Raw genomic sequence first — 115,343 nt, forward strand, 5'->3', positions numbered from 1 at the left:
CGGATAACACCCAGCAGTAAAAATGGCGTTAACGTTAGCAACGCCAGTACCCAGCGATAAAACGAGATGGCGGCGGGATCAATTGCGGTGGCAGAGACCTTACTGACCACGGCATTGATTGACCAGATGATCACCGCGAACAGGGGGAATAGCATATTCATGATAATAATTCTCATCTAAATAATATGTGACGTAGTCTACAGTTGTCTGATTTATTCTATATACTGAAAACCAGACAATTATTGCTGTGATTAAGACAATCTCGGCAGGAATTCTTTTTCACAGGAGATAGTTCACCATGGCTGAGCCTTCTTTCCCGGTGGTAGCAACGACCGTGCCACTGAGCCTTTCCTTTCGTTGCGAGGCCTTTAATGCCAATACTGAGTTTTTGCCGCATACCCATCCTTATGGGCAGTTGATCTGCGTAAAGTCAGGCGTAGTAGCAATGAGTATTGGGGGGCAGCGCTTTCTGGCACCTGCTGAATTCAGTGTCTGGATACCAGCCGGCATGGAGCACTCCAGCTATAACCGCAAGCCGACGCAATTTCGTGCTATTGATATTGCACCTGCACTTTGTAAGGAATTACCGGTATCAGCTTGCCTGATTAATGTCAGCCCGATCTTTAATGCCATTGTGGAAGACTGTTTCTCCCGTGGTGTATTGATGCCGGAAAGTGAGCAAGATATGCGCTTAGCCCACGTATTGATCGATCAACTCAGAATGTCACCGGTACAGCGCACCTACTTGCCTACCTCGCAGGATAAATTACTGTCACCTATTCTGACGGCGCTAGAACGTTGCCCGGCGGATAATACCTCACTGGCGCAGTGGGCCAAGCGGGTCTATACCACCGAGCGGACGTTATCGCGCCGCTGCCAGCAAGAACTGGGCATGGCCTTCAGTGAATGGCGTCAGCGGTTGCGTTTTTTGCACGCTATCTCGTTGTTAGAGCAAGGGAAAACCGTGCAAAGCATCGCACTGGATGTCGGGTATAGTTCAGCATCGGCTTTTATCGCCATGTTCCAGCAAATTGCAGGGACTACGCCGGAGCGTTTTCGTCGCAACAATCCCCTTCATCCTTGACGCCGCAGGGGTGTTGGCTATGCTCACGCACCCGAATCACTGACGGGAGTCAGCTCATCGGGATTTATTCGCTTGCCGCCTACCTGCAACACCAATGATTTTGGGGATCGTCTTTATGCTTGACGCCGCAGGGGTGTTGGCTATGCTCACGCACCCGAATCACTGACGTGAGTCAGCTCATCGGGATTTATTCGCTTGCCGCCTACCTGCAACGCCAATGATTTTGGGGATCGTCTTTATGCTTGACGCCGCAGGGGGTTGGCTGCAACTCCAACTTCTTTGGGTATATACTAAGTCCCTGCTTTTCATCTATAGGGCAGTAAGCTGCCGGAGAACAAAGTGAAAATCCTGGTTGATGAGAATATGCCGTACGCGGATGTGCTATTCCGGCGTTTAGGTGAGGTACAGGCAGTGCCGGGGCGACCAATTCCTCGTGAAGCACTGATTGGTGCAGATGCGCTGATGGTGCGATCGGTCACCAAAGTGAATGAGGCCTTGCTGCAAGGCACGTCAATTGGCTTTGTGGGTACAGCAACTGCCGGTACCGACCATGTCGATGATAACTGGCTACAGCAACAAGGAATTGGTTTCTCTGCGGCCCCCGGCTGTAACGCCATTGCGGTTGTGGAATATGTTTTTTCTGCACTGATGATGATGGCTGAACGCGATGGTTTCCAATTGCGTGACAAAACCGTCGGCATTGTTGGGGTGGGGAATGTCGGGGCCAGATTGAATGCCCGGCTACAAGCCTTGGGGGTGCGTACTCTGTTGTGTGATCCGCCACGGGCAGACAGGGGTGATAATGACACCTTCTGGCCGCTGGAAAAACTGGTGCGAGAGGCAGATGTCCTCACTTTCCATACACCGTTGAATAAAACCGGCCCTTATCAAAGTCTGCACATGGCGGACGATGAATTACTGGCAGCCCTGCCGGATGGCCGCATTCTGATTAATGCCTGTCGCGGAGCGGTGGTGGATAACGCTGCGCTGCTTCATGCGTTGGAGAAAGGCAAGAAACTCAGTGTGGTATTGGATGTGTGGGAACCGGAGCCAGAGTTATCTTTGCCGCTGTTAGGGCGGATTGATATCGGGACACCGCATATTGCCGGCTATACGCTGGAGGGCAAAGCGCGCGGTACCACACAAGTATTTGAAGCTTTTAGTCAACATCTGGGGCAGCCGCAGTCGGTAGAGCTAGCCTCCTTGTTGCCTCAACCGGAGTTTAGCCACTTGAGGCTGAACGGTGAGTTGGATGAAGGCAAATTAAAACGATTGATGCACTTAGTGTATGATGTGCGCCGCGATGATGCACCGCTGCGCCATGTTGCCGGCATCCTCGGTGAGTTTGATCGGCTGCGCAAGCACTATCAGGAGCGGCGCGAGTGGTCATCGCTCTGCGTGCAATGCGATAATGTGGCCAGTGCCGAACTGTTGCAGAAATTAGGCTTTAGTACACAGTTATTATAAGCCCGGTATAAACTTTAATTTATTGATTGTCAGGCGGTTTTTTTACCACCTTTCTATTTCAATCGATCTTAGTATCTGAATGAACCCTTGTAATTTAATGAACGTTAGTGGAGAAAACCAACATGTCTGACGGCTGGAATATTGCTCTGTTAGGAGCAACGGGCGCAGTAGGTGAAGCTTTGCTGGAGCTGTTAAATGAGCGCCAGTTCCCGGTTGGTGAATTGTATCCTCTGGCCAGCGAACGCAGCGCCGGTGCGTCTGTGCGCTTTAATGGTAAAAGTTTGCTGGTGGAAAATGTTGCTGAATTTGACTGGTCTCAGGTGCAGTTAGCTTTCTTTGTTGCCGGGCGCGAAGCCTCACAGCAATACGCTGAAGAGGCGGCGAATGCAGGTTGTCTGGTTATTGACAGCAGTGGCCTGTTCGCGATGGAACCGGACGTACCGCTGGTGGTGCCAAGTGTAAATCCTCAGGTGCTGGCAGAATATCGCAATCGCAATATTGTGGCCGTGGCCGATAGCCTGACCAGCCAGTTGCTGACTGCGATTAAACCACTGACGGAACAGGCTGGGTTGTCCCGCTTGCATGTCACTGCGCTGATTTCAGCCTCCGCTCACGGCAAGGCTGCTGTGGACGATCTGGCCGGTCAAAGCGCCAAGCTGTTAAATGGCATTCCTGCTGAGCCAAGTATCTTCGCCAAGCAACTGGCATTTAACGTATTACCGCTGCTGGCTGATGAAGAGGGCAGTGTGCGTGAAGAACGCCGTTTGGTTGATCAGGTGCGTAAAGTATTACAAGACGAGGGTCTGCCTATCTCGGTGAGTTGCATTCAATCACCGGTATTTTACGGTCAGGCACAAGTGGTTCATCTGGAAGCTTTGCGCCCGATCTCCGCAGATGAGGCGCGCGGCGAACTGGAAAATTGTGAAGATATCCAATTATCTGAAGAGGATGATTATCCAACACAGGTTAGCGATGCCTCGGGCAGTGAGGTGCTGAGTATTGGTTGTGTGCGTAACGACTACGGCATTCCTGAAGTGTTGCAGTTCTGGTCAGTGGCCGACAACATCCGTTTTGGTGGCGCATTGATGGCGATTGAAACGGCGGAGCGCCTGTTGCAGGAGCAACTATACTGATGTCCGAACTTGAGTTGGCTCAGCAACAAGACGTCGTGGCTGAAACGGCCAGTATAAAAATTGCGCTGGGTATTGAATATAACGGCAGCCGCTATTTTGGTTGGCAACGCCAGTTAGAGGTTGCCAGTGTGCAGGCTTGCCTGGAGGCCGCTTTATCGAAAGTAGCCAATGAACCCATCGGTGTATTTTGTGCTGGGCGCACTGATGCTGGCGTACATGCCACCGGGCAGGTGGTGCATTTTGTCACCACGGCGGTGCGTAAAGATGCCGCCTGGACTATGGGGGTTAATAGTCATTTACCTTCAGATATCGCCGTGCGTTGGATAAAAACAGTGGATGATGATTTTCATGCCCGTTTCAGCGCAACCGCCCGCCGTTATCGCTATATTATTTTTAACCATCGCTATCGCCCGGCGGTTTTGGCGCAAGGGGTAACCCATTGCTACCTGCCGCTGGATGCGGAAAAAATGGAACACGCTGCGCAATGTTTACTCGGCGAGAATGATTTTACCTCATTTCGCGCGATACAGTGCCAGTCTCGTACGCCATGGCGAAATGTAAAACATGTCAAAGTTACCCGACATGCCGCGTATATCGTGGTAGATATCAAGGCCAACGCTTTTGTCCATCATATGGTGCGTAATATTGTTGGTAGCCTGATTGAGATTGGGTGTGGTAATCAGGATGTCAACTGGATGGCCGAGTTGCTGGCACTGAAAGACCGATCACGTGCTGCGGCAACGGCGAAAGCCGAGGGGTTGTATTTAGTCTCTGTTGATTATCCTGAACGCTTTGCTCTACCAATGGCGCCAATGGGGCCACTCTTTTTGGCAGATGACTGATTTCTCTACATTGATGAGTGAGCTCGCCTCGGGCTAAGGAATACCTAAGGAAGTTCAGTTAACCTCACTCAATCAAAGCATAGGTATGTTTACCACTCGAGAGTATTTATGGAATTTATACGTTTCGTTATTGATTTTATTTTGCATATTGATGTTCATCTGGCGGAGCTGGTAGCGCAGTATGGGATTTGGGTTTACGCCATTTTATTCCTGATCTTATTCTGTGAAACCGGTCTGGTGGTGACGCCGCTCCTGCCGGGGGATTCTTTGTTGTTTGTGGCCGGGGCGCTGGCATCATTACCTTCCAATGATATTAACGTACACGTTATGGTGGCATTGATGGTTACCGCCGCTATTTTGGGCGATGCCGTTAACTACACCATTGGTCGGGTGTTCGGCGAGAAACTATTCAGTAACCCAGATTCAAAAATTTTCCGCCGCAGTTATCTGGAAAAAACCCATCAGTTCTACGAAAAGCATGGCGGTAAAGCGATTGTTTTGGCACGTTTTGTCCCGATTATCCGCACTTTCGCGCCGTTCGTCGCCGGAATGGGGAAAATGTCTTATCGCCACTTTGCGGCTTATAACGTGATTGGGGCGTTGGTATGGGTGCTGTTATTCACCTATGCTGGTTATCTGTTTGGTAACGTACCTATCGTGCAGAACAATCTGAAATTGCTAATTGTTGCCATTATTGTGGTGTCAATTTTGCCGGGTGTATTTGAGGTTTGGCGGCATCGGCGCGCGCAATCACGCCAAAAAAATCAGTAAAAACGTTACCTAAGCCGTGGGTTCGACCAGTTTTTTATCTACACTGTCGAGCCAATATGGTTTAATGAGTAACATTTATGGTCTGTTCCTGCGGACAACCCGAGTTCCAGTGCCTTAGCCACGTTGTCATGGCGTGTATCTCAGGCATTTTTTATTGGGATGTTTTCAGGGAGATGGTTAAAGCATGAACAGCGGACTGGCAACAGCCAGGTTCAAACAGAAAGGTCATCGATGAGCTGGATTGAACGAATTCTTAACAAAAGCAATATTACACAAACCCGTAAAGCGAGTATTCCTGAAGGGGTGTGGACTAAATGTGACAGTTGCGGTCAGGTGCTTTACCGTGCCGAGTTAGAGCGTAATCTGGAAGTTTGTCCTAAGTGTGATCACCACATGCGTATGACAGCCCGTTCACGGTTACATATGCTACTGGATGCAGGCAGTGAAGTTGAATTGGGTAGCGAACTGGAGCCGAAGGATATCCTGAAATTTAAGGATTCCAAGAAGTATAAAGATCGCATTTCTGCTGCACAAAAAGACACGGGTGAGAAAGATGCCTTGGTTGCCATGAAAGGAACCTTGCAGGGCATGCCTATTGTTGCCGCTTCATTTGAATTTGCCTTTATGGGTGGGTCAATGGCGTCAGTGGTAGGTGCTCGTTTTGTGCGTGCGGTTGAGCAGGCGCTGGAAGATAATTGCCCGTTGGTGTGCTTCTCTTCCAGTGGTGGTGCTCGTATGCAGGAAGCATTGATGTCACTGATGCAGATGGCAAAAACCAGTGCTGCTTTGGCTAAAATGCAAGAGCGTGGCTTGCCGTACATTTCTGTGCTGACAGACCCTACCATGGGTGGCGTCTCCGCCAGTCTGGCAATGTTGGGTGATATCAATATCGCAGAACCTAAAGCCTTGATCGGTTTTGCTGGTCCACGGGTTATTGAGCAAACTGTTCGGGAAAAACTGCCGCCGGGCTTCCAGCGCAGTGAGTTCTTGATTGAAAAAGGCGCTATCGACATGATCGTTCGTCGCCCGGTGATGCGCCAGACAATTGCCAGTATCTTGTCTAAATTAACGCATCAGCCACAACCTAGTGTGATTGAGAGCAAAGCCGATACTGCACAGGCGGATAATCAGGCCGAAGCCTGATTACTCACGCGGGCATCACCCTGATAAGGTGATGCCCGGTTGTTGTGCATGGTCGCAACTTAAGCTTTATAGCTTTAAAAAAGAAAATATTTACCCAAAATAATTCGAGTTGCAGGAAGGCGGCAATTGAGTGACAACTTGGTTGTAAACCATGTTGAACATCGCTGCTTGCAGCGGCCTCGCAGAGGCGAGGCCCATGGATGGGCCGAGCAACGAAAGCAGTCAATGCACATGCAGCTTGAAGTCTGATGGGTATAAAGGCCAGTGACGGGACTCATGAAAAACCATCAAATCCCCAAAGCCACGTCGCCTTTGGCCGCGTGGCTTTACTATCTTGAACGTTTGCACTCTCAACCAATCGAGTTGGGTCTGGAACGTGTTAAACAGGTTGCTGAGCGTTTGGATCTGCTTAAACCTGCCCCAAAAGTCTTTACCGTTGCTGGTACCAATGGCAAAGGCACCACCTGTTGTACCCTGGAATCAATCTTACTTGCGGCGGGTCTGCGGGTCGGGGTTTACAGCTCACCTCACCTTTTGCGCTATACCGAGCGAGTTCGTATTCAGGGGCAGGAATTGTCTGAGGCTGAACACAGCCACTCTTTTGCTCAAATTGAAGCCGGGCGCGCGGGTATCTCCCTGACTTACTTCGAATTTGGCACCTTATCAGCGCTGCAATTATTTAAGCAGGCTAAGCTTGATGTAGTGATTCTGGAAGTGGGGTTGGGTGGGCGTTTGGATGCGACCAATATAGTCGATTCTGATGTTGCGGCTATTACCAGTATTGCCATAGACCATACTGACTGGTTGGGCTTCGATCGAGAAAGCATTGGCCGCGAGAAAGCCGGTGTTTTCCGTGCGGGGAAACCTGCCGTGGTTGGCGAACCTGATATGCCGCAGTCGATTGCCGATGTTGCTGCGCAATTGGGGTCACAACTGTATCGCCGTGATGACGCATGGTGGTTCAGCCAACAGGCACCATTTGATCAACAAAGAAATAGCTGGGATTGGCAGTGTGGTAACCATCAGTGGGCCAATTTGCCTTTACCAAACGTACCTTTGGCAAATGCGGCGACAGCTTTGGCCGTATTGCACTATTCCGGCCTGCCTTTAAGCGATGAGGTTATTCGCCAGGGCTTGTTGGCTGCCAGTTTGCCGGGGCGTTTTCAGGTTGTCAGTGAGCAGCCGCTGCTGATTTTGGATGTAGCCCATAACCCGCATGCAGCACGTTATCTCACTGACAGGCTGGCTCGATTACCGAAACACGGTAAAGTACGGGCAGTGGTCGGCATGCTATCAGATAAAGATATTGGCGGGACGCTGGCCTGTTTATCTGAACAAGTTGATGAATGGTATTGTGCGCCGCTTGAAGGGCCGCGTGGGGCGACTGCGGAGCAATTAGCCGAGCATCTGGTGCTATCACGCCAGTTTAGCGATGTAGAAACGGCCTGGCGTCAGGCGATGCAGGATGCGGAACCACAGGATGTGGTTATTGTCTGTGGTTCTTTCCATACTGTCGCTCATGTGATGGCTGTATTGGATTTATGACAGCTTGAATTTGTGACAACTTGAGTTTATCAAGGCATTGAATTGGGGAGTGCGAGTGGCAAGTAAGTTCCAGAACCGTTTAGTCGGGACCATAATTCTGGTGGCGTTAGGCGTGATTGTACTGCCGGGGCTACTGGATGGTAAAAAGAAGCATTATGAGGATGAGTTTGCGGCTATCCCATTAGTGCCAAAACCAGGCGATAGTCAGGAGATCGATGCGGTTGCTCCGGTCAGTCAACCTCTGCCTATCGCTCCACCAGAAGGTGCGGCGCAAGCCGTGGATGTCCCTAAAGATGATTCCGCCTCTCAGGCTGCTAATGATGCCGGTAACCTTTCGTCTGAACCGACTATCGTGGCACCGCCAGTGATACCAAGTAAGCCGGTTGAGGTGAAACCTGTTGAGAAGAAACCGGTTGAGGTCAAACCGGTACCGGTAGAGAAGAAACCGCAGGAAGTGAAACCTAAACCTGAGGTTCAAGCTGAGGTTAAGCCGGACGTTCAGCCACAAGTCAAACCGACCACAGAAGAAAAAGCACCGGTAGGGCAGGCTTATGTCGTCCAACTGGGCGCGTTGAAAAACGCCGCTAAAGTGAATGAAATCGTGGCGACGCTGCGCTTGTCAGGTCATCGGGCGTTTACGGTGCCTGCAACGCCAGTTCAGGGCCAGATAACCCGCGTGTATGTCGGGCCAGATGCGTCAAAACAAAAATTGCAATCTGCGCTGCCGGAGCTTAATTCATTAAGTGGTCTGAATGGGCAAGTTAAGCCCTACGGCACGGCGCGTTAAGGTTTATGCCGAGCGTTAAGATATCAGTGTGTATGGGGTTTTTGAGCTAAGTTTGTGCGGCGATTGTTGTTTTTAAAATCGCCGCACTTTAATTTGTCGTGGGTAAGAATTCCCCTACGCAAACGTTTTCTTTTTCTGTTAGAATTCGCCGCGAACAGGATGCAGCGGCGATTTCGTCATTGGAATAGCCATGGTCTGGATTGATTACGTCATTATAGGGATTATCGGATTTTCTGCGTTAGTCAGCTTAATCCGGGGTTTTGTCCGTGAAGCATTGTCACTTGTAACATGGGGGTGTGCGTTTTTTGTTGCCAGCCATTTTTACACTTACCTTGCTGTCTACTTCACGCGTTTTGAAGATGAAGTAGTTCGCAACGGAATTGCCATCGGCATTTTGTTCATCGCGACATTGATCGTCGGGGCTATTGTTAACTATGTGATTAGTTCGTTGGTTGAACGTACTGGGTTATCAGGAACTGACCGGGTGCTGGGTGTCTGTTTTGGCGCGCTGCGAGGTGTTCTGATAGTCTCTGCCATGTTGTTCTTTCTGGATACGTTTACTGGCTTTTCACAGAGTGTTGACTGGAAACAGTCACAATTGATCCCGCAGTTCAGTTATATAATCAGGTGGTTCTTTGACTACCTGCAGAGCACGTCGAGTTTCTTACCGAATCAATTACCGATTCGGAGCGGCTTATGAGGAAAAGACAACATGTGCGGTATTGTCGGTATCGCCGGTTTTGCACCGGTAAACCAGTCGATTTATGATGCGCTGACGGTGCTTCAGCACCGAGGCCAGGATGCTGCGGGCATCGTTACCATTGATGCCCATAATGGGTTCCGGCTGCGTAAAGCAAACGGCTTGGTGAAGGATGTATTTGAAACCCGGCATATGCTGCGCTTACAGGGGAATATGGGTATTGGCCATGTTCGTTACCCGACGGCTGGCAGTTCTAGTGCTTCCGAGGCTCAGCCTTTCTACGTTAACTCACCGTTTGGCATCACTCTGGCTCATAACGGTAATCTGACTAACGCTCACCAACTGAGAAAGGAATTATTCGAAGTTTCTCGCCGTCATGTGAACACCACTTCTGACTCAGAAATTCTGCTGAATATTTTTGCCAGTGAATTAGACCGTTTTCAACATTATCCGTTGGAGTCAGACAATATTTTTGCCGCTGTTGCTGCAACGCATCAGTTGATCCGTGGGGCATATGCTTGCGTCGCGATGATTATCGGCCATGGTATGGTTGCGTTCCGTGACCCTAACGGCATTCGTCCGTTGGTTATGGGTAAGCGCGCTTTGGCTGACGGCCGCAATGAATATATGGTCGCTTCTGAAAGTGTGGCACTGGATACTCTTGGTTTTGAATTCCTGCGTGATGTTGCACCAGGCGAGGCCGTGTATATCACGGAAAAAGGCCAGTTGTTCACCCGCCAGTGTGCTGAAAATCCGAAATATAATCCGTGCTTGTTTGAGTATGTTTATTTTGCTCGCCCAGACTCCTTTATGGATAAAATTTCTGTTTACAGTGCGCGCGTGCGCATGGGGCAGAAGTTGGGTGCCAAAATTGCCAAACAGTGGGAAGACCTGGATATTGACGTTGTCATTCCTATCCCGGAAACCTCTTGCGATATCGCGCTGGAAATCGCCCGTATTCTGGATAAACCGTACCGTCAGGGGTTTGTGAAAAACCGTTATGTTGGCCGTACCTTTATCATGCCTGGTCAACAGGAACGTCGTAAATCAGTGCGCCGTAAACTCAATGCCAACCGCGCAGAGTTCCGTGATAAGAACGTCTTATTAGTAGATGACTCTATCGTGCGTGGCACAACGTCGGAACAAATTGTCGAGATGGCGCGTGAGGCTGGGGCGAAGAAGGTCTATTTCGCCTCTGCTGCACCGGAAATTCGTTTCCCGAATGTGTATGGCATTGATATGCCAAGTGCGAACGAATTGATTGCCCATGGTCGTGAAGTGGATGAAATCCGCCAGTTGATTGGTGCCGATGCACTGATTTTCCAGGATCTTAGCGATCTTATCGAGGCAGTACGCGAAGATAACCCAGACATCATCCAGTTTGAGTGCTCGGTCTTTAACGGCGTTTACGTGACTAAAGATGTCGATCAAAGCTATCTGGAATATCTTGAGTCGTTACGTAACGATGATGCGCAGGCATTACGTAATCATAACGAAGCCGAGAATCTGGAGATGCATAACGAAGGGTAATACCTGTCATCTTTCACGTTGCAGATGTGTTGGCCTCGGCCAATTCACGCTGCATCTTGAAATTTATTCGGTATATTCAGTAATCGGCAGCGTATGAATCAAAAAGGTGCAACCAGCGTTCCGGCGCGGTGCACCTTTTTTGTTATCTACCCGAGGGCCTTGAGAATTGTGGCAAAACGGGGCCAATAACTTGCTAATCCGCACTTGATACGGCAAAGTCTGGCGATATTTCTTTATGTTATGCTCATTCTATAAGGCATAACGTCAGCGCGAGGCGGTACCCCATGAAACGACTTATTATCGGCATTAGCGGTGCCAGCGGTGCCATTTATGGTGTACGGCTATTACAGGTGCTACAACATGTCGAGGGCGTGGAAACCCATCTTATTCTCAGTAATGCGGCGCGCCAAACGCTGGCGTTGGAAACTGAGCTCAGCGTGAAGGATGTGCAGGCACTGGCCGATGTTGTACATGACTCACGTGACATTGCTGCTTGTATCTCATCTGGGTCATTCAAAACCTGTGGCATGGTCATTTTGCCTTGTTCAATCAAAACGTTATCTGGCATTGTCCATAGCTATACCGACGGTTTGCTGACCCGCGCTGCTGATGTGATCTTAAAAGAGCGCCGCCCCTTGGTGTTGGGTGTGCGCGAAACCCCGTTGCATTTAGGGCATTTACGCCTGATGGTACAAGCCGCTGAGCTGGGCGCGATCATTATGCCGCCGATGCCTGCGTTTTATCATCGACCACAAACCATTCAAGATATTATTGATCAGACCGTTAATCGGGTTATCGATCAATTTGATATCGAACTACCTGAAGACCTGTTTACGCGTTGGCAAGGTAGTAATTAACATTTTTCCCTTAATTGATACATTTGTGCAACATCGCACTGAAATGGGGCGGATAATGCACCACAATGATCCTGTTTGAGAAGGTGTGTCAGGGGATGCGTTCCGTATTCGATTTTTGCGTACAACTTGATGCTGGTATTTAGCGGTGATCGTGCTAATTAAGCAGTAGTGAAATTAGCTTTATCGCCAGATGATTACTGGCACGATTACTGCAAATTGGTTTATGAACGCTCTGGGTTGTACGGAAAACTAACGCACTTTATGGCATCGAAAATCAATTTGAGGGTTATGTATGAATAAGAAGATCTTGGTTCTTCCGCTAGTATTAGCATTGGCTGCTGCCAGCAGTGCTTTTGCTGCCATTCCTAAAGATGTCAAAATTGGTACTGATCCAACTTATGCTCCTTTTGAGTCCAAAAATGCCAGTGGTGAATTGGTAGGTTTTGATATCGATATAGCAAAAGAGTTATGTAAACGTATCGATACCAAATGTACTTTTGTTGAAAGTGACTTCGATGCATTAATCCCATCGCTCAAAGCTAAAAAAATCGATGCCATTATCTCCTCACTCTCCATTACTGAAAAACGCCAAAAAGAGATTGCTTTCACCGACAAGCTCTACGCGGCCAATGCCCGTTTAATTGCCACCAAAGGCAGTAAAATCGAGCCTACATTAGTGGCCTTGAAAGGCAAACGTGTTGGGGTGTTGCAAGGCTCTACTCAGGAAGCATTTGCCAATGCTGAGTGGCAGCCAAAAGGTATTGATGTAGTTGCTTATCAAAATCAGGATCTGATTTATGCTGACTTGGCCTCGGGGCGCATTGATGCGGCTTTCCAGGATGAAGTTGCAGGCAGTGAAGGTTTCCTGAAACAAGAGGCGGGTAAAGGTTATGCTTTCGCCGGTCCATCAGTAAAAAATGATCAATTCTTTGGCGTAGGTACCGGTATGGGCTTGCGTAAAGATGATGCAGAACTGAAAGCGGCGCTGGATAAAGCCTTTGCAGAAATGCGCAAAGATGGCACTTACGACAAGCTGGCGAAGAAATATTTCGATTTTGATGTTTACGGCGGTTAATCACCTTTGCCGTTAAGGCCCCAGCCAAAAATGGTTGGGGCCTCTACATGCAATTAAACATAGCAATTAACCAGACTCCTTACTCAGTAAAACAGGATAACCCAGATGCTGGATGGATATTCGAAACTGATATTTGAAGGTGCGCTGGTGACGCTGGAGTTGGCACTGTGTTCAGTGCTGCTGTCAGTGATTATCGGCTTGATTGGTGCCGGTGGAAAGTTATCATCGAATCGGCTGTTATCTGGCTTTTTTGAATGTTACACCACACTAATCCGTGGTGTACCCGATTTAGTCTTAATGCTGCTTATCTTCTACGGTTTGCAGATAACCCTAAATAGCATTACTGAATCAATTGGTTTTGAGCAAATCAATATTGATCCTCTCTCCGCTGGGATAATTACCCTTGGCTTTATCTATGGTGCTTACTTCACTGAAACCTTCCGGGGTGCCTATATGGCGGTACCCAGCGGCCAGATTGAGGCGGCGACGGCATTTGGTTTCACCCCTAGCCAAATTTTCCGCAGAATCATGTTTCCTGCCATGATGCGCTATGCACTGCCCGGTATCGGCAATAACTGGCAAGTCATTCTAAAGGCAACGGCATTGGTCTCTATTTTGGGGTTAAATGATGTGGTTAAGGCCACACAGTTGGCAGGCAAGGGGACTTATCAGCCATTTTTCTTCGCTTTAGTGGCCGGCGTGGTCTATCTGGTCTTCACCACGGTATCGAATGGCGTATTACTGTGGCTAGAACGGCGCTATTCCCATGGGGTGAAGAGGGCTGAGCTATGATAGAGATCCTGCAACAATATTGGCAAGCACTGCTCTGGAGTGATGGTTATCGCTTCACCGGGATGGCTGTCACCTTATGGTTACTTATTTCCTCAGTCGTCATGGGCGGGTTGCTGGCAATTCCTTTGGCAGTAGCAAGGGTCGCCGAACGGCGTTGGATTCGCTTGCCGGTTTGGATTTTTACTTATATCTTCCGTGGTACGCCCTTATATGTACAACTATTGGTATTCTATTCCGGCATGTACAGTTTGGAGATTGTCCGAGGCAATGATTTGCTGAATGCATTTTTCCGCAGCGGATTGAATTGCACTATTTTGGCGCTAACATTGAATACCTGTGCTTATACCACTGAGATTTTCGCTGGGGCCATTCGTTCGGTGCCACATGGTGAAATCGAAGCCGCCAGAGCCTATGGTTTTTCACGTTTTAAATTGTATCGCTGTATTATTTTACCTTCTGCGCTGCGTATTGCCTTACCGGCTTACAGTAATGAGGTAATCTTAATGCTGCACTCCACCGCTCTGGCATTTACTGCCACGGTGCCAGATATACTGAAAATAGCGCGTGATATTAACGCTGCAACTTATCAGCCGTTTTATGCTTTTGGTATTGCTGCCGTACTTTATCTGATTATCTCCTTTACGCTAATTAGCCTGTTCCGCCAGGCAGAGAAACGTTGGCTGGCTCATATAAAACCTCAGGCATCGCATTAAGTACGGAGATCTTATGACTGACACATTAGAAACTAAAATAGCTGAAACCAAACTGTCTGTGACGGAATTGCATAAGCACTACGGTGAACATGAAGTCTTAAAAGGTGTTTCACTTTCGGCTAAAGCAGGGGATGTTATCTCCATTATTGGTTCCTCCGGCTCAGGGAAAAGTACCTTTTTACGCTGTATCAACTTTTTGGAAAAGCCCAGTGAAGGCTCGATTAGCGTTAATAATCGAGATATCCGCCTGGTACGGGATAAAGATGGGCAATTGAAAGTTTTTGATAAAAAAGAGCTGCAACTGTTGCGCACGCGCCTGACGATGGTATTCCAACATTTTAATTTGTGGAGCCATATGACGGTGCTGGAGAATGTAATGGAGGCACCGGTTCAAGTCTTGGGGTTAAGTAAATCAGTGGCCAAAGAGCGGGCTATCCGTTATCTGGATAAAGTTGGAATTGATGAGCGCGCACGGGCTAAATATCCGGTACATCTATCAGGAGGCCAGCAGCAGCGTGTTTCCATTGCCCGGGCACTGGCGATGGAACCCGATGTACTGCTATTTGATGAACCTACCTCTGCGCTGGACCCAGAACTGGTCGGTGAAGTATTGCGTATCATGCAAAAACTGGCCGAAGAGGGGAAAACCATGGTGGTGGTAACCCATGAAATGGAGTTCGCACGCCATGTTTCCAGCCATGTTATTTTCCTGCACAAAGGGGTAATCGAAGAGGAAGGCCCGCCGGCTGAACTTTTTGGTAACCCAAAGAGTACCCGCTTGCAGCAGTTCCTTTCTGGTGCACTGAAGTAACCTGAGCACTAAGCCACTTATGGGAAATTTTTTTATCGACCATAAGTGGTTCCTATCTCACGACCTCTACTTATTTAGCCGATCACATCATAGGCTTGTTAATTAATAGATATCTTAAATATAAGATTAGATATTTATATTATTATATAAATAGATATAATAATAATTATGATTCTTTGAAATTATAGTATTCTTTTAAAGATATATTGAGATGTTATTTGATTTTTTAATATTGTTAATTAGTTAATAGATAGTATGTTCACTATTGGTCATCAAGATTAGTTGTTTGCATAATGAATGCAGCTTGATGATGTCTTTTTTTCTTAAGTGAACATACAATTTAAGGTTTTTCAATGCCAAATATAAAGTTAATTGCAAACGGTTTTTTTGAATTCAGCCAAGGATATGATCTTCTTTTACCCGAAAGTAAAAAAATATTTGATATTGCATTTTCTGTTGTTACTCATGGGAATACTATTTCTGCAAAAGAATTTAATAATGGCTTATGCCGGGCGTTATCTACAAAGTTTTTAATTGAGGACAGTAAATACGGCCCAGGTGGAGGTCAGGCGTATCTTTCTTGGTTAAAGAGAATTGTGCTTAATGATATAACTGACACAAGGATAACAGATCTAGATTCAAAATATTTAATAAATAACATAAGAACTCAATATTACAGGCAATTTGTTTCTGACGAGTTGAAATCACTCTTATGGGTCCAATACTGTGAAAGGAGATATCATAACGCAAAGTTTATCGGTGATATTATTCAAGATATCAAAGTAGCCTTAGTAAATGAAGATAACACACAACGTCATGTTAATTTAGAGCAGTTCATTAAATTGTTAAAAAGAAAATCCTCCAAAGGTACTATTAATAATGAAAGATTAATAAATTCCCTCGGAAATACGATCAAAGATAAAAGTGGTGCGTTTAAACGTGTTTTGGCCGATTTACGTAAAACAGGTAAAGGTAGTGAATATATAATTGATGGTCTGGTAAATAATTTACTTTATGAGCAAAAAGTAAGAAATAATGATAATTTATCAATCAATGATTTTCTGAATATATTAACTGATACTACCATTAAAGAAAAAAATATCGCTGATAATGACTACACAAAAATTCTAATAGAAGGTGGTTTGTATGATGGGGAAGACTCGCTGAGTAAAACAAAAACAGAAGGTATGGTAAATAAATTAAACACAGAAAAAATAGAATTTAATAAATTAATGGAGATTCTAAAGCGGACTAAAGAAAATACATTTTTCAGTTTTGACTCACCTAACCATGCTATGAGCATATCTATTTTTATGGAGAATGGGATATTTCTCTATAAGTTTTTCGATCCTATTATTGGAATATACACATTTGATAAGATAAATTTATTTGAAAACTTTCTTGACCAATATTTAAAAATTAATGGTGACATGTATCTATTTAATGAAAAGAGTAATTTAACAGAAGGAGGGAGTGACTTTAATATTGAATATCAGAAATATCAATCTAATCCTAATCATATCAACCAGGACTCAATGTGGAAGATCTCCAGAGATGGAGAGAAGGAATATATATTAAGGTCTCTCAAAGAAAAGAATTATAAATTTAGTATAAATAAACATCATGATGCGCAAATAGTCGATTTCAACTTTGAGACAGGTGTTGATGGCAAAAGGGTTATGAAATCTATAATCATGGAGCTAAATACTGGCGACAAACTATCCCGGATACTTATACAACCCGATTATTTTGATGGAATTCTGAAAGAAGGTGAAAAAAGGAATGTCCTTAATTCTGATATAACCGATAAAGTATCTGCGTCAAAACAGCTAGCCGACTGGAATCGGGTAAAACCGGAGCTCATAAAAAGCCTGGATAATGATGATGGTGCGGGAACTCAGTACGACTATCAAATTATTTTCCAGTTGTCAGGTGAGCGTGAGATTATTGAAGGCGATGAAAGGCTTGCCAGCAAGCATCCGGATAAAACAGTAATCATTCAATATGACATTAATGCCGGGGAACATAAAATTGTCTACGGCGATTTAGAGAAATCACAAGGGGATAATGTTCGTTGGGTATTAAGCAGTCATGGCAGTGATGTGGTAGATGGGACGAATACCACTCTGGCAGGTTATAAACCCAATGAGGTGATTTCGGGTCTACAAAGAATACAAGAAAAATTAAATTTAACTAAACCTAAACATGTTGTTATTGCTGGCTGTAATTTAGGTAATGAACGTAGTATTAGCCATTTTGGTTTGGATTTTTCCAGGGGCTTATGGGCAACAGGTATTAATGCGTCGGTCAAGGCTTATAATCAGGATTTAACCGTTAATATTATTGGACAGAAAAATACAATAGATTCAGCAAACCAGCAACATAGTAAGAATAAATATCATCGCATTAAATATAGCAAGGACGAACACGGAAATATTATTGTCAATGATGTCATAGCAACATCTCTATTGATAAATGATATAATAAATGAAAGAGTTTCAGTTGATGATGCGATCAACATTTACCCTGATATATTACAAAAAGACTTTTCTCAGGATGGCGTCATATCCCGTGAAATGATATTAGATGTGATTGATAATGATGATAGCTATTTAAAATTTAATGAATTCCTTGATAAGAAGCTAGATAAAGATATTTCAGGTGATCAATCATTTGCTGATTGGTCAATCAGAAGGAGTAATAATAAAAGTGTACTGAGTTCATGGGGCTATGTTAATGCGGAAGAGATTTATGACAACAAATTAATTAAGCCTACTCCGCTAGACTACGACTATCAAGTCATTATTCAATTAGCAGACGATGAAGTGATCGTTCGTTCAACTCAAGAACTTGCCAGCAAGCATCCAGATAAAACGCTAATCATTCAATATGATATTACCAGTGGAGAGTCACGATTTGTATATGGAAATCCCAATGCATTAAGCGGTGATAAGATTAAATGGATATTAACTGGCCATGGGGATGACGATGAAAATACATTAGATGGTCACTCTGCTGATAAAGTTTATAGTGCACTACAAGATTTAGCCAAACAGAAGAAATTAACAATACCTGAACGGATGGTTATACTATCATGTGAGTTGGGGAAAAACCCTGATACCGATGGAATTGTGCCTCACTTCGCTTTGAAATATGCAGAAATTGCACAAAAAAATGGAGAAAATTTATCATTACGTGCCTACACACAAGAGGTTATTGTTGATGATGATGGGCATCGTAAAACAATTGTTTATGGTCAAAATGAAAGTGAAGGTCAGCTATATACCAAAGAAAGTAGCCATAGAGTTGATTACCAGACAACTAAAAATGGTCAACTATTAATTAATGATATGCCAGTGGCTAGCTATATATTACTGGATATTGCTGCAGATAAAATAACACCAAATGAAGCCATAGAAAAATATAGCCAATATCTAGAATACTACTTTGCTGATGAAAATAATAAGATTGATAAAAAGCTGTTGGCTCAAGCTGCGCACGATCCCTTGGTGTGGCAACGATTTGCTGAGTATGCAGAAAAAACACAGCAGGATCCTGCAGCTCATCAATACAATAATTGGGTCGAGTCGACGGCTGGACATAAGAGCCGAACGCTTAGCCAGCGTGCACGCAGCGCTGTAACCGTGTTAGATGCTTTAGCTGAAAGCAGAGTATCGATAACTCAGTTGCATAAAGACTCTAAAAAACTATTAGGAGATTTTATAGCGGATTCTGATAATCCTCTTTTAAGTAGAGAAATACTAAAAAAAATAAATGATCCTGACTCTTATCTCGATTTACGTTTGGATTTACTGGAGTTACAGCAGCTAAGTGATAATAATTCTAACCTGACACAACTGACAGATGTAGAAGCATTAAATTTGAGTGTGGCATGGCATAAAAGTCAGGCGGACAATAACTTAAGATTAATGGAGATAGCGGGTGATTATCATACCAAAAATAGTGATATTAAATATTCTGCTCTAAGTCAATCGATCACTTTATCAGGAGATCTCAATAGGATAAAAAAACGCACTATGGATCTGGGCGTTACTTATTTATATTTTTCGTCTAAAGGGAATACTTCCGGTTTTCATGATCTATTATCCCGACATCAGGATATTTGTCACAATATAACCAATGAGTATGCTTCTATTGATGAAGTTAAACAGTTAGATAAAATAAATCAAAAGATAAACACTTTAGAAAGTAACACATATAATGATATTGCGCTAATGGGGGCCAGAGGAAATTTAAATAGAGGTATTGAAATCAATGCTAATGGGTATTATCAGGTTGTTTTTGAAAATAATACCATCAACCTGGTTGTCGAAAATGATGATGGGAATTATCGTTATCGTATTTATGATCCAGAAGCTGGAGAGTTAGTTTTTCGTGCGAATAGTATAGATGATGGCAATAAAGTTCTTACGTCACAATTAACTAAATATGTTTCGGCTACTAATCAAAACAACTTATCATTTGAAATTAACAGTTTTGACTTTTCAAGTGCAAAAAATTCTAATTATGGTTCTACATTAGATTCTTTATTTAAAACCAGATTAGAGACTGAGAGATACAAGCTAAGTTTACAGAACGATATTATACTTAAAGAGCAGCCCATTTCTCTTAGTACATTATATGATATGGGTGCAATGATTGATGGTAAGTTGATTACTGTTGATGTTCTTTCAACTAACCCAGAATGGAGTAAAAAAGTTTGCTTTGATCCTGTTAAATTAAATGAATTTTATACATTGCCTGATCAAACATCTGTTGAACAACAACAGTCGGTTAAGGTGATTAAGATATTATTAGATAATAATAAAAATTTATTGAATTCTCACCCTGATCCTAATGTGATGCAAAATGCAGCGCGGTATATAGCTGCGATTAATAAATCGGTTGATTTAAACTGCAATATCCGCCCAAAACTGTGGGATAGCCTAACCCAGGCAACAGTTAAATCAAGTCGTTTCCAATCATTTGGCCAAAAATTAGGGGCTGGTACACAGGCTATTGGGATACTCACGTTCTCCATATCCTCTTATGGAATGACAAAAAGATTACAAGACCCTAATATAACAGAGGCAGAGCGTGCTGAAATAATCAAACAACTAGCAATTGGTTTGAGTTCTCTCGCTGTTGATTTTGGCACTGACCTTATGCAGCCTGCTTTTGATAAAGCCTATAATTTTTTCACTCGTAAACTATTATCTGGATCGAAATCAGGTATCGGGCGTATGGGTTATAAGGCCTCCGCTAAAATAGTAAAACACATGGGGGCGGCATTAAATGTAGCCTCAGCAGGTTTTGATATTCGTGAAGCTATTGATAATTTTACTAAAGCGTTGCAAGAAACGAACCCAGATTTGAAAAGAGACTACATCGTTAATGGTAGCCTTTCCGTAGTGGGTGCCGCAATAAGCATAGCCACTGCGGTAGCATTAGCGATGGGGCTGAGCGCTGCTGGCCCTATTGGAATCGCAGTCGGTGCCACTCTTATGTTAGGGGGGATGATATATAACGCAGTTCGGCAAGTTGAGTATATTAAACGTGAAATTGAACTCACTGGTTGGCAGGAGTTTAAAACTGGCTTCCGTTTGGCATTCGGGGCAGAGCCGGAGAAGGAGATACTCAATAAGCTTAGTGCTGAGCAAAAACGTAAAATGGATAATTTCAGGCTTGAGTTAGTTAAAAATACCTATACTAAAATAATTGAACCTATGGGATTTAATACTCTTTTATACGTTAATGAAGAAGTTGATATTACCCCAGTTAAAAAATATATTTTCATCTATAAGGCAGACTCAGTATATAGTCACTCCACTGAGAAATGGCTTAGAATGTATACTAATGATACTGCAACAGGATATCTGCCTGATAAGGAAGTCAGTGATTCCATATCAAAAGATCCGACTAAGTCGGATATAGAAAGATATTATCTGATGCGTTATAAAACAAAACCATTATCTGAAAATGATTATAGGAAATGGCTTGATGATAAAAATGTTGACCATTTTAAATTTGATATTGTAGAAATACATGAATCTGATATTGATAATCGTCATGCTCAGGATAATGTAATTATTAAAAATCATGAGCTATTTATGAGTCATGAATATTTTAATGGAATAAGAAATCTTTGGAGGTATAATGAAGTAACTCCAACTATAGAAATTTCAAAAAATATTGATGGCAGTATCAATACGAACTTTAATTATTATGAAAATGTCACAGAGTCAATACATGCTCCTTCGTTTGGAAATAATCCGGATAAAAGTACACACTTTAATCCGGGCCGAGGAAGTGATCTTATTATTGGTTATAAAGAACACAGGAACAGCTTTGATATAGGGGAAGGTGAAAAAACTTTTTTTGGCGGGGATAAAGAAGATACGTTTTATCTAATGGGGGATGTCAGAGCTAGTACACATAGCTTGACTACAGTATTGGATGGGCAAGGGGGGAGTGATACACTCGTCCTACTGGGGTTGCGTTTTGGTAACGGATATGATGTTGATCTGGCTAAAAACGATGTAAGATATATTGGCGATGAGTTAAGATTGCTATCAGTTTATAATATAGAAAATGTTTATGGTCATGATGGTTTTTTCAATAAAATAAAAGGAAATGCTAGCGATAACTTTCTTAAGGTTGGCAATGGGTTGGCCTGTCTGGACGGTAGAGAGGGTAATGATATATTGGCATTGAACAGAGGAACGGCTATAGGGGGGAGTGGCATCGATACTTATATTATATCATCTAATGAAAATATACCGATTGATGTGACAATTATTGATTCTGGGATTGATGAAGTAAGTACCATTATATTACCTGTTAATGTTGAAGATATACGCGTTATTTTACTCGAAGGGAATGATGTTATTATATCTGTAGATGAAGAAAAATATTTTGGTAGCAAAATTAGATTAAAAGATGTTTATAAGCTAAAAGACACTGGTGATAAAAAAATATTATCTCATAACTTTATTATTAACACGGCTGATAGCTTAATATTAGTACCTAATTGGCCTAAGGAGTTAGATAAAAATGTAAATGAATTACCATCATCCCTTGAAATGATGGCATATTATAATCCGATGATTAAACAAGCTGAAAAACCATCAGGGAAACAAGAGGTTACTATATATAAAAGGTCCTATAGCCAGGACTCTATCATTATTGATAAGGAGGTTAATAAATTACCTGATTTTATAAAATCTTCACTTAATGGTAGTGTATTAACAAAAAATATCATTTTTAGTGATGGTCTTTATCATAAATTTGAAAATTTAGGAGCAGGAGATACTGTTACTGCTAATGGTGGTGATAATGAATTTCACATACCTAATTTATTACTTACAGAGAGCGATGGGGATAGTGTATTAACTATTGATTGCCGTCTTTTGATAAACAGCAATAATCCTGATAATACTGTCTATTTGTCATTTGGTGATGTCACCGGTTATGATCTTAATGTCACTAAAAATAGGTTAGGGGATTTAATAATCAGTCATCGTGATAAGCCTAATGAGTTTTTAAGTATTGATATTATTTATCTGGATAAGCTTAAATACAAAAATAATAAAGTTATTACATTTTCTGATAAAAATGGCTCGACATTCTTCGTTGAACAAAGTGGTGAGGGATATAGTGTTTATGAAGAGAGTGCTGTGGATATTAAGGCCACAGAAGGAAATGATAATATCAATTTACCGGAAGGTTATCGCTTATTAAATAACGTCATCGATCTTTTAGATGGCGATGACGTTATATTCGATGGAAGTGGCAGAGGTAATACCATCAATGGTGGCATAGGTAATGATATTCTCCATGCAAAATCAGGGAATAATCGCCTCAATGGTGGTCAAGGTCATGATCAGTTATTCAGTGGTAATGGTAATGATCATTTACATGCAGCGCAGGGCAACGATACGTTGTGCAGCGGTGGTGGTATCGACTTTATGGATGGTGGTAAAGGTAATGATACTTTTGTCATTGAAAAAGGTCAGGGTATAACCACTATCTGTGATGGTTACGGCAAGAATAGGGTACATTTTGAAGGTATTGATTATAGAGAGCTGTGGTTTAAAAAACAGAATAGCCAACTGTTGATTACCATAAAGGGAACCGAGAAAGAGGTCATTATTGATGATTACTATTCAGGGCAAGAGGTATCTTCCCATTTTTCTTTTCAAACAAATCATCATAAAATTGAAGGTGATAACCTTGCGTTGCTGATTGATAATATGTCTAATGTTCCCGATAAAACTCGGGAACTTATACAAGGCGTAGGTCACAAAATGTACGGCGCTGATCTTAATCGAGCCTGGGCTCTGATTGCCGCCTGATAAAAGTAGGGTAGTGTAGATATTCCCCCGAGGGGGAATATCTACTGAGATTATCACCTGAATTTAATAATTCGATCTGGCCGCAGGTTTGTGCAGCACATTGCGCAGTGCTTCTTCCAGTTCAAAATAGCGAAAGCCAAAACCAGCTTCTTCCAATCGTTTCGGCACCGCCCGTTGTCCGCCCAACACTAATGCTGCGGATTCGCCCAGCAATAAGCGGATCGCGGCGGCTGGTGTGCGGATAACCGCTGGCCGGTCTAACACGCTGGCCAGTGTGGCAATAAATTGCTCGTTATGTACCGGGTAAGGTGAAACCATATTAAATGGGCCGTTTAGGCCATCGGTAGTCAACAAATAATAGATCCCATGCACCATATCATCGATATGAATCCAGGGGAGATATTGACGACCATCCCCTATTGGGCCACCTAGCCCAAGGCGCAACAGCGGCACCATTTTGGCTAGTGCACCGCCGTGTGGCGCTAATACAATACCCGTGCGTAACAGGCAAACGCGGGTATGACTACTTTCAGCCGCCCGAGCCAGATTTTCCCAGCGCTCGCACAACTGATGGGTAAATTCATCATGCGGCGTCTCTTCTTCGGTAACCAGAGCTTGCCCCTGATCACCATAAAAGCCAACGGCGGATCCTGAAATAAATACCGCTGGTGGTGTACTGCTGGCCCTTATTAACGTGCTCAGGCGCTCGGTTATCTGCCAGCGGCTTTGGCACAAAATCTCTTTTTGCTGTGGGGTCCAGCGTTTTTCTGCAATAGGCTCGCCAGCCAGATTGATTACTGCATCAAAATCATTGAGGTCATGTTTATCATTTAGCGTTGACCAGCAGGTGACTTGTGCGCCGAGCACATGATTAGCCCGCTGAGTGTCACGGGTTAGAACGGTTACTTGATGGGCTTGCGATAAAAGGAAGGCAGTTAGACTGCGCCCAATTAGGCCTGTAGCTCCGGTTATTAATATACGCATAGCCAATCTCCATTTATCCTCTTCTTACTTGAAGCCGCAGGGGGTTATCTGCGTTCACTTACCCAAATCGCTTACTTGATGCCTACCTGCAACGCCGAGTCCGTTGGGGATAGCGGCAGTCTGGTTTCTCCTTCAGCATAGGCTAACCTGCGATCTTCTCCTACGATGCTGAGCACATCCTGAGATTATTTTTTTAATCTCATCGGTAAGTCTGGGTGAGTCACATCATTTGGAAAAATAAAAAATAATAACTAAACAAATGCACCAATCTATCCGATTAATACAGTATTGAACGTTCAAGTAATACCACTTCGGCAGTAGAAAACTGCAGATATGGCTATTGTTCTGAACAACAAGAACGACTATAAGCCACACCTTGCTTACTTTTAAAACACTGATTTTGTGAATTTCTGCTAGAGTGAACAAACTAACCTGAATGGAGGAGAAGGCTGTTGGCCTCCTATACCTTGTGAAGTTTGGATGTTTTATAAATAAATGTTGGGTGCTTTATAAAAACTCGCGGTGGCTTATAAATCCTCCGGCTGAGGTCTGGTTGTGACCTCATTGTTGTCCATATACTTTTTCAGGTGCGCATGAAGCTAAATATCGAAGTTAATTGTTCTTATGTATGCGAGCCCATACATAGACAAGATGGTAGCTTACTGGCAGTAGAGCTATTAAGCCGATTTTCTGCGAAATCGGTCGATTTGCCCATCGATGTAGACAAGTTTATTAAAAAATTAGATATCGACGGAAAGACTGATTTATTCCAGGACCAGTTGCGGGCCGTAAAAGCGTATAGCGATTGGTTTATCACGCACAATGTTCTGCTTTCAATCAATATTGATTTTGATTTGGCGGGGGTGATTGTGACGGATGCTGCAATACGCCAGTTGTTGGATGAGATGCCTTTCCTACGATTGGAAATCATGGAGACCTTTTCTAATTTATCCGATGGGATGAATAACCCGTTGCTACGGGAACTAGCGGAGCGCTATCCGTTATGGTTAGACGATTTGGGCAGTGGCGGTTCCACCTTGAATGCAGTCACGGCCAATATTTTTGAATATGTAAAAATCGATAAGCATTTTTTCTGGCAACACAATAAACATACCTTCCCGATCTTAATCAATAATATTAAGAAATATTGCCTCGGTGTCATTGTGGTTGGCGTGGAAAATGAGGATGAGTCAGCGCAACTTAAGGGCAGCAATATTGATGCTATGCAGGGGTATTTATTCAATCCGGTGACATTGGATGAACTGGTATCTCAACCCTCGTTGTAACGCTACCCTCGTATTGTAGTTCACCTTGCGCTGATATTATTTTGTCGTGTCGGCGCTGTTTTTTGCGATAAAATTTTCTCATGACAGATTCCGATTTTTATCGGATTAATCCGACCAATTGGATGATAGAATAGACTTCTTTATCTCTCGTTAAGTCCCCAGGCGTTTATGCCACCTGATTTGCTGAGAGTAGACCTAAGAGAAAACGATATCATGAAGTTAATGTTTGCTTCTGACCTGCATGGTTCGTTACCCGCGACGGAAAAGGTTCTGGCTACCTTCGAGCGCAGTGGTGCGCAGTGGTTGGTGTTATTGGGTGATTTGCTTAACCATGGGCCACGTAATGCGTTACCCGCAGGTTATCAGCCAGCCGCGGTTGCAGAGCGCCTAAACCCCTATAAAGAAAGGATCATTGCGGTTCGTGGTAACTGTGACAGTGAAGTTGACCAGATGCTATTACAGTTCCCGATAATGGCCGGTTGGCAGCAGATTATTATGCCAGAAACCCGCCTATTTTTGACGCATGGTCACCTTTATCATCCCGGCGCACTTCCTCCGTTGCGTAAGGGGGATGTCTTAGTCTATGGTCATACTCATCTGCCCGAAGCTCAGCAACAGGCAGATATTATTTGTTTTAATCCAGGCTCGGTCAGTATCCCCAAAGGCGGATATCCGGCGAGCTATGGCATGTTAGACCAAGGAGTTTTACAGGTTCTGGCCCTACATAACGATGAACTTGTCACCCAATTGGATTTAAAAAAACTATTATAAATAGTTAGTTACTCAAATTGATTGATGCAGTAACGTCAAATCAGAAGGGTAAAATTATAATTAACAATTGCGCGAGTCTCACCGCGCCCAGATAGAAGGTTTCAGAGGATGGTGGAGCAAAATCCAGCAGCAGTCATCGAGTGGGTTGATATTGTTGATGAGCAAAATGAAGTTATTGCGCAATCCAGCCGTCAACAAATGAGAGCTCAACGACTACGCCACCGTGCTACCTATATTGTGGTGCACGATGGAATGGGGAAAATTCTGGTACAACGTCGTACCGAGAGTAAAGATTTCTATCCTGGTAAACTGGATGCCACCGCAGGTGGTGTTGTGCAGAGTGGTGAAAACTATCTGGAATCTGCGCGGCGTGAGGCAGAGGAAGAGTTAGGGATCGCCGGTGTTCCGTTTGCCGAACATGGCCTGTTTTATTTTGAAGAAGAGTGTTGCCGGGTTTGGGGCGGATTATTCAGTTGCGTGTCCCATGGACCATTCGCACTACAGGCTGAGGAAATTGAAGAGGTATGTTGGATGGTACCGGAAGATATCACTGCCCGTTGTGACGAGTTTACCCCTGACTCTCTGAAAGCGCTGTCACTGTGGCTGACGCGTAACAATGAGCAGGATTACGGTAAAATCACCCCTCGCGAAGATTAATTCTTGCTTAAGCATAAAAAAGCCCCTCTTCAGGGGCTTTCGTGTTTCTTACTTTCATCTTGCTGATTATCTTACAATAATACCCAGTAAGATACCCAGCGCACCGAAGTCAGCATCACTGAACGTGGTATTGGCAAAGCCGATGTCACCCAGTACTGGCAGCAGGAAGACTGGCAGGAAGGTAATCAATAAGCCCTGCGCGAAGGCACCTAAAATAGCACCACGGCGGCCACCGGTTGCATTACCAAATACCCCGGCTGCTGCACCAACGAAGAAGTGAGGAACTACGCCTGGGATAATCACGGTCATGTCCATCAAGTAAAGTGCGAACATACCGATAAGACCCGCAGCAAAGCTGCTCAGGAAGCCAACCAGAACCGCATTAGGTGCGTATGGAAATACTACCGGGCAATCCAATGCAGGTTTTGCATTAGGAACTAGCTTGTCTGAAATCCCTTTAAATGCTGGCACTATCTCGGCAATAACCATACGTACACCTTGCAGGATGATGTACACACCCGCGGCAAAAGTGATGGATTGCATCAACGAGAACATAAACCAGTTCTTACCGCCACTCAGGCTTTTCACCACTTCTGGTCCGGCGAACAGGCAAGTCACGATAAAAATGATACACATGGTGAATGAGATAGCCACTGGTGTATCACGCAGGAACAGCAGGCTTTTCGGCACATTCATATCTTCAGTAGAATGTTCTTTATTACCGAATTTGCTACCGATAAAACCTGCCAGTACGTAAGACAGGGTAGAGAAGTGGCCAATTGCCACATCATCAGAACCGGTCACTTTTTTCATGTAAGGGTGGGCAATCGCTGGGAAGAACACCATCGCAACCCCAACTACCAACGAACCAATGACAATCAGTGTCACGCCGCTGATACCTGCGGTAGCCAGAATTACTGCCACCATCATCGACATAAACAGGGTGTGATGACCGGTCAGGAAGATAAATTTCCATGGCGTAAAGCGGGCAATCAGAATATTGATCACCATAGCGAAGAACATAATCATCGCCATCTCTTTACCAAAACTCTTTTGTGCCACAGAAACGATTGCTTCGTTATTCGGCACCACGCCCTGAATACCGAAAGCGTGTTGGAAGATATTGGCAAAATCACCCAGAGATGAAACCACCAGGCCCGCGCCCGCACCTAAAATGACAAAACCCATGATGGTTTTTACGGTGCCTTTAATACACTCAGTTACTGGTTTTTTCTGGGCAATCAGGCCGATTAACGCGATCAAACCGACCAGAACTGCCGGTTCAGAAAGCACATCACTCATTAAGAAACGAAAGAAATCCATGCCAGCCTCCGCTTACAGCGCGCCTAATTCAGTTAATGCCACAGACAAACGTTCTTTCATGGCTTTCTTATCAATCATGTTATCAAGAGCAACGATTTTGCCGCCAACCGACTGAGCAATGAGTTGTTCGGCAATATCTTTGGTACCGATGAAGATGTCGCTTGGGGTACCTTTGGCAGAGCCAAGATCCACATGATCCACTTCGGCTGCGACTGCCAACTCTTTCAGAATACTTTTGATGCTGATTTCCATCATCAGGCTGGTACCTAAGCCGTTACCGCAAACCACTGTAATTTTCATTTTCTTTCCCCTTAAAATTATTATCCGTACTGAATGCCATGATTAATAACGCGCAATGACTGATTGAATCTCTTGCGGCGTTTGTGCATTAAGTAAGGTTTGTACATCTTTATCGTTATCGAACAACTGAGCGAGTTGAGAAATAGCCTCAATATGGCTATTGCTGTCTGTCGCGGCTAACACAATGAGTAGTTTGACCGGGTCATTACCTTCAGCATTGAAAGTGACACCCTCGGTAATGACGGTTAATGCCAAAGAGAGTTTATTAACACCTTCTTCCGGGCGGGCATGTGGCATCGCAATGCCGGGGCCGACCACGTAGTAAGGGCCAATAGCCTCATGGGAGCGATAAATAGCGTCGACATAGCGCGCTTCAATAGAGCCATTATCAATCAGTGGCTTACATGAAATTGCGATGGCCTCACGCCAGTCTTTTGCCTGGCTAACCACCTGAATGACGTCTGACGTTAACAGTGTTTTTAACATGATATTGATGACTCCCGATGACTGTTAACCAGAGAGTAGATAGTTATCGTAGTTATTAATGTGATGAATATCTCAATTGGTAGCGCTACCTGATAGCGCTACCAAATTTTGTGATAGCGCTATCATTTGTTGCGTCAGGGTCTTTGGCTATCTCGTAATAAGCCATATACAATGCAACGTATTGCCGAGATTCGTTCGGACTGATTTGTTTTATCCAAACAGGATATTTTAATTCGGCAAGAAATTTTAATCAGGCAGGAACTCAGCATGGAAAAAACACGCAAGCGCCGTAATACCGGGCGGGTCACTCTATTGGATGTGGCGAATTACGCTGGGGTAGGGTCGATGACTGTTTCCAGAGCGCTGAGAACGCCGGAGCAGGTTTCAGATAAGTTACGTGAGAAGATAGAGCAAGCTGTTGAAACATTAGGATATATTCCCAACCGTGCAGCGGGGGCTTTGGCCTCAGGACATAGCGATACTGTCGCGGTTTTGATTCCATCGCTTACCGATAAAGCCAGTTCCCGATTTATGCAGGCGCTACAACAGATTCTGAACAAAAATGAATTTCAGTTATTGCTGGGTTGCCATGAATATAATCAGCGGAAAGAAGCTGAAATACTGATGACACTGCTGCAAAGCAATCCAGCAGCGGTGGTGATATTCGGCTCACAACTGGCAGATAAAACTTATCAATTGCTAGAGCGAGCCAATATTCCTAGCGTTAATGTGGTGGGTTCCTACTTTAAAGGGGCAAAAATTACCCTTGAAGCGGCATTTTTTGAGTCTGCTTATGCATTAAGCAGTCATTTACTGGAGCGCGGTTATCACAATATTGGTTTTATTGGCGCTCATATGGATAACCGTTTGCAACGTCAGCAATTGAACGGCTGGCATAAAGCGATGCTGGAACATTACAAAAATGCCGATCAAACCGTCACTACACCAGAAACAGCCAGTTTGCAGTTTGGCCGCTATGCCTTGACGGAGATCCTACAACGCCAGCCGGAACTGGATGCTGTTATTTGCAGCCACGAAGATATCGCTTTGGGAGTGTTGTTTGAATGCCAGCGCCGCTTGCTGAAAATCCCCGGTGGGATCGCGGTTGCCTGCCTGGATGGCTCTGATAACTGTGATCAGACTCACCCGACGCTGACGTCGATGCGTATCGATTACCGGAAAATGGGTAAAGATGCCGGCAAGATGTTGATCGAACTGCTTGAGAGTGAGGACGATGGCGAGTTGAGTGAACCGGTTAGCCAGAGTTTCAGCTATAAATTTGAACCACGGCAGAGTACCTGAGGCTAGCGCCAAACAATAAAGGAAAACCGCCCCGCAGGGCGGCTTACCGGGCTTACTTGCCTGACGTGTTGATTATCACCGTGATTGAGTTGTTGAAAATACGCCAACCCCCATTCCCGGATGTTAACAATGCGCCAAATACAACGAGCACAATACAAAAGTACCGTTTCATTGTGCGGTCCATGCTTAGACCGCTTCACGCCAGCACCACCGGTGATACTACCGTGAATACAAGTACAGGGTTGCACTTGCGTTACGGCCAATGGATATCCTTCCCTTAAACCGATGCCCGCTTGCTTAAGGCGGCGAAAAGGTCCGCAGCGATTGTACACGAATGCACCCCCAGCCGATACTTGACAGTGAATAGCAACTGGCCCAAAATATGAGAACAGGGTTGCACTTGCAATATGTTGGTAACAGTTATTTTGATACTAACAACCCCGCTGGAATGGCCGCTTACCGGACCAGCACAGAGAAACCGCCTATATGGCGGTTTTTTTGTTGGCGCATTTTAGGGATACGCTCTTTTGGTGAGTGTGGTTGCGAGGTGAAAGCGTTCTAACCCCAATTTATACATCGCTTTGCCAACAAACAAAAACGCCAGCACAAGGCTGGCGTTTCGTAGACAACGTAATCTTAGACTTAAGATGCGCTGGCGTCAGCCTGAGCGGATTGAATCGCCGTCAGTGCTACGGTATAGACGATATCGTCAACCAATGCACCACGGGACAAATCGTTAACTGGCTTACGCATACCTTGCAGCATCGGCCCGATAGAGATCAGGTCAGCAGAGCGTTGTACCGCTTTATAGGTGGTGTTACCGGTGTTCAAATCTGGGAAGATGAACACAGTGGCTTTACCTGCAACCGGTGAGTTAGGCGCTTTGGATTTTGCCACATCTGCCATGATTGCCGCATCATACTGCAACGGACCATCGATGATCAGATCTGGGCGTTTTTCTTGTGCCAGACGGGTCGCTTCACGTACTTTTTCGACATCGCTACCCGCACCAGAATTACCGGTAGAGTAAGAGATCATCGCCACACGTGGTTCAATACCGAATGCCGCAGCAGAATCCGCAGATTGAATAGCAATCTCAGACAGTTGTTCAGCGGTTGGATCTGGATTGATTGCACAGTCACCGTAAACCAGAACCTGGTCAGGCAGCAGCATAAAGAACACAGAAGAAACCAGTGAACTGCCTGGTGCGGTTTTGATCAACTGCAACGGTGGGCGGATGGTGTTTGCGGTGGTATGTACTGCACCGGAAACTAAACCGTCAACTTCACCTTTTTCTAGCATCAGAGTGCCGAGAACGACGTTGTCTTCCAACTGTTCGCGTGCGACCACTTCGGTCATGCCTTTGCTCTTACGCAGCTCAACCAGACGCGGAACATATTGTTCACGCACGGCAACAGGATCGATGATTTCAACGCCTTTGCCTAGCTCAATACCTTGCGCGGCAGCAACACGTTGGATCTCTTCTGGGTTGCCCAGTAGCACACAAGTCGCGATACCACGTTCAGCGCAAATAGAAGCAGCCTTAACGGTACGTGGCTCATCGCCTTCTGGCAGTACGATGCGTTTACCGGCTTTACGGGCCAGTTCGGTCAGCTCGTAGCGGAATGCTGGTGGTGACAAGCGACGTGAACGCTCAGAAGTTGCACTCAGAGAGTCAATCCACTCACCACTGATATGGCTGGCAACGTAGTTTTGCAGCTTCTCAACACGCTCATGGTCGTCGGCGGGCACTTCCAGATTGAAGCTTTGCAGGCTGAGGGAGGTCTGCCAAGTGTTGGTATTAACCATAAATACTGGCAGGCCAGTTTGGAAGGCGCGCTCACACAGCTTTTTAATCGGTTCATCAATCGCATAACCACCTGTCAGCAGGATGGCACCAATTTCAACGCCATTCATTGCCGCCAGACAAGCTGAAACCAACACGTCTGGGCGGTCTGCTGAGGTCACCAACAGAGAACCTGGACGGAAATGTTCCAGCATATGCGGGATACTACGAGCACAGAAAGTGACAGATTTAACGCGGCGAGTTCTGATATCACCTTCGTTAACAATGGTCGCTTTCAGGTGATTAGCCATATCAATGGCACGAGTTGCAATCAGCTCGAAGCTCCAAGGCACACAACCCAGAACGGGCAGCGGGCTGTTGGCAAACAGTTGGCTCGGATCGATATTCGCAACGCTGGCCTTGGTGGAATCATCAAAGATTTCAGACAGGTCAGGGCGGGTACGGCCTTGCTCATCAACCGGTGCATTTAATTTGTTAATGATAACGCCGGTGATATTTTTGTTTTTGCTGCCACCAAAGCTGGAACGAGCCAGTTCAATACGCTCTTTCAGCTGATCCGGTGAGTCATTACCCAGCGCAATAACAAAGACGATTTCAGCATTCAGCGTTTTAGCAATTTCATAGTTCAGTGCATTGGCAAACTGATGTTTACGTGTTGGCACCAAGCCTTCAACCAGAACCACTTCTGCGTCTTTGGTATTTTCGTGATAACGGGCAACAATTTCTTCCATTAACACATCTTGCTGGTTAGAACTCAGCAAGGTTTCCACATAACCCATGTTCAACGGCTCAGCAGCAGTGATGCTGGAGTTCGCACGGATAATAGTGGTGGTTTGGTCAGGTGCATCATCACCGGCACGAGGCTGGGCGATTGGCTTGAATACGCTCAGGCGTACACCTTTTTGTTCCATGGAGCGGATGACACCCAAGCTGACGCTGGTTAGACCAACGCTGGTGCCGGTAGGAATCAACATTATTGTACGGGACACGGCTAAACCTCTTTACGGTTATACCCTTCGTCCTTGAAGCCACAGGGTTGTTGGCTACGCTCATGCACCCGAATCACTGACCTGAGTCAGCTCATCGGGATTTATTCGCTTGCCGCCTACCTGCAACTCCAATGACTTTGGGGACATCCTTCGTCCTTGGAACTTCAGGGGGTTGGCTACGTTCACTTACCCGAATCACTGACCTGAGTCAGCTTATCGGGATGCGTTCGCTTACCGCCTACCTGCAGCTCCAAGGTCTTTGGGTAAAAATACTTATGCGGTTAGGCGAGCAGCATCTTGCGCGATAACCAGTTCTTCATTGGTTGGGATAACCAGAGCCAGACGGCTGCCATCTTTGGTGATGGTGCCAGACTTACCAAAGCGTGCGGCCATATTACGCTCGTGGTCAATTTCAAAGCCCAGTAGACCCAGTTTGTCCAACGTCAGTTCACGTACCATTGCTGCGTTCTCACCAATACCACCGGTGAAGACAACCGCGTCCAGACGGCCATCCATCAGCGCAGTATATGCACCGATGTATTTTGCCAGACGATGGCAGAACACATCCATTGCGCGGCGTGCATCTGCTTTAGTTGCATAGTTGTCTTCAACATAGCGGCAGTCACTGGTGACTTCCGTCAGGCCCAGCAGGCCAGATTCTTTGGTCAACAGCTTGCTGATCTGTTCCATGCTCATGCCCATGGCATCATACAAATGGAAAATGATCGCCGGGTCGATATCACCACTACGGGTGCCCATGACCAAACCTTCCAGTGGTGTCAGGCCCATAGAAGTATCAACACATTTACCGTTACGAACCGCAGTGACTGAACCACCGTTGCCCAAATGGCAAGTGATGACGTTCAGCTCTTCCAGTGGCTTGTTCAGGGTTTTAGCGGCTTCCTGGCTGACGTAGAAGTGGCTGGTGCCGTGTGCGCCATAGCGACGGATACCGTTTTCTTTGTATAAACGGTACGGCAGGGCGTAGAGATAAGACTCTTCTGGCATGGTCTGATGGAACGCAGTGTCAAAGACGGCGACATTTTTATCAGCCAGATTCGGGAATGATTTCAACGCTTCAGCGATACCGATCAAGTGAGCTGGGTTATGCAGTGGTGCAAATGGGATGGAATCTTTGATACCCTGAATAACTTCGTCGGTAACGATAGCGGATGCTGTAAACTTCTCGCCACCATGAACAATGCGGTGACCAATAGCGGTCAGTTGCGCGGAAAGCTCTGGTTTTTGTGCCAGAATAGTATTAACAATGAAATTCAGTGCTTCGCTGTGTGCTGCACCAGCACCCAATGCTGCTTCCTGTTTGCCACCATCAAGTTTCCATTTGATGCGGGCTTCAGGCAGATGGAAGCATTCGGCTAAACCAGAGAGGTGTTCTTCACCGTTGGTCGCGTCGATGATAGCAAATTTTAGGGAAGAGCTACCGCAGTTAAGAACCAGTACTAGCTTACTCGACATGGAAGTACCTATTTTATAGTCGTGTTCAACATTTGTTTTTACACAACGATGCGCGTGGGGCATTGAAGGTGCAAAAACAGCGAAAAACATGTGGTTAATAAAACGTCAATCAGTCCAAAAGCGTAGCGCATATTGGCGTCGACATTAATGATTAACATCATGCGATAGAGAAAAAGGCATGATGATGGAAAAATCGCGGATTAAACGCTAAGTGCAAACGTTAAAACCTGGTGGTAAAAATCGGTGCGATTTAACAAAAATGATTTAAAAGCTGCAAAAAGTTGACATATTTAGTGCCATCTTCTAGCGGCCAAAAGGCCGAGCTAGGATACCGATAGCGCAGCCTAAAAACAAAATATATTTAACAGACTAATTTTTAGTTTGTGGATTGCAAAAAAAATTTTAATTTTTGTTTGTGAAGTTGAGGTGAGCCATGACAACAAAACCCTCTGATTCTGTAAGTTGGTTTCAGGTACTCCAGCGCGGCCAACTTTATATGAAGACCTGGCCTGCAGATAAGCGCCTGGCGACAGTGTTTCCCGAAAATCGCGTGGTTACGGCGACACGTTTCGGTATCCGCTTTATGCCTCCGTTGGCCATTTTTACCCTGACTTGGCAGATAGCCCTCGGTGGGCAGCTAGGGCCAGCTATCGCAACTGCGCTGTTCGCCTGTGGTTTACCATTACAAGGGTTATGGTGGTTAGGTAAGCGTGCGATAACCCCATTACCGCCAACGTTACTCAAGTGGTTCCACGAGGTACGCAACAAGCTGACTGAAGCGGGGCAGGCCGTTGCACCGGTCGAGCAGACGCCAACTTACCAATCCCTGGCGGATGTGCTGAAACGTGCCTTCAAACAGTTGGATAAAACATTTCTTGATGACCTCTAAGGGGCGTTTTATGCCAGCAGCTTTCTATGCATCAAAGGATTAGTGGTGCAAAATCCCCTGTCAAATCAAAGTATGGCCTAAGCCTGTGTGCGATGATTTCCTCATTATTTATGTTTTAGGAGTTAGTGATGGATATGACAAACGCCCAACGACTGATTCTGTCGAATCAGTACAAAATGATGACCATGCTGGACCCGGAAAATGCTGAGCGTTATCGTCGCCAGCAAACCATTGTCGAGCGCGGCTTTGGTTTGCAGATGCGTGAACTGGACCGTGATTTTGGTGAAATGAGCGAAGATACTTGCCGTACTATCATTAATATCATGGAGATGCATCACGCCCTGCAAGTCTCCAGCGGTAACCTGAAAGACAAGCAAGACTTGGATGAGCGCCGTATCTCATTCCTCGGCTTTGATGCTGCTACCGAATCCCGTTATCTGAGTTATGTGCGCTTTATGGTTAATACTGAAGGGCGTTACACCCATTTTGACTCAGGAACTCATGGTTTCAACTCTCAAACCCCTATGTGGGATAAATACCAACGTATGCTGGCTATCTGGCAATCATGTCCACGCCAATACCATTTGAGTGCCGTTGAAATTTCGCAAATCATCAATGCCTGATAACGTGTAACTTGTGTGCTATCAGTAAGTTGAAGAAATAGTTTTACTGAAGAGGATGTGCTTGTGGAGTGTAAAGGTTTTCTTTTTGATTTGGACGGGACGTTGGTTGATTCTTTACCTGTTGTCGAACGGGCCTGGATTGGCTGGGCGCAAGGGCGAGGCATCAATCCAGCAGAAGTTCTTGATTTTATCCATGGCAAACAAGCAATTACCTCTTTACGTCATTTCATGTCAGGTGCAAGCGAGGCGGAAATTCAGGCTGAGTTTCTGGCATTGGAGCAGATTGAAGCCAATGACACCGATGGTGTGAGTGCACTGCCAGGCGCAGTGGCACTGTTGGATCGACTAAACAGCCTGTCAATTCCGTGGGCTATTGTCACTTCTGGCTCGGTGCCGGTCGCTTCTGCGCGCCGTGCTGCCGGCCATCTGCCGGTACCTGAAGTGTTTATCACCTGCGAACAGGTTAAGCATGGCAAACCTCAGCCGGATGCTTATCTGTTGGGGGCCGAGCGCTTAGGGTTGGCTCCTGCTGATTGTATCGTAGTGGAAGATGCCCCTGCGGGGATTTTGTCAGGCTTGGCGGCGGGCTGTCAGGTGATTGCAGTCAACGCTCCGGCGGATACGCCAAAACTTGATCAGGTTGATTTGGTGCTCAGTTCGCTGGAACAAATTAATGTTGAAGTGACCACTAATGGCGCACGGGTTGTGCGAGTAGGTTAAGTTTTCGCGCGATGCTTAAACATCTTCACTGAGAGCGCCTGATGGCGCTCTTTTACTGTCTGGAACCTCACAAATTGATAAACTTTTTTCAGGGAAAAAATACAATTAAACGCTTTGCGGGATAGTAAGCACATAAATTTGCAGTCATTATTGATCTCAGACAGCGGCCATCGCTGATTTTAATGTTTTACTGCCAGAGCCGGATATTCCCTTTCACTTTTTGCCAACGAGGCCATTTTGAACAGCGAACTATTGTGGGTGTTGACGCTACTTCTAATAGCTATTGTGCTGTTTACTACCAATAAACTGCGCATGGACGTGGTAGCACTGTTGGTCATTATTGCCTTTGTGATGAGCGGTACGTTGTCATTAGGTGAGGCGACCAGCGGATTCAGTGATCCCAACGTGATATTGATTGCGGCGCTGTTTGTTATTGGTGAAGGGTTAGTCAGAACCGGTGTTGCCTATCAGGTGGGCGATTGGTTGGTGAAAGTCGCCGGTCACAGTGAAACCAAAATGTTGGCGCTGTTAATGGTAACGGTTGCCGGATTGGGCGCTTTTATGAGTTCAACTGGCGTGGTGGCGATCTTTATCCCTGTGGTACTGAGTGTTGCCAGCCGGATGAAAATTTCGCCGGGGCGTTTAATGATGCCGCTGAGTTTTGCTGGTTTGATAAGTGGCATGATGACGTTGGTGGCAACACCGCCAAATATGGTGGTAAACAGTGAGTTACTGCGCGAAGGCATCAAAGGGTTTGGCTTCTTTGGTGTGACTCCGATTGGTATCATCATTTTGCTAATGGGTGTTGGTTACATGCTAGTGGCCCGGCGCTGGTTGGGAGGGAAGCCGGAAAGCTCAGAGAAAGAGCAGCAATGGAAACGCCGTACTTTCCGAGACCTTATTCGCGATTATAAACTGAATGGCCGTGCGCGCCGTTTGGCTATCCGCCATGATTCTCCTTTGATTGGCCGTTCTCTTGACGAGCTGCATCTGCGTGCCCGTTATGGGGCAAATGTGGTGGGGATTGAACGCTGGAAGCGTTTTCGGCGTGTGATGGTGAGCGCCACCGGTTCATCCGAATTGCACGAGAACGATGTCTTACTGATTGATATGTCAGATTGCGACATAGACTTACGTGAATTTTGTACCGAGCAGATGCTGGAACCGATGGTACTGCGCGGTGAATACTTCTCCGAGCAGGCGCGCAACGTCGGAATGGCTGAGGTTTCGCTCATTCCTGATTCCGCTCTATTGGGAAAGAGTCTACGTGAGGTCACCTTCCGTACCCGCTATGGTTTAAATGTGGTGGGTATCCGCCGCAATGGTAAGACTTTGGAAGGCAAACTGGTTGATGACAAATTACAGTTTGGCGACATCTTACTGGTGATCGGTGATTGGAAACTGATTCGCCAGTTGCAGTTAAAGACCCGTGATTTCATTGTACTGAACCTGCCGGCTGAAGTGGATGAAGTGGCACCGGCCATTTCGCAAGCCCCCCACGCATTGTTCTGTCTGGCGTTGATGGTTGCCATGATGATGACCGACGAGGTGCCGAATGTGATTGCAGCGCTGGTCGCCTGTTTACTGATGGGGCAGTTCCGATGTATTGATATGGAAAGTGCTTATCGTTCAATCCATTGGCCGAGCTTGATTTTGATCATCGGGATGATGCCCTTTGCGCAAGCATTGCAGAAAACCGGCGGGGTTGATTTGATTGTTCGTGGTTTGATGGATGTGGCCGGTGGGATGGGGCCGCGCGTCATGCTGCTATGTTTGTTTGTGTTGTGTGCCACGATCGGATTGTTTATTTCTAATACGGCAACGGCAGTTCTAATGGCACCGATTGCCATTGCTGCTGCGCGGGAGATGTCGGTCTCGCCATATCCCTTTGCGATGATTATTGGTATTGCAGCCTCAGCCGCTTTTATGACCCCCGTTTCGTCACCGGTGAACACCTTGGTATTAGGGCCTGGTGGCTATAAATTCGGTGATTTTGTCCGCATGGGGGTACCATTTACGATATTAGTCATGATTGTTAGTGTGATGGTGGTGCCGGTGCTGTTTCCATTCTGATTGGGATGCTATGGGGTAAGAGTTGTGTTTAGTTTGGTTGATATGAGATTGGTGCTCACCTTGCCCCTTGGTGCCTCAACCGCCAAAGGGGTCACAAGCGCGTGACCCCTAAAACGGGCGTCCTGTCCGTTTTCCTTGCCTATACTCTTCGCTCGGCAGCTCAAATATGCTTTTGAAAATTAACTTCAACTTCAACTTCAACTTCAACTTCAACTTTAATCCAGTGAGTCGAGGCTGATTTCATCCAGTGACAGGCTAAAGCTGGGCACAAACACCGCCATAAAGTAATCCATTTCCGGGCTTTGGCGCATCGCGAGGGTTTTCTCCAACCGCGCTTTGGCTTGAATAAACTCGTTATTACCGGCCGATAACTCTTCCAGACATTTTAGATAAGCACACAGGGCATCGGCTTGTTTAACCAGCGCTTTCTCTTCTTCGCTGTAATAGTGCTCGTCCAGCAGACAGCGGAAATCATGCTGTAACTCCTTCGGCAGCATTTCGATCAGTTTTTGTTGGGCAACCTTTTCTATTTTTTTGTATTCGTGGGCGATTTGCGGGTTGTAATACTTGATGGGCGTCGGTAAATCCCCGGTAATCACTTCGCTGGCATCGTGGTACATCGCCAGCAGTGCAATGCGATCAGCATTAAGATTGCCGTTAAACTTACGGTTCTTAATGATAGCTAGCGCATGAGCGACAAATGCCACCTGCAAACTGTGTTCAGAGACATTCTCAGTGCGGACATTGCGCATCAGAGGCCAGCGGTTGATTAGTTTCAAACGGGATAGATGGGCGAAGAAATGACTCATAGTTTTCTCTCTATTCAATATATTAACCATAAGATGATGGAAACAATCTGCATACGAGGATAACATCAAATCGATTTGATCAATGAGATAATGAGTTAATTAAATATTCTCACAATGTCTCAATTTTGTTTATTAAACCCTCACTTTATCTTTGTGTTTCATCCTTGCCATTCATTCTATCTTATTAATTATAAAAGAAATTATTTAACATTGGCTCTATTGAGTCTGTGATGTGAACTCATTATTCTTTTTTTGTCCATTCTATGGATTATTAAATTTCAGTATATAAATTTTATTTAAATTATAAAGCTAAGGATAGTTATATGAAATTATTATTTATTCCTATGTCAATTTTATTATTCAGTGCGACAACACAAGCTCAGGAGGAGTTCTGTGTCGGGGGAAATTTGGGGCCGTTCAGTGAGGAGTTTTGCGCTACGCATAACGCCGCGAGGGATAAGCAGCAAGAGCAACGAAGAATAGAACGTTGCAATAAGCTGATTAAACAACAAGGTTCTGCAATATCTTGGAGCATTAATGATTCGGTGAGGGTTTTAATCGATCGTCAACAAAGGGAAGAACTCGGTTGTTTAAGATAATCACTGCATAAATAAAACAGGGCTTGCTATACAAGCCCTGATTAATTACTGGTGGTAGGTCTCCAAAAACCGCCCCAGTTTCCTAACTGCCATCTCCAGCTCATCCACGCGCGGTAATGTTACAATCCGCACATGATCAGGGTATGGCCAGTTAAAGGCGCTGCCTTGAACCAACAGCACTTTTTCCTGCAATAGCAGATCCAATACCAGTTTCTGATCATCTTTCAGGTTAAACCGCTTCTGATCAATGCGCGGAAACATATACAGCGCACCTTGAGGTTTCACGCAAGAAACCCCCGGTATTTGGTTGATTAGCTCCCAGGCACGGTCACGTTGTTCGTACAAGCGCCCACCCGGCTGAATAAACTCGCTGATGCTCTGATAGCCACCGAGTGCCGTCTGAATGGCATGCTGCATCGGTACGTTGGCGCACAGACGCATTGATGCCAGCATTTCTAAACCTTCAATATAACCTTTAGCGTGCTTTTTCGGGCCATTCAGCACCATCCAGCCCTGACGGAAACCAGCAACACGGTAAGTCTTGGACAAACCATTGAAGGTTACAGTTAACAAATCAGGTGCCAAAGCAGCAATAGAATGATGCTGAGCTTCGTCATATAAAATCTTATCGTAGATCTCATCGGCGAAAATGATCAGATCATTTTGACGGGCGATTTCAACAATCTCCAGCAACAACTCTTTGCTGTATACCGCGCCGGTTGGGTTATTCGGGTTAATAATCACAATACCACGAGTACGCGGCGTGATTTTACTGCGGATATCGTCTAAATCAGGGAACCAGCCCGATTCTTCATCACACATGTAATGTACGGCGGTACCGCTTGAAAGCGAAACTGCCGCCGTCCATAACGGATAATCTGGTGCAGGTACCAGCATTTCATCGCCCTGGTTCAGCAATGCCTGCATGGATTGCACGATCAGCTCAGAGACACCGTTCCCAATGTAAATATCCTCCACTGTCAGGTCACGCATATCCCGTGCCTGATAGTGCTGCATAATGGCTTTGCGCGCCGAAAACAGGCCTTTGGAATCGCAATAGCCCTGTGCAGTCGGCAAATTACGGATCACATCCACCAGAATTTCATCGGGTGCATCGAAACCAAATGGGGCTGGGTTGCCGATATTCAGTTTCAGAACCTTGTTACCTTCTTCTTCAAGACGCTTAGCTTCTTTTAGCACTGGTCCACGAATGTCGTAACAGACGTTGTCCAGTTTGCTGGATTTCTCAATGGGGGACATAAAAATTGAGCCTTTTGCTGGTAAAAGCGTGTCCTCAGCGTGGAACACTGCAAGGCCTCCAATGTACTCCGACGTCACTGGTTTTTGAAGTTCTATGCACGTCTTTAGTGCAAATGTCTGCTTTTATTTGAAACGGCAGCCAACCTGGCTGTTGCGGAATATAGTTTATGTTTTATGACTAAAAACTATGGTTATATGCTTTTGTTATGTAACTTTATGGTGTTTTATTCTGGTTAATTGAATGATATACAGCAGTTAACAACAAAGTGTATCTATAAGATGTCGTTGACTTTCCACCCCCAAATGGCGGGTTGATGCCGGTGATAATGAGACCTAATTATGCTGTATTTTAATGGTTGGGATCTCAATTCAACAATTTATATCATCATACATATTATTAAGATGTGAAAAGAGACAAAATTGTAGATAGGAAAACTATTAAGAATAATTAATGTTACACAGGCTAAATCTTAGCGGGTATCAATGTTATTAGTTGAATTTACTCAATTAGATAAAAAACATACGCAAAGATATATTGATGTTTTTTGATATTCTGAAAGAGGCTGGTACGGATTTTTTAATTAGAATGGCGTTACGGCACGATAAAAGACCTGAGGAAAAACAGGTTCCTAAAGAGAAAAAATCTTCATTAATCGAAGATTTAGTGGCTGCCTATCACTGTTCTTACAAATAAATACATAACTTATCCAATAGATTTTTATAAAAAGAGATAGCGGTAACGAAATATAAGTAAATTTTTTGCCCTACTCTAATGAGTGGGGTACTGTCATGCTTAGCGTCGTCCCTTATTGATGGCGCTGTTACTTAAAACACCAGGGTAGTTTGTAATTAGAATTCAAAAAAGTGAAGAATACACTATGACAAATGCAAATCGTCCGATAATTAATCTCGACCTCGATCTGCTTAGAACCTTTGTAGCTGTTGCTGACTTGAATACGTTTGCCTCTGCTGCCGCAGCGGTTTGTCGGACTCAATCAGCAGTTAGCCAACAAATGCAACGGTTAGAACAGTTAGTCGGTAAGGAGTTATTTGCCCGCCATGGGCGTAACAAATTATTGACTGAACATGGTCTCCAGTTACTTGGCTATGCCAGAAAAATTTTGCGTTTCAACGATGAAGCTTGTACGTCACTTATGTACAGCAATATAGAAGGGTCACTCATTATCGGCGCATCTGATGATACTGCCGATACGTTGTTGCCTTTCTTGCTGAACCGAGTGGCGACGCTATATCCTCGGCTAGCGATAGATGTGCGGGTAAAACGCAGTCCATTTATCGCTGATATGCTGAGTAATGGCGAAGTGGACCTGGCTATTACTACCGCCAAGGTCGACACTCATCATGTGATCTTAAGGACATCACCCACGCTTTGGTATTGTTCCGCCGACTATCAGTATCAGTCAGGTGAATCGGTACCGCTAGTGGTGATGGATGAGCCAAGCCCATTTCGCGATATGGCAATAGAAAATCTGACCAGAGCCGGTATTGCATGGCGTATCGCCTATGTAGCCTCTTCACTTTCTGCCATCCGTGCGGCAGTCAGGGCAGGGCTGGGTGTGACCGCCAGGCCAATAGAGATGATGAGTCCTGATTTACGCGTACTGGGTGAAACAGAAGGGCTACCTCGGTTGCCTGAAACACATTATGCATTATGTAAAGACAGTCAGTGTGGCAACGAATTGGCCTTAGCCATTTTTGATGCTATGCAGACGGGCCACCAACATGGCTTGCAGTCTGGATCGGATTTAGTGCTGGATTCTGATTATTTAATAGACGAGAAAAGTTGAACGTCTAGCGTTAATTAAAATATCATAAGCCCCTTATTTTAGGGGCTTTTTTGTTTTTATCTTTTATAAAAAACAGTTTTCCACTGCTCCCGTTTAATTTCATGCTTAAAACGTCGCTTTATTTCACTTAGCGATCTGTCTGAGTATGGGTTAAAGCAGAATAAACCATATTGAATTAGTGGTTAATATTTCTTCTTATTTTTCCATTTATTTTTATTAAAACAACGTTCCATTATTTATTTTTTTTAAAAGACAACTTTTCACGTCGAATATTTATGAAATAACACTCAAAACGTGTTCTGGATCAAAAAAATACCCCTAGCTAGTGAGTGGAAGAACCGGTTATTCCTGAGACAATGGTATAGTTAAAACGAACTCTCCACGTTGGTTTATATGTGTATGTTCTGACTTAACAAATTACTGACACGATTTAGCTTTACACTTCGCACCAAATGTTAAGTAAGATCGTGCGTTTGTAAATTAATGTGTAGTTACTTTTGTCAAAGTTGACAAAAGGTTACTGAAAGGAGTAAAAAGCCCACAGTAAAACACTGGCTAAACAGTTGTAAAGACAGTGTGTTTCGTGTGGTTTTTATCCTTCCCTTTGAATCGATGTGGTGCACTAACTGCCAACATAAGAGCAGGATGTCCGACACCACTTTTGATGAGTAAGCAATGAGTATGTCAACAACCACTGAAGTTATCGCTCATCATTGGGCGTTCGCTGTATTTCTGATCGGCGCTATCGGGTTATGCGGCTTGATGCTCTTAGGTGCGTTCTTCCTGGGTGGGAGAGCTCGGGCTCGCGCCAAAAACGTCCCCTATGAGTCCGGTATTGATTCGGTAGGCTCTGCGCGTATGCGTTTGTCTGCCAAGTTCTATCTGGTCGCCATGTTCTTTGTTATTTTCGATGTTGAAGCCCTGTACCTGTATGCGTGGTCAATCTCTATCCGTGAGAGTGGCTGGGTAGGCTTTATCGAAGCAACCATTTTCATTTTGGTGCTCTTGGCTGGTTTGGTTTATCTGGTGCGCATCGGTGCGCTGGACTGGACTCCTACGCGTTCTAATCGCCGAGTGAGCAAACCGAGCATAGTCAAATACGCCAGCAGTCCTCCACAAGATATACCTAAAGATCTTGGCGTTGCAGGTCAGCAGCAAGCGGACGGCAAATCGGTCACGATTTGAAGCGCATGTATGCTAGCCCGTAGGGTGAGCCTCCACCATGAGGCTCATTAATCCCGATGAGCTGACTCAAGTCAGTGATTCGGGTGAGTGAAAGTAGCTAACAGCCCTGCAGCTCTAAGTACAAAGGGTATAGTGGTCAATAAATACAGCGAGGCATTAACATGGACTATACGCTCACCCGCATAGACCCTAACGGTGAGAATGACCGTTACCCCCTGCAAACTCAGGAAACCGTCAGCGGCGATCCTCTCGAGCAACATGTCCACCGTAGTGTTTACATGGGTAAACTTGAGAACGCCATGCACGACATGGTGAACTGGGGGCGTAAAAACTCTCTTTGGCCGTATAACTTCGGTCTTTCCTGCTGTTATGTGGAGATGGTGACCTCGTTCACTGCCGTACATGATGTGGCACGTTTCGGTGCGGAAGTGCTGCGTGCTTCTCCGCGTCAGGCTGACTTCATGGTCGTGGCGGGGACTTGTTTTACCAAAATGGCCCCGGTAATTCAGCGCTTGTATGAACAAATGCTGGAACCCAAGTGGGTTATCTCCATGGGTGCCTGTGCCAATTCCGGCGGCATGTATGATATCTATTCCGTAGTTCAAGGCGTGGATAAATTCCTACCGGTAGATGTATATATTCCTGGCTGCCCACCGCGCCCTGAAGCTTATATGCAAGCACTGTTGCTGCTACAGGAATCTATCGGTAAAGAGCGCCGTCCTCTCTCTTGGGTTGTAGGTGATCAAGGCGTTTACCGCGCCAATATGCAACCAGAAAGAGAGCGTAAGCATGCTGAACGAATTGCAGTAACTAACCTGCGTACACCTGACGAGATCTAAGCTTGTTATTTTGCAAAAGATAACGGCTCAGGATCGCGGTGCGTAAGTGATTTGTTTTGGGAATGAACGGTTTTTCTTCCAGAACATGTGTGCGGCAAATGACCACAAAATGACACATACAGTGTGGTGAAAAAACAGTGTGGTGAATAAATAATGACCGATTTAACGACGTCCGATAGCGCCCAGCCTGCATGGCAAACCCGTGATCATCTCGATGATCCGGTGATTAGCGAGCTGTCGAACCGTTTTGGGCCTGAGGCCTTTGTTGTTCAAGCAACCCGTACCGGTATGCCCGTGGTATGGGTAAAGCGTGAGCAATTGCTGGAAGTAATGACGTTTCTGAGAAAACAACCGAAGCCGTATGTCATGCTGTTCGACTTGCATGGCGTTGATGAGCGTCTTCGCACTCACCGCCAGGGCCTCCCTGAAGCGGATTTTTCTGTTTTCTATCATCTGCTTTCCATCGAGCGTAACCGCGACATTATGCTGAAAGTGGCACTGTCTGAAAAAGACCTGCACGTGTCCACAGCGACCAAGATTTTTCCTAATGCCAACTGGTATGAGCGGGAAACTTGGGAAATGTTTGGTATTACCTTTGATGGTCACCCACATCTGACGCGCATCATGATGCCGCAGACTTGGGAAGGGCACCCGCTGCGTAAAGATTACCCAGCACGAGCTACCGAATTTGATCCCTTTGTGCTGACCAAGCAGAAAGAGGATCTGGAGATGGAATCTCTGACCTTCAAACCCGAAGATTGGGGTATGAAGCGCGGCACCGAAAACGAGGACTTTATGTTCCTTAACCTCGGCCCGAACCACCCTTCTTCACATGGTGCCTTCCGTATCGTGTTGCAGCTTGATGGTGAAGAGATTGTCGACTGCGTACCGGATGTGGGTTACCACCACCGTGGTGCGGAGAAGATGGGCGAGCGCCAGTCCTGGCACAGCTACATCCCCTACACCGACCGTATCGAATATCTGGGTGGTTGCGTTAACGAAATGCCTTATGTGCTGGCGGTTGAAAAACTGGCAGGCATTGAGGTACCGGATCGCGTTAAAACCATCCGTGTGATGTTGTCTGAATTATTCCGCATCAACAGTCATTTACTGTATATCAGTACCTTTATCCAGGACGTCGGCGCAATGACGCCGGTGTTCTTCGCCTTTACTGATCGACAGAAAATCTATGACTTGGTTGAAGCGATTACCGGTTTCCGTATGCATCCGGCCTGGTTCCGTATTGGTGGTGTTGCACACGACCTGCCGCGCGGCTGGGAGCGTTTGCTGCGTGACTTCCTTGACTGGATGCCAAAACGTCTCGATTCCTACGTCAAAGCGGCGTTGCAGAACAGTATCCTGAAAGGGCGTTCTATCGGCGTTGCTGCCTACAATTCCAAAGAAGCACTGGAATGGGGTGTGACTGGCGCAGGTCTGCGTGCCACCGGGGTTGAGTTTGACGTGCGTAAATGGCGCCCGTATTCCGGCTATGAAAACTTTGATTTTGAAGTGCCAGTCGGTAACAACGGCGACTGTTATGACCGCGTGATGCTGAAAGTGGAAGAATTACGTCAAAGCCTGCGCATTCTGGAGCAATGTTATAAAAACATGCCAGAAGGGCCATTTAAGGCTGACCACCCACTGACGACGCCGCCGCCGAAAGAACGTACGCTTCAACATATCGAAACGCTGATCACCCACTTCCTGCAAGTTTCATGGGGTCCGGTGATGCCAGCCAACGAATCATTCCAAATGGTTGAAGCGACCAAAGGGATCAACAGCTACTATCTGACCAGTGACGCTAGCACCATGAGCTATCGCACCCGGATACGTACCCCAAGCTATGCCCATTTGCAGCAGATCCCCTCGGTTATCCGTGGCAGCCTGGTATCTGACCTGATCGTCTATCTGGGCAGTATCGATTTTGTAATGTCTGATGTGGACCGCTAATTATGAGTGATCAAAAAGAGACTCAGGATCATAACGAAAGCCAAAATGTGGTGGATCTGGCAGTCAATGCGGCTGAACCGGCGACCACAACTGAAGTTTTCGAGTTGAGTGCTGAAGAACGTGATGCTATCGAGCATGAAAAACACCATTACGAAGATGCCCGCGCCGCGTCGATTGAAGCACTGAAAATTGTGCAGAAACAACGTGGTTGGGTGCCGGATGGGGCGATTCACGCCATTGCTGAAGTGCTGGGTATCCCGGCCAGCGATGTCGAAGGTGTGGCCACATTCTACAGTCAGATCTTCCGTCAACCGGTTGGGCGTCATGTGATCCGTTATTGTGACAGCGTAGTGTGCCACATCACCGGTTACCAAGGGATTCAGGCCGCGATTTCGAAGAAACTCAGTATTGAGCCGGGCCAGACCACGTTTGATGGCCGCTTTACGCTGCTGCCAACCTGCTGCTTGGGCAACTGTGATCGCGGTCCGACCATGATGATCGACGACGATACCCACAGCTATCTGAAACCTGAAGATATTGAGAAGTTACTGGAGCAATATCCATGACAACTAATTCGGGTTTTACCAAAGAGGTTATTCGCACGCCAGAAATGCATCCGCTGACCTGGCGTTTGCGCGATGACAAACAGCCAGTATGGCTGGATGAATATCGCAGTAAAAATGGTTATTTGGGTGCTGAAAAAGCGTTAAAAGGCATGACAGCACCTGATGTGGTCAATTTGGTAAAAGACGCTGGCCTGAAAGGGCGCGGCGGTGCAGGCTTTTCCACTGGTTTGAAGTGGAGCCTGATGCCAAAAGACGAAAGCATGAACATTCGCTATCTGCTGTGTAATGCCGATGAGATGGAGCCAGGTACCTATAAAGACCGCTTGCTGATGGAGCAATTGCCTCATCTGCTGGTGGAAGGGATGCTGATCAGTGCGTTTGCGCTGAAAGCTTACCGTGGTTACATCTTCCTGCGTGGCGAATATATCGAAGCTGCCGTGCACTTGCGCCGTGCGATTAGCGAGGCAACTGAAGCTGGGTTGCTGGGCAAAAATATCATGGGCAGCGGTTTTGATTTTGAACTGATTGTTCATACCGGTGCTGGCCGTTATATCTGCGGTGAAGAAACCGCCCTGATTAACTCGCTGGAAGGCCGCCGTGCCAATCCGCGTTCCAAGCCGCCTTTCCCTGCATCGTCTGGGGTATGGGGCAAACCGACTTGCGTCAATAACGTTGAAACTCTGTGTAACGTTCCGGCCATTCTTGAGCACGGCGTTGACTGGTATCAGGGGATTACGGCGGGTAAGAGTAACGATGCGGGTACCAAACTGATGGGCTTCTCTGGCCGGGTGAAAAACCCAGGTCTGTGGGAGCTGCCCTTTGGTATTTCAGCGCGTGAAATTCTGGAAGATTACGCCGGTGGCATGCGTGATGGCTTGAAGTTCAAAGCCTGGCAGCCGGGTGGGGCAGGGACCGATTTCCTGACCGCCGACCACTTGGATTTACCGATGGACTTCGAAAATATTGCCAAAGCAGGTAGCCGGTTAGGCACTGCACTGGCAATGGCAGTAGACCATGAGATCGGTATGGTTCCGCTGGTGCGTAATCTGGAAGAGTTTTTCGCCCGTGAATCCTGTGGCTGGTGTACCCCTTGCCGCGATGGGTTGCCGTGGAGCGTGAAGATCCTGCGTGCACTGGAGCGCGGCGAAGGTCAGCCGGGCGACATTGAGACGCTGGAGCAACTTTGCCGCTTCTTGGGGCCGGGCAAAACCTTTTGTGCTCACGCGCCGGGCGCGGTTGAACCACTACAAAGTGCGATCAAATATTTCCGGGAAGAATTCGAAGCCGGGATCGCAAGTAAAGACTATGGCAACACCCGAGCCATAGCCGGTATTCAACCGAACCTATTAAAAGCGCGCTGGTAGCAGCATTGACGCTCTTGCTGTTTTCAGCAAGAGCCAGATTTTTTGATTAACGCTTGTAAACGAACCGTTTTAAGGTCGTCGTAACAGACAATAAACGTGTTCAAATACAAGTCACTTGGAAGCATGCTGATATGGCTACGATTCATGTAGACGGCAAAGAATACGACGTAAACGGGGCCGACAACCTGTTACAAGCTTGTCTCTCCCTGGGACTCGATATTCCTTACTTTTGCTGGCATCCGGCGCTGGGAAGCGTCGGCGCTTGCCGCCAATGTGCGGTAAAGCAATACCAAAACGCCGATGATACCCGTGGGCGTTTGGTCATGTCCTGTATGACCCCGGCCACTGATGGAACCTTTATTTCCATTGATGACGGCGAAGCCAAAGCGTTCCGTGAGAGTGTGGTTGAATGGTTGATGACTAACCATCCACACGATTGCCCGGTCTGTGAAGAAGGGGGTAACTGTCATCTGCAAGATATGACAGTGATGACCGGACACAGTTTCCGCCGCTATCGCTTCAGTAAACGGACTCATCAAAATCAGGATCTCGGTCCGTTCATCTCGCACGAAATGAACCGCTGTATCGCCTGTTATCGTTGTGTGCGTTACTACAAAGATTACGCTGATGGCACCGATCTGGGTGTTTATGGCGCACACGACAACGTCTACTTTGGTCGTACTGAGAGCGGGACGCTGGAAAGCGAGTTCTCTGGCAACCTGGTAGAAGTGTGCCCGACCGGGGTATTCACCGATAAAACCCATTCCGAACGATATAACCGTAAATGGGATATGCAGTTTGCGCCAAGTATCTGCCAGCAGTGCAGTGTGGGTTGTAACACCAGCCCTGGCGAACGCTACGGTGAGTTGCGCCGCATCGAGAACCGCTACAATGGCAGCGTAAACCACTACTTCTTGTGTGACCGTGGCCGTTTTGGCTATGGCTACGTCAACCTGAAAGATCGCCCACGTCAACCACAGCAATTGCGTGGTAATGACTGGATCCACCTGAATGCCGAACAGGCAATGCAAGGTGCGGCGGATATTCTGCGTCAGGCGAAGAAAACTATCGGTATCGGTTCACCGCGTGCCAGCCTGGAAAGTAACTTTGCATTACGCGAGCTGGTTGGTGCGGAAAACTTCTATACCGGCATTGCCGCAGGTGAGCAACAACGCCTGCAATTGATGCTGAAAGTGCTACAAGAAGGCGGGATTTATACGCCATCACTGCGCGAAATTGAAAGCTACGATGCGGTGTTGATCCTGGGTGAAGATTTGACCCAGACTGGCGCACGTATCGCACTGTCTGTCCGTCAGGCGGTGAAAGGCAAAGCCCGTGAAATGGCCGCTGCACAGAAAGTGGCTGACTGGCAAATCGCGGCGATTATGAACATCGGCCAACACGCTAAACATCCGCTGTTTATCACAAACGTTGATAACACCCGTATGGATGATATCGCGGCGTGGAACTACCGCGCACCGGTGGATGATCAGGCACGTTTAGGTTTTGCTATCGCTAACGCGCTAGATGCATCGTCACCGGCTGTCACGGATCTGGACCCCGCGCTGAAAGGCAAAGTGGATATCATCGTGCAAGCCTTGGCGGGCGCGAAAAAACCATTGATCGTGACCGGTAGCAGTGCAGGCAGCGATGCCATCATTGCTGCGGCAGCTAACGTGGCAACCGCACTGAAAGGCCGTGGATCTGATGTGGGTATCACCTTCGTTGCCAGTGCAGCCAACAGCATCGGCTTGACTATGATTGGCGGTGGCTCACTGGATAGCGCGCTGGAATTGTTGACCCGTGGTGATGCTGACAGCGTTATCGTGATGGAGAACGATCTCTATCGCCATGCGGCGCAAGACAAAGTTGACGCCGCGCTGGAGAACGCCGCCAACGTGATTGTGGTTGATCATCAACGCACCGCGATTATGGAAAAAGCAGACCTGATTCTGTCTGCCGCCAGCTTTGCTGAAAGCGACGGTACGCTGGTCAATCAGGAAGGCCGCGCTCAACGCTTCTTCCAGGTTTACGATCCAACCTATTACGACGACCCGAAAAAACCGGAAAACAACAGCATCATGCTGGAAAGCTGGCGCTGGTTGCACTCCTTGCATTCAACTTATACCAGTCGCCATGTGGACTGGACGCAACTGGATCATGTGATTGCGGCTTGTGTACGCGCATTGCCACAGTTGGAAAGTATTGTTGAAGCAGCACCGGATGCGACCTTCCGTATTCGTGGTCAGAAACTGGCGCGTTCACCTATCCGTTACAGCGGCCGCACGGCTATGCGCGCGGATATCAGTGTGCATGAACCGCGTCAGCCACAGGATATCGACACGCCGTTCGCTTTCTCAATGGAAGGGAATAACAGCCCACTGGCTGATCGTCAGCAGATCCCATTTGCCTGGGCACCGGGCTGGAACTCACCGCAGGCATGGAACAAATTCCAGGCTGAAGTGGGTGGCAGCTTGCGCTTTGGTGATCCGGGTGTGCGCCTGATTGAAGCAGGAGAGGGGACGCTCGGTTACTTTGATTCAGTACCGGCAGCCTTTACCGCTCAGGCTGATGGCTGGCAGATTGCCCCTTACTACCACTTGTTTGGTAGTGAAGAGATGTCGCAGCGCTCAGATGTCATCCAGCAGCGCATGCCAGCACCTTATGTGATGGTCAATCCAGCCGATGCTGCAACGCTTGGGGTTAACCTCGGTACGCTGGTGGAATTCAACTGTGCCGGTCAGACATTGCGTCTGCCAGTGCGCCTGAGTGAAACCTTGGCTCGGGGTCAGGTCGGCTTGCCGCTTGGCTTACCGGGCATTCCACCGATGATGGTGGGTGCGCGCGTTGAGAATCTGCGGGAGGCAGTATTATGAGCTGGTTTACCCCTGAATTGATTGAGATTTTAATCTCTGTCCTGAAAGCGGTAGTGATTCTGTTGGTGGTAGTGACCTGCGGCGCATTTATGAGCTTCGGTGAGCGCCGCTTGCTGGGCTTGTTCCAGAACCGTTACGGGCCAAACCGTGTCGGTTGGGGCGGGTCATTGCAGTTGGTTGCTGACATGATCAAAATGTTCTTCAAAGAGGACTGGGTTCCGCGCTTTTCCGACAAGGCTATCTTTACGCTGGCCCCGGTGATTGCCTTTACCTCACTGCTGCTCTCTTTCGCCATCGTCCCGGTCAGCCCGACCTGGGCGGTTGCGGACCTTAATATCGGTATTCTGTTCTTCCTGATGATGGCCGGGCTGGCGGTATATGCCGTGCTGTTTGCCGGTTGGTCGAGTAATAACAAATATTCTCTGTTAGGGGCGATGCGTGCATCTGCGCAAACCCTGAGCTACGAAGTGTTCCTTGGCTTATCATTGATGGGCGTAGTCGCACAGGCGGGTTCGTTCAATATGCAGGATATTGTTAACTCTCAGGAACACGTCTGGAATGTGATTCCGCAATTCTTTGGTTTTCTGACCTTTGCCATTGCGGGTGTTGCAGTATGTCACCGCCATCCCTTTGACCAGCCAGAAGCTGAACAAGAGCTGGCCGATGGTTACCACATTGAATATTCCGGTATGAAATTCGGTCTGTTCTTCGTCGGTGAATACATCGGTATCGTGACCGTCTCTGCTCTGATAGTCACTCTGTTCTTCGGTGGTTGGCAAGGTCCGTTCCTGCCGCCATTTATCTGGTTCGCGCTGAAAACGGCTTTCTTCATGGTGATGTTCATTCTGATCCGTGCATCCTTGCCGCGCCCACGTTATGACCAAGTGATGTCATTCGGCTGGAAAGTTTGCCTGCCGTTGACCCTGCTGAATCTGCTGGCGACTGCCGCGGTCATTTTGTACAATGCTCAATAAGGGGTGAATGAACCATGACGTTGAAAGAGTTAGTGGTTGGTTTCGGCACCCAAGTGCGCAGCCTGTGGATGATTGGCCTTCATGCCTTCCACAAGCGTGAAACCCAAATGTATCCCGAAGAGCCGGTTTACCTGCCGCCGCGCTACCGTGGTCGTATCGTGTTAACGCGTGACCCTGACGGTGAAGAGCGTTGCGTTGCTTGTAACCTGTGTGCCGTTGCTTGCCCGGTTGGCTGTATCTCATTACAGAAAGCTGAGCACAAAGATGGCCGCTGGTATCCCGAGTTCTTCCGTATCAACTTCTCTCGCTGCATTTTCTGTGGTTTGTGTGAAGAGGCTTGCCCAACAACCGCTATCCAGCTAACGCCGGATTTCGAAATGGGTGAATTTAAGCGTCAGGATCTGGTGTATGAGAAAGAAGACTTATTGATCTCCGGCCCGGGTAAATATCCTGAATATAACTTCTACCGGATGTCCGGTATGGCAGTAGACGGCAAGCAGAAAGGCGAAGCCGAAAACGAAGCCAAACCGATTGACGTTAAAGGTCTGATGCCTTAGGAGCCGCTTTCCATGGAATTTGCATTTTATATTGCAGCATTGGTGGCAGTGGTGGCGACTATTCGCGTCATCACTCACACCAACCCGGTACATGCGCTGCTGTACTTGATTATCTCTTTGCTGGCTATCTCGGCGGTGTTCTTCTCGCTGGGTGCTTACTTCGCTGGTGCGCTGGAAATCATCGTTTACGCCGGTGCCATTATGGTGCTGTTCGTGTTCGTGGTGATGATGCTGAACTTGGGCAACGTCGAACAACAAGAGCGCGATTGGCTGAAACCGAGCCTGTGGATTGGCCCTGGCTTGTTAGCACTGGTACTGCTGTCGGTACTGATTTATGCCATCAGTTCAATTACTGATTCTGGTATTAGCGGTGAAATGGTCGATGCCAAAGCTGTCGGTATCAGCCTGTTTGGCCCTTATGTGCTGGCAGTTGAACTGGCGTCAATGTTGTTGCTGGCCGGTTTGGTGGTTGCCTTCCATATCGGGCGCGAACATAAACCGGGTGAAGTGATGGGCGCGAGCGACAGCGCGAAAAGAAAAACGGAGGAACAAGCATGATCCCTCTACAACATGGCCTGATTCTGGCGGCCATACTGTTTGTGCTAGGGCTAACGGGGTTGCTGATTCGTCGCAATCTGCTGTTTATGCTGATAAGCCTTGAAGTGATGATCAACGCAGCGGCGCTCGCCTTTGTTGTGGCGGGCAGTTATTGGGGTCAGGCTGACGGTCAGGTGATGTATATCCTGGCGATCACGCTGGCAGCAGCGGAGGCCAGTATTGGCTTGGCATTGCTGTTACAGCTCTATCGTCGCCGTCATACTCTGAATATCGATACAGTCAGTGAGATGCGCGGATGAACCTATTATATTTAACAATTCTGCTGCCACTGCTGGGCTTCTTGCTGTTGGCATTCTCCCGTGGGCGCTGGTCTGAAAATACCTCAGCCACGGTTGGGGTCGGATCGATTGGCTTGACGGCGTTGGTTACACTGTATGTTGCAGTGGACTTCCTCAGCCAAAAGGCTACTGGTGTCCAAGTCTTTAACCAGACGTTGTGGAACTGGATGTCGGTTGGCACCTTCAACATTCCGTTGACCCTAACACTGGATGGCTTGTCGCTGACCATGTTGTCGGTGGTCACCGGCGTGGGTTTCCTGATTCATATGTATGCCTCTTGGTATATGCGTGGAGAGGAGGGCTACTCTCGCTTCTTCGCCTACACCAACCTGTTTATCGCCAGTATGGTGGTTTTGGTGTTGGCAGATAACCTGATGCTGATGTATCTGGGTTGGGAAGGTGTGGGTCTGTGCAGTTACCTGCTGATTGGTTTCTACTACACTAATCCGGCCAACGGCGCGGCGGCGATGAAAGCCTTTATCGTGACCCGTGTTGGTGACGTATTCCTCGCTATTGCCTTGTTCATCCTTTACCAAGAACTGGGTACGCTGAATATTCGCGAACTGATGGTATTGGCACCGCAGAAACTGGAAATGGGCTCTACCGCCATTACCTGGGCGACGCTGATGCTGCTCGGTGGTGCGGTGGGTAAATCGGCGCAGTTGCCGTTACAAACCTGGTTAGCCGATGCAATGGCAGGCCCAACCCCGGTCTCCGCGCTTATCCATGCGGCAACCATGGTGACTGCGGGTGTGTACCTGATTGCGCGTACCCACGGCCTGTTCCTGATGGCACCTGAAGTGCTGCATTTGGTGGGGATTATCGGTGCGGTAACACTGGTGCTGGCAGGTTTTGCCGCGCTGGTGCAAACCGACATCAAGCGGGTGTTGGCGTATTCCACCATGAGCCAGATTGGCTACATGTTCCTGGCGCTGGGCGTTCAAGCGTGGGATGCGGCTATCTTCCACCTGATGACCCATGCCTTCTTTAAAGCGTTACTGTTCCTCTCTTCGGGTTCCGTAATTCTGGCCTGTCACCACGAGCAGAATATTTTCAAAATGGGCGGTCTGCGCAAGACAATCCCATTGGTTTATATCTGCTTCCTGGTGGGTGGTGCCGCATTGGCTGCATTGCCAGTGGTTACCGCAGGCTTCTACAGCAAAGACGAAATTCTGTGGGGCGCATTGGCCAGTGGCCATATCAATCTGATGGTCGCTGGGCTGGTTGGGGCATTCCTCACCGCGCTGTATACCTTCCGTATGATTTTCATTGTGTTCCACGGCGAGCCAAAAACTAAAGCGCATCCGGTTAAAGGGATCACTCACAGTCTGCCGCTGATTGTGTTACTGGTGCTGTCGACTTTCGTCGGCGCGCTGATAACACCACCGCTGGCGGGTGTGTTGCCAGAGCTTCACTTCGGTGAAGAGGGCAAAATGCCACTGGAAATCTTCTCCGGCGTGTTAGTGGTTATCGGGATTGCATTGGCTGCGGCACTCTATCTGGGCAAACGCCAACTGGTCAACAGCATCGCGCAAAGCGCGCCGGGCCGCTTCTTTACGGTCTGGTGGTTCCATGCGTGGGGCTTCGACTGGCTGTATCACAATGTGTTTGTCCGCCCGTACTTGTGGATTGCAAGGCTGTTGCAGAGTGATCCGCTGAACTCACTGATGAATACCCCGGCGATACTTTCGCGCTGGAGTAATCGCGGTTTGACGCTCAGTGAAAATGGACAGGTGCGTTGGTATGTCGCGTCTATGGGTTTGGGTGCAGTCGTCGTACTGGCTCTGTTGCTTTTCGTTTAATTAGGGACACAAAACGCCATGCTATTACCTTGGCTAATTCTTCTCCCCTTTATCGGCGGCCTGCTGTCTTGGCAGTGTGAGCGCTTCGGTACTAAAGTACCGCGTTGGATAGCGTTACTCGCGATGGGGCTGACATTGGTGCTCTCTCTGCTGTTGTGGGGGCAGGGCAACTATTCACTGGTTAACCCGGCGGGTATACCGCAGTGGCAATCAGAGTTCATCTTGCCGTGGATCCCACGGTTTGGTATTGAATTCCATCTGGCGCTGGATGGGTTATCACTGTTGATGGTGGTGCTAACCGGCCTGCTAGGTGTGCTGGCTATCCTCTGTTCGTGGCGTGAAATTCAGCGCAACCAGGGCTTCTTCTACCTGAATCTGTTGTGGATTCTGGGTGGGGTTATCGGCGTGTTCCTCGCCATCGACATGTTCCTGTTCTTCTTCTTCTGGGAAATGATGTTGGTGCCGATGTACTTCCTGATTGCCTTGTGGGGTCACAAAGCATCAGACGGTAAAACCCGTATCGCGGCGGCAACCAAGTTCTTCATCTATACCCAGGCCAGCGGCCTTATCATGCTGATTGCCATTTTGGGGCTGGTGTTTGTGCACTATAAAGCCACCGGTATCTGGACCTTCAACTACGAAGATTTGTTGAATACGCCGATGTCCCACAATGTGGAATATCTGCTGATGCTGGGCTTCTTTATCGCCTTTGCGGTAAAAATGCCGGTTGTGCCACTGCACGGTTGGTTGCCAGATGCACACAGTCAGGCGCCAACTGCTGGTTCTGTCGACCTGGCGGGGATTTTGCTGAAAACCGCAGCTTACGGTTTGCTGCGCTTTAGTCTGCCGCTGTTCCCGAACGCCTCCCATGAGTTTGCACCTATCGCCATGTGGTTGGGTGTTATCGGTATCTTCTACGGTGCGTGGATGGCCTTCTGCCAGACTGATATCAAACGCCTGATTGCTTATACCAGCGTGTCGCACATGGGCTTTGTATTGATTGCCATCTATACCGGCAGCCAATTGGCTTATCAAGGTGCGGTTATCCAGATGATTGCCCACGGCTTGTCTGCCGCCGGTATGTTCATCATCTGTGGCCAGTTGTATGAGCGCCTGCACACCCGTGACATGCGTCAGATGGGCGGCCTGTGGGGCCGAATCAAATACTTGCCTGCGCTATCGCTGTTCTTCGCGGTAGCCACACTGGGGATGCCGGGCACCGGTAACTTCGTCGGCGAGTTTATGATCCTGTTTGGCAGCTTCCAGGTGGTTCCGGTGATTACCGTGATCTCTACCTTTGGTCTGGTCTTTGCTTCGGTTTATTCGCTTATCATGATGCAGCGTGCTTATTACGGTGCGCCAAAATCACAAGAAGCGTTACCGGGCATGAGCGCAAGGGAACTGTCCATCATCCTGCTGTTAGTGGTGTTGCTAGTGTTGCTGGGGGTTTACCCGCAGCCAATTCTTGACACATCCCATGCTGCGATGAGTAATGTACAGCAGTGGTTCAATGCTTCATCTATTACAACTACAAGGCCGTAATTCGCCATGACAATAACTCCTCAACAACTGATCGCAATGCTACCGCTGTTGATCGTCGGATTGACGGTGGTGGTTGTGATGCTCTCCATTGCGTGGCGACGCGATCACTTTATTAACGCCACCCTGACGGTCATCGGGCTTAACCTTGCACTGCTGTCACTCTATTTTGTCGGGCAGGTCGGGCCGATGGATGTCACGCCGCTGATGCGGATTGACGGCTATGCGATGTTCTATACCGGGCTGGTGATTGTTGCCAGCCTGGCAACCAGCACCTTTGCTTATCCTTGGTTGAATGGCTATCCAGATAACCGCGAAGAGTTCTACCTATTGGTGCTGATTGCCACCATGGGCGGTATTCTGTTAGCCAGTGCCAACCATTTGGCGTCGCTGTTCTTGGGTATTGAGCTGATTTCCTTACCGCTGTTTGGCCTGATTGGCTATGCCTATCGCCAGAAGCGTTCACTGGAAGCCAGTATCAAATACATGCTGCTGTCTGCGGCGGCATCGTCATTCCTGCTGTTCGGGATGGCGCTGCTGTATGCTGAGTCTGGCAGTTTGTCTTTCGCCGGTCTGGGTAAGAGCCTAAGTGACTCCGCTATCCACCAGCCGTTGATTCTGGCTGGTATCGGGATGATGATTGTTGGTCTCGGCTTTAAGTTGTCGCTGGTGCCGTTCCAACTGTGGACGCCGGATGTGTATCAGGGTGCTCCCGCTCCGGTATCTACCTTCCTGGCGACTGCCAGTAAGATTGCCATCTTTGCGGTAGTCATGCGCTTGTTCCTGTATGCGCCGGCCGCCGACAGTGAGGCGGTGCGTTTGGTGCTTTCCTTGATTGCGGTGGCATCAATACTGTTCGGGAACTTAATGGCTATCAGCCAGACCAACATCAAGCGTCTGCTGGGTTACTCTTCTATCGCGCACCTTGGCTACTTGCTGATTGCGCTGGTGGCGGTGCAGACCCATCAGTTGGCACTGGAAACCGTCGGTGTTTATCTGGCCGGTTACCTGTTCAGCAGCTTGGGTGCGTTCGGTGTGGTTAGTTTGATGTCCAGCCCGTATAAAGGCCCGGATGCCGAATCGCTGTTCTCTTACCGTGGTCTGTTCTGGCATAAACCGATTCTGTCTGCGGTGATGACCGTAATGATGCTATCACTGGCCGGTATCCCAATGACGTTGGGCTTTATTGGTAAGTTCTTTGTGGTCGCAATGGGTGTCAGCGCCAACCTGTGGTGGTTGACGGGTGCGGTGGTCTTAGGCAGTGCCATTGGGTTGTACTATTACCTGCGTGTGACTGTCAGCCTGTACCTTAGCGCGCCGGAAACGTTGGTGCGTGACACGCCAAACAACTGGGCATTAACTGCTGGCGGTGTGGTCGTGCTGATTTCTGCGATTTTGGTGCTGTTCCTGGGTATTTACCCGCAGCCGTTGATCTCGCTGGTTCAGATGGCTCAGCCACTGATGTAATTGATTGTTAAGCCTGTTCCCAAACCCCCTGTTAGCCGAAACGCGCAGGGGGTTTTGTTTTTTTACCCTGTGCTGAAATTAATGTTATTTAAGGTGGGGGTGGGGTAAAACATGGAGCGGTGAACACATTTTTTTGAGATATCTTTATCAGTGATTATTTCACTCTATTCTTAAGGATATTTATGTTGTGCTGTATACCTTCGCTTCCATCAATTAATGATAATAACTCTTATACAAAATATGACTCTGTGGATGATTTTTTATCGCTATCAGATGAAATAGTTCCATCTGCCGGCTTTTTTAAAGATAAAGAAACAATCAACTTCTCGCTTGATAGGGCGAAGGGAGATGAAGAATTCAATATGGCGATGATAGAAAATGCATATTTAATTACAAATAAAAATGATACATATATGAGAAACCCTTATGTTGACTTAATCGACAAAGTTAACATTATTGCAATTAACTCTTTGAATATTTTGCAGAAAAAAATAGATAAAGGTAATGAGATTCATATTAAAGCTGGCGAATTGCTCAATAAAGTCATCATTAATCATTTCATTGGTACAGCATCTGACTTAAAAAAAGATGATATCAATATTGATAATTGGGTAAATAGAAACCCGCTAACTAAAGCGCTGAAGTTTTGTATTAAAGATAATCATGGGCAGCCTGATATTAATGCGGTTATCTCAGAGAGAGTCATTCAGTACTATCAATCTATAAACAGCGGAGCGTCTTTTTTAGATTGCGACCCTGAGGTACTTACTAATGCACTGCTTTTCAATATTTTTAATTTCCAAACACAAATAACACCATATGCTAATGAAAAGGGTTATTTTAGCGAATGGACAGCAAATGGTGATAAGCAAATTTTTAATAAACGCGCGTGTATCGCGCTTCCAAATTATGCATAGTGTTTATTATGTGACTTTAATCACATAATAAATGTAATGATAACAACAATATTTGTATTTTTGTGACAAAAATACGGAATATTGCTCATCAATTCAGGTAAACTGCTCGGCTTTCACTCAATCGATATTGGTTTGATACTTTCGCGCAGGTAACGCTGATGAACATTATTCTGATGATTGCCATTACCACCGGCATTCTCTCGGGGGTCTGGGGCTGGGTTGCGGTCAGTCTAGGGCTAATCAGTTGGGCTGGTTTCCTTGGCTGTACCGCCTATTTCGCTTGCCCACAAGGTGGTTTAAAAGGATTACTGATTACGCTGCTAACCTGCCTGAGCGGGGTGTTCTGGGCGATGATGATTATCCAGGGCAGTGCCTTACAACCTGAATGGACGATCCTTGGGTATGTTTTGACAGGGCTTGTGGCGTTTTTGATGTGCATCCAGGCCTGCCAGCAGTGGTTATCATTTGTTCCGGGTACTTTTATCGGCGCTTGCGCTACTTTTGCCGGTAATGGTAATTGGAAGTTGGTGGTTGCTTCATTGTTAGTCGGGGTGGTATTTGGCTACGCTATGAAGAACAGCGGGTTGTGGTTGGCGGCGCGGCGGAGTCAAGGGCGGCGTTCCTTAGGAGCGCCGGTTGATATTGATTAGGTGATCCGGTTCGGTTGATATAACTTTACGGCTGACTTAGCTTCGGGCATGTGAACCGCAGAGCGGATCAGGTTTCGAGGGATATTCGTTCAGATTATCGGTTCGGTTGATAGATACCGGATCAGGTTTCGGTTGATAGTCGTTCAGTTATCACCTTACCTCTGTCGCCTCAACCGAGCAGGAGGGCAAGCCGGCCCTCCTGCACCTGCGGCTTGCGCGAAATATTACTGCTATTCGCAGTGCCCTCCGGCAGTCGTTGACCTTATCGAGCCAGCGCGATTCGCTCCTGCTCAAGCGCGCTTTTCGCCGCCGTCCATGGCGGCTCACTCGGGCCATCGTCTTTGTCGGTAATATTCCTAATTGCGCTCAACGTCAAAATCAAAACCATTGTTTTTAGGTTTTTAGGTTTTTAGGTTTTGAAGTTTAAAAGCACATTTGAGCTGCCGAGTGAAGAGTGTAGCAAGGGAAATCCGCCATGGACGGCGGATTTAGGCATCACGCGGAGGGACCCGCGTAAAGCCGTCCCACCAGCGAAATGATGAGTGAGGGAACCCGCGAAGTGGGCAAGCGATACGTGCTCTAGCGCAGGGGTTCCAAGGGGGTTACGCGCTTGTAACCCCTTTGGCGGTTGAGCCAATGGAGGTAAAGTGAGCCGTGAAGTTATGACAACCGAATTGTTTCACTAGCCAATATCCCCCGAAACCTGATCCGGCCTCTATCAACCAAAATAATACCGAATCAGATAAGATGATTAGCCACTTTAACCACGATCTTACGAATCGGCGCAATGTCACCTAATGTCCCCATCGGGCGATGCAACTCGCCGGGGAACAGCAGGGCAATATCACCCGGTGCCAGTGTTAACAACGTTTCTGTGGTAATACCTTCAAACAAACCGTAATCCCGCTCGCTATCAAAATCCATCGTTGGGCGCTGGCGCTGAGCTGATGGTGAAGCGCCAATCACCTCGCTGCCTTCCAGCAGAATATGAATATCAATATAGTAACGGTGTAATTCAGGGGCTTGTTCATATAGTGGCTTGGTCGTGGCGATAATATGATTTAAGTAAATCTCACGCCCTTCAATTTCTTGCTCACCCGCTGGCAGGTTAACCAAATCCATTTTACAGATAGCCGTTAGTGCTCGGCGGATAACATCTGGATAGATCGGGTTATTCGCCGCGCTTTTCAGTTCATCAAGTATCATAACTCTTCCTATATGATTATGTGGCCCGCGCGTTTATGCACAATGACTCACGCTATTTTCATGTGCCAGCGCGACAATACAGTGTTTAACCACACCGGCGACGTCGGGCGAAATATCTATCTGAATAACATCCGGTTCACTGCTATCGGGTATTTCCAGGGTTGCAAATTGGCTTTGCAACAGGCTTTCGGGCATAAAATGCCCAGCGCGCTGCTGCATTCTGTGTAGCACCAAATCGTAATCACCGCTCAACCACAGAAAACGTATCCCTTGATTACCGGCCCGCAAACGATCGCGATACTGCTTTTTCAGCGCCGAACAGACTAAAAAACCAACTTCATTTTTCTGTTGCAGGCTATAGGCCACATCACTTAACCGTTCAAGCCACGGAGCGCGATCGCTATCATTAAGCGGCTGACCTGAGGCCATCTTTTGGATATTGGCACGCGGATGCAGGTCGTCACCATCAATAAACTTGGCGTTAAGTGCCTGTGCCAGTGCCTGACCAACACAGGATTTACCCGTGCCGGATACACCCATAACAATAATGCATTTACCAGACATAATGTTCCTCTGTTCCCGGTTAATTGAAGTATTAACCAACGTCATTGATGGGGCGAATAACGAAGGTCGCTAACCCCCAACAGTTTCAAGCGACGGTTAAACGGCAACTAACATTCCACCATCAACAAACAACAGATGACCATTAACAAAGTCTGACGCTTTGGAGGAGAGATAAACCGCAGCACCAATCAACTCTTCCGGGTCTCCCCAGCGAGCAGCCGGTGTCCGTTTACATAACCAATCAGTAAAGGCTTTATCATCTACCAGCGCTTTTGTCATATCCGTTTTGAAATAACCAGGTGCGATACCATTGACCTGGATATTATAGCGAGCCAGTTCAACGCACATACCGCGAGTTAGCATTTTTACTGCACCTTTAGAGGCGGCATAGGGGGTAATTGTGTCGCGGCCTAATTCACTTTGCATCGAGCAGATATTGATAATTTTGCCACGCTGACGTTTAACCATATAGCGGGATACGGCCTGTGAAACTAAAAATACTGATTTCTGGTTAACAGCAATGACGTCATCCCAATCTTTTTCTGGAAATTCAGTAAAAGCATGGCGGCGTTGAATGCCAGCATTATTAATTAAAATATCGATAGCGCCGATGCTACTTTCTATTTGTTCAATGGCTTCATTAACTGCATCGTGGTTGGTCACATTAAAGGCGGCGGCATGTGCAATAAAACCGCTAGCACGTAATTCCGCCACGGCTTTTTCCGCCCGATCTGCGGTAATATCATTAATAATTATTTCCGCACCAAATTCAGCCAAACCTTTTGCTAATAAAAATCCGATACCTTGTGCTGAACCGGTAATTAATACTTTACGGTTTTCTAACGAAAATAGATTCTTCATAATAATTCCTGATAGAAATGGCGCTTATTAAGCGACATTATAAAATAAATATTATTGAATAATGGCGGTGTGAAAACATGTGCATATCAAACCGTTTTCCGCTTGGGTAAACTGTGATGAAGATCACTTTAAATCATGTTACAACAAGCTGTTACCACATACGTGAGCGATATCCCCTTGATGAAGGGAAAATACCGTCGCTAGCTGGGGTTTTAGCTGTTTTATTGTAGGGTTTCAGATTAACCTATTGATAATAAATTAGATTAATAATATGCCACCTGGCTGTTATTGTATTTTAAAGCGGTAACATGCTTTTCATTACACAAGTTAACAGTGCATAATCACCTTACCCATTGCGCACTCTTGTTCCAGGTATTTGCCATGAAAAACCAGCGTGTTACGTTACAGGATATCGCGTTACTTGCGGGCGTGACCAAAATGACAGTCAGCCGCTACTTACGCACGCCGGAAAAAGTGGCTCCAGAGACGGCCGAGCGTATTGCTCAAGTGATGGCTGAGGTTAACTACGCACCTGATTCTGAAGGGGAAAATGGTCTTAATCAAAAGATCCCGCGTATTGGTATCTTGATTCCTTCCTTTAATAACCAGATTTTCTCTGACTTACTGGCGGGTATTGAATCGGTAACCGCTGCCAGCGGTTATCAAACGCTAGTGGTTAACTATAACTACGATAAAGAACGTGAGGAGGAGCAGATTGTTAATCTGTTGTCCTGTCAGATTTCCGGTCTGATACTCACCGACTCAGAACATACCTTACGTGCTGATAAGTATTTGAATGCAGCCGAAATTCCGGTTGCGCAAGTGATGGATTTAGAACCACAGTTCAACCGTATTACCGTTGGTTTTAATAATTATCAGGCCGCCTACGATATGACCAATACGTTACTGGCCAGTGGTAAGCAGAATATTGTCTATTTCGGCTCGATGTCTGATGTGCGAGATCGCAAGCGTTATCAGGGATATAGCCAGGCGATGGTGGATGCAGGCTTTACGCCATTGCATATCACTCCTAATAAAGTCTCTTCTGTCTCGATCGGGGCTGGGATGTTGGCGCTGGCACGACAAATGTATCCGCAGGTTGATGCTATTTTCTGTACTAATGATGATATGGCCGTCGGCGTGTTACAAGAATGCCTGAAAATAGGCATGGCGATACCGGCTGAAATGGCAATTTCGGGTTTCCATGGCTTAGATATCGGTCAGGCCACCACCCCGGTGCTGGCCAGTGTTACCACCCCACGGTTTGAAATGGGTAAAGTTGCAGCGGAAATTCTGATTAAGAAAATAAAGAAAATCCCTACAATTGAACAGGTTGACCTGCATTACCGCATTTCACTCGGTGGGACTATCTGATCTTCTTACCCTAGCTAGCAGCCATGGCTCTGGATGATGGCTGCGAATCACTTTGGTCAATGGCCACTAAATTATCCCCCGTCCGTCAATAACAAATAACACCAACCGATAACATTTTACGTAGTTAATTTTATAAGTTCTTAACCGGTATTTGTCTGGCTGAAACAATTCAGCTCTGGCAATGATAGGTCGATCACGTTACCGGTAACATGTTTTCTTAACATGATTTACAGTGACCTGAATCACAAAATAAAACATTGAAAACGGGTCTTATAACGACATTCGCTGAATGGCTAAATCATCCGATGATTACCTGTCGCCATTCTGGTTTTTTATAATTTATTGACATGACCAGGTATCCGTAATGAAAAACAGCAAACAAGCCGTATTAATCATCGCTCCGGTAATGGACTACTTAACTGATAAGTTGGAGCAAACCTTTACTGTGCATAAACTCTTCCAGGTTACTGATCATGCTGAGTTCTTTGCAAAACAGGGCCAGAATATTAAAGGCATCGTGACCCGTGGTGATATTGGTGTTAGCAACGAGGTGTTGGCACTGCTGCCTGAAGTGCAGATAATCTCAATCTTTGGCGTCGGTACCGATGCAGTGGATTTAGCAACCACCCACGAGCGCAATATTATTGTTACTACCACCCCCGGTGTACTGACTGACGATGTTGCTGATACCGCGCTGGGGCTAATCATTGCCACGTCTCGCCGCCTATGTTTGGCCGATAAATTCCTGCGTGCCGGGCAGTGGCCGCACAGCACTCTGCCATTATCATCTAAGGTTACCGGCAAGCGTTTGGGGGTTTTCGGTATGGGGCAGATTGGCCAAGCTATTGCTCGCCGGGCGGCGGGTTTTGATATGCAAATTGCCTATACCGACAAGGCGCACAACGAAACGCTACCCTACCAATATGTGCCTGATCTTATGAGTCTTGCCAGCCAAAGCGATATTCTGGTAGTCGCAATATCGGGAGGGAAAGACAGTGCCGGTTTGGTTAATAAAACCATTTTTGCTGCGATGCCTAATCATGCCATTTTGATCAATATTGCCCGTGGCAGTATGGTGAATCAGGATGATTTAATCCTTGCATTGCAGCAGCAGAATATTGGTGGTGCGGGTTTAGATGTTTTTGCCGATGAACCTAATGTGCCACAAGCCTTAATTGAAATGGACAACGTGGTCTTGCTGCCACACATTGCCAGTGCAACGACTGAAACCCGAATTCAAATGAGCGATATTGTCTTCTCAAATATATTAGCCCATTTTTCTGGTGAAAAAGCCCCTACGGCGATCACCTATAAATAATAGATAATTATTTTTAATTAAATATTGAAAATAGTCAGTGAATTCTAATTAACACCAGAGAATAAACTTCTGTTTATTTGCTTGCGGTATTCCCTACACCATTATTCATGGTGCGGGTAATACTCTGCTATTATCATGAGGCGTGTTTATATGGACAGTAAGATCCCTAATGCCCGTTGGTTTCGCGTTATTGTTCCAATAATGATTGCGTGTATTATTTCTTTTATGGACCGGGTAAATATTAGCTTTGCATTACCCGGTGGTATGGAAAGTGATCTGGCTATTACCAGTCAAATGGCTGGTTTAGCGGGCGGTATTTTCTTTATTGGTTATTTATTTCTACAAGTACCGGGTGGCCGTATTGCGGTTCATGGTAGTGGCAGAAAATTTATTGCTTACTCTCTTTGTGTTTGGGCAGTCGTCTCGATTCTGACCGGTTTTGTCACTAACCATTATCAACTGCTATTCCTGCGCTTTGTGCTTGGGGTGTCAGAGGGCGGCATGTTGCCAGTGGTGTTGACCATGGTCAGTAACTGGTTCCCGGAACGCGAAATCGGCCGGGCCAATGCTTTTGTCATGATGTTTGCCCCAATTGGCGGCATGTTCACCGCGCCGCTATCGGGTTTCATTATTAATGCTCTGGACTGGCGTTGGCTGTTCTTCCTCGAAGGTTCACTGTCAGCCGTGGTGCTGGTGATGTGGTGGTTTGTTATCAGTGACCGACCAGAGGAAGCTAAATGGTTGTCGGCAAGGGAGCGTGATTATCTGGTGACTGAGTTGGCGCGAGAAAGGGCAGAGCGGATGCTCGATGCTCCGGTGACCAATGCGCCATTAAAGGCGGTATTCCTGAATAAAGGGTTGATGAAACTGGTCGCACTGAACTTCTTTTATCAGACCGGCGATTATGGTTATACCTTATGGTTGCCGACCATCTTGAAAAACCTAACCGGCGGTAATATGGCTTCAGTCGGTATTCTGGCGATTTTACCCTTTATTGCCACCACTGCCGGTATCTACCTCATTTCTGCCTTGTCGGACAGAACGGGTAAACGCCGGCTGCTGATTATGGTTTCCCTGTTCTGCTTCGCCGCCGGCCTGGTGACGTCGGTGATTTTCCGCCACAACGTACTGGTATCTTACTTGGCACTGGTGGTGTGCGGTTTCTTCCTTAAAGCCGCAACCAGCCCATTTTGGTCAATTCCGGGCCGTATCGCGGTGCCGGAAGTGGCGGGTGGCGCACGCGGGGTGATCAATGGCTTAGGCAATCTGGGCGGTTTCTGTGGCCCGTATCTGGTGGGCGTAATGATTTTCTTCTATGGGCAGAGCGCGGCAGTTTGCATGCTGGCCGGCTCCCTGATTATTGCCGGATTGATAACCTTAACTCTGCCGAAAGAGTGTGATGTTGAGGTTAGTGCGGCGGGGAAGGGTATCGCTGACAAAGGTTTGGCTAAAGCTAAACGCGCTTAAGCTGTAGCGGGGTATCGGTTGGTAACCATTATGCCCCGCTATTTATCACCGGAGAATTTCATGAATCTACAACAGCAATTAACCCGCTGTCAGCAGCATCAACAACTACTGCAATTACCTCATTTCAATCATGAAACGGCCTGGCGGCTGGGTGAGAAAATAAAGTGTCAGGCTGAGCGGCAAGGCGTGGCTCTGGCTATCGATATCACGGTAAATCGCCAGACGCTGTTTAGTTATGCCATGCTGGGGACTAGCGCTGAAAATCATGACTGGTTGCGGCGTAAGCGCAATGTGGTGGAGCTACTTAATACCAGCTCTTATGCCGCTGGTTTGATGTTACAACAGCGTCAAACCACACTGGAAGCACGCTACGGTGTTAGTTTGCGGGATTATGCCGCCTTGGGCGGTGGCTTTCCGTTACAGGTTCAACAAGCTGGTGTGATTGGTAGTGTGAATGTGTCCGGCGCACCCCATCTGGACGATCACAATCTGTTGTTACAGGTATTGGCAGATTTTATCGGCCTGCCATTGGGCAGCATTGAAATTTTAGCACCCTTGAGTGAATAAGGAATGGCGATGAACGCGACTCTCATCCGAGTCACGCAACGTATTACTGCGCGATCCGTAGCTACCCGTACTGCTTATTTGCAACGTATCAGCGCGGCCAAAGAAAATACAGTGCGCCGTTCGCAACTGGCCTGTGGCAATTTGGCGCACGGTTTTGCGGCCTGCCAGCCGGACGACAAAATTGCGCTAAAGAACATGGTACGCAGCGATATCGCGATTATTACCTCCTATAACGACATGCTATCGGCACATCAGCCGTATGAATATTATCCGCAACAACTGAAAGATGCCTTGCATGCAGTGGGGGCGGTCGGGCAGGTGGCGGGAGGCGTTCCGGCGATGTGTGACGGGGTGACGCAAGGCCAGGATGGTATGGAACTGTCGCTGATGAGTCGCGATGTAATTGCGATGTCTGCGGCAATTGGCTTGTCACACAATATGTTTGATGGTGCACTCTATCTTGGCGTGTGCGACAAAATTGTGCCCGGTTTGTTGATGGCAGCGTTGTCATTCGGTCATTTGCCAGCGGTTTTTGTTCCTGCCGGGCCGATGGCGAGCGGCCTGTCTAATAAAGAAAAAGTGCGGGTGCGCCAGTTGTTTGCGGAGGGCAAAGTCGATAGACAGGCTTTGTTGGATGCAGAGGCTGCCTCCTACCACAGTGCCGGTACCTGTACTTTTTATGGCACCGCCAACTCCAACCAGATGGTGATGGAGGTGATGGGGTTACATTTGCCCGGTTCCTCCTTTATCCAGCCTAATACGCCGCTACGTGATGCGCTCACCGCCGCCGCCGCCCGCCAGATCACCCGCCTGACAGAAACCAGCGGTAACTATTTACCCATTGGTCAGTTGGTGGATGAAAAGGTGGTGGTTAACGGTATTGTGGCGCTACTGGCTACTGGCGGCTCGACTAATCACACCATGCATTTAGTGGCGATGGCGCGTGCGGCGGGGATCATCATCGATTGGGATGATTTTTCTGAATTATCGGAAGTGATACCACAGTTATGTCGCATTTATCCTAATGGCCCGGCAGATATCAATTACTTTCAGGCGGCCGGTGGCGTAGCGCTGTTGGTAAAAGAGCTGTTGCAGGGCGGTTTGCTCCATGAAGATGTCCATACCGTGGCCGGATTTGGCTTGCAGCGCTATACCCAAGAGCCTTATCTGGAACAGGGGCAATTATGTTGGCGTGACGGGGCGCAGCAATCGCTGGATGATACTGTTATCGCCAGTATGGCGATGCCTTTCTCACCACACGGTGGCACCAAAGTCTTAAGTGGCAACTTGGGGCGGGCAGTGATGAAAACCTCGGCGGTGCCAAGTGATCATCAGATTATTGAAGGCCCCGCCGTGGTGTTTGAAAGCCAGCACGATGTCGGCCCCGCGTTTGAATCTGGCGCACTGGACCGCGATTGCGTAGTGGTGGTGCGTTATCAGGGGCCGCGAGCTATTGGGATGCCAGAATTGCATAAACTGATGCCACCATTAGGTGTGTTACTGGACCGTGGCTTTAAGGTGGCACTGGTCACCGATGGCCGTTTGTCCGGCGCGTCAGGCAAAGTGCCCTCAGCCATCCATGTGACACCCGAAGCGTATTGTGGCGGTTTGCTGGCGAAAATCCGTAATGGCGATCGGGTGCGTGTTGATGGTGTCACCGGCGAGCTTTCGCTGCTGGTGGATGCGGCTGAACTGGCTGCCCGCCATACCGACTTGCCAGATATCGCGGCCTTCCACGTAGGCAGTGGCCGTGAATTGTTTGGTGCATTGCGCGAACAACTTTCCGGTGCTGAGCAAGGGGCTTGTTGTATCCGTTTTTAGTCATAAAACCGGGGAAGGGGCGTCAGTAACCCTTTTCCCCTCATATTATTTACCATACGGATTAATCCTGAAAACTCCATTTCCGCCTTGAATCAATATTGCACCGGCTATTTTCGGCTATTCTTATGAGATGCCCTTTTTTCACTCATGGAGAACGCATATGAACCGAGATAAAGAACAGCAAACCTCGCTGGATGACGATCTGACTATGCTGACTGATACGCTGGAAGAAGTGTTGCGCGCCTCGGGCGATGCGGCTGATGAAAGCTATCAAGAGATTAAAGCACGGGCGGAAAAAGCACTAAAGGAGGTTCAGAACCGTTTGAATGGCCGCAGTGAATGCTACATCAAACGGGCGAAAGCACTGGCATGTTGCACTAATGATTATGTGCGTGAAAAACCCTGGTGCAGCGTGGGGATAGGGGCAACTGCGGGTTTGATCGTGGGGTTATTGATCGCTCGTCGCTGAATGATTGGCGGCTGATCACTGAAACCATAATCAGGGGCTGCGGCCCCTTTACTCTTCAATTGCACCGTGCTGGGTGCCAGATAACACTTATTGAGTACATAAAACCATCAATATCAAATATTAGTGTGATAACTAACAATAACTTTTGAATCTGACTTTTCTTATTATTCACGGCCCGTATAATCCCACTCTTTCTGTTGATTTGCCGAGGTGGTCGTGAAACAACTTTCTGGTTTGCTGGGTGAATTGCGGCAGAAATTACGTGCCGGTTTCCCTGACCAGGCAGGTATCCGGCAAATTATCGTGCCCGTATCGGGGCGTATCGGTAGCCAATTATTAGAGTGGCTGGCCGCCCAATGTCATTTCCCTCAATTTTACTGGCTCCATCGCGAAGGCCATGAAGAGGTCGCAGCATGCGGTCAAACACGGCTCTTCAATGATATGCAAGCGGCTGATCATTTTATTCAGCAGCATCGGGATGCGAGCGGATTACGTATTTGGGGCTTGAATGCCTTTGAACCGGTGATCGTTAACCAACACGCTGCTGATGGCGCGCCACAGGCGCAGGCCAGTTTCCTGTTTTTGCCCCGCATTGAAATATTACGTCGGGGCGAGCAAACCTATTTAACACTCAATCTGGCCAGTGACTTCTCCCTACAGCAAGATGCTCTGCTCGCAATTACCTTTATTGACCAACTGGTGGCCGCCAAATCGTTGCCTGCACTTGATGCTCAGGTACAACATGCCCAGCATATGCCGGAATATCCGCAGTGGAGCCACCTGATTCAGCACGCGTTGGATGAGATAGCGCAACAGAAGATGGAAAAAGTGGTACTGGCACGCGCCACCCAACTGACGCTGGATAAGCCTCTCTCCTGCGCGGCATTTATGGCTGCCAGCCGGCAGGTTAATCACCATTGTTTCCACTTTATGCTGCGTTTTGATGCACGACGTTCATTCCTCGGCTCCAGCCCAGAGCGCCTGTATCTACGCCAGCAATTGCATTTAGAGACCGAGGCGTTGGCCGGAACGGTATCCAGTGCAGACAGCCCCCAGCAGGCGGCGGAACTGGCCGATTGGCTGATGCATGATGAAAAGAATCAGCGTGAAAATTTATTGGTGGTCGATGATATCTGCCAGCGATTACAGGGCGGGGTGGCCGCAGTGGATGTGATGCCACCGGAAATCATCCGCTTGCGTAAAGTGCAGCACTTGCGCCGCTGCATTCATGCCCAACTTACCCGCGCCAGCGATACTGATTGTTTGCAGCGTTTGCAACCGACAGCGGCTGTTGCCGGTCTGCCCCGCAATGTGGCGCGGCAGTTTATTGCACGGTACGAACCTTTTCCCAGAGGCTGGTATGCCGGTTCTGCCGGTTATCTTTCGGCAAAACAGACTGAATTTAGTGTCGCCCTGCGCTCCGCTTGGGTTGAAGATCAACAGGTCCATCTGTATGCCGGAGCCGGTATTGTGGCAGGCTCTGACCCGGAACAGGAATGGCAAGAAATTAACAACAAATCGGCCGGATTACGCACTTTGCTGGGAAGTCAGTAATAGGATAATAAAATGCCGTAATTAACCGCACTCGTTATGTGGGCGGATTGTGACACCTGAGCGGCAGGTGTAAACTGTGATCACTTTCCTTACTTATAACCATTAATCAGTCACTCCGGGCTTTTTTAACAGGATGAAGCACTATCCTCATGTTGATTATCGCGGTCGCAGTGTCTGTTAATTGACTATTGAGCGAACCATGTCGACAAGTGTTTTTAACCGTCGCTGGGCGGCGTTGTTACTGGAAGCCTTGACCCGCCACGGTGTGCGTCATATCTGTATTGCTCCCGGATCCCGCTCGACTCCGTTAACACTGGCGGCGGCGGCGCATCCCTCGTTGGTTTGTCATACCCATTTTGATGAACGCGGTCTGGGCCATTTGGCATTAGGCTTGGCGAAAGCCTCCACCGAGCCAGTGGCCGTCATTGTCACTTCCGGTACTGCCGCCGCCAATCTCTATCCTGCTTTGATTGAAGCCGGGCTGACCGGTGAGCGGCTGGTGTTATTGACCGCTGATCGTCCACCAGAATTGATTGATTGCGGTGCCAACCAGGCTATTCGCCAACAAGGGCTGTTTGCCAGCCACCCTACACTAAGCCTCAATCTGCCGCGTCCGACACCTGATATTTCTGCCAGTTGGCTGGTTTCCACACTCGATAATGCGATGGCGCAATTACAGCAGGGTGGCTTGCACATTAACTGCCCGTTTGCCGAACCTTTGTATGGTGGTGATGAGCACGCCTATGCCGAATGGTCTGCCACCTTAGGCGACTGGTGGCAGGAGTGCCATCCGTGGCTGCGTCAATCCTTATCTGTGCCACAAGGCCAGCAAGCGGACTGGTTTTTCTGGCGACAAAAGCGTGGAGTGGTGATTGCCGGGCGCATGACGGCACAAGAGGGGCAGCTACTGGCTGAATGGGCTGATTTGCTCGGTTGGCCGCTGATAGGTGATGTGTTGTCACAAACCGGTCAGCCGCTACCTTGCGCTGACTTATGGCTCGAGCATCCCACCGCTAAAACTATTCTCTCGCAGGCACAGATTGTGCTGCAATTTGGTAGCAGCCTGACCGGTAAACGGCTGTTGCAATGGCAGGCTGGGTGCCAACCGCAAGAGTACTGGTTGGTCGATAACTTGCCCGGTCGCCTCGATCCGGCGAATCATCGTGGCCGCAGAATCATTTCACCGGTGAATGTATGGCTGGAGGAACATCCAGCACAGCGCCGCACGCCGTGGGCCGGGGAACTGACCATCTGCTCGGAGAATGCTCAAGCCCATGTGGCTGAAGCCTTGAATGAGCAATTTAGCGAAGCCGCAGTCGCGCATCAACTGGCAGAATTATTACCGGATAATGGTCAGTTGTTTGTCGGTAACAGTTTAATTGTGCGCTTGATTGATGCATTGGGCCAACTGCCTGCTGGTTATCCGGTTTACAGTAACCGTGGGGCCAGTGGCATCGATGGTTTATTGTCAACGGCAGCCGGTGTTCAGCGCGCAACGGCTAAACCCACGTTGGTTATCGTGGGTGATTTATCGGCCTTATATGATCTTAATGCTCTGGCGTTGTTGCGCCAAAGCTCGGCACCTACGGTGTTGCTGGTGGTGAACAATAATGGCGGGCAGATTTTCTCGCTGTTACCCACCCCAGAAGCCGATCGACAGCGCTTTTACTGCATGCCGCAAGATGTGAGTTTTGAACATGCTGCGGCGATGTTCAGTCTGCATTATGCCCGGCCAGATAGCTGGCTCCAGCTTCAGCACCAAGTAGAGCAATGCTGGTTACAGGGTGGCGTTACACTGATTGAAATCGTGGTGCCGCCAAGTCAGGGGGCAGAAACACTGCAACAACTGGTGCAACAGGTGGCGCAATTATGACGCTGGCTTGCCGTAAACTCGATCCTCACCCGGAGTCTCCCGCCCGGCATCATTGTGGGCCATGGTTAGTATGGTTACATGGTTTGTTAGGCAGCGGTCTGGATTGGCTGCCGGTTGCTGAGTTATGTGGCGATTATCCCTCACTGCTGATAGACCTGCCTGGGCACGGTAAATCGGTCGCCCAGACTACCCGTGGTTTTGCGGATATCAGCCGTCAGTTAGTACAAACGTTACAGGCTAACGGTATTCGCGAATATTGGCTGGCAGGCTACTCTTTAGGGGGGCGAATTGCGATGTATCACGCCTGCTATGGTAGTCATCATGGCTTGCAGGGCTTATTGGTCGAAGGGGGTAACCTTGGGCTGGAAAGCGCTGAGTTGCGTGAAAAACGGTTGCAGCATGACCGCCTGTGGGGGCAGCGTTTTCGCCAAGAGCCGTTGCCTCAGGTGCTGGCCGACTGGTATCAACAGGATGTATTTGCTGATTTAGACACACAACAGCGCGAGAAACTGGTGTTACTGCGGGCGGATAATCATGGCCCGGCGGTTGCTGATATGCTCGAAGCAACGTCACTCGGCCATCAACCCTGGCTGCTACCGGCGTTGCAACGGCTTACTGTCCCTTACACTTATCTGTGTGGCGATCGCGACCATAAATTCCAGCAATTGGCTGCTCAATTCTCGCTGCCATTACGCACACTGGCGCGTGCCGGACACAATGCCCATCGGGCGAATCCCGGTGCTTTTGCCGCGCAGGTGCTTTCATTTTTATCACAGTCTTCATTTTTGTCACTCCCCCGTTAAAGGAATGCTTACTATGCTTTATCCGAGCGAAGAACAACTGTACGCCGCTATCGACTGGCAGGATTGCTCTACTGGATTTGAAGATATTCGTTATCACAAATCCAGCGATGGTATCGCCAAGATAACCATCAACCGCCCCCATGTGCGTAACGCATTCCGCCCGCTAACGGTTAAAGAGATGATTCAGGCGCTGGCTGATGCTCGCTATGACGACAATATCGGCGTGATCATTTTGACCGGTGAAGGTGACAAAGCGTTCTGCTCCGGTGGTGATCAGAAAGTTCGTGGTGACTACGGCGGCTATAAAGATACCAGTGGTGTCCATCATCTGAACGTGTTGGATTTCCAGCGCCAGATCCGCACCTGCCCGAAACCGGTCGTGGCAATGGTTGCCGGTTATTCTATTGGTGGTGGTCATGTATTACACATGATGTGTGACTTAACCGTCGCCGCCGATAACGCTATTTTCGGTCAGACCGGGCCAAAAGTCGGTTCATTCGACGGCGGTTGGGGGGCAGCCTATATGGCGCGCATTGTCGGTCAGAAAAAAGCGCGCGAAATCTGGTTCCTGTGCCGCCAATATGATGCTAAACAAGCCTTGGATATGGGGCTGGTGAATACCGTGGTACCTATCGCTGAACTGGAACGAGAAACCGTGCGTTGGTGTCGTGAAATGCTGCAAAACAGCCCAATGGCGCTGCGCTGCCTGAAAGCCGCCCTGAATGCTGATTGTGACGGTCAGGCGGGTCTGCAAGAGTTGGCGGGTAACGCCACAATGTTGTTCTATATGACCGACGAAGGCCAGGAAGGGCGTAACGCATTTAATGAAAAACGCCAGCCGGACTTCAGCAAATTCAAGCGTAATCCGTAATGCGCGCGGCCACGCTATACCACTATAGCCTTCCGATGGAAGCGGGAGTGATACTGCGCCACCAGCGGCTGAAAAGCCGCGATGGGCTACTGGTTAAATTGCAGCAGGGCGAACAGATTGGTTGGGGGGAAATTGCCCCCTTGCCGGAGTTCAGTCAGGAAACGCTGCCTGAAGCACAGCTTGTGGCGCAACATTGGCTGCAAAACTGGGTGAATGGGGCAGAACCTGAACTTGATGCTTTGCCATCAGTCGCTTTTGGCCTCAGTTGTGCGCTGGCGGAGCTGAATCAAACGCTGCCATTAGCGGCAAATTACCGCAAAGCACCATTGTGCACCGGTGATCCCGATGAACTATTTGCCGTGCTACAGGCGCTCCCTGGGGAAAAGGTCGCCAAGGTGAAAGTTGGGCTGTATGAAGCGGTGCGTGACGGCATGATTGTTAATGTGCTGCTGGAGGCTTTGCCGGACTTAACGCTACGGCTGGATGCCAATCGTAGTTGGACGCGGGCGAAAGCTGATGGGTTTGCGAAATATGTCAATCCTGAACTGCGCACACGCATTGCATTTTTGGAAGAACCGTGTAAAACCCGCGCCGAATCCCGTGAGTTTGCCCGTGACACGGGGATTGCTATCGCTTGGGATGAGAGTGTACGCGAGGCTGATTTTAAGGTTGAAGCCGAACCCGGTGTGGTGGCGATTGTTATCAAACCGACGCTGGTGGGCAGCATCAGCCGCTGTCAGCAACTGGTGCAGCAAGCGCATCAGGCGGGGTTGGTAGCGGTAATCAGTTCCAGCATTGAATCCAGTCTTGGCTTAACCCAACTGGCCCGGCTGGCTGATTGGCTGACACCGGATACCGTGCCGGGGTTGGATACGCTGAGCCTGATGCAGGCGCAGTTAGTCCGTCCGTGGCCGGAGAGTACCTTGCCTATGGTGACAACCGAACAGTTGGACGTGCTATGGCACAGTTGAATGATTGGCCCTGGCAATATTCTTCTCCCTGGACTTACTCTTCTCCTTGGAAATACTGGGCCAATCTGCGACCTCAGGCGATCGCCATACGCTCGGGGTCACAACTGATCAGTTGGCAACAATTAGCGGCTGATATCGATAGCCTGGCAGCGGGGTTTCAACAGCAAGGTGTCGCCCCCGGTAGTGGTGTGGTACTGCGCGGTAAGAACAGTCACACATTGTTGATGGCCTATCTGGCGGCATTGCAGTGTGGCGCGCGCGTTTTGCCGCTCAATCCACAGCTACCTGATGCGTTGCTGGCACAACTCCTGCCACAGTTGGATATTGATTTTGTGCTGAACCTGGCAGCCCCGCTGGCAGCGTCTCTCTGCTTCACGCCGCTGCGACTTGATACAGATAGTGCCGTTATGACACCGGTTGTCTGGGATAGTTTACGTCTGGCGACGATGACATTAACGTCTGGTTCTTCCGGTTTACCCAAAGCCGCAGTGCATTCGCTGGCGGCGCATTTGGTCAGTGCCGATGGCATATTAAAGCTGATGAGTTTCACCTCGGCGGATAGCTGGTTGCTGTCATTACCGCTATTTCATGTATCGGGGCAGGGTATTGTCTGGCGCTGGCTGAGTGCCGGGGCCACCTTGGTGGTGCAAGAGGGGGGGGCATTACACGATGCCCTGGCCGGATGTAGCCACGCTTCTTTAGTTCCCACTCAGTTATGGCGGTTACTGGCAACAGATGACTCGGTGTTAACACTGAAAGAGGTGTTACTGGGCGGAGCAGCCATCCCAACCACCCTGACACAACATGCCGAAGCCCGTGGCATTCGCTGCTGGTGTGGTTATGGTTTGACCGAAGCCGCTTCAACCGTTTGTGCCAAACGAGCCGATGGCTTGCCCGGCGTGGGGGTAGCGCTAGCGGGGCGAGAGGTGAAACTGGTTGAAGATGAAGTATGGATAAAAGCAGATTGCCTGGCGGCGGGTTACTGGCAGCAGGGAAAGTTGCAGCCCATAACCGACAGTGAAGGGTGGTTTCATACCCGTGATCGCGGGATGTGGCAGCAAGGTGAGCTGCATATTATCGGGCGGCTGGATAATCTGTTTTTCAGTGGTGGTGAGGGTATTCAACCGGAGGATATTGAGCGGGTTTTGTTACAGTATCCGGGGATACAGCAAGCTTTTGTTGTGCCGCAAGTTGATGCTGAATTCGGTCACCGGCCAGTAGCGGTGATAGATGTTGCCGATGAGGTGGATGAGGCGAGTTTATCGGATTGGCTGATACCACAATTGGCGGTCTTCCAGCGACCAATTGCTTTTTACCGCTTACCGGCGGCGCTTAAGCAGGGGGGGATTAAGGTATCCCGACAGGCGGTTATTGATTTTGTGGCTAAGTTGATTTGATTTGGTGACAGGGTTCGGTTGTTAAAGCACCAGGTAAACAGCTATCGTCTTTATCGGTAATACTCCTGATTGCGCTCAACGTCAAAAGAGAGAATCAAAACCCAGTCTTTAGGGTCTTGATCTTAAAAAGCACATTTGAGCCGGGGGTACCTGCGAAGCAGGCAAGCGATACGTGCGCAAGCGCAGGGTTCCAAGGGGGACACGCGTTTGTGCCCCCCTTGGCGGTTAAGGCGACGGAGGTAAGTTAATCACTGAACTGATATCAACCGGACCCGAACACGAACACCTAATCGGTTACAACAATAATACTAATTTAACCCCAGCGCCTTTTTAACCCCATTACCGTAATCTGGGTGAACTTGGGTAAACAACGCAACCTGTCGGCGCTGAATCTCTTCCGGTACTTGTGATAATTCACCCGCAATGCGGGTAAACATCCGCTGATGCTCCTCTTCACTCAGTAGGTTAAACAGCGCCCGTGGCTGGGAGAAATAATCATCATCCTCACGGTGATTCCAGTGATCCGCCGCGCCTTCCAGTGTTAATGGCGGTTCGCTGAAATCAGGTTGCTCCTGAAACAGGCCAAAACTGTTTGGCTCGTAAGTTGCGCCATTGCCACTGTTACCATCAACACGCATTGCGCCATCGCGATGGTAGTTATGGAACGGGCATTTAGCACTGTTCACTGGAATTTGATGATGGTTCACACCTAAACGATAGCGTGCAGCGTCGCCATAGGAGAACAGCCGGCCTTGTAACATCCGGTCCGGTGAGAAACTCACCCCCGGCACCACGTTAGCCGGATTAAATGCCGCTTGCTCAACTTCGGCAAAGTAGTTTTCCGGGTTACGGTTTAGCTCGAAGAAACCAACATCAATCAATGGGTAATCACCGTGTGGCCACACTTTGGTCAGATCAAACGGGTTATAAGGCGTTTGTGATGCTTCATGTTCCGGCATCACCTGAATTTGTAGATTCCAGCGCGGGAAGTCTTTGCGCTCAATGGCGTCATACAAATCACGTTGGGAGCTTTCCCGATCAGTTCCAACCAATTTTTCAGCTTCATCATCCATAAGATTTTCAATGCCTTGCTGGCAGCGGAAATGGAATTTCACCCAAAAACGCTCATTATTGGCATTGATAAAACTGAAGGTATGGCTGCCGAACCCATGCATATGGCGATAAGATTTTGGCAGACCACGGTCACTGAAATCGATAGTTAACTGATGCAGAGACTCTGGGAGTTGGGAGAAGAAATCCCACTTATAAGTAGGATTACGCAGGTTAGTGCGAGGGTCGCGTTTAACAACGTGATTCAGGTCAGGGAATTTTAGTGGGTCACGTAGATAGAACACCGGCGTATCGTTACCCACTAAATCCCAGTTCCCTTCCTCGGTGTAATATTTCATGGCGAAGCCGCGAATATCACGTTCGGCATCGGCAGCACCACGCTCACCGGCCACCGTTGAGAAGCGGACAAACATTTCGGTTTGTTTGCCTATTGCGGCGAAAATTTTTGCGCGAGTATATCGGGTAATATCGTGGGTGACAGTAAAGGTACCGTAGGCACCGGAGCCTTTAGCATGCATGCGGCGTTCTGGGATCACTTCACGATCAAAATGGGCCAGTTTTTCCAAGAACCACACATCTTGTAATAGCATTGGGCCACGTCGGCCCGCAGTGACGACATTATTATTATCAACGACGGGTGCGCCCGCAGCAGTAGTTAATCCTTTCTTTTTGCTCATCATTTTCTCCAGTATGGCTGTTGAATTGATTGCTTTTTAGGGTGTTTACAGTATTACATTGTGCCAAAAGCCTGATTGACAAAATAATAATTTAAACAACAACAAGGGGTTATTCCTTGATCTCCACATTAGTTGTAGTCTTATTGGGTGTATTCAGCAAATAGGTACGCCTTATCGTTACCATTGTTAACATAAGGCCTGGCTATAGGGCGGTTATTTACAATCATTTGAAATACTGTGGTATTTAATCGGTTTTTTCGTGTGGTCATGCGGTTTATTTCGGTTAAACTCGGAAAGGAAAAACCTGTCGGCCAGAATTTGCTTGCGGGTGACATCACGAATAACGAGAGAAAAATATGAAAAAGCATTTAATCGCGTGTGCAGCCAGCCTGCTGTTTGTGGCGGGTTCGGCCAGCGCCGTAAGTTTTAATGGTGAAGTCGGCAGCGATTACACTAATTTAGGCTTTGGTATGGGTACCAATACTGGCGGATTGGCTATCAATGGTAACTGGGCGCGTAGTGATCACGATGGTGATATCTACGGACTGGGGCTGGGGTTCAACCTCCCTCTCGGCCCAATGATGGCAACGGTCGGCGGCAAGGGTATCTATATGTCACCGGAAGACGGTAGCAGCGGTGGTGCAATTGCGATTGGTGGTGGGTTAACTTATCCGATCAACAAATCGTTCACCCTGTACGGTGAAGGCTATTTCGCCCCGGAAGAATTGACCAGCGGCATGAAATCCTATAGCGAAGCCAACGGCGGCTTGCGCTGGAATGTATTCCGCCCATTAACTGTTGACGTCGGTTACCGTTATATCAATATGAAAGGTAAAGACGGACATCGGGATAACCGTGTGGCGGATGGCGTGTATATTGGCGCTGGCGTAGCATTCTGATTATCCTTCGTTCTTGAAGCCACAGGGGGGTTAGCTTCGCTCGCGAACCCGAATCACTTACTTGTGTAAGCTCATCGGGATGCGTTCGCTTGCTGCCTACCTGCGACGCCAATTACTTTGGATAATACATGAGTAATGTTTGATTAAAAAAGGGCGCATTCCTGACAGGATATGCGCCCTTTTAGTTGGGGAGGGTATTAACCGACAGCCGGTAATGCGCCGGTCACTATTCCCACCTGAATGGCAATGACCATCACACCACAGGCAAATACCGCAGCCAGTGCCGGTTTCCCACCCCAAACCCGATAGTGCCCCTGATGGAGCTTACGGGCTTTCCATGCCAGCATCGCCGGCAGCAGTAATGCCAAAACTGACAACGCCACTGCAGCAAAGCCCAACGCCATAATAAAGCCACGCGGATAAAACAGCGCAAACAATAGCGGAGGTGTGAAAGTGATAACGCCCGTTTGCAAGCGGCCTCGCACTGAATTACGACGTTTAAATAAGTCGGCCAGATAATCGAACAACCCTAAGGCCACACCAAGGAATGAAGTCGCCAGTGCCAGGTCTGCAAACAGGTGTACTGCCAGTTCAACGTGAGGTGAGGCTACGACATCGCGTACTGCTTGTAATAAGCCGTTCAAGCCCGCCTGTTGCGCCAATATACCGATAAAAGTGTGAGAGGAAATCGCCCCAAGCGTGGTTAATTGCCAGAAAATATAGGCAATCAGCGGAATGGCGCTGCCGATAATAAATACCCAGCGCAGCTTGCGGATATTGCCGCCCATATAATTGACGATGCTCGGCACGCTGCCATGGAAGCCAAATGAGGTGAATATCACCGGAATTGCGGAAAGCGCTAACCCTTGCTCCAGTGGTAGTGTCAATAGATTGTTTTTTTCAATATGCGGCATCATCAGTGCCAGCATCACAATCAGAAAAATGATTTTGGCGCTAAATAAGATGCGATTGAATAAATCAACTGAGTGGGTACCGATACAGACCACACCGCCTGCGACTAGCGTAAACAGTAATACGCCGAGTGAGGTCGGAAACGATTGTTGCGTCCACTGGCTGATACTGGTTGCCAGTAATTCACCGGCGCCGCTGATATAGGCAGCCGTCAGGGCATACATTAGAAACATCATACTGAAACCGGTCAACCATTGGCCCCGGTTGCCGAGATAGCGCTTGGCTAGCGTGCCAAGCCCGGTATCGGCTGCTTCATACTGATAAACTTCCACCAGCAGTAATGCGGTGTAACACATTAATATCCAAAGAGAAATAAGCAATACTAGCGTAACACCAAAACCCACGCCCGCTGCTGCCAATGGCATCGCCAACATACCTGCACCAATGGTGGTGCCGGCAACGATAAATATACTGCCCAGAGTGCGATTCTTCACGCTTTCCTCTACTACATGACAATTTATTGGAATTATTGAGTGCAGCAGAGTAGTGGATCGTCCTGTTTGTGTCAAATCGACGTTACGCAATGTGTAAACTTATAGTTACGTTTGTTGGTGTATTGAAAGGTCGACTTTTATCGGGATTAATTATTCTGATAATAGATAAACGTTGTGTTTATGTAATCAGATTCATAAAGTGAATATATAAGCACTGACGGAGAAGAAAATGATCAGAGTTGAGATGTTGAGTACCGGAGATGAAGTGCTGCATGGGCAGATTATCGATACCAACGCAGCATGGCTGGCTGATTATTTATTTAATCAAGGCTTGCCGATCAACAGTAGGGAAACGGTCGGTGACTCACTTTCGGCACTGATAGAAGTACTGACCGAACGCAGTCAGGTTGCTGATGTGTTGATTGTTAACGGTGGTCTGGGGCCAACCAGTGATGATCTGAGCGCTCTGGCTGCCGCACGCGCAGCCGGAACGGAACTGGTTGAACACCCGGAATGGATCGCGCGTATGGAGGCTTTCTTCCATGAGCGTGGGAGGGTGATGTCGGCGACTAACCGCAAACAGGCACATATTCCGGCCAATGCTGAAATGCTGGATAACCCAGTGGGTACGGCGTGCGGTTTCGCGCTACGGTTAAATAAGTGCCTGATGTTTTTCACCCCCGGTGTGCCATCAGAGTTTAAAGTGATGGTGGAACAACAAATCATGCCGCGTTTGCGTCAACACTTCGATGTGGCTGAACCCCCGCTGTGTTTACGTATGACCACTTTTGGCCGTTCAGAAAGTGATTTGGCGCAAGAGCTGGACCCACTGCGGCTACCGGACGGTGTGGTGCTGGGCTACCGTTCATCCGCCCCGATTATTGAATTGAAGCTGACCGGCCCTGCCTCGCAACATCAGGCGATGGAGCAGGTATGGCAGCAGGTGAGGGAAGTGGCAGGTGACAGCACGCTATTTGAAGGCACGCAAGGGCTGCCTGCATTGTTGGCCGAGCAATTGAACGGACGCGGCTTGCGACTGGCGGTGAGCGAACAATTTACTGGCGGGTTGATGAACTGGCAGTTGCAGAGTGCTGGTGTGCCATTGGCGGGCGGTGAATTGCTACCGGCGCATTGTCAGGAAACATTGGAAGAGATTGCCAGCCGTGCACAATCGTTATCTATGCTGTGTGGTGCGCAAGTGGTACTGGCGGTCGGTGCCATGCAAAATGATCACTTGAGCGTGGCTCTGTATACCCCTGAAGGAACATTTGCTCAAACAGTACGTTATCAGGCCAGCCGCCATGGTTTGCGCATTCGTCAGGAAAGCAGTGCGATGCTGGCGCTGGATATGGTGCGCCGTTGGTTGAATGGGCGCCCAGTATGCGGTCAGCATGGCTGGTTGGATGTGGTTAATATTTTGTAGTTAATTGATAATCCCCGATGATAATATAAAGGCGCAATATTAAAATATGCGTCTTTTTTATTAATTTTATATTATTAATTAGGTGGTCTTGCTATTCTTATTGCTTGGTGACTTTATTTTTACCGCTTGTTTTGTTTTTATGTTTACGCTATTTTTACTTTATCAATTTAACTGCGAGCAAGTTATTTAAATATATTGTATATAAATAAATTTAATCTCGATATAGAATTAATATAACATATGGATGGTGTTAATGAATGAATATATTGTTAGATGCTTAATTTTGTTATTTAAAATCATGTTATTGATTATGTCACCGCTAACTTTCGCTGAAAATAGCCCCGGTTTTGTTTGTGGTAAATTTAATGGTCATGTAATGGAAGTGCCGAATAGTTATGTTTTTTACTGGACAGAATATAGCGGTACCAGCGCCTGGGGCTACAGTTTTACTGAAAATACAAAAGGGTGTGATACCGATTTCGTAGCATTACCGATGATAATAAATTGGCCGGATATGCAACCTGGTGATAAATCACTATGGTATAAGAAAAAAGAAAATTTTGGTGGAATAAGAGTAAGTATTCACCCGTTAAAACGACCTGACACCGATATGAATTATAAGCGTGATGTTTATCTTGAAAAACAAAATGATAAAGTATTTGAACCTGTGGTTGATCTTGATGAATTAGAATTGTTTTCTGTCAAGGTAACCAAAAAAATAATTAGAAAAAACACAAGGGACAAAAAAATAATTATTGGCTAGATAAGGATGTCATTACTTATTACTGGTCAGAGGTTGATGGGCGAGTACCGGTAGTATTTGACTGTAAGTGGTTACCGATGAAGAAAATATATTATCTTTGTGAATCTTGGTTTATCATGCCGGAAATAGGCTCACTGGTTAGGGTTATTTTCACCATAGATAAACTTCCTCAGTGGCAAGCTATTGTGAATAATACTCAGCAATTTATTTTATCGCATATTAAATATTAAGGAGGATAATGATGCCTCCTGATATAAACACCAATTGGTTATTAAATAATAAAACTCAAATGAGAAGGTTAATACTGTTACTTTTAATAATGTCACCACTCGGATTTGCCGAAAATCGCCCCGGTTTTGTTTGTGGTAAATTTAATGGTCATGTAATGGAAGTGCCGGATAGCTATATTATTTACTGGGCGGAATATGAAGGGGCCAGTGCCTGGGATCCTGACTTTATTAATAATAAAAAAGGTTGTGATGCCAATTTTGTGGTGCTGCCAATGATCGCCAGTTGGCCGGATATGCAGCCGGGGGATCAGGAGCTGTGGTATAAACAGGGGCTGGAGTATGAAGGGCTAAGAATGCGTGTTGAGCCATTTAAACGCACAGATACTGATATCACCTTTAAACGTGACTTTTTTCTAAGAAAACAAAATGATAGAACCTTTTATCCAGTTATTTATATCGATAAATTAGGGTTATTTTTCGTTAAATCCACCAGAAAATTATTCCGGGCAGAACCACAGGATAGGAATAGTCCTTATTGGTTTGATAAGACGATTAATGGTTATTACTGGTCAGAGGTTGAGGGGAAAATGCCGGTGGTATTTGACTGTCAGTGGTTGCCGTTAGAGAAAAGATATTATATCTGTGAGGCCATTTTTGTGATGGCAGAAATAGGTTCACTTGTTCGCATCTTTTTTACAGTAGAAAAATTACCGCAATGGAGAGCCATTGTTAGCAGTACTCAGCAGTTTCTTTTATCGCATATTAAATATTAAGGAGAATAATGATGCCTCCTGATGTAAACACCAATTGGTTATTAAATAATAAAACTCAAATGAGAAGGTTAATACTGTTACTTTTAATAATGTCACCACTCGGATTTGCCGAAAATCGCCCCGGTTTTGTTTGTGGTAAATTTAATGGTCATGTAATGGAAGTGCCGGATAGCTATATTATTTACTGGGCGGAATATGAAGGGGCCAGTGCCTGGGATCCGGACTTTATTAATAATAAAAAAGGTTGTGATGCCAATTTTGTGGTGTTACCAATGATCGCCAGTTGGCCGGATATGCAGCCGGGGGATCAGGAGCTGTGGTATAAACAGGGGCTGGAGTATGAGGGATTAGCAATAACTGTCAGACCATTTAGACGATCCGATATCGACATCACCTATAAGCGTGACTTTTTTCTAAGAAAACAAAATGATAGAACCTTTGATCCGGTTGTTTATATTAATGAATTAGGGCTTTTTTTTGTTAAAGCCACCAGGAAATTAAACCGATTCCCACCCGTAGAGAAAAATGATCCTCATCGGTTTGATGAGGATGTTAATGGTTATTACTGGGCAGAAGTTAACGGGAGGATACCCGTGATATTTGACTGTCAGTGGTTGCCGTTAGAGAAAAGATATTATATCTGTGAGGCCCTTTTTGTGATGCCAGAAATAGGCTCACTGGTTGAAGTGATTTTTACAGTAGAAAAATTACCGCAATGGAGAGCCATTGTTAGCAGTACTCAGCAGTTTCTTTTATCGCATGTTAAACGTTAAGGAAGGTAATTATGTTCCCTAAGATAAATATGAGTAGTTTGTTATGTGATAAAACACGAGTGAGATATTTAATAGCATTATTGATAATGTTGTTACTAATGATGCCACCATTTGCTTCTGCCGAAAACCGCCCCGGTTTTGTTTGTGGTAAATTTAATGGTCATGTAATGGAAGTGCCTAAAGAATATATTATTTACTGGGCGGAATATGAAGGGAAAAGTTCCTGGACGCCTGGCTTTACTAAAAATAAAAAAGGCTGCGATGCCAATTTTACCTCTTTACCCATGATCGCCAGTTGGCCGGATATGCAACCGGGGGATAAATCGAAATGGTATAAACAGGGGCTGGAGTATGAAGGGCTAAGAATGCGTGTTGAGCCGTATAGACGATCTGATACTGATGTTGCTTTTATGCGCGATGCCTATCTTAGACTCAGAAAATACGAGAATAAAACTTTTGATCCGGTTGTTTATATTAATGAATTAGGGCTATTTTTCGTTAAAGCCACCAGAAAATTATTCCGGGCAGAACCACAGGATAGGAATAGTCCTTATTGGTTTGATAAGACGATTAATGGTTATTACTGGTCAGAGGTTGAGGGGAAAGTGCCGGTGGTATTTGACTGTATGTGGCTGCCGTTAGAGAAAAGATATTATATCTGTGAGGCCCGTTTTGTGATGCCGGAAATAGGTTCACTTGTTAGCGTCGTTTTTACCATAGAAAAGTTACCACAGTGGCAAGCCATTGTCAGTAATACCCAACAATTTCTTTTATCGCATATTAAACGTTAAGGAAGGTAATTATGCTACAGCAAAATAGCAATGCAGGTAAGTTACAACTTAATGCCGCCGATCTGGCCTGCGCCCGGCAATTATTAGAAGCCCATAAGGAGAGTAAAGACCCCGGCCCGATGTATGATTTTTTAGCCAGCAAAGGCGATCGCTATGCCATATTAGCCAATGGTGTGGCCAGGGGGGATTCTATCGCTGGTGCCATGGCTATTCACAATATGGAAAGTGTGGGGGGCCGTCATAATAAGCCCGTCACTGAAACGGATATTAAGCATATTCGTTATGATATGGCGCACGGCTATCTTGATACCCAGCAAAAGAGGCTGGACGATAGCCCAACAGGAATTATTTATGGTGATATCGGCCATGAGCAAGCCGCATGGTTTCACAACCGTGTTTTTGGTGATCATGGATTACCCGCTGAGGCCTGGACGTTAACTGAGGTTTTCAACGCGATGACTGAAGATAGTCGGCCAATTTATTGGGAACAGACGTTGAGCACAGGCGGCAGGCCATTTGAAGAACTAAAGCATTCGTTTAAAACCTATCAATTTATGGCTTATAGTTCGTCGTTTGGTCCTGATGATACCCAAAAAAGCACCCGCCAATGGTTGGACAGAATGGATTCTCTCCCAGGCTATTGGGCCTTAGCCAAAAGCAGTACCAGCCAACTCTTTAGCTCCGACGAAGAAGTCGCACCAGTCTCAACCGAGATGTGCCCTATCGACATCAATATCACCCCAACCCCACAAGCGGTTCAGCGCATTGCCGATGAAGATCAGGCCCGGCGCGATGTTACTAACGGCTATCTGGTGAATAAACCCACTCACAGTTTCTCCTTTACTGACGGCAGTTTGGATAAAACCGATTTTGCCTCGGTGCAGATGGGCGCTATGGCATCGGGCGGGGTTCGCCCAGGGGAGGTTCAGCTTGATCCCAATATCCAGCCCAGCCGCTATTTATCTGATTACTATCTGGAACGACCCAGTTATATGCTGCCGGAAACCGGGCTGTTTGATGCCGCCACGCTTAATGGCTTATCAGCACAAACCACGGTAAACACTTATGTTGACCCGCTGCTGCTGGATTTAAGTGGCAAGGGGGTCTCCATGACCGGCATTGAAGATGGGGTGCTGTTTGATACCGATAACAGTGGCACGCTGAAACGCACCGGCTGGGCAGGGCCGGATACCGGTATGCTGGTTATCGATAATGGCAGCGGGAAAATCGACAATATCAGCCAAATGTATTCGGAATATTACGGTGGCACGGCCGGTGTGAAGGGTCAGCCGGGGGAAAAACGCTATCAGGATGGTTTTGCCGCGCTGGCCAGTGAAGATGATGATAGCAATGGCGCGATTGATAAACATGATCCAATCTGGCACAAATTGCGTATTTGGCAGGATAGCTCCCATAACGGCAGGGTTGATCCCGGTGAGTTGAAAACGCTGGATGACTGGGGGATTACGCAAATCAAAGTTAACGCTAACGCGGTTGAGGATAATCGTCAGGGCAATAGGGTGTTGGCGCGTGGCGTTTTTGTGATTAACGGCAAACTGCAAGAAGTGCTGGCGGTGAATTTTGTCAGTTCACCGGTGAGTAACACCGTCACTAAGCGTGGTAATGAGGGGGCAATTATTCGTTCTGTCACCGATGAAACGACCACCACCGCTTATGTGCATCTTGCTGATAAAGGCGCTGCGTTATCGGCCAACATTCTGAAAACAAATAATATCTATGGCGGCAGCAGGGATGACATCTTAACCGCCAGCCCTAAAGGCAGTTGGTTAGTCGGGCGCGGTGGCAGTAATACCTATATTGGTAAGAGCGGCAACGATGTGTTTGTTATCAGCGCCAGTGATGATCCAACGCGAATTCGTGGCAATGGCGGGCGCGATACCGTGTTGATTGTCGGCAATAAAGGGGTAGCGCTGAATATGGCGCGCAGTGGTATCACTATTGCGCAGGGCGGCGATGGTGACGACATTATTGTCAGTGGCGGCAATAACAGTGTGTTTATTAAAGGCGGTAGCGGCAACGCCACACTGGTCGGCGGTGGCGGTAATGACGTACTGGCGGGTGGCAGTGGCAAGAACCGTATTGTCGGCGGTAGCGGTAAAGCGGTTATTTATGCCGGATCACAGGGCGATACCATCTATGCCGCTGAGCAGGGCAGTATCATCCACGCTGGCGGTGGGGCAGATCGCATTTATGGCAATAAGGGCCATGATGTGATTGAAGCCGGTCAGGGCAATGCGCTCATTGATGGTGGCGGCGGTATCAATCTGGTCACCCTGCATGGCAGCTATGCAGATTACGCCATTACCCGCACTGACAGTGGCTACCAGATAAGGGATAGCGTGGCTGGTCGCGATGGTACTCTGACACTGAAAAATATTCAAAAACTGAATTTTGCTGATATCTCTGCGGTAGATCTGAATACCAATAATATTATTCCAGTCGATGATGTGTTGTCGTTTAGTCAAACAGGCAGAGCCATTCATCGGCACTGGGTGCAGCGTATTCCGGCTGCCCGCTTGCTCGCCAACGATTTACAATTTAATGACGGAACGCCTGGCTACCTATCTTCGGTCGGCGATGCGGTGGGCGGCACGGTCAAGCTTAATCTTCAAAAGGATGTAATATTCACACCTGATAGAACATTCACTGGAGTAATGAGTTTTAAATATCAAGTCAAGAGTGCCACCGGTGATCAGGCTATTTCTGTGGTTGATTTATCCAGCGGAGAATCCGCGCTGATGCGGGCAACGGTAACGCTATTAACACCCGATATCCCGCAAGATCCTTTGGTCGCCAAACAAACGTATTTAAATAAAATCAATGTGATACCTGTCTGGTCTGATTATACCGGTAAAGGTGTGCGCATTGGTCAGTTTGAACCGGGTGGGGAGTTCGCCACCGGCCCAGAGGTTTTTGATATTCAACACCCTGATTTAGCCGCTAATGTTGACCCCTCCTGGCTGGAAACACAAAAGAGCGCCGGAACATTGCCCGCCGATGTTTCCAACCATGCCACGATGGTGGCAGGTGTGATGGTGGCGGCAAGAAATAATATCGGTGGGGTGGGAGTGGCCTATGATGCCACTTTAGGTGGGCACTATCTCAGTAATGATGGCGCGGATTTTACCACCCTGGGTAAGATGTCCAGTTATGATGTGGTTAATCATAGCTGGGGGTTCAAACATGATTTTGCCCTGAGCAATTTATCTGGTAGCAGTGTCAATTTACCGAATATCCTGAACTCGACGCTGCAATATGCGGCAGAAAATGGCCGTGGCGGATTAGGCACTATTATTGTTAGTGCGGGAGGTAATCAGCGCGAACAGGGTGGCAGTGCGCAGGGTTCACTTATCAATAACAGCCGCTTTGGTATTCAGGTCGCGGCGGTCAATGCGCTGGCTGATCTTTCAACCCTTCAGACGCGTTCAGCGCCTTTTTCTAACTCTGGAGCCAGCTTGTTAGTCTCGGCTCCTGGTAGTCAGGTTCTTTCCAGCAGCAACCAGCTTGAAACCGAGCGCGGTGCGGTGTTTGGGGCTAAATACAGCACCGAACAAGGCACCAGTTTTGCCGCGCCGATTGTTTCAGGGATTGCCGCATTGATGTTGCAGGCTAATCCGAATCTGGGTTACCGCGATGTGCAACAGATCCTCGCCTTGTCGGCCCGTCGGGTGGATGACTCAGGCACCCAATGGCGCAACAATAATGCCAAAAATTGGAATGGTGGCGGTATGCATGTAAGCCATGATTACGGTTTTGGTGCAGTGGATGCGCGGGCGGCACTGCGTTTAGCTGAAACGTGGATCCCCCACCAAACCGGTGCTAATCAGCAGGTCTTGGAGAACAGCTATGAGTATTGGCATTGGGGGCAGCTCTCCGCTGGGGAAACAGACTCTTCATATCTCACTCTGGGTGATAGTCTCAATGTTGAGCAGGTCGAAGTTGATTTTAGTGCCAATGTAGGCCGACTGGGGGATTTGACTGTGAGATTAGTCTCGCCGGGTGGCAGTGAAAGCATTCTACTGGATCGTGTCGGCAGAAAGAATACAGCAAATGGCCCACATACTACTGATACCGGTAGTGCTATTTCAGGTGATTTTAACTATACCTTTATGTCCACACATCATCGTGGCGAGAAATCTGGCGGGAACTGGCAATTAGCGGTTAAAGATGCCAGCAAGGGGTTACCTGTCAGGCTGAATAGTTGGTCATTACGATTGTTTGGCAACAAGCTGAATGCAGATGATACCTATTTTTATACTGACGAATTTGCCGCTCAAGTAGAAGAACAACCAGCACGAGCATTGCTTGATGATGCGGTAAATGGCACGGTAGGTGGGCGTAATACGTTGAATATGGCGGCGATCTCCGGCAATGTTGTAGCTAACTTAGCCAGCGGAAACGCTAAGTTAGGCAGGGCTAATCTGACGCTTCGCTCGCCAGAGGCTATCCATAATTTGTTCAGTGGTGATGGTGACGATAGCCTCACAGCAGGTGGTGGTGGTAGCTTGCTCGACGGTGGGCGGGGCAAAAATGTGCTAACAGGGGGCACAGGTAAAGACGCTTTTGTGGTTCGTCAGCGCGCCAATGGCCGGGATGAGATAATCAATTTTGATGCCAACAATGGAGAAACTATCCATCTGGTGGGTTTTTCTGGTTTAAAATTTAGTGAGTTAGAGTTGATGCAATTGCGGACCGACACCCGAATCTCACTGCCAGATAAGCAAAGTATTATTATCAAAAATCGACAAGTTAATACGTTCGGGCCACAAAATTTTGTCTTTCAGAATACCTTTAGGGCTCCTGTCGGCTATGTAGACAGCACGGTATTGATAAATGACTCAGTGCCAGCAGAACCCGAGCAAATGGGTATTATGCTCAACGGAGGGGCCAGTGGCGTCAGTTTAACGCTTGGGGAAAATGGTAAAATGATTGCCTCACTCGCGGGAACGGTCTATCAGCGCAAGGATGCAGAGCCTGGTGTGTTTGTGGTGGTTCCCCAAGAGGAACAGTCGGATTATCGCAATACTGTGCGGGGGTTCCGACATGGTATTGATAAAATTGATTTGAGTGCCGTGGGGATTCGGAGTTTTAGTGAATTAACGGTGACGAAAAGAAACGCGGTGATTATTAATGGGCTTGCACTTATCCAAGGAGTAAATGTTGACTCTTCAGCACCCAACACTGAAGGGGAGAGTATCAACCTGATGTATTTGGATGGGTTGGATGTTGAGCAACTCGATGCGAATGATTTTATTTTTTCAGCCACCGAAGCCATGCAGGCGGATGCTTCAGTCGTTTATAACGATGTGGCACAACTGATGACTATCATGCCTGAATTTACTGGCTCTAACCCAGAATTAACCAGCGTTTATCCACAGCTTAAAATGCCTCAGTTCCTGGTTCATACCCTGACTGCAAGCAGCTATGCGCCATGAGCAGGTTATTAGCGACATAATTTAGATACCCACTCAGTTGAATGGGTATTTTTAATGTGGGTTTTTAATGATTTTGCTTATGGTTTATTTTACTTGTGCGTTTCTTATATCTTTGCCTGCTTCCCAAATGCGGTATTTCACATCAACTCCTTTGGGTACATAAACCACGATCGGCAGGCGGCTGTTGTAGCGCTGCATAGCGGCGTCCCCCAAATTAGCGGCGACAAATTGTGGATGGCGGCGGTTATCCGGGCATGCCATCATCGTCGAAGCTGGTGGTGAGATTTTATCCATCACCAGATAGTCAAAGCCCCAGCCAGATAAGGTTCTGGTTTCCAGCGTGCCGCCGAGCATATGGCGGTTGCAGTCAACTTCCAGCGTCTTACCAATTAACAACTCCACTTTAAAGCGGGTTTCATCTTGCTGCGGTTCAAGGAAAATAACCTGACGGCTCATGCCTTTTTCAGGCTGCGGGTACGGTGCAATTTTATCTAACGGCTGCTGCGGGTCGAGTGGCTGAGGTGTCGCCGCCATGGTACTGACCGATACTGCCATTAGCAGACTGGTTATTGCGATTGACAGTTTTTTCATCTTTTGTCCCTATGATTTTAATTCCAGATGCAAAAATATCATCTATTCAACAGGCTGATTATAGGTGAAATCCGATTGGCTGATTTATCTATTTGATACCCTAAATAATTCGAGTTGCAGGAGGGCGGCAACTGAGCAACAAATTGGTCGGGAACCGATTTGAACAGCATTTATGCTAGCCCGTAGGGTGAGCCTCAAGGATGAGGCTCATTAATCCCCAGGAGCTTACACTGGTAAGTGACTGGGGTGAACGAAGGCAGCCAACGCACAAGCAGCTTGAAGTATGACGGGTATATTAAAGCTCTATTTCAATATCACCCACAGCCTGGCAACAACAGGGCAGAATTTCACCGCGCTGAATAAAGGCCAGTGGTTGCTGATGATAGCTAACTTCGCCTTTTAGTAATCGCAGGCGGCAAGAGCCGCAATAGCCAGAGCGGCATTGGTATTCGATCTGTACCTGATGGTGTTCGAGGGTTTCCAGCAGATTGCGGCTATCAGCAGGGCGGTTAAGTTGAACACCGGTGGTGCTCAACTTGATAATGGATTTCATGGATTACAGCTCGAAATCACTCAGGTCGTCAGCACTGACTTCTGAATCGATCTGACCGACCAGATAAGAGCTGACTTCAACTTCCTGCGGTGCCACCTGCACGTTATCAGACACTAACCAAGAGTTGATCCACGGAATAGGGTTGGTTCGAGTAGCAAACGGCACACCCAGCCCCACAGCCTGCATGCGGATATTGGTGATGTACTCTACGTACTGACACAGAATCTCTTTGTTCAGACCAATCATGGAACCGTCACGGAACAGATATTCAGCCCACTCTTTCTCTTGTTGGGCAGCCAGAACGAACAGGTCATAACACTGCTGTTGGCACTCTATGGCAATTTCGGCCATTTCCGGGTCATCTTCGCCAGAACGCATCAAATTAAGAATATGTTGGGTACCGGTTAAATGCAGGGCTTCATCGCGGGCAATCATTTTGATGATTTTGGCATTGCCTTCCATCAATTCGCGCTCTGCAAAAGCAAAGGAGCAGGCGAAACTGACATAAAAACGGATGGCTTCCAGCGCATTGACGCTCATCAGACACAGGTAAAGCTGTTTTTTCAGCTCATGCAAATTGACGATGACAGTTTTACCATTAACTTGATGGGTACCTTCCCCCAACAGGTGGTAATAGCTGGTCATTTCGATCAAATCATCATAATAGGCTGAGATATCTTTCGCGCGTTTGAGGATCTCTTCGTTAGTCACGATATCATCGAAAACTATCGACGGGTCGTTCACAATATTGCGGATGATATGGGTGTACGAGCGTGAGTGGATAGTTTCTGAGAATGACCAGGTTTCCACCCAGGTTTCCAACTCTGGAATTGAGATAAGCGGCAGTAAGGCAACGTTAGGGCTGCGGCCCTGAATTGAGTCCAGCAAGGTCTGGTATTTCAGGTTGCTGATAAAAATGTGTTTTTCATGATCTGGCAGTGCGTTGTAATCGATACGATCACGGGAGACATCTATCTCTTCTGGACGCCAGAAAAATGACAATTGCTTCTCAATCAGTTTTTCGAAAATAGCGTGTTTTTGCTGGTCGAAACGCGCCACGTTAACGGATTGACCAAAGAACATCGGTTCGAGCAACTGGTTATTTTTATTTTGCGAAAAAGTGGTATAGGCCATGATTTCCTCAGGGGACAACAATGCAAGGGCAAATGAAGAATGGCCCGGCGATAACCGTATTTGCGATTACCGCGCAGGGCCAGAACTAAAAATCAGATCTTACATGCGCCGCCTTCACAGTCATCATCACCCGGCTGGCTTTGAATATCTTCCTGCACATCATCAGCACCGTCGCGGGTGTTTTGATAGTAAAGGGTCTTCACACCAAATTTGTAGGTGGTCAGCAAATCTTTCAGCAACTGCTTCATCGGCACTTTGCCAGATGGGAAGCGGGTTGGGTCATAATTGGTGTTAGCGGAAATCGCCTGATCGACGAATTTCTGCATTAAGCCGACCAGTTGCAGGTAACCATCATTATTTGGCATATCCCACAGCAGTTCGTAAGCATCTTTCAAACGTTCATATTCAGGCACAACTTGGCGTAAAATACCATCTTTCGAGGCTTTGATACTGACGTAACCGCGTGGTGGCTCGATACCATTAGTGGCATTCGAGATCTGCGAAGACGTTTCAGATGGCATCAGCGCAGACAGTGTGGAGTTACGCAGGCCGTGAGTCTTAATATCGTTACGCAGCGTTTCCCAATCGTAGTGTAGTGGCTCGTTGCTGATGGTATCCAAATCTTTCTTATAGGTATCGATCGGCAAAATACCCTGCGAATAGGTGGTTTCATTGAACCACTGGCAGGCACCTTGCTCACGAGCCAACGCGTTAGAGGCTTTCAGCAAGTAGTACTGAATCGCTTCGAAGGTGCGGTGAGTCAGGTTATTGGCACTGCCATCGGAATAACGCACGCCATTCTTCGCCAAATAGTAAGCAAAGTTAATCACCCCAATACCTAAGGTGCGGCGGCCCATCGCGCCACGCTGTGCGGCGGCAATAGGGTAATCTTGATAATCGAGCAAGGCATCCAGCGCACGTACAGCCAGTACCGCCAACTCTTCTAAATCGTCAAGGCTATCAATGGCACCTAAGTTGAAGGCTGACAGGGTGCAGAGCGCAATTTCGCCATTCTCGTCATTGATGTCATTGAGCGGTTTGGTTGGCAATGCAATTTCCAGACACAGGTTTGACTGCCGCACAGGGGCAATTTTCGGATCAAACGGGCTGTGGGTGTTGCAGTGGTCAACGTTCTGGATATAGATACGACCGGTCGAAGCACGCTCTTGCATCATCAGAGAGAATAACTCAACCGCTTTTACCCGTTGCTTACGGATGCTGCTGTCTTGCTCGTATTGGGTATAAAGGCGTTCAAACTCATCCTGATCGGCGAAGAACGCGTCATACAATCCCGGTACATCCGATGGGCTAAACAGGGTGATGTCTTCACCTTTTAGCAGGCGTTGATACATCAGCTTGTTGATTTGGACGCCGTAATCCATATGGCGCACGCGGTTGCCTTCAACACCACGGTTGTTCTTCAACACCAGCAGGCTTTCAACTTCCAGATGCCACATCGGGTAGAACAACGTGGCCGCGCCACCGCGCACACCACCTTGTGAACAGGATTTTACCGCCGTCTGGAAATGCTTATAGAACGGAATACAACCAGTATGGAAGGCTTCACCACCACGGATTGGGCTACCTAACGCACGGATACGACCCGCATTGATACCGATACCGGCACGCTGTGACACATATTTAACAATGGCACTGGAGGTGGCATTGATAGAGTCCAGGCTGTCACCGCACTCGATCAACACACAAGAGCTGAACTGACGAGTTGGGGTACGCACCCCTGACATAATCGGTGTTGGCAGTGAGATCTTAAAGGTGGAAACGGCATCATAGAAGCGTTTCACGTAATCCAGGCGAGTTTCACGCGGATAGTTCGAGAACAGGCAGGCGGAAACCAGAATGTACAGGAATTGGGCACTTTCATAGATCTCACCGCTGACGCGGTTCTGCACCAGATATTTACCCTCCAACTGCTTAACGGCAGCGTAGGAGAAGTTCATATCGCGCCAATGGTCGATGAAAGTGTCCATCTGTTCGAATTCTTCTGCGGTGTAATCTTCCAGCAGATGCTTGTCGTATTTACCCATCTCCACCATTTTCGATACATGATCGAACAGTTTCGGCGGTTCAAACTGGCCGTAGGCTTTTTTGCGCAAATGGAAAATAGCCAGACGGGCGGCCAGATACTGATAGTCAGGTGCATCGCGCGAGATAAGATCGGCCGCTGCTTTAATAATGGTTTCATGGATATCGGCAGTCTTAATGCCATCATAAAACTGAATATGTGAACGCAATTCTACTTGAGATACCGAGACGTTATGTAAACCTTCTGCGGCCCAGTCGATGACCCGGTGGATTTTATCCAGATTGATGCGTTCTTTGCTGCCATCGCGTTTAGTAACAAGTAGGCTTTGGTTCATGTGTTCTTGACCTTTTATCCCCGTTCTTCATGCACAAACAGCACAAATCTACACTCTCTATGATTACGAAAATCATTGAGGCTGTAGTGTATTGTTCAGTATGTAAACACTATATGTAGGGGGTGGGTAGTGGATAGATAACAAGATAGTGAGTATTGCGGCTTTTGGCAAGTGAACAAGATCGCTTAATTGTGTGGATAACTTGGGGGTGAATTGTTACGAAATGCTCTCAGACTGCGCCATCACTGGCTCTTACCTACTGTCGCTCTGGGGGATAAGATTTTACTGAAAATCTTAAAAAGTGGATCGTTTGCCGGTTTATTAAACATTAGAAAAATCCCCTTCATCTTTCGCGCCGTAGCGGTGTTGGCTATCCTCACTCACCCCAGTCACTTAGTGGACTAAGCTCCTGGGAATTTGTTCGGTTGCCGTCTTGCTACAACGCGAAATCTATTGGGTATTGTTTGATTTTTACACTACCCACGCGATGGATTTATTCGCTATCCCGTTGAGTATGCACCATATAATTCACATCAACATTACCGCCAAGCTTAAAATGATCTGTTATCGGATTGTAATGTAGCCCGATAATGTGGCGCTCACGCAACAGGGTTTGATCAACCCAGCTGATAAGTTCTGATGGGCGAATAAATTTTTTCGAATCATGGGTGCCTTTCGGAACCATTTTCAATATATATTCTGCACCGACCACGGCCATCAGCCAGGATTTGGTATTGCGGTTAATGGTGGAGAAGAATACGTGACCACCGGGTTTGACCAATTGAGCGCAGGCACGGATAACAGAGGCGGGATCAGGCACGTGTTCCAGCATCTCCATGCAGGTCACCACATCGTAGTGTTGTGGGTGCGCTTGCGCGTGGCTTTCAACTGTTTCTTGCACATAATCCAGTTTGGTACCCGTTTCCAGCGCATGTAGGCGAGCCACTTGCAACGGCTCATAGCCCATGTCCAGACCGGTGACATGGGCTCCTTCCCGAGCCATGCTTTCGGCCAAAATTCCACCACCGCAACCGACATCCAGCACTTTCTTATCAAAAATACCGCCAGAGCGCTGTAAAATGTAATCAAGACGCAGCGGGTTAATGCGATGAAGAGGTTTGAATTCACCTTCTAAATCCCACCAGCGAGAGGCAACCGCCTCAAATTTAGCGATTTCTTGCTCGTCGACATTCTGATGGCTAGCTGTGTTATCTACACGCATGGAGAGTTCTCACTGTTCTGTTTCTTTGTGTTGATTATACATGTTCGCTCCCAATTGATGCAGAATAATACCGCTAAGTTGGGTGGATCAGCCCGACATAAAGTCGTTTCGACAAACATCACGTAGTTTCGCCAAAATCTGGGTTTTGTGATATAGTTTCGTACCTTTAAATCCGGTAATTAGTAGAGGGATAGCGGCTCAATGAGCGACCTTGCCAGAGAAATAACACCGGTCAACATCGAGGAAGAGCTGAAAAGCTCCTATCTGGATTATGCGATGTCCGTTATTGTCGGACGTGCTTTACCAGATGTCCGGGATGGACTGAAACCGGTGCACCGTCGCGTACTGTATGCGATGAATGTACTGGGTAATGACTGGAATAAACCATACAAAAAATCGGCCCGTGTAGTCGGGGACGTTATCGGTAAATATCACCCGCATGGTGACAGCGCGGTCTACGACACAATTGTGCGTATGGCCCAGCCGTTCTCACTGCGCTATATGCTGGTGGATGGGCAGGGCAACTTCGGTTCCGTCGATGGCGACTCCGCTGCGGCGATGCGTTATACCGAAATCCGTATGTCTAAAATTGCTCACGAATTGTTAGCGGATTTAGAAAAAGATACCGTTGACTTCGTGCCTAACTATGATGGTACGGAACAGATCCCCGCAGTGATGCCAACCCGAATCCCTAACCTGTTGGTTAACGGTTCGTCTGGTATTGCCGTTGGGATGGCAACCAATATTCCGCCACATAACCTGTCTGAGGTTATTGATGGCTGTCTGGCCCTGATCGAAGATGAAAACATCACCATTGAAGGGTTGATGGAGTTCATCCCTGGCCCAGACTTCCCAACAGCAGCCATTATTAATGGTCGCCGTGGTATTGAAGAGGCTTATCGTACTGGCCGTGGCAAGGTCTATATCCGTGCCCGTGCTGAAGTTGAAGCCGACGCGAAAACTGGCCGTGAAACCATTATCGTTCACGAGATCCCGTATCAGGTGAACAAAGCGCGGTTGATTGAGAAAATCGCTGAGCTGGTCAAAGAGAAACGCGTAGAAGGCATCAGCGCGTTACGTGATGAGTCTGATAAAGACGGCATGCGTATCGTGATTGAGATTAAACGTGACGCCGTCGGGGAAGTGGTTCTAAATAACCTCTATTCACTGACGCAACTTCAGGTGACTTTCGGTATCAATATGGTGGCTCTGTCTCAAGGGCAGCCTAAATTGCTTAACCTGAAAGACATTCTGGTTGCATTTGTGCGCCACCGCCGTGAAGTGGTTACCCGTCGTACCATTTTTGAACTGCGTAAAGCACGTGACCGCGCGCACATCCTTGAAGCATTGGCAATTGCACTGGCTAACATCGATCCGATTATCGAATTGATCCGCCGTGCCGCCACCCCTGCTGAAGCAAAAGCGGGCTTGATTGCCAACTCATGGGAATTAGGCAACGTTGCGTCAATGTTGGAACGTGCCGGTGATGACGCTGCCCGCCCTGAGTGGCTGGAAGCTGAATACGGTATCCGTGACGGCAGATATTTCCTCACCGAGCAACAAGCTCAGGCAATCTTGGATCTGCGTTTGCAGAAACTGACGGGCCTGGAGCATGAAAAACTGCTGGATGAGTATAAAGAACTGCTGACCTTAATTGGTGAGTTGATCTTTATTCTGGAAAACCCGGATCGCCTGATGGAGGTTATCCGCGAAGAATTAGTGGCTATCAAAGAGCAATATAACGACGCACGTCGTACTGAGATAACGGCTAATACTTCCGACATCAACATCGAAGATCTGATTAATCAGGAAGATGTGGTTGTGACGCTGTCCCATCAGGGCTACGTCAAATATCAACCGCTGACGGATTACGAAGCTCAGCGCCGTGGTGGTAAAGGTAAGTCAGCTGCTCGTATCAAAGAAGAAGACTTCATTGATCGTCTGTTGGTTGCCAATACCCATGATACTATTTTGTGCTTCTCCAGCCGTGGCCGTCTCTATTGGATGAAGGTCTATCAGTTGCCGGAAGCCAGCCGTGGCGCACGTGGTCGTCCGATCGTGAACTTATTGCCGCTTGAGCCAAATGAGCGTATTACCGCCATTCTGCCAGTGCGGGAATATGAAGAAGGTCGTCACATCTTTATGGCTACCGCCAGCGGCACCGTGAAGAAAACCGCTTTGACCGAGTTCAGTCGTCCACGCAGTGCCGGTATTATTGCCGTCAATCTGAATGAAGGCGATGAGCTGATTGGTGTGGATCTGACCGATGGCAGCAATGAAGTCATGCTGTTCTCCGCATTGGGTAAAGTGGTTCGCTTCCCTGAGTCACAGGTCCGTTCGATGGGCCGTACTGCGACCGGTGTACGTGGTATCAACCTCAATGGCGATGATCGGGTTATTTCTCTGATTATCCCACGCGGTGATGGCGAAATCTTGACTGTGACTGAAAACGGTTATGGTAAGCGTACCGCAGTGGAAGAGTACCCAACCAAGTCTCGTGCGACTCAGGGTGTTATCTCCATTAAAGTCAGTGAGCGTAATGGTAAGGTTGTGGGGGCTGTTCAGGTGGCACCTACCGACCAGATCATGATGATCACCGATGCGGGCACGTTGGTACGTACTCGCGTATCTGAAGTGAGTGTCGTGGGGCGTAATACCCAAGGTGTGACGCTGATCCGTACCGCAGAAGATGAACATGTCGTCGGTCTGCAACGTGTTGCTGAGCCAGAAGAGGATGATGAAATCCTTGATGGCGAATCATTAGACGGTGAAGAGGGCGGCGAAGATAATGCTGCACTGAACACACCAGAAGATGACGATGCTGCTGATGAAGCAGAAGAAGGCGACGCTGAAGACGAGGATGACAACGTATAATGCGTTGTTGAAAACAAGAGCCAGCTTACGAGCTGGCTTTTTTATGGCTTATCGGTAGTGTATTCTGTTGTTCACGCAGCCTGTCCGGCAATGCTTTTCATCATGGGATCAGATTGAAATATCTCTCTTCATTTCGCACGACACTGAAAATATCCCGTTACTTGTTTCGGGTATTGGCCATCATGTTATGGTCACTTGGCGCACTGCTGACCACTTTTTATATCCTGAATATTCTCAACGAAAAAAAATCAGATATCCGTCAGGAATATAATACTAACTTTGAACAGGCGCAGAGCTACATCAGGCACTCCGCCGATATTATCCGTGATATCAAGTATATGGCGGAAAACAGATTAAACCAGGACTCGGCAAGCAGTGAGATCGCTGCTGGCGCTTTTATCAAAAACAAAACGACACCACAATATCATCCGCTTAGTGCCGGTGCAGATTGTGCTGCACTTAATTCATCGCGTCACTCTTCATTAAATTCTCTTAGTAACCTTATCCTGTATTGGAAAGAGAACTTTGCCGCTGCCTATGACCTTAACCGGATATTTTTTATTGGTAGCGACACGCTGTGCATGGTGGATTTCGATATTCGTAATACCCCGATGGAGCAGGAGAGTCTGCTTAAGTCATTGAATGAGAATATTTTAAAATATCGAGATGCTAAAAATCAGGATAAAGACAGTACGCTGTATTGGATAGTACCGGGTGTACGGCCTGAGATTGGCACCTTATATGTTCTGACCCCCCTTTATGTGGGGAACAAGCTAGAAGCGATGGTGGGTACTGAGCAAACTATCCGCCTGGAAGATTTTATCTCTCCTGGGTCATTGCCTATCGGCGTGACATTGCTTGATGAGGATAATGAGCCGGTATTACGGTTAGCGACAGGGGAACGATATGCGTCGATATTGGACGATTACCCCGACTCTCCGTTTTATTTCGGCTATGTTGATGATTACAACTCTCTTATTCTAAAAAAGAATTTACTGCCATCAACACTCAGTATCGCTTATTCCTTACCGGTTAGAACGATAATAGATGCATTCAAGTTATTAATTTTTAATGCATTTCTTCTGAACGCGCTTTCTGGTGTCGTGATCTTTACTTTGGCGTGGCTATTTGAGCGAAAAATGTTCCACCCAGCAGAAGATAACGCCTTGAGGCTGGAGGAACATGAGCAGTTCAACCGTAAAATTGTCGCTTCGGCTCCTGTCGGCATTTCTATTCTGCGCATTAGTGACGGGACCAATATCCTCAGCAATGAATTGGCACATAACTATATTAATTTGCTGACGAATGAGGATCGCGAACGTATTACACGCATTATTTGTGAGCAGCAGGCAAACTTTGTCGATGTCATGACCAGTAATAACAATAATCTGCAAATTAGCTTTGTTCACTCCCGTTATCGCAACGAAGATGTGGCTATTTGCGTGCTGGTAGATGTTAGCTCGCGGGTCAAAATGGAAGAGTCACTGCAAGAGATGGCAGCCGCAGCGGAGCAGGCCAGCCAATCAAAATCGATGTTTTTAGCCACGGTCAGCCACGAGTTACGCACACCACTATATGGGATTATTGGTAACCTCGATTTATTGCAAACCAAAGAGTTACCGCACGGTGTTGATCGTTTGGTGACGGCGATGAATAATTCATCAGGCTTATTACTCAAAATTATCAGTGATATCCTCGATTTTTCTAAAATAGAATCTGAACAACTGAAAATTGAGCCGAGTGAGTTTTCTACCGTGGAGGTGATAACCCATATTACGGCTAACTATTTACCGCTGGTGGTTAAAAAACGATTAGGCCTCTACTGCTTTATTGAGCCTGATGTCCCACGGCAGATGCTAGGTGACTCGGTGCGCTTGCAACAGGTGATTTCTAACCTGTTAAATAATGCCATAAAATTTACAGATACTGGCTGTATTATCTTGCAGGTTCGGGTGCGCGGCGATTATCTGGAATTTCGGGTGCGAGATACCGGCGTGGGGATTAATTCACGTGAAATTAACCAGTTATTTGATCCCTTCTTCCAGGTTGGAACCGGGGTGCAGCGCCATTTTCAGGGTACCGGATTAGGTCTGGCTATCTGTGAGAAGTTGGTCAACCTGATGGATGGTGATGTTGAAGTGGTTTCTGAACTGGGGATGGGCAGTATTTTTGCTATCCGCATTCCATTGTATTTGGCCGAAAATGGCAATCAGGCCAAAAATGCGGTATTGCCACAAAGTGACCGTTGGCAAGGGAAAACGTTATGGTTAGATATTCGTAATGCGCGGCTAGAGAGCTATTTACTTGATCTACTTAGCCATTTTGGTGCCACGATCCAGCGTTACAGTAATGAACAGACTTTGCAGGAGCAAGTGCTGATTTGTGATTACTTACCGCAAATAAATGCACCGCTATCGACGTGGATTCAAATCTCCATTGAGCACATTGGTTTGCCACAAGAGACACGTCCAGGCTATTGGTTACTGAGTACATCGACCCTGCTGGAGATAGTCCCGCTATTGGACCAGATATTGCTTGAGCAGCCATTGGTTGAGAATGCACCATTACAGTTGCCAGCCCCGAAAGCAAATCAGGATGAAAATGCAGACCTGCAAATTCTGGTTGTGGACGATCATCCGATTAATCGCCGGTTATTAGCTGATCAGCTCACTACCTTAGGCTACCAAGTCATTACCGCGAATGATGGGTTGGATGCTCTGGCAGTATTGAGTGCCAATAATGTCGATATTGTACTGACTGACGTGAACATGCCAAATATGGATGGCTATCGTTTGACTCAGCGCCTGCGTCAGCTAAATCACCACTTCCCCATCATCGGTGTAACAGCTAATGCATTAGCTGAAGGCAAACAACGGTGCATTGAAGCAGGGATGGATAACTGTTTGTCCAAGCCAGTGACACTGGATACATTGCGCCAGATGTTGGTTTACTATAGCGACAAAGTCCGCCGTTCACGTTAAAGCCTTCGTACTTGAAGCCGCAGGGGTGTTAGCTGCAACTCCAATTACTTTAGCTCATGCCTTCGTACTTGAAGCCACAGGGGTGTTAGCTGTAACTCCAATTACTTTAGCTTAAGGCCTGATACTGGAAGCTACGGGGAGCGGTTTAAGCAGTTTGGTTGGTTATAACGAGAGTTAATACATTAATAGTGTGAATGGGTGAATGGATAGAAATAAGCTCGGTGTTGCTGAGCAAAGGCTGCTGAGTAACACCGGGCTTGAGAGTATCTCTGTTGATAAAGATTATTGTTCTTTATCAACCTGACTAATGGTTACAGATGAAAGATAGTTCAACAGCGCGATATCATTATCTACGCCCAGTTTCATCATGGCCGATTTCTTCTGGCTACTGATGGTTTTAATGCTGCGATTGAGCTTTCTGGCGATTTCAGTCACCAAGAAGCCCTCAGCAAATAACCGTAAAACTTCACTTTCTTTCGGTGATAAACGCTTATCACCGTAACCGTTAGCACTGATTTTTTCTAGCAGTTTAGCAACGCTCTCTGGGGTGAACTTCTTCCCTTTCTGTAGTGCTGCCAATGCCTTAGGCAAGTCGGCTGGTGCGCCTTGCTTTAATACTATCCCATCAATATCCAAGTCCAAAACGGAACTGAGAATAGCGGGGTTATTATTCATGGTCAGAACAATTATGGCTAAATCTGGGTAATGCCTTTTTATATATTTTATCAGAGTGATGCCATCACCGTACTTATCCCCAGGCATGGAGAGGTCGGTAATTAGCACATTGGCATCAAGTTTAGACAAACTGTTAATAAGCGCTGTGGAGTCTTCAAACTCCCCGACAACGTTTACCCATTCTATTTGCTCAAGCGACTTTCGGATGCCAAACAACACAATTGGATGGTCATCAGCAATAATTACATTAAGGTTGTTCATGGTTATGGGTTACCTTGCTGCAACAGTCTGGTGACGAAAGAATCAATTTGACTGATGCTATTTTCGATCTTCAACCGATCGCCATCTGCGATATGCTGTTCTAATGTTTCACATAGCTGTTTGCCAAGTATCAGGTTCAACATAGCAAATACGCCTTTCAATCGATGTGCCGTCTGCGAAAGCGATATGAAATCACGTTGCTGAAGTTCAGTATACAGTTTCTTCAGATCTACCGGTACTGTCTCAACAAATAAGGAATAATAGTCACTGGATTTTAGTTGCTGCTCATAGGCACTTATATCACCAGCATCAATGAATTCAGATTCTTCTTGTGACTCATCTGATATGATGCGCTGCTCGATTAATAATAATATTGCATCAATAACAGCACTGCCTAAATTATAATTTACCCGAATATAATTATCCTGCAACTGCTGTAAACCTACCTCATCTGAGGCCAGTAATAAGGTAAAATTATCATATTGTTGCGGGTTGTCCGTTAAGGTAACGTCGTAATCCCGCCCTGGTAAACGATCATCGGCGACAATACAGTTAGCACCGAATGAATTCAATAACGTGGTGATGATTGAGCGCACTTCTTCGGAGGTTATATCTAATAGCGCCGTGACACCGTCCAATAGTTTTTCTTGCTCCTCCGCTTGTTCATTTTGGATAGCCATGGTTAAGCGAATTGTATAGCGAGTACCTATATCAACTTTACTGCGAATCTCGAGTTGGCCGTTTAATTTCTTACATAATTGGTTACATAAAAAGAAGGTTAACCCCGACCCATGATTGTATCTGTCGACCAATGTTTGACTGAGGAACGGATAATTAAGATTGCTGATTTCTTCATCAGAAATACCGACGCCAGTATCGGTTATCTTGATAACCAGTTGTTCTGGATTTTCAGGCTCGTGGCCAACATTGAGCGTAATTTTCCCATAAGCGGTGGTAATGACAGAATAATGCAGCAGCAGCGACAGTATCTTGCACAATATTTTTTCATCACCGATGTAATCCTGATCAATGTTGACATGATAGTGATTAAACAGCGTTAAACCTTTCTGATTTATGGCAGGCAGTACCTCCAGTAGCAGCGCATCGATTAATGCTGATAGGGAGAAGGCTTCCTGTTCAGGCTGCCAGTCCTGCGTCTCTAGCCGCGTCAGTAGGGTAATGTTATCTATCAATTCGGCAATAGTGTCAGTTTGTTCTACCAACTTGGCCTTCAGTGCATGCTGTTGCTGTAAGTCGGTGGTGTTCTGGAGTTCATGGGCAATTTGATTGAGGCTATTGATAGGCTGATTCAGCTCAATTCCCAGATTGTGCAACATCAGCTTACGTGCTTGCAGGTTTTTGTCGTATTCACGCCGTGCCTGTTGCAGCTTTTTATTTACCAGTACCTCTTTATCCTGATCATGAAGTAGGAACAGATAGGTTTCTGGTGAAATCTGGCTGTGAAACATCCGAATCTCATAAACTTCATTATTCACCGTGCCCTGAATCACACCGTGATGCTGCTCCGCCATATGGGCAATTTTTTGCAGATTAAGATGCGGCATTAGGTTATCGGCAATCTGGTTGCTGGCGACAACAGTACTGTTGCTGAAGTTATAGACCAATAACCCTTGTGGCAGGCTGGTAATGATCTCTTGGCTCAGCGATTTCTGCGCTTCTAACTGTTCGAGCATATCTGCGCTGGGGCGCACATATTGGCGACGCACAAAATAGATGCCTAAAACAGCTAATGCGAGCAACAATATATTGCTCAAAAGGAGCCAAAAGTTGTTTCTCAGCAGGTCGATTGCCAAGCCACCCACCGGCACACGGTAGACAATTTTCAGCGTGGCATTTGCCAGCGGCGCTGAAAATTCCAGCCAGGAACCATTCAACGCCACGCTGGTGACGACAATGTCCTCAGGGGCCATACCTTCATTTACGGGCGTCTTATCTTGTTGCAGTAGAAAGTTAGAGCGCGCCATGTTGGTCGGGATTAAATCATTGATAGGCAAGTCAAAAGCGATAACAGTAGCCAAATGCCCTGGATGGTTAAATGTGGTTCTCAGGGTAAAATAGTAGGCGTTCTGAAAGCGCAATTTACGTAACGGAGAGAAACTCTCACGTTCGTCTAAGGTATTAGCCTGTTGCAGCATCTCCGCGCGGCGAGATTCAGCGGCAACGGTTAGGTAACTTTCTTTGAAGCGTGAGGTAACTTCTTTTAAGGCCTGGGTGGTGATAAGTGTCAGGCTATTATCTTGGCCGTTAAGATAATACATGGAGTAGGTATCATTTTGTGAGCCCCAATGGCTATCAAGATAGTCAGACATCTGTAGGACCATCGGCAGTGTCGCTGTCTCATGATTGCCAAAAACGACCGAGTCAGTTTTTCGGCGCGTTTTTTCAATATAGTAAATATCAGGGCGCAGGCGGACTTCTTGTGCTGAGAGAATACTCTTCTCAGACATGTTGGGGTTATTGGCTAAATCGTATATCTGATAGGTATGATAGCGATAATCATCGATACGTTGTTGCAGACCTGCGGCGATAGCCGTTAGCGCGTATTTTTTTTCTGTCAGATAGGCATTGGTATAGTTGTAGCTATACAGGCCCATCGTAATGAGCAGTAGTACGATAAACAGCCAGAAACAGCGGGTGATATTCGCAGAACTGGTAGATAACGAGTTATTTTGCATAACGATAATGCATATTCCTTGATTAGCGCGTGACGGCTCTGGCGCTGGCAGTGACAGTCAGCAATAGCAATGCCACACAGCCAAAAGCCACCGATAAATTACTTAATTGTGCGACAAACCCAATTGCCGCAGGGCCGGCTAAGATCCCGGCATAGCCAATGGTGGTAATCGATGCAACCGCCAGGTTGGCCGGCATCACGGTCTGGTTACCGGCGGCAGTAAACAAGATAGGGACAACATTCGATGCCCCAAGCCCTACTAGCATAAAGCCAAAAAGAGCGGCCATTGAGCTATCGATGCTAATCGCAATGATGATCCCAAGCGCGGCACACAGGCTCCCGCCTAATAATACCTTGTATCGGCCCAATCCGTTGACAATCCGATCCCCATTTAAACGCCCCAGCGTCATCGCGACGGCAAACACCGCATAACCCATTCCCGCTTGTGAAGGAGCCATACCGTGCAGTGTGGTTAGGAAGAGCGCACTCCAGTCCAGCATCGAGCCTTCGGCCAGAAACATGACAAAGCATAGGAAACCAATAAACATGACCCAGCCGCGCGGCCAAACAAACAGTGGCCCGTCATGGGGTTCTCCACTGCCTCGTAGCAAATGCTGATTGGCGGTTAGCAGTAGAACAATCATTAGCGTGACGGTAGCGGTGATCGCCACCAGTGGACTTAGCCCTAACCATAATAAAGCACTCACCCCCCCAGCACCGGCAATCCCACCAACACTGAACAGACCGTGGAAACCGGACATCATGGCCCGGCCACTGGCCTTTTCAACAATAACGGCCTGAATGTTCATCGCAACATCCATTATGCCTATGGCTGCACCGAATACTAACAGAGCGAAGGCCATCGTCAGTGGTGTATTCATCAGGACTAACAAGGGCAGATCGAGGCACAACACGGCACCCGCCAGTAAAATCACTGCGCGGCATCCCCATTTTGCTGTTAGCACTCCGGTCAGGGGCATTGCCAACATCGAACCGATACCAATACACAATAACAGCAAACCCAACGAGGCATCATTAAGACCAATACGCGCTTTGGCAAAAGGCACTAATGGTGCCCAAGCGGCCATACCCAATCCGGCGATAAAGAATGCCAGCCGAGTTGAGACTTGTTGAGCAACACCTGGCTGCAATGTTTGTTGATGTATTTTGGCGGTCATGGGGTATCGGTCTGCATGTGAGATAAATAAGTTATATTGACAGATGTTTCTATCACAAAGAGAAATGTGGGTCGAAGGGATTTGTCTGGATTAGCGCAATAGTTTCTTTTTATATTTGGCTATTTGTTGGCACGCTACGCCCATATGGGAAGGTATGACTGATCATGGCATGACTGACCCATTGGGCCATGATGCGACTTTTGTGTGTATACCCGTCATACTTCAAGTTGCATGTGCGTTGGTGGCTGCCTTCGCTCCCCCCAGTCACTTACTTGTGTAAGCTCTTGGGGGTTTGCTTAGTTGCTGCCTTCCTACAACTCGAATTATTTAGGGTATAGAAGTACATCCAGGATGGCGGTATCTCCCAATAAGGTTGTGGCGTAAAATCAGAAAGGATTAGCAGAGGTGTTGCGTATAAATACGATATAACCATTTCTTAGCCATTGATGGATAATTAGATGACTATCCACATGGTCGACTAATAATAAGTCTGATGCTGTTAAGCTATTCGTGCTTAAATAAAACAATGAAATTATATTGCCAGATGACTATTTCACCTTGTTAATAACTCAGTAGCTATAAATATGCTTTCTGATATATCTCAGGCAATAAAAAAGCCGGTCCAGGACCGGCCGTAACACTAACGATTTATCTGGCTGCATAAGCCACAATGAGAATAACAGTAAAAATAATGATGATAGCGGGTGTATTATAGCCCTAGTTTATTTTGTTTTACTTATCAATTTGTGCTGCTTATTGTTTTTTTGTAACTCACTGTTATTTATATAAATTATATTTATTCTTGACTATGAGTGCTATATTTTTGGTGTTTTCAATATTTGTGAAAGTTCGCTAGTATTTACATTTCGAAATGCTTTATTGGACATATGAAACATTATCCGTCACTTGGTAGCACTTTCTGTATAGATTAATCCTAATCTTATTCCCACAATAGAGAAACCCCATTGGGATTAATTGCTCGAAAGAGCAGTGGCATAATCAAATCTAATAATAGAGGATAATAACGATGAAACTTCGAGTTCTTTCTCTGCTGGTTCCGGCTTTATTAGTCGCAGGTAGTGCAGGTGCTGCCGAAATTTACAACAAAGACGGTAACAAATTGGACCTGTTCGGTAAAATTGACGGTCTGCACTATTTCTCTGACGATAAGAGCAAAGATGGTGATCAGTCTTACATGCGTTTTGGCCTGAAAGGCGAAACCCAAATTAATAGCCAATTAACCGGTTATGGTATGTGGGAATATCAGGCAAATCTAAATAAAGCTGAAAGCCAGGATCAAGGCAACTTCACTCGTGTTGGCTTCGCGGGTCTGAAATTTGCAGATTACGGTTCTCTGGATTACGGTCGTAACTACGGTGTGCTATACGACGTAACTTCATGGACTGACGTACTGCCAGAGTTTGGTGGCGATACATACGGTGCGGATAACTTCCTGTCTCAACGTGGTAACGGCATGGCGACTTACCGTAACACCAACTTCTTTGGTCTGGTGGATGGCCTGAACTTTGCGCTGCAATATCAGGGCAAAAATGGTAACGGTACTGAAACCAATAATGGCCGTGATGTACAAGGCCAGAATGGTGATGGTTACGGTATGTCCGTATCTTACGATCTGGGCTGGGGGGTGAGTGCTTCCGCGGCGATGGCCAGTTCTCTACGTACTACTGATCAAAATAATCTGAAATTTGGTCACGGTGATCGTGCAGATGCATACACCGGTGGTTTGAAATATGATGCCAACAATGTCTATCTGGCGGCTAACTATACACAGACTTATAACCTGACCCGTTTCGGTGATTTCAGCAATAGCAACGCTGATGCAGGTTATGCCAACAAAGCGCAAAACATTGAGTTAGTAGCTCAGTATCAATTTGATTTCGGCTTGCGCCCATCCGTGGCTTACCTGCAATCCAAAGGTAAAGACCTTGGCAACGGCTATGGTGACCAGGATCTGTTGAAATACGTTGATGTTGGTGCAACTTATGCCTTCAACAAAAACATGTCCACCTACGTTGATTACAAAATCAACCTGTTGGATGAAAACACCTTTACCAAAAACGCCGGTATCAACACTGATGATATCGTAGCCGTTGGTGTGGTTTACCAGTTCTAATTCTGATTACAAGATAAGTTCTGAGGCATAACGCGGTCACTTGGCCGCGTTTTTTTGTGCCAGCCATCATGCGGGTATTGTTAGGGCAGGGTGGTAGCAGGATATTTATGTACCGAAGGCGGTTTTTACGTGCATTGAAAACAGCGGGTGATCCATCAAAAGTAGTGCTATTTTTAGCCGTATAGGCTTTTTTTGACCAATTTTGGCGTGAAGTTTAACCAAACGAATCGAATTTCTATTTTTTCTGAATGAAACACTAGACATATCATCACGCTATAGATGATAATGCTGCCCATTGGAAGGATGGCCGAGTGGTTTAAGGCAACGGTCTTGAAAACCGTCGACTGTAACAGGTCCTAGAGTTCGAATCTCTATCCTTCCGCCAAATTTAAAGCCCAAGCTTATTGCAAGCTTGGGCTTTTTTGTTTGTGGTTTTTTCAGGTATGTTGCTGCTCACGAAGTTGTACCTGTAAGCGTTCTTCTTGGTGCTAGTAACGTTTAATGTCTTCATCCAGTTAGACGACCAATATGCCCGCATTACCATCGATTTGAACTCTTTGCCCCAACCAAGGTGATAAAGTATCAATGTCCATGCCCACCAGCGTCGGAATGTTAAAGGAACGAGCCAGGATCACGGTGTGGGAGATGGTGCCACCACTACGTAGTATCAAACCTTTTAATAAGGATTTATCCAGCTCAAGGAATTGACTGGGCGTAAGTTTATCAGCCATCCCCCCTCCAGGCTTGTGTCGTTAAAAAAACGTACTTTGGTGCATCGTTGTAAACATATCTTTCGGCCCCTTGCCCCTCTACCGCTATTGCTTCTAAATCAGAGCTGAGGCGGATTGGAACTATTGTGTGCACTGAACAGTTCTGGGAAACCTCGGTAATAACTCTTCCTATCCCCCTATCGGGTGGTGGGATACGCTCATCTCGTTTCTAACGTGAGGGTTATAAGGCCGGATAGTGTGATGACAGCGAGGAATTTATAGCCCAAATAAGTTGCAAGTTGACTAAAAAACAATCACGCACATAAAAAAATAAAACAGTGTTTTATAAAATTAGCGAAGTTGATCGGCCAATCCTTTTTTTCTTTGCCATAAACTCACCAGAACTGGCAAAAACACAAAGGTTTTCCCACAGCGGTAACCGTATGTTACGAAGATTCCCGGAATATTGCCGGGAAGATAACGCCTAATATATGTAGCTATGGGGATGGCAACAATGAAAACACGTAAAATAGGCCTGTTCAACTATCTTGCCTACGGCTCTGGGGATTTCCTCGGTGCGGGTACCACGGCACTCACTGCTGCCTGGTTACTGTATTTTTACACCACATTCTGTGGGCTTAGTCCAATCGAAGCCACCTTCATTTTTGCGATGGCAAGGGTTCTTGATGCAGTCGTCAGCCCGCTGATGGGCTATCTGACTGATAACTTTGGCTCCACTTGGCTGGGCAGACGCTTCGGTCGCCGTAAATTCTTTATCTTGCTGGGTATTCCGCTAGTCTTCAGCTACAGCCTGATGTGGGTAGGCCATATGGATTATTGGTACTACCTGCTGACCTATCTGTTCTTTGATGTGGTCTATACCATGATCCTGGTGCCGTATGAAACCTTGGTGCCGGAGATGACGGATGATTTTAAGCAAAAAACCAAGTTCTCTGGGGCGCGTATCGGCCTGGCCCAGTTGTCTGCTATTTTGGCGGCATTTTTACCCGGCATTCTGCTCAGTTACTTCGGTAAAGATAATGCTGTTTCATTTTTCTATTCCAGCCTGGTGTTCTCGATCATCTGTGCCTGCATGTTGACATTGGTCTATTTATTCACCTGGGAGCGCCCGGCAGAACAAAAATCTGCCGCCGCGCTAGAAGCCGAAAAACAAAAACTCACGCTACTCCAGAGCTTAAAGCGTCTGAATATCGAATTGTCTTCCACACTGCGTATCCGTATTTTCCGTCAGCACTTGGGGATGTACCTCGGAGGCTATATCGCGCAGGATGTTTTCAACGCCGTGTTCACCTATTACGTGGTATTCGTGCTGATGCAAAGTGCAGCCACAGCCTCCAACCTGATGGGTACCATGGCCATCATGCAGTTTGTAGCGGTTATCGCCATGATCCCGCTGTGTATCCGCTTTGGGCCAGCACCGTCTTATCGCGTAGTCATCGTGTTGTTTGGTATGGCGGCAATCTCTTACTCTGTACTGTATTACGCCAACCTCAGTGATGCTTTCTCATTGCTACTGCTGGTTTCGGGCGTTGCCGGTCTGGGCCGGGGGGGCATCAACTACGTGCCGTGGAATATCTACACCTATATTGCTGATGTGGATGAAGTGATCACCGGGCAACGCCGTGAAGGTATATTTGCTGGCATCATGACTTTGACCCGCAAGGCCTCACAGGCTGGTGCGGTGATGCTGGTTGGTATCATCCTGCAATTGTCGGGTTTTGTTTCCGGCCAAAGTCAGCAATTACCCGAGGTGAGTCACGCCATTTTGATGATCCTGAGTGTTGGTACCCTAGTGGTGCTGGCGATGGGCTTCATTGTCTCACTGCGCTTCAAGCTCAACCTGAAAACACACGGTGTGCTGCGCCAGGAAACTGAGAAGATGCGCCTCGCGGGCCGTGTGGTACCTGACAACATCATGCCAGAAGCGAGAGCTACCGTCGAAATGCTGGCGGGCATGCCCTATGAATCGCTGTGGGGTAACAACAATATTGGCTACCTCAACCGTAATAAACCTGCTGCACTGCCATTCCCCAAGGCCACTTCAGGCCAGAAAGCGGCAGGCAGCGTGACACATTGATCTTAAAGTGTAAAAGGACCTAACTATGACGGTATATCCCGTAAAACACAGCCCGTTACTGCGCCAACCGGAACGCATTATCAGCCACCAGGAACTGCAGCAGTTGATTGACCGCCTGGTGAGCAACTTGGTTAATATCACTGATGAAACAGGTGAGTTCCTGCTACGCCTCGACGATGGCCGGATCATCGATACCAAAGGCTGGGCTGGCTGGGAGTGGACGCACGGCATCGGTTTGTATGGCATCCACCAGTATTACCGCCAGACCGGCGACGCCAACCTGTGTGGCATCGTTGACGACTGGTTCGCCGCACGCTTTGCCGAAGGTACGCCAACCAAGAACGTCAATACAGCCTGTCCGTTTCTCACACTGGCCTACCGCTATGAGGAAACCGGCGATGCGCGCTGGTTACCGTATCTGGAGCGTTGGGCTGAATGGCTGATGCATGAGATGCCCCGCACCGAGCGCGGTGGCATGCAGCACGTCACTCTGGCGGAGGAGAACCATCAGCAACTGTGGGACGATACCCTGATGATGAGCGTGTTGCCGCTGGCAAAAATTGGCAAACTGTTGAACCGCCCGCAGTATGTGGAAGAGGCTAAATATCAGTTCCTGGTTCACATCCAGCACCTAATGGAGCGCGAGAGCGGCTTGTGGTTCCATGGCTGGACCTTCGACGGCAAGCACAACTTTGCCAAAGCCCGTTGGGCGCGTGGCAACAGTTGGCTGACTATGGTGATCCCTGAATTCCTCGAACTGCTGGACCTGCCGGAATACGATGCCACCCGTCGTTTCCTGTTGCAAGTATTGGAATGCCAAGTGGCAGCGCTGGCACGTTGCCAGCACCAAAGCGGCCTGTGGCATACGTTGTTGGACGATCCACAATCGTATCTGGAGTCTTCCGCCACCGCTGGTTTCGCCTTCGGCATCCTGAAAGCGGTGCGCAAGCGCTATATTGATGGCAAATATCTGGCGGTCGCGGAAAGAGCGTTACAGGGCGTGGTGAAGCAGATCAACGCCGACGGGGAACTGACACAAGTCTCATTCGGTACCGCGATGGGCAAAAATCTAGACTACTATCGTCAGATACCGCTCACCTCAATGCCTTATGGTCAGGCGATGGCCATTCTCT

87 protein-coding genes, 1 tRNA gene and 2 pseudogenes (2 of these 90 running past the window's edge) are annotated in these 115,343 nt (G+C 47.4%); 67 read left to right on the forward strand and 23 right to left on the reverse strand.

Annotation, left to right across the window (positions count from 1 at the left end; all coding sequences use genetic code 11):
* Positions 1–161: the 5' portion of a DMT family transporter gene (locus tag EL015_RS06990; RefSeq protein WP_032905912.1), read on the reverse strand. Its footprint begins 724 nt before the window's first position; only the first 161 of its 885 coding nucleotides appear in the window; its start codon is at positions 159–161; its stop codon lies beyond the left edge, outside the window.
* Positions 162–298: 137 nt separating this feature from the next.
* Here EL015_RS06990 and EL015_RS06995 point away from each other — a divergent pair, with 137 nt between their 5' ends.
* The 16 genes from EL015_RS06995 to EL015_RS07070 all read left to right on the forward strand — a co-directional run bounded on the left by EL015_RS06995 (position 299) and on the right by EL015_RS07070 (position 23,604).
* A complete protein-coding gene (locus EL015_RS06995; protein WP_005183380.1) occupies positions 299–1,084 on the forward strand; it encodes an AraC family transcriptional regulator in 786 nt (261 codons plus the stop codon).
* 339 nt (positions 1,085–1,423) lie between these two features.
* Entirely contained in the window at positions 1,424–2,551 is a 1,128-nt protein-coding gene (gene pdxB / locus EL015_RS07000) for a 4-phosphoerythronate dehydrogenase PdxB (protein WP_005183376.1), read from the forward strand.
* A 122-nt stretch (positions 2,552–2,673) separates the two neighbouring features.
* On the forward strand, positions 2,674–3,684 hold the full coding sequence (locus EL015_RS07005) for an aspartate-semialdehyde dehydrogenase (RefSeq protein WP_032905911.1): 1,011 nt from the start codon (positions 2,674–2,676) through the stop codon (positions 3,682–3,684).
* Positions 3,684–4,526, forward strand: coding sequence for a tRNA pseudouridine(38-40) synthase TruA (gene truA, locus EL015_RS07010; protein WP_072103907.1), 843 nt, complete (start codon positions 3,684–3,686; stop codon positions 4,524–4,526). The genes EL015_RS07005 and truA overlap by 1 nt, the downstream gene beginning before the upstream one ends.
* A 108-nt stretch (positions 4,527–4,634) precedes the next feature.
* Positions 4,635–5,297 (forward strand): DedA family protein, encoded by a 663-nt coding sequence (locus EL015_RS07015; RefSeq protein WP_005183372.1) that lies wholly within the window; start codon positions 4,635–4,637, stop codon positions 5,295–5,297.
* A gap of 231 nt (positions 5,298–5,528) precedes the next feature.
* A complete protein-coding gene (accD, locus tag EL015_RS07020; protein ID WP_005183370.1) occupies positions 5,529–6,440 on the forward strand; it encodes an acetyl-CoA carboxylase, carboxyltransferase subunit beta in 912 nt (303 codons plus the stop codon).
* A gap of 276 nt (positions 6,441–6,716) precedes the next feature.
* The gene (gene folC / locus EL015_RS07025) at positions 6,717–7,985 is read left to right on the forward strand and encodes a bifunctional tetrahydrofolate synthase/dihydrofolate synthase (protein ID WP_005192696.1); all 1,269 of its coding nucleotides are present in this window, start codon (positions 6,717–6,719) and stop codon (positions 7,983–7,985) included.
* Positions 7,986–8,040: 55 nt separating this feature from the next.
* Positions 8,041–8,772, forward strand: coding sequence for a cell division protein DedD (dedD, locus tag EL015_RS07030; protein WP_032907952.1), 732 nt, complete (start codon positions 8,041–8,043; stop codon positions 8,770–8,772).
* A gap of 190 nt (positions 8,773–8,962) precedes the next feature.
* Positions 8,963–9,472: a colicin V production protein gene (cvpA, locus tag EL015_RS07035; RefSeq protein ID WP_005192693.1), complete on the forward strand. Its 510-nt coding sequence runs from the start codon at positions 8,963–8,965 to the stop codon at positions 9,470–9,472.
* Positions 9,473–9,484: 12 nt separating this feature from the next.
* Positions 9,485–11,002: an amidophosphoribosyltransferase gene (purF, locus tag EL015_RS07040; protein WP_005192691.1), complete on the forward strand. Its 1,518-nt coding sequence runs from the start codon at positions 9,485–9,487 to the stop codon at positions 11,000–11,002.
* Positions 11,003–11,286: 284 nt separating this feature from the next.
* Positions 11,287–11,859 (forward strand): UbiX family flavin prenyltransferase, encoded by a 573-nt coding sequence (locus EL015_RS07045; protein WP_005192689.1) that lies wholly within the window; start codon positions 11,287–11,289, stop codon positions 11,857–11,859.
* 292 nt (positions 11,860–12,151) lie between these two features.
* Positions 12,152–12,934 carry a histidine ABC transporter substrate-binding protein HisJ gene (gene hisJ, locus EL015_RS07050; RefSeq protein ID WP_005192687.1) on the forward strand — a complete coding sequence of 261 codons (783 nt, stop codon included), beginning with the start codon at positions 12,152–12,154 and terminating at the stop codon, positions 12,932–12,934.
* A gap of 105 nt (positions 12,935–13,039) precedes the next feature.
* Entirely contained in the window at positions 13,040–13,726 is a 687-nt protein-coding gene (locus EL015_RS07055) for a histidine ABC transporter permease HisQ (RefSeq protein ID WP_005192685.1), read from the forward strand.
* Positions 13,723–14,439 carry an ABC transporter permease gene (locus EL015_RS07060; RefSeq protein WP_032907951.1) on the forward strand — a complete coding sequence of 239 codons (717 nt, stop codon included), beginning with the start codon at positions 13,723–13,725 and terminating at the stop codon, positions 14,437–14,439. The genes EL015_RS07055 and EL015_RS07060 overlap by 4 nt, the downstream gene beginning before the upstream one ends.
* A 13-nt stretch (positions 14,440–14,452) precedes the next feature.
* A complete protein-coding gene (gene hisP / locus EL015_RS07065; protein ID WP_005192680.1) occupies positions 14,453–15,250 on the forward strand; it encodes a histidine ABC transporter ATP-binding protein HisP in 798 nt (265 codons plus the stop codon).
* A 353-nt stretch (positions 15,251–15,603) separates the two neighbouring features.
* A complete protein-coding gene (locus EL015_RS07070) occupies positions 15,604–23,604 on the forward strand; it encodes a C80 family cysteine peptidase (protein WP_126286778.1) in 8,001 nt (2,666 codons plus the stop codon).
* Positions 23,605–23,667: 63 nt separating this feature from the next.
* Here the strand turns inward: EL015_RS07070 and EL015_RS07075 are convergent, their stop codons facing one another.
* Positions 23,668–24,588 carry a TIGR01777 family oxidoreductase gene (locus tag EL015_RS07075; protein WP_032907950.1) on the reverse strand — a complete coding sequence of 307 codons (921 nt, stop codon included), beginning with the start codon at positions 24,586–24,588 and terminating at the stop codon, positions 23,668–23,670.
* A gap of 593 nt (positions 24,589–25,181) precedes the next feature.
* Here EL015_RS07075 and EL015_RS07080 point away from each other — a divergent pair.
* The 3 genes from EL015_RS07080 (at position 25,182) to yfcD (ending at position 27,302) form a co-directional block, all read left to right on the forward strand.
* The gene (locus EL015_RS07080) at positions 25,182–25,874 is read left to right on the forward strand and encodes an EAL domain-containing protein (RefSeq protein ID WP_032907949.1); all 693 of its coding nucleotides are present in this window, start codon (positions 25,182–25,184) and stop codon (positions 25,872–25,874) included.
* A 213-nt stretch (positions 25,875–26,087) separates the two neighbouring features.
* Positions 26,088–26,645, forward strand: a complete 558-nt coding sequence (gene yfcE / locus EL015_RS07085) for a phosphodiesterase (RefSeq protein ID WP_042568330.1) — start codon at positions 26,088–26,090, stop codon at positions 26,643–26,645.
* A gap of 108 nt (positions 26,646–26,753) precedes the next feature.
* Positions 26,754–27,302 carry an NUDIX hydrolase YfcD gene (gene yfcD, locus EL015_RS07090; RefSeq protein ID WP_005192646.1) on the forward strand — a complete coding sequence of 183 codons (549 nt, stop codon included), beginning with the start codon at positions 26,754–26,756 and terminating at the stop codon, positions 27,300–27,302.
* 66 nt (positions 27,303–27,368) lie between these two features.
* Here yfcD and EL015_RS07095 read toward each other — a convergent pair whose 3' ends face one another.
* Genes EL015_RS07095 through EL015_RS07105 form a run of 3 tightly spaced genes read right to left on the reverse strand, consistent with a single transcriptional unit; the run spans position 27,369 to position 29,411 of the window.
* Complete coding sequence (locus EL015_RS07095; protein ID WP_005192644.1) at positions 27,369–28,625, reverse strand: PTS ascorbate transporter subunit IIC; 1,257 nt, start codon at positions 28,623–28,625, stop codon at positions 27,369–27,371.
* 12 nt (positions 28,626–28,637) lie between these two features.
* Entirely contained in the window at positions 28,638–28,925 is a 288-nt protein-coding gene (locus EL015_RS07100) for a PTS sugar transporter subunit IIB (protein ID WP_005192642.1), read from the reverse strand.
* A gap of 42 nt (positions 28,926–28,967) precedes the next feature.
* Complete coding sequence (locus tag EL015_RS07105) at positions 28,968–29,411, reverse strand: PTS sugar transporter subunit IIA (protein WP_005192639.1); 444 nt, start codon at positions 29,409–29,411, stop codon at positions 28,968–28,970.
* 267 nt (positions 29,412–29,678) lie between these two features.
* On the opposite strand from EL015_RS07105, the gene EL015_RS07110 reads away from it, so the two are divergent.
* Positions 29,679–30,713: a LacI family DNA-binding transcriptional regulator gene (locus EL015_RS07110; protein WP_005192635.1), complete on the forward strand. Its 1,035-nt coding sequence runs from the start codon at positions 29,679–29,681 to the stop codon at positions 30,711–30,713.
* Between the two features lie 642 nt (positions 30,714–31,355).
* On the opposite strand, the gene pta is transcribed toward EL015_RS07110, so the two are convergent.
* Positions 31,356–33,494 (reverse strand): phosphate acetyltransferase, encoded by a 2,139-nt coding sequence (gene pta / locus EL015_RS07115; protein ID WP_005192631.1) that lies wholly within the window; start codon positions 33,492–33,494, stop codon positions 31,356–31,358.
* Positions 33,495–33,782: 288 nt separating this feature from the next.
* Positions 33,783–34,985, reverse strand: coding sequence for an acetate kinase (gene ackA, locus EL015_RS07120; RefSeq protein ID WP_005191350.1), 1,203 nt, complete (start codon positions 34,983–34,985; stop codon positions 33,783–33,785).
* 433 nt (positions 34,986–35,418) lie between these two features.
* Here ackA and yfbV point away from each other — a divergent pair, with 433 nt between their 5' ends.
* The 4 genes from yfbV (at position 35,419) to EL015_RS07140 (ending at position 39,290) form a co-directional block, all read left to right on the forward strand.
* Positions 35,419–35,874 (forward strand): terminus macrodomain insulation protein YfbV, encoded by a 456-nt coding sequence (gene yfbV, locus EL015_RS07125; protein WP_032907650.1) that lies wholly within the window; start codon positions 35,419–35,421, stop codon positions 35,872–35,874.
* A 128-nt stretch (positions 35,875–36,002) separates the two neighbouring features.
* The gene (locus EL015_RS07130) at positions 36,003–36,497 is read left to right on the forward strand and encodes a YfbU family protein (RefSeq protein WP_005191347.1); all 495 of its coding nucleotides are present in this window, start codon (positions 36,003–36,005) and stop codon (positions 36,495–36,497) included.
* Between the two features lie 63 nt (positions 36,498–36,560).
* A complete protein-coding gene (locus EL015_RS07135; RefSeq protein ID WP_005191345.1) occupies positions 36,561–37,217 on the forward strand; it encodes a sugar phosphatase in 657 nt (218 codons plus the stop codon).
* A gap of 237 nt (positions 37,218–37,454) precedes the next feature.
* Positions 37,455–39,290, forward strand: a complete 1,836-nt coding sequence (locus EL015_RS07140; RefSeq protein WP_032907648.1) for an SLC13 family permease — start codon at positions 37,455–37,457, stop codon at positions 39,288–39,290.
* A 215-nt stretch (positions 39,291–39,505) separates the two neighbouring features.
* Here the strand turns inward: EL015_RS07140 and yfbR are convergent, their stop codons facing one another.
* The gene (gene yfbR, locus EL015_RS07145) at positions 39,506–40,099 is read right to left on the reverse strand and encodes a 5'-deoxynucleotidase (protein ID WP_032907647.1); all 594 of its coding nucleotides are present in this window, start codon (positions 40,097–40,099) and stop codon (positions 39,506–39,508) included.
* A 323-nt stretch (positions 40,100–40,422) separates the two neighbouring features.
* On the opposite strand from yfbR, the gene EL015_RS07150 reads away from it, so the two are divergent.
* Entirely contained in the window at positions 40,423–40,698 is a 276-nt protein-coding gene (locus EL015_RS07150) for a hypothetical protein (protein WP_032907645.1), read from the forward strand.
* 45 nt (positions 40,699–40,743) lie between these two features.
* Here the strand turns inward: EL015_RS07150 and EL015_RS07155 are convergent, their stop codons facing one another.
* On the reverse strand, positions 40,744–41,958 hold the full coding sequence (locus EL015_RS07155) for a pyridoxal phosphate-dependent aminotransferase (RefSeq protein ID WP_005191339.1): 1,215 nt from the start codon (positions 41,956–41,958) through the stop codon (positions 40,744–40,746).
* A gap of 538 nt (positions 41,959–42,496) precedes the next feature.
* Between EL015_RS07155 and EL015_RS21680 the strand changes: the two genes are divergently transcribed.
* The 17 genes from EL015_RS21680 (at position 42,497) to EL015_RS07235 (ending at position 61,348) form a co-directional block, all read left to right on the forward strand.
* Positions 42,497–42,652, forward strand: coding sequence for a hypothetical protein (locus tag EL015_RS21680; RefSeq protein ID WP_005191337.1), 156 nt, complete (start codon positions 42,497–42,499; stop codon positions 42,650–42,652).
* A 184-nt stretch (positions 42,653–42,836) separates the two neighbouring features.
* Positions 42,837–43,766 carry a virulence transcriptional regulator RovM gene (gene rovM / locus EL015_RS07160; protein ID WP_032907644.1) on the forward strand — a complete coding sequence of 310 codons (930 nt, stop codon included), beginning with the start codon at positions 42,837–42,839 and terminating at the stop codon, positions 43,764–43,766.
* A 675-nt stretch (positions 43,767–44,441) separates the two neighbouring features.
* On the forward strand, positions 44,442–44,951 hold the full coding sequence (nuoA, locus tag EL015_RS07165) for an NADH-quinone oxidoreductase subunit NuoA (RefSeq protein ID WP_032907641.1): 510 nt from the start codon (positions 44,442–44,444) through the stop codon (positions 44,949–44,951).
* 161 nt (positions 44,952–45,112) lie between these two features.
* Positions 45,113–45,790: a NuoB/complex I 20 kDa subunit family protein gene (locus tag EL015_RS07170; RefSeq protein ID WP_002210278.1), complete on the forward strand. Its 678-nt coding sequence runs from the start codon at positions 45,113–45,115 to the stop codon at positions 45,788–45,790.
* Between the two features lie 153 nt (positions 45,791–45,943).
* Positions 45,944–47,740 (forward strand): NADH-quinone oxidoreductase subunit C/D, encoded by a 1,797-nt coding sequence (gene nuoC, locus EL015_RS07175; RefSeq protein ID WP_005191331.1) that lies wholly within the window; start codon positions 45,944–45,946, stop codon positions 47,738–47,740.
* Between the two features lie 2 nt (positions 47,741–47,742).
* Positions 47,743–48,306, forward strand: a complete 564-nt coding sequence (nuoE, locus tag EL015_RS07180) for an NADH-quinone oxidoreductase subunit NuoE (protein WP_005191318.1) — start codon at positions 47,743–47,745, stop codon at positions 48,304–48,306.
* Complete coding sequence (gene nuoF, locus EL015_RS07185; RefSeq protein WP_032907639.1) at positions 48,303–49,670, forward strand: NADH-quinone oxidoreductase subunit NuoF; 1,368 nt, start codon at positions 48,303–48,305, stop codon at positions 49,668–49,670. Before nuoE ends, nuoF begins: the two co-directional genes overlap by 4 nt.
* Before the next feature lie 131 nt (positions 49,671–49,801).
* Entirely contained in the window at positions 49,802–52,546 is a 2,745-nt protein-coding gene (gene nuoG / locus EL015_RS07190) for an NADH-quinone oxidoreductase subunit NuoG (RefSeq protein WP_005191311.1), read from the forward strand.
* Positions 52,543–53,520 carry an NADH-quinone oxidoreductase subunit NuoH gene (nuoH, locus tag EL015_RS07195; protein WP_032907637.1) on the forward strand — a complete coding sequence of 326 codons (978 nt, stop codon included), beginning with the start codon at positions 52,543–52,545 and terminating at the stop codon, positions 53,518–53,520. Before nuoG ends, nuoH begins: the two co-directional genes overlap by 4 nt.
* Before the next feature lie 14 nt (positions 53,521–53,534).
* Positions 53,535–54,077 carry an NADH-quinone oxidoreductase subunit NuoI gene (nuoI, locus tag EL015_RS07200; protein ID WP_005191305.1) on the forward strand — a complete coding sequence of 181 codons (543 nt, stop codon included), beginning with the start codon at positions 53,535–53,537 and terminating at the stop codon, positions 54,075–54,077.
* A gap of 12 nt (positions 54,078–54,089) precedes the next feature.
* A complete protein-coding gene (gene nuoJ, locus EL015_RS07205; protein ID WP_005191302.1) occupies positions 54,090–54,635 on the forward strand; it encodes an NADH-quinone oxidoreductase subunit J in 546 nt (181 codons plus the stop codon).
* On the forward strand, positions 54,632–54,934 hold the full coding sequence (gene nuoK / locus EL015_RS07210) for an NADH-quinone oxidoreductase subunit NuoK (protein ID WP_032815102.1): 303 nt from the start codon (positions 54,632–54,634) through the stop codon (positions 54,932–54,934). The genes nuoJ and nuoK overlap by 4 nt, the downstream gene beginning before the upstream one ends.
* The gene (gene nuoL, locus EL015_RS07215; protein WP_032907635.1) at positions 54,931–56,775 is read left to right on the forward strand and encodes an NADH-quinone oxidoreductase subunit L; all 1,845 of its coding nucleotides are present in this window, start codon (positions 54,931–54,933) and stop codon (positions 56,773–56,775) included. The genes nuoK and nuoL overlap by 4 nt, the downstream gene beginning before the upstream one ends.
* Before the next feature lie 18 nt (positions 56,776–56,793).
* Positions 56,794–58,317: an NADH-quinone oxidoreductase subunit M gene (gene nuoM, locus EL015_RS07220; RefSeq protein ID WP_005191297.1), complete on the forward strand. Its 1,524-nt coding sequence runs from the start codon at positions 56,794–56,796 to the stop codon at positions 58,315–58,317.
* A 6-nt stretch (positions 58,318–58,323) separates the two neighbouring features.
* Complete coding sequence (nuoN, locus tag EL015_RS07225; protein ID WP_005191294.1) at positions 58,324–59,781, forward strand: NADH-quinone oxidoreductase subunit NuoN; 1,458 nt, start codon at positions 58,324–58,326, stop codon at positions 59,779–59,781.
* Positions 59,782–60,029: 248 nt separating this feature from the next.
* Entirely contained in the window at positions 60,030–60,698 is a 669-nt protein-coding gene (locus EL015_RS07230) for a hypothetical protein (protein WP_005191291.1), read from the forward strand.
* Between the two features lie 158 nt (positions 60,699–60,856).
* A complete protein-coding gene (locus tag EL015_RS07235; protein WP_005191289.1) occupies positions 60,857–61,348 on the forward strand; it encodes a DUF1097 domain-containing protein in 492 nt (163 codons plus the stop codon).
* A 738-nt stretch (positions 61,349–62,086) separates the two neighbouring features.
* Here the strand turns inward: EL015_RS07235 and EL015_RS07240 are convergent.
* The 3 genes from EL015_RS07240 to idnO all read right to left on the reverse strand — a co-directional run bounded on the left by EL015_RS07240 (position 62,087) and on the right by idnO (position 63,979).
* Positions 62,087–62,554, reverse strand: a complete 468-nt coding sequence (locus EL015_RS07240; protein WP_005191283.1) for a NanQ anomerase/TabA/YiaL family protein — start codon at positions 62,552–62,554, stop codon at positions 62,087–62,089.
* A gap of 33 nt (positions 62,555–62,587) precedes the next feature.
* On the reverse strand, positions 62,588–63,118 hold the full coding sequence (locus tag EL015_RS07245; protein WP_032907632.1) for a gluconokinase: 531 nt from the start codon (positions 63,116–63,118) through the stop codon (positions 62,588–62,590).
* 96 nt (positions 63,119–63,214) lie between these two features.
* Positions 63,215–63,979: a gluconate 5-dehydrogenase gene (gene idnO, locus EL015_RS07250; RefSeq protein ID WP_005191276.1), complete on the reverse strand. Its 765-nt coding sequence runs from the start codon at positions 63,977–63,979 to the stop codon at positions 63,215–63,217.
* Between the two features lie 381 nt (positions 63,980–64,360).
* Between idnO and EL015_RS07255 the strand changes: the two genes are divergently transcribed.
* The 12 genes from EL015_RS07255 to menE all read left to right on the forward strand — a co-directional run bounded on the left by EL015_RS07255 (position 64,361) and on the right by menE (position 78,464).
* Complete coding sequence (locus EL015_RS07255; protein ID WP_032907629.1) at positions 64,361–65,353, forward strand: substrate-binding domain-containing protein; 993 nt, start codon at positions 64,361–64,363, stop codon at positions 65,351–65,353.
* A gap of 364 nt (positions 65,354–65,717) precedes the next feature.
* The gene (locus EL015_RS07260) at positions 65,718–66,671 is read left to right on the forward strand and encodes a 2-hydroxyacid dehydrogenase (protein WP_005191272.1); all 954 of its coding nucleotides are present in this window, start codon (positions 65,718–65,720) and stop codon (positions 66,669–66,671) included.
* Positions 66,672–66,821: 150 nt separating this feature from the next.
* Positions 66,822–68,138 (forward strand): MFS transporter, encoded by a 1,317-nt coding sequence (locus tag EL015_RS07265; RefSeq protein WP_005191269.1) that lies wholly within the window; start codon positions 66,822–66,824, stop codon positions 68,136–68,138.
* 60 nt (positions 68,139–68,198) lie between these two features.
* Positions 68,199–68,705: a heme-degrading domain-containing protein gene (locus EL015_RS07270; RefSeq protein ID WP_032907627.1), complete on the forward strand. Its 507-nt coding sequence runs from the start codon at positions 68,199–68,201 to the stop codon at positions 68,703–68,705.
* 9 nt (positions 68,706–68,714) lie between these two features.
* Positions 68,715–70,526, forward strand: a complete 1,812-nt coding sequence (gene edd / locus EL015_RS07275) for a phosphogluconate dehydratase (RefSeq protein ID WP_032907626.1) — start codon at positions 68,715–68,717, stop codon at positions 70,524–70,526.
* Positions 70,527–70,686: 160 nt separating this feature from the next.
* On the forward strand, positions 70,687–70,995 hold the full coding sequence (locus tag EL015_RS07280) for an ElaB/YgaM/YqjD family protein (protein WP_005191261.1): 309 nt from the start codon (positions 70,687–70,689) through the stop codon (positions 70,993–70,995).
* 216 nt (positions 70,996–71,211) lie between these two features.
* Positions 71,212–72,549, forward strand: a complete 1,338-nt coding sequence (menF, locus tag EL015_RS07285; protein WP_005191256.1) for an isochorismate synthase MenF — start codon at positions 71,212–71,214, stop codon at positions 72,547–72,549.
* Positions 72,550–72,748: 199 nt separating this feature from the next.
* A complete protein-coding gene (menD, locus tag EL015_RS07290) occupies positions 72,749–74,422 on the forward strand; it encodes a 2-succinyl-5-enolpyruvyl-6-hydroxy-3-cyclohexene-1-carboxylic-acid synthase (RefSeq protein ID WP_032907624.1) in 1,674 nt (557 codons plus the stop codon).
* Positions 74,416–75,225: a 2-succinyl-6-hydroxy-2,4-cyclohexadiene-1-carboxylate synthase gene (gene menH / locus EL015_RS07295; protein ID WP_086018964.1), complete on the forward strand. Its 810-nt coding sequence runs from the start codon at positions 74,416–74,418 to the stop codon at positions 75,223–75,225. The genes menD and menH overlap by 7 nt, the downstream gene beginning before the upstream one ends.
* Before the next feature lie 13 nt (positions 75,226–75,238).
* Complete coding sequence (menB, locus tag EL015_RS07300) at positions 75,239–76,096, forward strand: 1,4-dihydroxy-2-naphthoyl-CoA synthase (RefSeq protein WP_005191245.1); 858 nt, start codon at positions 75,239–75,241, stop codon at positions 76,094–76,096.
* The gene (gene menC, locus EL015_RS07305; protein WP_032907620.1) at positions 76,096–77,067 is read left to right on the forward strand and encodes an o-succinylbenzoate synthase; all 972 of its coding nucleotides are present in this window, start codon (positions 76,096–76,098) and stop codon (positions 77,065–77,067) included. Before menB ends, menC begins: the two co-directional genes overlap by 1 nt.
* Positions 77,055–78,464, forward strand: a complete 1,410-nt coding sequence (gene menE / locus EL015_RS07310) for an o-succinylbenzoate--CoA ligase (protein ID WP_032907619.1) — start codon at positions 77,055–77,057, stop codon at positions 78,462–78,464. Before menC ends, menE begins: the two co-directional genes overlap by 13 nt.
* Before the next feature lie 308 nt (positions 78,465–78,772).
* Here menE and EL015_RS07315 read toward each other — a convergent pair whose 3' ends face one another.
* Positions 78,773–80,212 (reverse strand): catalase, encoded by a 1,440-nt coding sequence (locus EL015_RS07315; protein WP_170930834.1) that lies wholly within the window; start codon positions 80,210–80,212, stop codon positions 78,773–78,775.
* Positions 80,213–80,568: 356 nt separating this feature from the next.
* Between EL015_RS07315 and EL015_RS07320 the strand changes: the two genes are divergently transcribed.
* Positions 80,569–81,111, forward strand: a complete 543-nt coding sequence (locus EL015_RS07320) for a YfaZ family outer membrane protein (RefSeq protein WP_005191235.1) — start codon at positions 80,569–80,571, stop codon at positions 81,109–81,111.
* A gap of 197 nt (positions 81,112–81,308) precedes the next feature.
* On the opposite strand, the gene tyrP is transcribed toward EL015_RS07320, so the two are convergent.
* Complete coding sequence (gene tyrP / locus EL015_RS07330; protein ID WP_005191233.1) at positions 81,309–82,517, reverse strand: tyrosine transporter TyrP; 1,209 nt, start codon at positions 82,515–82,517, stop codon at positions 81,309–81,311.
* Between the two features lie 229 nt (positions 82,518–82,746).
* Between tyrP and EL015_RS07335 the strand changes: the two genes are divergently transcribed.
* From EL015_RS07335 to EL015_RS07360, 6 genes and pseudogenes are all read left to right on the forward strand, one after another.
* Positions 82,747–83,940, forward strand: coding sequence for a nicotinamide mononucleotide deamidase-related protein YfaY (locus tag EL015_RS07335; RefSeq protein ID WP_032907617.1), 1,194 nt, complete (start codon positions 82,747–82,749; stop codon positions 83,938–83,940).
* 253 nt (positions 83,941–84,193) lie between these two features.
* Positions 84,194–84,933, forward strand: a pseudogene (locus EL015_RS07340) (hypothetical protein).
* Between the two features lie 59 nt (positions 84,934–84,992).
* Positions 84,993–85,706 carry a hypothetical protein gene (locus EL015_RS07345; protein WP_164711362.1) on the forward strand — a complete coding sequence of 238 codons (714 nt, stop codon included), beginning with the start codon at positions 84,993–84,995 and terminating at the stop codon, positions 85,704–85,706.
* Positions 85,707–85,717: 11 nt separating this feature from the next.
* Positions 85,718–86,479: a hypothetical protein gene (locus EL015_RS07350; RefSeq protein WP_053011898.1), complete on the forward strand. Its 762-nt coding sequence runs from the start codon at positions 85,718–85,720 to the stop codon at positions 86,477–86,479.
* 86 nt (positions 86,480–86,565) lie between these two features.
* Positions 86,566–87,270, forward strand: a complete 705-nt coding sequence (locus EL015_RS07355; RefSeq protein ID WP_415844019.1) for a hypothetical protein — start codon at positions 86,566–86,568, stop codon at positions 87,268–87,270.
* Positions 87,271–87,281: 11 nt separating this feature from the next.
* A complete protein-coding gene (locus tag EL015_RS07360) occupies positions 87,282–92,726 on the forward strand; it encodes a S8 family serine peptidase (protein WP_005193300.1) in 5,445 nt (1,814 codons plus the stop codon).
* 84 nt (positions 92,727–92,810) lie between these two features.
* Here EL015_RS07360 and eco read toward each other — a convergent pair whose 3' ends face one another.
* From eco to ubiG, 5 genes are all read right to left on the reverse strand, one after another.
* Positions 92,811–93,317 (reverse strand): serine protease inhibitor ecotin, encoded by a 507-nt coding sequence (gene eco / locus EL015_RS07365; protein WP_005193298.1) that lies wholly within the window; start codon positions 93,315–93,317, stop codon positions 92,811–92,813.
* A 295-nt stretch (positions 93,318–93,612) separates the two neighbouring features.
* A complete protein-coding gene (gene yfaE, locus EL015_RS07370; RefSeq protein ID WP_005192402.1) occupies positions 93,613–93,870 on the reverse strand; it encodes a class I ribonucleotide reductase maintenance protein YfaE in 258 nt (85 codons plus the stop codon).
* Between the two features lie 3 nt (positions 93,871–93,873).
* Positions 93,874–95,004 carry a class Ia ribonucleoside-diphosphate reductase subunit beta gene (gene nrdB, locus EL015_RS07375; RefSeq protein ID WP_005192400.1) on the reverse strand — a complete coding sequence of 377 codons (1,131 nt, stop codon included), beginning with the start codon at positions 95,002–95,004 and terminating at the stop codon, positions 93,874–93,876.
* A gap of 92 nt (positions 95,005–95,096) precedes the next feature.
* Positions 95,097–97,382: a class 1a ribonucleoside-diphosphate reductase subunit alpha gene (gene nrdA, locus EL015_RS07380; protein WP_005192398.1), complete on the reverse strand. Its 2,286-nt coding sequence runs from the start codon at positions 97,380–97,382 to the stop codon at positions 95,097–95,099.
* A gap of 493 nt (positions 97,383–97,875) precedes the next feature.
* Positions 97,876–98,604, reverse strand: coding sequence for a bifunctional 2-polyprenyl-6-hydroxyphenol methylase/3-demethylubiquinol 3-O-methyltransferase UbiG (gene ubiG, locus EL015_RS07385; protein WP_005192397.1), 729 nt, complete (start codon positions 98,602–98,604; stop codon positions 97,876–97,878).
* A gap of 201 nt (positions 98,605–98,805) precedes the next feature.
* On the opposite strand from ubiG, the gene gyrA reads away from it, so the two are divergent.
* Both gyrA and rcsC read left to right on the forward strand, forming a co-directional pair.
* A complete protein-coding gene (gene gyrA / locus EL015_RS07390) occupies positions 98,806–101,478 on the forward strand; it encodes a DNA topoisomerase (ATP-hydrolyzing) subunit A (RefSeq protein ID WP_005192395.1) in 2,673 nt (890 codons plus the stop codon).
* Positions 101,479–101,591: 113 nt separating this feature from the next.
* Positions 101,592–104,459, forward strand: a complete 2,868-nt coding sequence (gene rcsC / locus EL015_RS07395) for a two-component system sensor histidine kinase RcsC (RefSeq protein WP_032907904.1) — start codon at positions 101,592–101,594, stop codon at positions 104,457–104,459.
* 282 nt (positions 104,460–104,741) lie between these two features.
* Here the strand turns inward: rcsC and rcsB are convergent, their stop codons facing one another.
* From rcsB to EL015_RS07410, 3 genes are read right to left on the reverse strand one after another with little or no spacing between them, the layout of a single operon-like run.
* Complete coding sequence (rcsB, locus tag EL015_RS07400) at positions 104,742–105,395, reverse strand: response regulator transcription factor RcsB (RefSeq protein WP_005192390.1); 654 nt, start codon at positions 105,393–105,395, stop codon at positions 104,742–104,744.
* A 2-nt stretch (positions 105,396–105,397) separates the two neighbouring features.
* Positions 105,398–108,091: a phosphotransferase RcsD gene (rcsD, locus tag EL015_RS07405; RefSeq protein WP_005192388.1), complete on the reverse strand. Its 2,694-nt coding sequence runs from the start codon at positions 108,089–108,091 to the stop codon at positions 105,398–105,400.
* A 22-nt stretch (positions 108,092–108,113) separates the two neighbouring features.
* Positions 108,114–109,268: an MFS transporter gene (locus tag EL015_RS07410; RefSeq protein ID WP_005192386.1), complete on the reverse strand. Its 1,155-nt coding sequence runs from the start codon at positions 109,266–109,268 to the stop codon at positions 108,114–108,116.
* Between the two features lie 1,027 nt (positions 109,269–110,295).
* On the opposite strand from EL015_RS07410, the gene ompC reads away from it, so the two are divergent.
* Both ompC and EL015_RS07420 read left to right on the forward strand, forming a co-directional pair.
* Positions 110,296–111,402 (forward strand): porin OmpC, encoded by a 1,107-nt coding sequence (gene ompC, locus EL015_RS07415; protein WP_005192384.1) that lies wholly within the window; start codon positions 110,296–110,298, stop codon positions 111,400–111,402.
* Between the two features lie 297 nt (positions 111,403–111,699).
* Positions 111,700–111,787: transfer RNA gene (locus EL015_RS07420), tRNA-Ser, on the forward strand.
* Between the two features lie 106 nt (positions 111,788–111,893).
* Here EL015_RS07420 and EL015_RS07425 read toward each other — a convergent pair.
* Positions 111,894–112,148: pseudogene (locus EL015_RS07425) on the reverse strand (PEP-utilizing enzyme); the annotation flags it as partial.
* 469 nt (positions 112,149–112,617) lie between these two features.
* On the opposite strand from EL015_RS07425, the gene EL015_RS07430 reads away from it, so the two are divergent.
* On the forward strand, positions 112,618–114,210 hold the full coding sequence (locus EL015_RS07430) for an MFS transporter (protein ID WP_050413780.1): 1,593 nt from the start codon (positions 112,618–112,620) through the stop codon (positions 114,208–114,210).
* A gap of 25 nt (positions 114,211–114,235) precedes the next feature.
* Positions 114,236–115,343, forward strand: partial view of a beta-galactosidase BglB gene (bglB, locus tag EL015_RS07435; RefSeq protein WP_005192377.1) — the 5' portion only. 32 nt of this gene lie beyond the right edge of the window; 1,108 of the gene's 1,140 nt are visible here — the first part of the coding sequence; its start codon is at positions 114,236–114,238; the stop codon falls past the right edge of the window.

The sequence above is a fragment of the Yersinia intermedia genome, from assembly GCF_900635455.1.
Taxonomy (GTDB): Bacteria; Pseudomonadota; Gammaproteobacteria; order Enterobacterales; family Enterobacteriaceae; genus Yersinia; species Yersinia intermedia.

Excerpts from the sequence above, each read along its gene's own strand:
- EL015_RS06995 (WP_005183380.1), top strand. The coding sequence starts at position 299 with ATGGCTGAGCCTTCTTTCCCGGTGGTAGCAACGACCGTGCCACTGAGC.
- EL015_RS07005 (WP_032905911.1), top strand. The coding sequence starts at position 2,674 with ATGTCTGACGGCTGGAATATTGCTCTGTTAGGAGCAACGGGCGCAGTA.
- truA (WP_072103907.1), top strand. The coding sequence starts at position 3,684 with ATGTCCGAACTTGAGTTGGCTCAGCAACAAGACGTCGTGGCTGAAACG.
- EL015_RS07015 (WP_005183372.1), top strand. The coding sequence starts at position 4,635 with ATGGAATTTATACGTTTCGTTATTGATTTTATTTTGCATATTGATGTT.
- accD (WP_005183370.1), top strand. The coding sequence starts at position 5,529 with ATGAGCTGGATTGAACGAATTCTTAACAAAAGCAATATTACACAAACC.
- folC (WP_005192696.1), top strand. The coding sequence starts at position 6,717 with ATGAAAAACCATCAAATCCCCAAAGCCACGTCGCCTTTGGCCGCGTGG.
- cvpA (WP_005192693.1), top strand. The coding sequence starts at position 8,963 with ATGGTCTGGATTGATTACGTCATTATAGGGATTATCGGATTTTCTGCG.
- purF (WP_005192691.1), top strand. The coding sequence starts at position 9,485 with ATGTGCGGTATTGTCGGTATCGCCGGTTTTGCACCGGTAAACCAGTCG.
- EL015_RS07045 (WP_005192689.1), top strand. The coding sequence starts at position 11,287 with ATGAAACGACTTATTATCGGCATTAGCGGTGCCAGCGGTGCCATTTAT.
- hisJ (WP_005192687.1), top strand. The coding sequence starts at position 12,152 with ATGAATAAGAAGATCTTGGTTCTTCCGCTAGTATTAGCATTGGCTGCT.
- EL015_RS07055 (WP_005192685.1), top strand. The coding sequence starts at position 13,040 with ATGCTGGATGGATATTCGAAACTGATATTTGAAGGTGCGCTGGTGACG.
- EL015_RS07060 (WP_032907951.1), top strand. The coding sequence starts at position 13,723 with ATGATAGAGATCCTGCAACAATATTGGCAAGCACTGCTCTGGAGTGAT.
- hisP (WP_005192680.1), top strand. The coding sequence starts at position 14,453 with ATGACTGACACATTAGAAACTAAAATAGCTGAAACCAAACTGTCTGTG.
- EL015_RS07070 (WP_126286778.1), top strand. The coding sequence starts at position 15,604 with ATGCCAAATATAAAGTTAATTGCAAACGGTTTTTTTGAATTCAGCCAA.
- EL015_RS07075 (WP_032907950.1), bottom strand. The coding sequence starts at position 24,588 with ATGCGTATATTAATAACCGGAGCTACAGGCCTAATTGGGCGCAGTCTA.
- EL015_RS07080 (WP_032907949.1), top strand. The coding sequence starts at position 25,182 with ATGAAGCTAAATATCGAAGTTAATTGTTCTTATGTATGCGAGCCCATA.
- yfcE (WP_042568330.1), top strand. The coding sequence starts at position 26,088 with ATGAAGTTAATGTTTGCTTCTGACCTGCATGGTTCGTTACCCGCGACG.
- yfcD (WP_005192646.1), top strand. The coding sequence starts at position 26,754 with ATGGTGGAGCAAAATCCAGCAGCAGTCATCGAGTGGGTTGATATTGTT.
- EL015_RS07095 (WP_005192644.1), bottom strand. The coding sequence starts at position 28,625 with ATGGATTTCTTTCGTTTCTTAATGAGTGATGTGCTTTCTGAACCGGCA.
- EL015_RS07100 (WP_005192642.1), bottom strand. The coding sequence starts at position 28,925 with ATGAAAATTACAGTGGTTTGCGGTAACGGCTTAGGTACCAGCCTGATG.
- EL015_RS07105 (WP_005192639.1), bottom strand. The coding sequence starts at position 29,411 with ATGTTAAAAACACTGTTAACGTCAGACGTCATTCAGGTGGTTAGCCAG.
- EL015_RS07110 (WP_005192635.1), top strand. The coding sequence starts at position 29,679 with ATGGAAAAAACACGCAAGCGCCGTAATACCGGGCGGGTCACTCTATTG.
- pta (WP_005192631.1), bottom strand. The coding sequence starts at position 33,494 with ATGTTGATTCCTACCGGCACCAGCGTTGGTCTAACCAGCGTCAGCTTG.
- ackA (WP_005191350.1), bottom strand. The coding sequence starts at position 34,985 with ATGTCGAGTAAGCTAGTACTGGTTCTTAACTGCGGTAGCTCTTCCCTA.
- yfbV (WP_032907650.1), top strand. The coding sequence starts at position 35,419 with ATGACAACAAAACCCTCTGATTCTGTAAGTTGGTTTCAGGTACTCCAG.
- EL015_RS07130 (WP_005191347.1), top strand. The coding sequence starts at position 36,003 with ATGGATATGACAAACGCCCAACGACTGATTCTGTCGAATCAGTACAAA.
- yfbR (WP_032907647.1), bottom strand. The coding sequence starts at position 40,099 with ATGAGTCATTTCTTCGCCCATCTATCCCGTTTGAAACTAATCAACCGC.
- EL015_RS07150 (WP_032907645.1), top strand. The coding sequence starts at position 40,423 with ATGAAATTATTATTTATTCCTATGTCAATTTTATTATTCAGTGCGACA.
- EL015_RS07155 (WP_005191339.1), bottom strand. The coding sequence starts at position 41,958 with ATGTCCCCCATTGAGAAATCCAGCAAACTGGACAACGTCTGTTACGAC.
- EL015_RS21680 (WP_005191337.1), top strand. The coding sequence starts at position 42,497 with ATGTTTTTTGATATTCTGAAAGAGGCTGGTACGGATTTTTTAATTAGA.
- rovM (WP_032907644.1), top strand. The coding sequence starts at position 42,837 with ATGACAAATGCAAATCGTCCGATAATTAATCTCGACCTCGATCTGCTT.
- nuoA (WP_032907641.1), top strand. The coding sequence starts at position 44,442 with ATGAGTATGTCAACAACCACTGAAGTTATCGCTCATCATTGGGCGTTC.
- EL015_RS07170 (WP_002210278.1), top strand. The coding sequence starts at position 45,113 with ATGGACTATACGCTCACCCGCATAGACCCTAACGGTGAGAATGACCGT.
- nuoC (WP_005191331.1), top strand. The coding sequence starts at position 45,944 with ATGACCGATTTAACGACGTCCGATAGCGCCCAGCCTGCATGGCAAACC.
- nuoE (WP_005191318.1), top strand. The coding sequence starts at position 47,743 with ATGAGTGATCAAAAAGAGACTCAGGATCATAACGAAAGCCAAAATGTG.
- nuoF (WP_032907639.1), top strand. The coding sequence starts at position 48,303 with ATGACAACTAATTCGGGTTTTACCAAAGAGGTTATTCGCACGCCAGAA.
- nuoG (WP_005191311.1), top strand. The coding sequence starts at position 49,802 with ATGGCTACGATTCATGTAGACGGCAAAGAATACGACGTAAACGGGGCC.
- nuoH (WP_032907637.1), top strand. The coding sequence starts at position 52,543 with ATGAGCTGGTTTACCCCTGAATTGATTGAGATTTTAATCTCTGTCCTG.
- nuoI (WP_005191305.1), top strand. The coding sequence starts at position 53,535 with ATGACGTTGAAAGAGTTAGTGGTTGGTTTCGGCACCCAAGTGCGCAGC.
- nuoJ (WP_005191302.1), top strand. The coding sequence starts at position 54,090 with ATGGAATTTGCATTTTATATTGCAGCATTGGTGGCAGTGGTGGCGACT.
- nuoK (WP_032815102.1), top strand. The coding sequence starts at position 54,632 with ATGATCCCTCTACAACATGGCCTGATTCTGGCGGCCATACTGTTTGTG.
- nuoL (WP_032907635.1), top strand. The coding sequence starts at position 54,931 with ATGAACCTATTATATTTAACAATTCTGCTGCCACTGCTGGGCTTCTTG.
- nuoM (WP_005191297.1), top strand. The coding sequence starts at position 56,794 with ATGCTATTACCTTGGCTAATTCTTCTCCCCTTTATCGGCGGCCTGCTG.
- nuoN (WP_005191294.1), top strand. The coding sequence starts at position 58,324 with ATGACAATAACTCCTCAACAACTGATCGCAATGCTACCGCTGTTGATC.
- EL015_RS07235 (WP_005191289.1), top strand. The coding sequence starts at position 60,857 with ATGAACATTATTCTGATGATTGCCATTACCACCGGCATTCTCTCGGGG.
- EL015_RS07240 (WP_005191283.1), bottom strand. The coding sequence starts at position 62,554 with ATGATACTTGATGAACTGAAAAGCGCGGCGAATAACCCGATCTATCCA.
- EL015_RS07245 (WP_032907632.1), bottom strand. The coding sequence starts at position 63,118 with ATGTCTGGTAAATGCATTATTGTTATGGGTGTATCCGGCACGGGTAAA.
- idnO (WP_005191276.1), bottom strand. The coding sequence starts at position 63,979 with ATGAAGAATCTATTTTCGTTAGAAAACCGTAAAGTATTAATTACCGGT.
- EL015_RS07255 (WP_032907629.1), top strand. The coding sequence starts at position 64,361 with ATGAAAAACCAGCGTGTTACGTTACAGGATATCGCGTTACTTGCGGGC.
- EL015_RS07260 (WP_005191272.1), top strand. The coding sequence starts at position 65,718 with ATGAAAAACAGCAAACAAGCCGTATTAATCATCGCTCCGGTAATGGAC.
- EL015_RS07265 (WP_005191269.1), top strand. The coding sequence starts at position 66,822 with ATGGACAGTAAGATCCCTAATGCCCGTTGGTTTCGCGTTATTGTTCCA.
- EL015_RS07270 (WP_032907627.1), top strand. The coding sequence starts at position 68,199 with ATGAATCTACAACAGCAATTAACCCGCTGTCAGCAGCATCAACAACTA.
- edd (WP_032907626.1), top strand. The coding sequence starts at position 68,715 with ATGAACGCGACTCTCATCCGAGTCACGCAACGTATTACTGCGCGATCC.
- EL015_RS07280 (WP_005191261.1), top strand. The coding sequence starts at position 70,687 with ATGAACCGAGATAAAGAACAGCAAACCTCGCTGGATGACGATCTGACT.
- menD (WP_032907624.1), top strand. The coding sequence starts at position 72,749 with ATGTCGACAAGTGTTTTTAACCGTCGCTGGGCGGCGTTGTTACTGGAA.
- menB (WP_005191245.1), top strand. The coding sequence starts at position 75,239 with ATGCTTTATCCGAGCGAAGAACAACTGTACGCCGCTATCGACTGGCAG.
- menC (WP_032907620.1), top strand. The coding sequence starts at position 76,096 with ATGCGCGCGGCCACGCTATACCACTATAGCCTTCCGATGGAAGCGGGA.
- menE (WP_032907619.1), top strand. The coding sequence starts at position 77,055 with ATGGCACAGTTGAATGATTGGCCCTGGCAATATTCTTCTCCCTGGACT.
- EL015_RS07315 (WP_170930834.1), bottom strand. The coding sequence starts at position 80,212 with ATGAGCAAAAAGAAAGGATTAACTACTGCTGCGGGCGCACCCGTCGTT.
- EL015_RS07320 (WP_005191235.1), top strand. The coding sequence starts at position 80,569 with ATGAAAAAGCATTTAATCGCGTGTGCAGCCAGCCTGCTGTTTGTGGCG.
- EL015_RS07335 (WP_032907617.1), top strand. The coding sequence starts at position 82,747 with ATGATCAGAGTTGAGATGTTGAGTACCGGAGATGAAGTGCTGCATGGG.
- EL015_RS07345 (WP_164711362.1), top strand. The coding sequence starts at position 84,993 with ATGAGAAGGTTAATACTGTTACTTTTAATAATGTCACCACTCGGATTT.
- EL015_RS07350 (WP_053011898.1), top strand. The coding sequence starts at position 85,718 with ATGCCTCCTGATGTAAACACCAATTGGTTATTAAATAATAAAACTCAA.
- EL015_RS07355 (WP_415844019.1), top strand. The coding sequence starts at position 86,566 with ATGTTGTTACTAATGATGCCACCATTTGCTTCTGCCGAAAACCGCCCC.
- EL015_RS07360 (WP_005193300.1), top strand. The coding sequence starts at position 87,282 with ATGCTACAGCAAAATAGCAATGCAGGTAAGTTACAACTTAATGCCGCC.
- eco (WP_005193298.1), bottom strand. The coding sequence starts at position 93,317 with ATGAAAAAACTGTCAATCGCAATAACCAGTCTGCTAATGGCAGTATCG.
- yfaE (WP_005192402.1), bottom strand. The coding sequence starts at position 93,870 with ATGAAATCCATTATCAAGTTGAGCACCACCGGTGTTCAACTTAACCGC.
- nrdB (WP_005192400.1), bottom strand. The coding sequence starts at position 95,004 with ATGGCCTATACCACTTTTTCGCAAAATAAAAATAACCAGTTGCTCGAA.
- nrdA (WP_005192398.1), bottom strand. The coding sequence starts at position 97,382 with ATGAACCAAAGCCTACTTGTTACTAAACGCGATGGCAGCAAAGAACGC.
- ubiG (WP_005192397.1), bottom strand. The coding sequence starts at position 98,604 with ATGCGTGTAGATAACACAGCTAGCCATCAGAATGTCGACGAGCAAGAA.
- gyrA (WP_005192395.1), top strand. The coding sequence starts at position 98,806 with ATGAGCGACCTTGCCAGAGAAATAACACCGGTCAACATCGAGGAAGAG.
- rcsB (WP_005192390.1), bottom strand. The coding sequence starts at position 105,395 with ATGAACAACCTTAATGTAATTATTGCTGATGACCATCCAATTGTGTTG.
- rcsD (WP_005192388.1), bottom strand. The coding sequence starts at position 108,091 with ATGCAAAATAACTCGTTATCTACCAGTTCTGCGAATATCACCCGCTGT.
- EL015_RS07410 (WP_005192386.1), bottom strand. The coding sequence starts at position 109,268 with ATGACCGCCAAAATACATCAACAAACATTGCAGCCAGGTGTTGCTCAA.
- ompC (WP_005192384.1), top strand. The coding sequence starts at position 110,296 with ATGAAACTTCGAGTTCTTTCTCTGCTGGTTCCGGCTTTATTAGTCGCA.
- EL015_RS07430 (WP_050413780.1), top strand. The coding sequence starts at position 112,618 with ATGGCAACAATGAAAACACGTAAAATAGGCCTGTTCAACTATCTTGCC.